Below are 115343 nucleotides of genomic sequence, written 5' to 3'. Positions count from 1 at the left end.
GCATCGAGGAGGTCTACCCGCACTGTCCCAAGTCGCTTCTGCGCAGCGGCGCGTGGAAGCCGGAGCAGTGGCTGCCGACGGATGCCCAGCCGTCCTCGGCCGAGGTGACGCTGGCTCAGCTGCGGATGCCGGAGTTGACGATCGCCGACATCGAGCAGGCGGAGGCGGATTCGCTGAAGTACCGGTACGAGTAAACGGCTGCCCTGCGCCCCCTCAATCGCTTGCCTTCGCCGAGCCCTCGCACCGGCACGCCCTCAACGGGATACGCAGGGTGGACGTGTGTCACGGAACAGGCGGGGCCGCGGCAGAACCGGTCCACACCGGACCCGGGGTCGTCCCAGCGGCAGCGATGGGGACCAGCGGGGTTCCTCCCAGCGGCACCGATGGGGCCAGCGGGGGTCCAGGGCGCACGGTCGAAGGCCACAGGCACGACTCGCCGTGGGCGCGTGTCCACGGAATCCACGATGGGTTGCATGATCGTTATCCCGCTGGAAGGGGACACAAGTTCTTGATCGGTTAACTTCTTCCGAGAAGGCGGTCCGAGGAGAACCACCCGCGGTGTCCGTGAAACACAGGGCAACGGCACCTCCCGCCATCGAGCGGCGCTACGGCGCGACTTCCGCAAGGGGCACAGGGGGATCCATGGGCACGTCAAATGGTGCACAGCGCAGAGGCGGCCGCAGGCGCCGCGAGGGCCTCACCGCGCGGGTGGGCGTGACGGCTCTGGCGGTCGTCGGCACGGCCGTACCGCTCGGCGTCGGGGCGCAGCCCGTGTCGGCCCAGGAGGCGTCGGCCACGGGCTTGTCCCAGGAGATCGTGGTCCCGCCCGCGGACCGGGTCACGCCCCGCAGGGACACCCCGTTGGCCGCGGGCACCACCGGCTTTCTGCACGAGCAGGAAGGACTGACCGGCTACACCTGGACCGACTACGTGTCGGGGACTTCGAAGGCTGTGCCGGGCCTTGATCTCGTGCCGTCCGGCACGATGGTGCGCCCGGTGGGCGCCGGGGGTGATCTGCTGGCCCTCTGGCCGAGCCCGCTCGAGGGCGCCGGCCGGTACACGCTGCTCGACCCGCACACCGGTGAACGCCGGGAGGTCCAGCTGCCCTACGGATACGGCTTCCGGGCCGCTTTCGGCGGCAAGATACTCGCGGTCACGAAGTCCGGCATCGCGCCGGCCGCGGCCATGCTTCTGGACACCGGGCTCGAGGCGACGGAGCCGCTGCGCGTCACCGGCCTGCCCGAGGGAGCCCAGCCGGGCAGTCTCGTCGTGCAGCCCAAAGGCACCGACGAGCACGTCGCCGTGGTCTCCTACTCGCTGGGCAGCACGGTCCGCTACGGCCTGCTGGACGCCGCCACCGCGATGATCACCCCGCTTCCCGAGACACTGAGCGGCTCAGGACTGACCGTCTTCCTCACCGCGGACCGCATCGCCTGGTGGAGGCAGAGCACCGGCCCGCTGCGCTGGGCGCCGCGCGATGACATGGCCTCGCAGGGCCGTGAGGTCCCGCTTCCCTCAGGCGCGGTACCCGTCGCGCTCCTCGGCGGCACGGTCCTCACCACGAGTCCCGAGGCCACGTCCGGACTCAGGCTCGGCAGACCGCTGGCAGCGCAACCGCTCGACGGCGGCGACCCGGTCCCCGTCCTCGACCACATCACCGGCACCAGCCTGTGGGCGGCGGACGGGAGCGCGGTCTTCGTCGGCGGCTCCGGCGCACGCGACTGGGCCGTGCACCGTTTCAGCACGGCGTCCGACGGGGCGCTGACGCACCGAGCGGTCCAGCCGCTGCCTCCGATGCCCGCCGATGTGCTGGGCGTCGCCCTCTACCGCGGCACGCTCAACCGGGTCGCCGGCGCGGACGGCATGTACGCCGTCCACCAGCAGGATGTCGGCACCGGCCCCGTCCCCGTCGCCGGGCCGGCCGAGCCGGCACCCGCGGGGCTTCCCGCCTCCCTCGTGCGCTGCGCGACCGCGGTGGACTGTGTCCGGATCGTGGAGGGCAACGGGTACGGACTGTCGTTCCTGTCCACGGCGAACGGCCGGACGTATCTGGAGACCCGGGAGGACGCCTACACCTCGCACATCGTGATGGAACTGCCCGGCAGCGGCGGTGCGGTCAGGGACGCCTCCTCGCCGTACGTGGTGGTGGACGGCGGATCCCCGCGCACCCAGTATGTGATCAGTCCCGGATACCACAAGGTGGTCCGCAGTCGCCCCGTCCAGGCTGCGGCGCTGTGGTACTTCACGCTGTGGAGCGCATCCGCCGCCAGCCCGGGCACGCTGACCGCGGAGACCCTCCACCTGAACGCCGCCACTCCCGGCACACCGGCGCGCACCGTGCGCACAGGAGTCGCCTGCGTGCCCACCGACCTGCAGGCCACGGCCCGATGGCTGTACTGGTCCTGCGGCCAGGGCGAGCCGGCCGGCGTGTACGACCTGATGAACAACCGCGCCATCGCGCTGCCGTCGGGCCCGGCCATGCTGGGCGACGGCTACGTCGTCCGGCACGACCAGGGGGCGGGCGAGCTGAGGCTGACGGACTTCCACTCCGGCGGCGCCCTCGCCGAACGCGTCGTCGCGGCCCTGCCCGCCGGCCCGCTCGCGGACGACCGCAGGATCACGTGGACGGTGGACAAGTACAGCGGCCACATCGCCTACGTGGACGCCGACCGCCATGTGCACGTGATCGCGGACGGTGTACCGGACTCCGCCCCGGTCATCGGCGCCTCGGGTGCCTCCGAGAACGTCGCCCCTCGCGCCCCCTCGGGGATCTACGGCATCTGGACCGCCTCCTTCCTCCCGAGCCGTCCTGTGGACTCCTGGGAGCTGGCCGTCACCCATCGCGCCACCGGACGCCGGGTCGCCCTGATGAAGGGCGGAGCCGAACGAGGCCACGACAGCATCAAAGCCCGGTGGGACGGCAGGGAGTCCAGCGGCGCGTCGGCTCCGAGCGGTGTGTACACATGGCAGCTGACCGTCACCTACGGTGGCGGCACCGTGCCGGTGCGGCTGGGCAGCGGCACGCTGGGGGTCCTGTGCGGAGGCCTGCCGACGCACGTCTACGACTGCGACGGCTTCCCCGACCTCGTGGCGGTCCACAAGGACGGCAGGACCGACTCATGGGAAGGACACCCCCAGGGACGCTTCTACAACCGCAGCTACACCGCGAACTGGCCCACCACCTCCGTCCTGGTGGCCGCGGGCGACCTGAACAGTGACGGAAACGCGGACATGCTGGTGCGCAGCGCCGCCGGTGAACTGCGCGCGTACTGGGGCATCGGCCAGGTGTACTTCAACCCCGGGATCAACAAGTCGACGCGCATCGGCACCGGCTGGGGCATCTACAACGCGCTGACCTCGCCGGGAGACCTCAACCGGGACGGACACTCCGATCTGGTGGCCCGTGACCGCGACGGCGTGCTGTGGCTGTACGCGGGCACCGGCAGGGGCGGGTACAAGGCCAGGGTGCGCATCTCCACAGGGCTGGCCGGATACACCGCCTTGGCCGGCGTGGGCGACCTGAACGGCGACATGGTCGCAGACCTGCTGGGCCGGGACAGGTACGGAAACCTCTACCGCTGGTACGGCAACGGCGGGGGAGGTTTCGGGGGACGCGTGAAGATCGCCTCGGGTTTCAACGGCTACAACGCCCTGGTGGGCGTCGGCGACCTGACCCAGGACGGGCGCAACGACCTCCTCACCCGCGACAGCGCGGGCAACCTGTACCGCTGGTCGGGCAACGGAAAGGGCGGCTTCACCAACCGCACGCGGATCGGCACCGGGTGGGGAATCTACAAGGCCCTCTACTGATCACCGACGAGGCTGTGTTCAGGCAGCCGTACGGCCGGGATCGGCCGGGTGCTGGCCCGTGAGGGTCGACTGCCTCCGCCCCGCCCGCGGACGACGACCCGGTGTGTTCGGGCCGATGATGCCGTCAGCCGTCAGCCGTCAGCCGTCAGCCGTCAGCCGTCAGCCGTCAGGGGCCGGGACAACCGGGACCACCGGAACCGCATCGGCGCTGGGCGGGTGCTCGGCTCCGGACAGGCGTCGGCGTCCGGCGGGCACCGGGTGGGAGGCATCTGCGTCCATCCGGGCCCGCGGTCGGGCCGGATGGCTGCGCCCGACGTGAGTACATTCGCAGTCCATTCGTTCCACAGGCCGGACACAGACGGCCGCACCCCGTGGTCGGCGTCGTACCTTGCCGTGCGAACGGCAGCACAGTGGGCGGCGGTGGCACACCGCCAGGGGAGGGACGCATGGGGCGACCGAACTCGTCCGACAGGCCTCGGTCGCGGACTCCCGGAGGGATCGCGTACGAGGTACTGGGGCCGGTGCGGGTGGTGCGCGAGGGCGAGGCGCTGCCTATCCGGGCGCCCAAGCAGCTCGCGCTGCTGGCGGTGCTGTTGCTGCAGGGCGGGGAACTGGTCGGCCGGGCGGAGCTGGTCGACGCGTTGTGGGGCGTGGATCCGCCGCACGCGGTGGACGGGCTGGTGGCCACCTACGCGGCCCGGCTGCGCCGGGTGCTGGAACCCGACCGGATCCGGCGTACGGCACCCCGGCTCCTGATCAGCAGCGGCACGGCGTACGGGTTGCGACTCGAGCGGGACGAGCTGGACCTGTGGCGGTTCGAGGACGCGCTCGCCGAGGCACGGCGGGCACGGCGCGGGCGGCGGATTCCCAGCAGCCGGGCGGCCTACGAGCACGCCCTGGCGCAGTGGCAGGGCGGCGAGGCCCTGGCCGGCATACCCGGGGACTATGCGCGGGCCGAGCGCGGCAGACTGGGGGAGCTGCGGCTGGCCGCAGCCGTCGAGCACGCCGAGGTGCTGCTGGAGCTGGACGAGCAGGCGGAGGCCGCCGAGATCCTTGGGGAGCTGGTGCGCGACTTTCCGCACCATGAGCGGCTGAGGACATTGCTGATGCTCGCCCTGTACCGCAGCGGGCGGGTACCCGAGGCGCTGGCCACGTTCCGTGACGCGCGCAAGGTCCTGGTGCGCGACCTCGGACTGGAACCGGGCCCGGAACTCACCCAGACGCACAGCCGCATGCTGTGGTCGGATCCGACCCTCAGCAGGTCGCGTCCCGCCGGAGCCGTGGAGGTGCCCGCCGAACTCCCGCGGGACATACCGGACTTCATCGGACGGGAGCCCGAGCTCGGCGAGGTGACGGCGCTGCTGGAGCCGCGCTGGACACCGACCTCGCCGGGGCCCTGCGTGGTGGTCACCGGTGCGCCCGGGGTGGGCAAGACGACGCTGGCGGTTCATGCCGCGCACCTGGTGAAGGAGCGCTTCCCGGACGGCCAGCTCTACGCCGAACTCGGCGGCGGAGCGGACCTGCCGACGGATCCCGCCGAGGTGCTGGGCCGGTTCCTCGAGGATCTGGGGGTCCCGGCGCGCGGTGTCCCCGACGGGCTGGAGCGCAGAGCGGCACGCTTCCGGACGCTGTCGGCGGAGCGCTCCCTGCTCGTGCTGCTGGACGACGCCTTCGACGCCGAGCAGATCCGGCATCTGATGCCCGGTTCCTCCCAGTCGGCCGTGCTGGTCACCAGCCGCGCACGGCTCAGCGACCTGCCGGGCAGGGCCTCCGTCCTGCTGGAGGAGCTGGACGACCTGAGGTCGCGCGAGCTGTTCCGGCGGGTGGCGGGTGAGGCGGGGGTGGACGCGGAGCCGATGGCCGCGGAGGCGGTCGTGCGCGCCTGTGCCGGGCATCCTCTGGCGCTGCGGCTGCTGGGAGCGCGAGTCGCCGACCATGGGGCCGGTGAACTGCCTTTGCTGGCTAACCGGTTGACCCGTCGCGGGCCCCGTCTGGCGGAGCTGGCGGCGGGCTGTACGTCGGTGACCGCCGGGTTCCGTGTGGTGTACGAGCGGCTGAGGGCGGGTGCGGACGGTGCGGCGGACGCCCGCTGTTTCCGTACTCTGTCCACCCTGGGGACGGCGGAGTTCGGCGCGTTCGCCGCGGCGGCGGCGCTCGGGACGACGGAGGACCGGGCGGCCCGGTCACTGAGCGAGCTGAGGGAACTGCACCTGCTGCGGCCCGGCACGGCTCCCGGCCGCCATCGCTACCACGACCTGCTGCGGGACTTCGCCTTCGGACAACTCGGAGCGGACGAGGCAGAGGAAGCCTCGCTGGCCCTGCTGCGTGTCGTCGCCGCCTACGAGGAACTGGTACGGCACGCGGACGCGATCCTGCGGCCTGGGCGTGCCGGCGCCGTCACCGAGTCGGCCGCGCCGCCGAACGCGCTCGGTCTGCTGCGGGAGGAACGGACGACGCTGGTGGCGGTGGTCTGCCGTGCGGCCCGGCTGGGAGTGCTGAGGGCCGAGCGGCTCGCCGAACTGACCACGACGATCCGGTCGTTCCTGCACCGCAGTGGTCACTGGGACGACTGGGAGGCGCTGGCCCGAGCGACCCTGCGTGTCGTGGAACAGGAGGGCGGGGAGAAGGAGCGGCCCCGGGCGGCGGCGCTGGCCCGGCTGGAGCTGGGCACGCTGGCCAGTACCCGCAGCAGTCTCGTGGAAGGTGAGCGGCAGCTGCGCCTCGCCGTAGGTCTGTTCCGGGCCGCGGGGGACTCGCTGGGTGCCAGCAGGGCGTTGAACAACCTGGCCATCGACGGGATCGCCCAGGGCAAGTTCGAAGAGTCGGCCGCCTGGCTGGAGGAGGCGTTGTCCACTCAGCGGGCGGCCGAGGACACCCTCAGCATCGGGATCACGCTCGACAACCTCGCGCTGCTGAACCTGCGTCAGGGTGCGCTGCGCGAGGCCCGGGCCTTCGCCAACCAGAGCATCGCGCTCTGCCGGCGTACGGGCTCTCCGCTGCTGGCCAGCGTCCCGCTGAACATCCTCGGTCTGGTGCTGAGCGCGGAGGGCGATCTGTCCGGCGCGGTAGCGCGGCAGAGGGAGAGTGCCCGGCTGGCGCGGGAACAGGGCAACCTCTACCGGGAGGCGTGGGCGTGCTTCGACCTGTCGGTGGCGCTGCGGGAATTCGGTGACCTGAAGGAGGCCACGGACACCGGCCTGGAGGCGTTGCGCCTCCGGAGCGAGATGGGGGACACCGAGGGGCAGCGCAGTGCGCTGGAGTCGCTTGCGGTGACCCATGACCAGGCCGGCCTGCGGGAGGCCGCGGCCGAGTGCCGTCGGCGGGCCGCCGAGCTGACCGACTGAGGCGGGACCCGTCGGCGGGCCGCGAAGGGACGCGGGTGGGGCGGCGGCGGGCTCCGTCCGGCGTGGTCCAGGACAGGGATGCCTGCCCTGGACCACGACCTGGGGTCCTTCTGACGGATCTCCGCGGTGTCGCGACGTCCGGCACGCACGCTCGCACCGAACGCCGCTCCTTCTCCGACGGAGATCCATCAGAAGGGCCCTGGGCGGAGCGGGCCGGTCGGCCGCAGTGTCAGGCGACCATGACCGGAAGTCCCAGGGCGTAGGCGATGGCCTCGCCGCGCCTGCGCAGTCCGAGCTTGGCGAGGACGTTGGACACGTGGTACTTGACGGTGCTGGTGGTGACCGACATCAGCTGGGCGATCTCCGCGTTGGACCGGCCCTCGGCGAGCAGCCGGAGCACCTCCCGCTCGCGGCGGGTGAGTTGGGCCTCCGCACCGCTTCGCGCCATCGCCGATGTGGCGGAGCCGCCGGCGAGCAGGTCCATCATCCGCCCGGTGACCGACGGGGACACGTACCCGTGTCCGCCGGCCACCGCATGGATCGCGGTCGTCAGCTCGTCGGCCGCGTGGTGGAGGTCCAGCACTCCCCGCGCGCCCGCCGCGATCATCTCGAACGCCGGCCGGGGGGCGCGGTCCGCCACGAGCACGACCGTGCGGCATCCCGGTGCCGAGACCTCCCGTACCGCCTCGGCGGCGTGCGCGACCGGAGGGACGAGCAGGACGATCGGCTGCTGCCAGGTCGTCAGTTCGCCTGCCAGCGCGGTGTGCCGGGGTTCGTCCAAGACGACCTCCACGTCCCGTAACGCGCTCAGCCTGTCACGGACGCGCTGGGTGGCGAGGGTACGCGGGAGGCACAGGGCCACCGGGATGCGGACTTCGTGGTCGTCCTGACGCCGCACCGGTGCGAGTCGTACCGAGGGTGTGAGGGGCGAGCCGCGGTGGAGCGCCGTCATGAGCCCGCCTCCTCGTGGTGTCCCGGCATGGGTCTCGGGGAGTCGGGTGGAGCGACGGGTGGTCGTGCGGTGCAGGCGAACCGGCACCAGACGGTCTTCGTGCCGTCGGTGTTGCGGCGGTAGCCCCAGTTCTGGGCGAGGGCGGCCACGAGCCGCAGGCCGCGGCCTCCTTCGGTGATGGCGGTGATGCCGGGGGCGCTGGTGGGGCGGAGCACGGGGGGCTCGGGGGAGTGGTCGGTGACCTCCAGCGCGAACGAGGCCTCCTGCACGAACAGTTCGAGACTGACGGGCCCTCGCGGGGCGTGCCGGATCGCGTTCGTGACCAGCTCGCTCGCCACGAGCAGGGCGTCGTCGAGCGCGTCGGTCCGGTCCAGTGCGCGCAGGGACGTGGCCACCAGGTGGCGTGCTCGCGCGGGGAGGCGGTCGTCGGGCGCTCTGCGGAAGGAGGCTGCGGCGACGGGAGGCGATCCGGTGGTGGGCGCTGCCGTTTCGTGTCGCGCGGCCTCGGACGAAACGCGGTCCATGTGCGTCACGGTCATCGTTTTCCCTGGGATTGGTTGGTGGAGTGAGACGGCGACGGCCATCACCGTCTCGTCGAGCACCACACCTCATACCGATGTGGCGCCGATCGGCTTGCATCCCCCATAGCAGTACGGTCTGTTGCGGTGCAGAACGTATCGTGACTGCTCGATCACGGCAACTGTTGTGGGGAATCCGAGCGGCTCGACGCGTTGTCAGTATGAAGCCGATCGGGATGCCGCATGGCCGAGCCGCACTTGCGGTCGGCGCATTGTGGTGGCGTTCCCCGATGGCTACGCTCGCGAGGCTCACGCCGTTCGGACGTGGGTATCCTGAACGGTATTCAAGGGCTGGAGGGGGTGGCGAGGGATGCTGGAGACCGGGACGCTGCCGACGTTCGCGGAGATCCTCGACGAGCTCTGCCGCCGTCCACCGCACCGTGGTGGCCGCCTGTCGAACACCGAGATCGCCCAGCGGGTCAACGCGCAGGGCGGCAGCATCACCGACGGATACGTATCCCATCTGCGCACGGGGCAGCGCGACAACCCCACCCTGCAGACCGTCCAGGACCTGGCGGCCGCACTGGACGTGGCCCCGGCGGTGTTCGTCGGAGGCCGGCGCGAGCGACTCGGCGACGAGCGGCCGCGTGACTCCTTCCCGGGCAAGCTCAGGCAGCTCTTCGCGGTCGTGCATCCCGCGGGGCGCGGACCGTACACGCCGGAAGAGGTGTCCCGTGCCTTCGCCGACAAGCGGGACTACGGCTCCATCTCCGCCAGTTACCTGCGAGAACTGGTCAATCCGCCTGCCGACCGGCTGCCCAATCCCCGGCTGAAGCACCTGCTGGGCCTGGCGGACCACTTCGGGCTCTCCGACGAGCAGGGCCCTCAGGCCGCCTACTTCCTCGACGACCGGCTGGCGGAGACGATCGACGCGGAACTCGACGACTACGTCGCCCTGCGCGACTCGGGCGTGATCGAATTCGTGACGCGCATGGCCGAGGAGGCCCCGCACTGGAGCCCCGAGGTGCGCCGGCAGGCGGTCGACGCCTTCGTCCAGGCGGTGCACACCGGTGACCCCGCCTGGGTGTTCCCGGCCCGGAAACAGAAGTGACCCGAGGTGCCGCCCGCGACGGGGCGGCGCCTACTCGTGTGGTGGGACTCCACGATGTGCGGGGACCGGAGCACCGTCCGGTGAATGGAGCGTGAATGTACCGGTCCCGCCCTTGACGGGACCGGGGCGGCCCCGGTCGGAGCGGTACACCCCGAGCACGGTCCCGATGGCGCGGTGCGCCCGCCCCACCCCGGCTGAGCTGGGACGACGTCGGGGAATCGTCGGCAACCGGCCGGATTTCCCAGGCGTGGGCACTGCGCCCGGACGCCGATCGGGACCGGTCCCGCGCGTCGCGACGGCGGCCGCCGGCAGGTGAGTGCCCCGTTCCGCTGTGGCTGATCCGTAGTAGTTTCGGCGCGTTGCGTGTCGTGAGCAGGTGTTGTGACGATCCGTCAGGGGGCATGCGCGGTTGGACCGGCGGGAGATGGAGCGGCTGTGCGACCGCGTGGTCGACGGCATGGACGTTCCGCAGGACACCGGCTACCGCGCCATGTGCCAGAAGCTGGGCCAGACCATGAGCGAAGTCCTGGGGGCCTCCGTCGAAGTGCGGTTCTTCACCGGCCGCGGAACCCCGCTCACCGGGGCGACGGCGCGGCGCGCGGACGGAACGTATCTCGTGTTCTGTGTGAAGACGCGCTCCTGGTACCACCGACTGGGCATCCTGCTGCACGAGTTCGCGCACATCCTGCTCGGGCACGAGCCCGTCGACGTGGGCGGTGAGGACACCGTCCGTCGGCTCGCCCCCAGCCTGCCGCGGAACATGGCCAGGGTCATCGCCCGGCGCACCACCCACTCGGTCGCGGAGGAGGCGGGCGCCGAGGAGCTGGCGGACCTGCTGATAGAACGGCTCACCGAGCGGCGTACCGCACACGGCCCGGGCCTGCCGGGTGACTCCCCGCACGTGCTGCGGGCGGCGGAGGACCTCGGGCTGATGGAGCGCAGACGCCGGGCCGACTGACCTTCACCGTCCATGTGCCAGGGCGCGCAGGCGCCGCGCGGAAGGGAGTCCTGTGTCTCCTCAGGAGAAGGCGTCCATCGGCACGGCGCTGCTCGGCGCGGGGCTGCTGGCCTTCGAGGTGTGGTGGCTGCGCGGCAGCCGGACGTTCCTCGCCCGTGCCATGTGGACCTGTGTCGGCTTCGCCGCGCTGGCGTTCGTCTGCGACGTCCCGTCGTTCTCCGAGTGGGCGGGTGAGGCCTCGGGCGTGCCCAACATCTCCAGGCTCGGTGCCTACGCCTTCGCGCTCGGCTCGGTGGGGTCCGCGCAGATCCTGGCCCTGGCCTGGAGGTTCCCCCTCGGAGAGGTGCGGCGGCGGCTGCGTCGCCTGGCCTTCGGGTGGGGTGCCGTGATCCTCGCCGTCGTGCTGCTGTTCGCCGTGTCGGACGTGCCCGTCGAGCGACCCGACGACTTCCCGGTCGCCTATGGTCACCAGCCGTCCGTCGCGGCCCTGTCCACCGTGTACTTCTCGGCCCTCGCGGCAGGCAGCCTGCGGCTGACGTGGTGGATGGTCTCGTGGGCCAGGGGTGCGAAGTTCGCCCGCTTCACCTGGCTTCGGATCGGCCTGATCCTCTACGCCTGCGAGACCTTCACACTGTCCCTCTGGGCGCTGACCGGGCTCGGGTGCACCGTCCCCGCCTGGTTCGGGCTCGGCGTCTCCGGCCGGCTGTACAACCTGGGCGCCTCAGTACTGCTGCCCCTGGTCGGCGTACTGCTCTGCGGCGCCCTCCTCGTGCCCGTGGCCGCTCCCCGGCTCGTCCTGCTGCGGGTGTGGCTGAACCGGTGGCGGGCGTTCCTGCTCCTGCGTCCCCTGCACCGCCGCCTGCTGGCCGGCTCGCAGGGCCATGTCCTGGTCGCCGCCGGCAAGCGGTTCGACCCGCACCACCGGGTGCGGCGCATGGTCATCGAACTGAACGACCGATGGGCGGTACTGAGCCTGTTCTACGACCCCGACGTGCGGGAGTCCACGGAACGCGCGGCGCGGGAGCGGGGTCTGCCCGATGCCGTCGTCGAGGCCCTGGTCGAGGCCGCTCAGCTGCGGGCGGCGGCACAGGGACGGGGGGACGGCGACGGAGCACCCCGCCCCGCCGCCCACACGGCCCCGGACTCCGAGGCGGTCGACGGCAGCGGCGGTGTGGACTCCGAACTGCGCTGGTGGATACGGGTGGCCCGCGCCGACCGCCGTCCGCTGCCGGCCGAGCACACGTCCGGTCGGCGTCGTGGCTGACCGGGCACCGCACCGCGGCCCCGGCGGCGGGACACGGCCGACGCTGGTCTTTCGGCCGGGGCGCCGCCGCGACGCTGTGCCTAGTGTCGAAGCCGTCCCCCGAGGGCGCGATGACGGAGGTTGGAGTGCGAACTGGGCGGTACGCACTCGACTCGCGCCCCCGGACCGGTGTGTGCAGCGGGACCCGTCGGGGTGCGTTCCCCTTCCCCGGCCGGGCCGCCGAACACCTCTCGCGGGTCGACCGCGGGTACGGGACACCTCCTGGCCCGTGGCGTGTCCCGCGTCCTGCGGCGGCGAAGCCCGCGATGGACATGCCTCCCCATCGGACACGGCACGAGCCAGGAGCCCGGGACGCGAGGGGAGCACGGCGATGAGCGACCCGGTCCGCGACCGGATCCGTGCCCACGTCGGCTCCCGGGTTCCACGCGTCGTGATCGGCGACGATCAGCCTGTCCTGACGGGGGGCGTCGATCCGGTGTTCGCCGTGGAACTGGTCCGCTTCCTGGAGACGGCTTTCGAACTGCGCATCCCGGACTCCGAACTCCGCCTGGACAACTTCAGAACGATCGACGCGATGTGCGCGCTCGTCGACCGTGTCGCGGCTCAGGCGACACGGACGTGAGCGCGCCCCACGGGGGAGCGGCGGGTGACCACGGGGACCGAGGAGGTGGAGCAATGGTTCCCGGGCTGGACCGCCGCCGGGGACCGCGCCCGGCTCCTGTGTCTGCCGCACCTGGGCGGCGGTCCCACCGCGTTCGCGGGGTGGCCGCGGCTCATGCCCGGGATACAGGTGTGCCCCGTACGGCTGCCCGGGCGCGGGCCCCGCTACCGTGAGCCGGCCCCGTCCGGCGTCGACGACCTCGTGGAGTCGCTCGGCCGTGTGCTCTCGCACGCTCCGCGGCACACCGGCCCGCTGGGTGTCTACGGGCACGGCCCCGGCGCGGCGGTGGCCTTCGAACTCGTGCGCGCGCTGCGCCGGTCGGGCGGGCTCCCGGCGCAGACCTCTCTGTTCGTCGCCGGCCGTGCCGCACCGCACCTGGAACCACGTTTCGCGTCGATGAGCGAGCTGCCCGACGTGCGCCTCACCGCTCTGCTGTCCGCGCTGGGCGGCACCCCGGTCCAGCTGTTGTCGGACCGGCATGTCACGGGCCAGGTGCTGACCACCGTACGGGCCGACCTGCGGCTGCATGAGACCTACCGGTACCGGCCCGAGCCTCGGCTGTCCGTGCCGGTCACCGTCTTCGGCGCGACGGACGACCCCCTGGTCACCTTCGAAGAGGCGGCCGCATGGGAGCAACTCACCGAGCACACTTGCGTGTTGCACATGCTGGAGGGCGGCCACCTCGCTGTCCTCGACCACCGGAGCACCGTGACGAGGGCCATCACTCAACTGCTGCGCCCGCCGCGGTGAACCGGACACCGCGAAGCGCCGCGCCCCCGTCGGCCATCGGGGCGGGCTACAGCGGCGCGGCCATGTCGCGGCGCGCTGGGCCGCGTTCGGGTTCCGCGAGGATCTGCCCGGCGGCCGCGGCGCCCTCGGCCGGCCCGGCGGCTCGCTGCAGACCGCTCAGGAGGTGGCTGCGCGCGGTGATGCCGAGCTTGTGGTAGACGCGGTGCAGATGGTTCTCCACCGTGCGTACGGAGACCACCAGCCGACCGGCGATGTCCCGGTTCGACAGGCCGGTCGCCGCGAGCGCGGCGACCTCGCGCTCGCGTGGCGTCAGCGGGTCCAGGTCCTGCTGTCCGGGGCGGTGCGGAGCCAGCCACGGCGGCAGCGCGGCGCCGAGCACACGCAGTTCCGCACAGGCGGCCCTGGCCGCACGCCCCTTGCGGTGCTGTCCCGAGGACCTGAAGACACGGGCCGCCTGCGCCGCGGCCTCGGCGGCGAGCGGCAGCGCGCCCATGGCGCGGAACCCTTCGGACACGGTGAGCAGGGCGGCCGGATCGCGGTCGGCCAGGGCGCGTACGTGGTCGCCGATCAGTTCCAGGAGGCCGCCGCCCCGCCGGGCCGCGCGCAGCAGGTCCGGGTCGGCGCGGCGCGGGGCGGTGCCGTTCGTGACGCGGGCGGCGAGATGCAGGGCGATCAGCGCGCGCACGGCCCGGCCGGCGGCCCGGGCGCGTTCGGCCACGTGCAGGGCCTGGGCGACGGCCAGGGCGCGGTCGCCCGCGTGGGCCCTGACGAGGGCGCCTTCGCAGGCGATCTCGTCGTCGGCGCAGGGCGAGAGCCCGTCGGCTGTCGCGCGGACCTCGACGAGGGCGCGGAGCGCCTCGGCGGTGCGGCCGGACTCGGCCAGCGCCCCGGCCAGTTGGGCCAGCGGGGTGGTCTGCCAGGCGGGGAACTCCGGCGGTGTCGGCGCCGCGACCACCCGCCGCAGCAGTGTCACCGCCTCCTCCGGCCGACCCGACAGCCGCAGCACCCTGGCACGGGCGATCATGCCCTGCGTCGGCACAGGGCTGTCGCGGGTGTCCGCGTGCAGGACGGCCGACGCGTCGGCGGCGCCCGCGAGGTCACCGAGCAGGTAGGCGCAGTGTGCGGAGACGGCGTCGGTCGTCGGCCGGGAGCCGGGGGCCCGGTGCGCCGAGGCGGCCTGGTGGCGACGGACCAGGGCCAGGGCTCCGGCAGGGTCGCCCAGTTCGGCGCGGGCGAACGCCACCGTGGGCACGAGCATCGGGACGACGGCGTGAGACGTGGATGGTGTGCCCAGGGCGGCCTCCCCGATGGCGACCGCCTCGGGGAGCCGGTCGGCGAGCATCGCGAGCACCGCCCGGCAGGCGTCCAGGACGCCGCTGTCGCCCGGGCCGACGGCGGCGACGGCATGTGCGAGGACCGCCTCGGCTTCGGCGACACGCCGCAGACCGCAGGCCAGGTTGATCACGCGGGCGTGCACGGCGGCGTCGTACTCGTCGCGTGGCACCCTTGCCCCCGCGCCGAGGCCCGCGGCCAGCACGTGCTCGGCGTCCTCGGCCCCTCCTTCACCGGCCAGCGCCCGGCCCAGCAGGAGTGCCGCCCTGACCGGGCCGGCGATCCGTCCCCGCGCTGCCGCCCGTGTCAGGGCGGCACGCACGATCGCGACAAGCCCCGCCGAGTCGGCCGGCCGCGCGGGGACGACCGTGTCCGACTGCGAGTCCCGCAGTGCCGCCAGGCACATCCGTGCGGCCAGCGCGAACTCCCGCCGACGCAGCGCCACAGCGGCGGCCGGGAACAGCTGCTCGGGGGCGGGTACGGCATCGGCCTCCAGCCGCAGTGACACCACGCGCAGCAGCTCGTCCTCGCCTCCGGTACCCGACCGTTCGAGCGCGTCGGCGATCTGGCGCCGCAGTCGCTGGGCGGTGAGATCGGACATGGCCGAGACCAGCACGGCCTGGCCGAGCGGCGACGCGAGTCGCAGACCGAGCCCGGCCCGTGCGCGCTCGACACGTACGAGGCCGCGCAGGTCCAGCGACTCGGCCGCCCTGGCCAGACCGAAGTCCGAGACGATCTCCATGTCCAGCCTTCCGGCCACCGCGAGCATGTGGACGAGTTCCTGCTCCTCGGGGTCGAGGTCGCGCAGTCCGACGCGCACGACCTCCGACAGACGCCCTCCCGGATTCCCGCTCAGGCCCTGCCAGGTCCAGGTCCCCCCGACGCGGCGCAGGGCACCCTCCTCCAGCTCGTGCTCGACCAGCTCCGTCAGCATCAGCGCGTTTCCATGGGTGGTGTCCCACAGCTGTTCCACGGTGGGGGTGCCGACGTGGCCACCGAGACGCGCTCGCAGGACGGTGCCGAGCGCGGTGGAGTCGAACGGCGCGACCTCGACGCGGTCGACGAGCCTGTCCACCCAGAGTTTGTCGATGCCGGCCGGGGCGGGCGCGCCCTGGCGCGTGACGGCCAGCACGCCGATCCGCCGGGCCGCCACCAGCCGGTGCAGCCGGTCGCCTGCCGCCGCGTCGGCCAGGTGGGCGTCGTCGATGCCCACGAGCGGGCGAGGGGCGCCGGCGTCGTCCCGGGTGGCCGGCTCCACGAGGTCCAGGCACTCGTCGAGCGAACCGAAGCCGCGTGCCGGGGTTCCGCCGTCGACGCCGGCGCCGACCGAGAAGACGGTCCTGCCCTCGTCGGCGGCGTGGCGCAGTGCGGTGGTCAGCACGGTGCTCTTGCCCACCCCGGCGGCGCCCACCACCAGTGCGCCGCGGTCGTGTTCCAGGGCGTGGTGAATGGCGTCCAGCTCCTTGTCACGGGCCGCTGTCCGCCAGCAATTGGCCTGGTCCGGTGGCATCTGCTGTGTGACCCCCACTCAGAACGGCGCGGTGCGCGATGACTTCCGGGAAGCCGCCCGCGGCCGATGCGACCGTCGAGCGGCACGGGGCAGGCCTGCCAGGAATCAGGGCGCGGTGTGAGTCCGGTCGCCCTGGGGGACTCCCCGAGGCTCTTCGGGCGCGATGTGTGTCCGACGGCGCCCGAGCAGCGGTGCGACTGTACCCGGCGGCCGGTGCGCGCCGTCAACTCGCCGTTGGTCGGGGATGACTGGGAGTGACGGCCTGTGCGTCACGTCCGGCGGCAGGGGACCGCCTGGTCACCGACCCGCGGCTCAGGCGTCCGTGGCCTGTCCCCGAGGCCGCGGTGCGGCGGTCTCCGGGGAGAGGCGTACCCGGCGGCTGTGGGCCCGGGCGACCCCTGTCCACCAGGCGAGTTCGTCGTCGATGGTGCCGTTGCCGTCTCTGGTCCGCTCGGCCGGCCCGGCGTCGGCCCCGGAAGGTGTCAGCCGGCGCATCCCGCTGTTCCAGAGCTCCAGGGCCGCGGACAGCTGGGCCGCCTCGACCATGGCGTCGAGGTCTTCGCCCCGCAGCCCGCCGTTCCGGCCCCGCTCCTCCTCCGCCTGCCGGACCGCCGGACTGAACAGCGGATTGAGCGTCGCCCGCCAGTCGTTGAGCTCGATCAGCGCCCGGCGAACACGGTGGTGTGGGTCCAGCGTTCGCCCGTGCGCGACCATCACGTTGTCGGGTGCGACGGTCCGCAGCGCCACGTGCAGCGCCCTGAGCGCGAAGAAGGCACGCCACTTGGCCACGCGATCGCGCAGCCGCAGCACGGCAGGTCCCGCGACCGGGACGGTCAGGGCCAGCAGGAGCAGAACGGTGGCGATCGGCAGGAGGACGTCCGTCGCCACACTGAACAGCGGCTGCATGTCCCGGTCCAGCCAGGTCCCGACGATGGTCCCGACGCCCAGGGTGACCATGGTGGTGATGACGACGCCCGTGGCCCCGTACAGGCGCAGCCCCCAGCGCAGCCAGGGAAGCGCGGTGAAGTCACCGCTCCTGGCCCAGGTCAGACACCAACGCCCCAGTACCCCGAAGGCGATGGCGTTGGAGACGCAGAACAGCAGGAGGAACGCGGAGATCGTGGGCAGGTGGGCGTAGTGGGTGGGGAAGTCCGTCGGCCGTTCCTCGGGCACCGGCGACACCGCGAAGAGCACCCAGAAGACGATGTTCGCCGCCGCGTAGACGGCGATGACCCAGCGGACCGTCAACCACGCGCGCGGCGCGGGATACCGCCACACCAGCGCCAGGCACAGCGACGAGGCGCCCGCGCCCGAGGCGAGGCTGTAGGTCAGGATCCGGCCGATGTTGGGTACCCCGGTGTGCTGCGCGGTCCACACGGACACCGTCGGCACCGAGAACGCCATCGACACGGCGAAGCACGAGACCATGGACAGGATCGCCCAGGTGCGCGGACTGTGCCGCATCGACCGGGCGTGCCAGAGCTTGTACACGAGGAGCACGGCCGCGACGGCCAGCAGTCCCAGGCCGATGAGGTTCTTGACGTAGGCGCCCACGACGCGCATCTCCCGGATGATTCAGAGCCGCCCGGCCAGGGGTGTGCGAAGTCGCAGCCGGGAACGGCCGGCACGAGCCCCGCGCCGGTATCGGCCGGGCAGGAATCGACGCTACTGATGTGTCGAATGAACGGCAAGTGTTGCCACACAAGTACGAGCGCGTCATCCTGTCCGACGGCGCTGCCGCACACTCGGCGACGGCGCTCCCGACACCGATGCTGGAGGCCATGCGATGCCTGCCGACTCCGCGAATCCGGTGCCCACCGTCGCGCCGCCGTACACCGAGCGGCTCGCCCCCGACGTCTACGCCTACATCCAGCCCGACGGCGGCTGGTGCCTGAACAACGCCGGCTTCGTCACCGGCCCCGGCCCCACCGTTCTCGTCGACACCGCCGCGACCCGGGCACGGGCCCGCGCCCTGGCCGAGGCGATCGCGGCCACCGGCGCACCGCCGCCCGCCCACGTGGTCAACACCCACCACCACGGGGACCACACCCACGGCAACGGCCACTTCACGCCGGGCGCCACCGTGATCGGCCACCTCAACTGCCGCCGCGAGATGCTCGCCACCGGCCTCGCACTGCAACGCGCGTGGCCGGGCGTGGACTGGGGCGAGATCGTCGTGTCCCCGCCCTCCGTGACGTACACCGACCGCATGGTGCTGCACGCCGCGGGCACCGAGATACACCTCGTCCACCCGGGGACGCCCGCCCACACCACGGGCGACACCGTGGTCTGGCTGCCCGAGCGACGCACGGTCTTCGTCGGCGACCTGGTCTTCAACGGGATCGCGCCGTTCCTGGTCGAGGGTTCCCTGGACGGCTCCCTGCGCGCGCTCGACCTGCTGCGATCGCTCGACGCGGAGGTCGTCGTACCCGGACACGGCCCGGTGTGCGGGCCGGAGGCCTACACAGCCACCGAGCACTATCTGCGTACCGTACGGCGTCTCGCGGCCGCGGGACGTGCCGCGGGCCTGACGGTCCTGCAGATCGCCCGCGCCGCCGCCAGGGAGGCGGCGGACAGGGACGTACTCGACCACCCCGAGCGTCTCGTGGCCAACCTCCACCGAGCCCTGGCCGAGCTCGACGGTGCTCCGGCCGGAAGCCCGCTCTCCCTGCCACGGATCCAGCGGGACGTCATGGACTTCACCGGAGGAGCGCCGCTTGTCTGCCACGCGTGAAAGACGCGCGTTCCGCACGTGCCTGTCACCCTGCAGAAAGGACGGCCTGTGCGCCGAGCCGCCCGCCAGACTCCACTCGAAGGCGAACTTCCCGTCTCACTCGACAGTTTCGTCGGCCGGGACCATGAACTGGACGCACTGCACGGGCTGTGGAGGCGGTGCCGGCAGCTCACGCTCGTCGGGCCGCCCGGCGCGGGAAAGTCGCGGCTGGCCGTGGAGTTCGCCCGGCACCAGCGCGGCGGCTTCGACCAGACCGGGTTCGTCGACGCCGCTCCGCTCGGCACATCCGCAGAGCTGGTGTCGGCCGTCGCCGAGTCCCTGCTGGTGCGTGAACGGCCCGACGAGCCGCTGCTGGACACGGTGTGCGCCGAGTTGAGCGTCCGCCGGGCCCTGGTGCTGTTCGACGGCTGCGAGGGAGCCGTCGACCCGTGCGCCCGGCTCGTCGAGACGCTCCTGCGGCGCTGTCCCAACGTCCGGATCCTGGCGGCCTCCCGGGAACTGCTCGGGGTTTCCGGTGAAGTCACTTTCCCCGTCAGACCGTTGCCGTTGCCCGAGAGCGGCGTCACGGTGGGCCCGCCGGCACGGCAGAAACTCTCCGACGCGGTCCGCCTGTTCGTCGACCGGGCCCGCGAGCAGGTACCGGGATTCGAGCTGAGCGAGGCCAACGGCCGGGCGGTGGACGCGATCTGCGTCATGCTGGACGGGATTCCGCTGGCCATAGAGCTGGCCGCGCGCTGGGTACGGCTCCTGAGCTGCGAGGAACTGCTCGCCCACCTCGGCGACAGGTTCGACCTCCTGACCGTCTCCCCGCGCACCGCCGACGACCGTCATCGCGACCTGCGCTCGGCGCTGCGGTCGAGTGTCGTCCGTCTCGACCCCCGCGCCCAGGCGGTCTTCCGGCGCCTGTCCGTGTTCGCCGGGGGAGCGGACCTCGCCGCGGCGACCGCCGTGTGCGCCGGTGACGGCGTGCCGACCGGCTCCGTGCTGAGGACGATCTGCGACCTGGAGGCCAAGTCCCTGCTGGAGGCGAGGCCGTTGACGGATCCGGCGGGCCGGGACCGGCCCCTGGCGCGGTTCACGATGCTGGAATCGATCCGCCTCTACGGCTTCGAACAGCTCACCGGATCCGGGGAGACGGACGCCACCTTCGACAAGCTGGCGGGCTGGCTCTCCAGGCTCGTCGAATCCCTGCCCGAGCCGGTGATCGCCTACGCGGACACGTTACGGCTGCTGGAGGAGGACGGCGACAACCTGCTCCGGGCGGCCGAGTGGGCGACCGGGAACGGCGACGGGCGACACGCCCCGCTCATCGCCGCGGCGGCCAGATGCGCCTTGGAACGTGACGATCCCCAGGCCGCCGGACTGCTGGTGACGGCCGCGCTCGACCGCGCGCGCGACGCCCCAGCCATCCGCAGCCTCGTGCTGCAGCAGGCGGCCTGGCTGGAGTTCTGCCGGGAACACCTCGACACGGCACATGCCCTCGCCCGGGAGGCGATCGGGATCGAGCGGGGCCTGGACCGCCCCCTGATGCTCGCCGAGGCCCTGGGCCTGCTGGGGCTGGTGCGGCTGGCGCGCGGTGAGTTCACCGGCGCCCACCGGAGCATGGAACAGGGCCTCGACACCGTACGGCCCGTGGGAAACCTGCGGCACACGGCACGCAGGCTCCACCACTGCGCGTGGGCGGCCCTGCGGGCCGGGGAGCGGGAGCGGGCCGCCGCGCTGCTCCAGGAGCTGTCTCCGATCCTGCTGACCGAGACGGAACCCGCGCTGCTGGCGGCCGTGGAGATCCTGGGCGGGATGGTGGAGCTGGACACCGGGGACCTGGAGCGGGCGGAGTCACGCTTCAAGCGGTCACTGCGCGCCGACCGTCCCGACCGGTACGGCACGCCACGGGCCTTGGAGGGGCTGGCGATGGTCGCGGCGCGCCGGGCGCAGGCCGAGCGGACCCTGCGGCTGCTCGGCGCGGCCGCCGCGATCCGCGGATCGCGTGCGGAGCCGGATCCCGTCTGGCGGCGGTCCGTGGACACGGCCGCGGGCGAGGCCGGCCGGCTGCTGGACCCGGCCGCGGCCGAGGCGTTCCGGGCGGCCGGCAGCCGGATGACCGCAGGACAGGCGGTGTCCCTCGCGGTGCACGACGCGCCGGCGGAACCGCCCGGACGCGCACGCGTCGGCCATGACCTCACGGAGCGGGAGTGCGAGGTCGCACGGCTGGTGGCGGACGGCATGACGAACCGGCAGATCGCGCGGAGACTGGACGTGTCCCCCCGCACGGTCGACGCGCACCTGCAGCACATCCGCGACAAGCTCGGTCTGCGCGCCCGGGCGCAGGTGGCGGTGTGGGCCGCGCGCCGCCTGTCGTCCGCACCGGCGCGCCCGGAAGCCTGGTGCGAGGGGCCGGGACTGTGTCTGCGTTAGCCGTGCGCGAGCCGACGGGCGCGACACCCGCCGGACCATAGGCCACGAGGCGTGCTGCCGGCATCGGTGATTCACGCACTCCGCCCGTGCGGCATACGCCGGTCGGCCCGGCCCGGCGCGCTGCGCGTTCCACCGATGCCGACGCGGCCCGGCACGGGCACGGTGTTCACGGCACACCACCACTCCGTGTGGCCGAGGGGGCAGGTACGTGGACGCAAGTGTCATCGTCGTGGGAGCCGGGCCGGCGGGACTGATGCTCGCCGGCGAACTACGGCTCGCCGGAGCCGACGTCATAGTTCTGGAGCGCCTCGCCCGGCCGTCGGGCGTCTCCCGCGCCCTGGGCCTGACCATCCGCACCATGGAGGTGTTCGACCAGCGGGGACTGCTGGAACGGTTCGGACAGCTCGACAGCAGCACTCGGCAGTACTTCGGCGGTGTGCCCGTCGACCTCGCCGCACTCGACAGCGTCCACCTGGGCGACAAGACGGTCCGCCAGGCCCGTATCGAAGAGGTCCTGGAAGGGTGGGCCACCGAACTGGGCGCGGACATCCGGCGCGGCCACGAGGTGCTGTCCCTGACACAGCGCCCCGACCACGTGGAGGTCGAGGTGCGCGGTCCGCGGCAGTCACGACTGCTGCGCGCACGCCACCTGGTCGGCTGCGACGGCGCCCGCAGCATCGTGCGCCACGCCGCCGGCTTCGGCTTCCCCGGCAGGGAGCCGAGCCAGAAGATGTACGTCGCCGAAGTACGAGGCGTCGAGAGCCGGTCGATCATGCGGGGCGACGCCAGGGTACGGGCCGAGCGCGTGCCCGGCGGCAATGTGCTGGCGTACGACCTCGGCGAGGGCGTCACCCGCGTCTTCGCCCACGAGCGGGCGGCACGGCCCGACGACCGTACCGAGCCGCCGGCGTACGCGGAGGTCGCGGCCGCCTGGCGGCGCCTGACCGGCGAGGACATCTCCGCGGGGACACCGCTGTGGACCCTCGCCGTCGACGACGCCACGCGTCAGGCCACCGAGTACCGCCGGGGCCGGGTCCTGCTCGCCGGACACGCCGCGCACGTCCAGGTCCCGGCCGGGGGCCAGGGTATGCACGCGGGCATCCAGGACTCGGTGAACCTCGGATGGAAACTCGGCGCGGTGAGCCGGGGCAGCGCCCCGGAAGCCCTCCTCGACACCTACCACGGCGAGCGCCACCCGGTGGGACGGCGACTGCTGACGAGCACACGGGCCCAGGCACTGCTGTTCCTCGACGGCGAGTACCTGGAGCCCCTGTGCGAGGTGCTCACCGAACTCGCCGGGTACGAGGCCGTCAACCGGCATCTGGCCCGTATGGTCAGCGGACTCGACGTCCACTACGACGTGGGCCCCGGCGACCACCCGCTCCTGGGCCGCCGCATGCCCCACCGGACCCTCAAGGGCCCGGCCGGCCGAACGAGCACCGCCGAACTGCTGCGCCCGGCCCGGGGCGTACTCCTGGACCTGGCCGACGACGCCGGACTGCGCCGCGCCGCCGGCGCCTGGGCGGACCGGGTGGACACCGTCACCGCTGTCCCCGAGGCCGACGGATCGCCGGACCCGCTCGGTGGCACCGAAGCGGTGCTGATCAGGCCGGACGGCCATGTCGCCTGGGTCCAGGGCTGCCCCCGCACCCTGCCCGAGGCTCTGGAGCGCTGGTTCGGCCCGGGCCGGGGGCAGGACGCGTGAAGTCGGAACCCACGAGGCCGGGGCCCGCGGACCCCCGCCCGCACCGGACGAAGGAGAGAAGGCGGATGCGCACCAACCTGATCGTCGCACGCATGGACCCGGAGGCGAGCGCCCGAGCCGCCCGCGTCGCGGCCGAGTTCGACAGCACCGACCTGCCGCGGCGGATGGGCACGCTGAGGCGGGAGCTGTTCATGTACAAGGGCCTGTACTTCCACGTGCAGCAGTTCGACGAGAGCCAGGGATCGGAGGCCTTCGAACGCGCCTGGACGGACCCGCGCTTCGTGCGTGCGCGCGGCGAGGCCGAGCCCTACTTCGAGCACTACGACCCGCAGAACTGGCGCTCCATCCGCGACTCCATGGCCACCTGCTTCTACCACTGGGAGGCGCCCCGATGACCCCCCGAAGAGTGGCCGTCACAGGGCTCGGCGTACTGGCGCCGGGCGGCATCGGAGCCAAGGACTTCTGGAGCCTGCTCGCCGAGGGCCGTACGGCCACGCGCAGGATCACCCTCTTCGACCCCTCGCCCTACCGGTCCCAGGTGGCGGCGGAGGCCGACTTCGACCCCGGGCTCCACGGCCTGAGCCCGCGCCAGGCACGGCGGCTGGACCGCGCCGCCCAGTTCGCCCTGGTCGCCGTGCGCGAGGCGGTGCGGGACAGCGGCGTCGAACCGTCCGCCGCGGACCCGCACCGCGTCGGGGTCTGCGTGGGCACGGCCGTAGGGTGCGCCACGAACCTGGAAGCGGCGTACCACGCGGTCAGCGACGGCGGCCGGGTGCACCTGGTGGACCACAGCCGTACGACGCCCGAGCTCTACGACCACTTCGTGCCGAGTTCGATCGCCGCCGAGGTCGCCTGGGCCGTCGGTGCCGAAGGACCCGCGACCGTGGTGTCCACCGGCTGCACCTCCGGCATCGACGCCGTCGGCCACGCCTGCGAACTGATCCGCGAAGGCTCCGCCGACGTCGTGGTCGCCGCCGGCACGGAGGCGCCGATCTCGCCGACCGTGCTCGCGAGCTTCGACACCGTCAAGGCGACGACGCCGCACAGCGGGGACCCGGGCGAGGCGGCCCGGCCCTTCGACCGAACCCGCGACGGCTTCGTGCTCGGCGAAGGCTCCGCCGCGCTCGTCCTGGAGGACCTGGAGCACGCCCGCCGACGCGGCGCTCAGATCCACGCGGAGATCGCCGGCTACGCCAACCGCTGCAACGCCTTCCACATGACCGGCCTGCGCGCCGACGGCCTGGAGATGGCCCGGGCGATCAACGCCTCGCTCGACGAGGCCCGGCTGAACCCGCAGGACGTCGACTACGTCAACGCCCATGGCTCCGGCACCGTACAGAACGACGTACACGAGACCGAGGCCTTCAAGGCCACTCTCGGTGAGCACGCCCGCGTCACGCCCGTCAGCTCGATCAAGTCGATGGTCGGCCACTCGCTGGGCGCGATCGGCACGATCGAGATCGCGGCGTCGATCCTCGCCATGGCACACCACGTCGTACCGCCCACCGCGAACCTGCGCAGCCCGGACCCGGCGTGCGATCTGGACTACGTACCGCTCGTCGCCCGCGAGTGGCGGACGGACACGGTGCTGACCGTCGGCAGCGGGTTCGGCGGCTTCCAGAGCGCCATGGTGCTGACCCGGCCGGAGAGGCGGACGCGATGACCTCCTCGGTCGTGGTGACCGGCATGGGCGTGGCGGCCCCCAACGGGCTCGGCCTGGACGCGTACTGGGACGCGACCTGCTCCGCAAGGAGCGGTATCGCCCGGATCTCCCGCTTCGACCCCGCACCGTATCCGGCGCAGCTCGCGGGGGAGGTCCCCGGGTTCGACGCGCGGACGTTCCTGCCCGGCGCCCTGCTGGCGCAGACCGATCACATGACCAGGCTCGCGCTGGTGGCGGCCGACTGGGCGCTGGCCGACTCCGGCGCGGACCTGCGGCAGCTGTCCGCGTACGACGTCGGTGTGGTCACGGCCGGTTACGCGGGCGGCGTGGAACTCCAGCAGCGGGAGCTGGAGAAGATGCGGAGCAAGGGACGACCGCGCCCGAGCGCGTACCTCTCCTTCGCCTGGTTCTACGCGGTGAACACCGGACAGATCTCCATCCGCAACGGTCTCAAGGGCGCCGGTGGTGTGGTGATCGGTGAGCAGGCGGGCGGCCTCGACGCCCTGGCGCAGGGGCGGCGCCACATCCGCAGGGGCGGCCGGATGACCGTCGCCGGAGGTGTCGACGGCTCACTGTGCCCCTGGGGATGGGCGTGCCGGCTCGCAGGGGAGCGACTGTCCGCCGAGCGGGATCCGGACCTCGCCTATCTCCCCTTCGACCGCAGGGCGCGGGGGCATGTGCCGGGAGAGGGCGGGGCCCTGCACATCCTGGAGGAGAGCGAGGCCGCGCGGCGGCGGGGAGCCAGGATCTACGGGGAGATCGCCGGGTACGGCTCGACCTTCGACCCGCCTCCCGGCAGCGGGCGCCCGCCCGGCCTGGGCAGAGCGATCCAACTGGCCCTGGCCGACGCCGGGGTGGAACCGGACGGGATCGACGTGGTGTTCGCCGACGCGGCCGGATGGCCGGAGCCGGACCGCGCGGAGGCCGAGGCGATCAACGAGGTGTTCGGGCGGTACGCGGTGCCCGTCACGGCACCCAAGACGATGACCGGCCGCCTCAGCTCCGGAGCGGCCCCCCTGGACGTGGCGGCCGCGCTGCTCGCGCTGCGCGACGGTGTCATCCCGCCCACTCTGAACTCCTCACCCGACCCGGACCACGGGATCGACCTGGTGACGCGGGCACCACGCTCCGCACCGTTGCGCGCGGCGCTCGTCCTGGCCCGCGGCCACCCCGGCTTCAACTCCGCGATGGTCGTACGCGCGGCGCGGTGAGACAGGGCAGACAGAGACAGACGGACAGAGACAGACGGACAGAGACAGCGACAGAGACAGCGACAGGGACGGACAGAGACTGTGACAGACTGTGACAGAGAGGTCCACCATGCCTGATCGGCCCTTCACCATCGACGACCTCGCCGTGATGCTGCGCGACAGCGCGGGAGACCCGGACGAAGCCTGCCCGGGCGGCGACATCCTGGACACCACCTTCGGCGCGCTCGGATACGACTCCCTCGTCCTGCTGGAGACGGTCGTCCGCATCGAGGACGCGTACGGCATCACGCTCGACGACGCGGCCCCGGCCAAGCCGGAGACGCCCCGGGCGCTGATCCAGGCCGTCAACGAGATCCTGCGGGCGGAGCGATGACCCGGCGGTCGCCACGGGTGGCGCTCGTCACCGGCGCCACCAGGGGCATCGGACTGGCCACGGCGCGACTGCTGGCCACGCGTGAGCACCGGGTGTTCATCTGTGCGCGCGACGCCGGGGACGTGGCGGCCACCGTCGGGAAGCTGAGGGCGGAGGCCCTGGACGTCGAGGGCGCCCGGTGCGATGTCACGGTGGCCGAGGACGTCCGGGGACTGGTCGGAGCCGCCGTCGAACGCTTCGGCCCGATCGACGTGCTCGTGAACAACGCGGGCCGCAGCGGCGGCGGGGTCACCGCGGACCTCACGGACGAGGCGTGGTCCGAGGTGATCGAGGCCAACCTGACGAGTGTCTTCCGCGTGACCCGGGAGGTGCTCACCTCGGGCGGCATGCGGGACAGGAACGACGCCAGGATCATCAACATCGCCTCCACGGCCGGGAAGCAGGGCGTCGCGCTGGCGGCCGCGTACTCGGCCTCCAAACACGGTGTCGTCGGTTTCACCAAGGCGCTGGGCAACGAACTGGCCGCCACCGGCATCACCGTGAACGCGGTGTGTCCCGGGTTCGTCGAGACCGCCCTGGCCCAGGAGGTGCGCGCCGGCTACGCCACCGCGTTCGGGACCTCCGAGGAGGCCGTGCTGGAGAGGTTCCGGGCGCGGATCCCGTTGGGCCGTTACAGCACACCCGAGGAAGTCGCCGGCCTGGTCGGCCATCTGGTGTCCGACAGCGCCGCATCGATCACCTCGCAGGCGATCAACGTCTGCGGGGGACTGGGGACCTTCTGAGCCGCCGGCCGCGGAGCGCCTGCCGCTCCGCGGCCGACGAGAGGAGTACGTGATGCAGTTCGACGGCGAGCGGCGAGCCGAGCACGGGATCACGGTGCCCGCGCCCGCTGACACCGTGTACCGGCTCCTGGCGGATGCGGAGGACTGGCCACAGGTCTTCCCGCCGACCGTCTGGGTCGACCGTGCCGGGGGATCGTCCGTCCGGGAGGAGCGGCTGCGGATCTGGGCGAGCGCGGGCGACCGGCTCACGGGCTGGGTCTCGCGCCGGTGGCTCGATCCTCGGGCGCGTCGCATCGACTTCCGCCAGGAGGTGCCCGCACCGCCGGTGGCCGCCATGAGCGGCGGCTGGCGGGTGGAGCCGCTCACCGACGGCACCTGCCATGTGCGGCTCCTGCACGGCTACCGCGCTCTCGACGACGACCCCGCAGACCTGGAGCGGATCGAGCAGGCGGTCGACCGCAACAGCCGCAGTGAGCTGGCAGCCCTGAAGGCCGCCGCCGAACGTGCCACGGCACCCTGCGACGGGTCGCGCCTGGAGATCGACGACAGCGTGCGGATCGACGCACCGGCCGAGGAGGTCCACGACTTCCTCCGCCAGGCCCAGCACTGGCCCGAACGTCTGCCGCACGTGCTCTCGGTCGCCCTGCGGGAGGACATGCCGGACCTGCAGACAGTGGAGATGCGCACCCGTGCCGCGGACGGCAGCGTGTCGACGACCGTGTCGGCCCGTGTGTGTCTCCCGGACCGTCGCATCGTCTACAAACAGACCCTGCTGCCTCCGCTGCTGGCCGTGCACACCGGCCGCTGGAGCATCGCGGAGACGGGCCGGGGCGTGACGCTCAGCTCTCACCACACGGTCGTCATCGACCTGGCGGGTGTCACCGAGCTGTTCGGCCCCGACGTGAGCCTCGGGACGGCACGCACGATCGTGCGCGAGGCCGTGTCCGCCAACAGCCGTATCACGCTGGACCGCGCCCGCCGCCACGCCGAGCGGCAGCGCTGACCGTGCGCCGGCACGAGGTCGGCGACGGTCAGCGCTCACCCCGCTTCAGCGCGTGGTCGGAGGGCGTGAGTCCTTCGGCGATCCGCGTGACGCACGGCGGTGCCTTGGACAAGGCCCGGGCCCGCAGCTCTTCCTGACTGTTCGTCAGGCGCTCCAGCAGCTCATCGGCGAACTCCTCGGCCTCCCGCTCCTCGGACCGGGTGTGGTCGGTCCGCCCCGCGATGATGCGCGCCATCCTGGCCGGCAGGTTCGGGGCGAACTGGCGAAGGCCCGCCTGCCGGTCCAGGACGACGGGCTCGTGCCCCAGGTACAGATGCGCGAGTTCGTGCAGCAGAACCCCGAGCCGGTGGTACCAGGACGGTGAACTGACGCAGTACACGACGTACGAGCCGTCCCGGTAGCGTGCCGTCGCCCCGCTGAGCCGTGCTCCGCGCATCGGGACGAACCTGACCTCCACGCGTTCCTGCAGGTGCTCGCTGAGCACCTCGCCGACGCGGCGGCAGGCGTCCTTCGACGTGGCCGTCGGGGGCAGGGCGAACCTCTCGATCAGCCGGTCGATGAGTTCACCGCGCTCGCTCTGCTCCATGACGCCTAGTTCACTGGTCCACTCGTAGATCCGCACGACCCGCTCATATCGCCGTTGGTCTCTCTTTCGAAGGCGGACAGGCACATCCTCACGCAGCTTCACCCCGGATTACTGCCGTGTCAATGGACCGGCGATGTACTCCACGTGAGTATGAGGGGCGGGGTGGTGTGCTCCCCGCTCCCCGGCGGTGCGTCAGGCCAGCCCGTACGCCCGGATCACCGTCTGGCGCACCTTGTTCCCGTTCGTGTCGCTCGCCGAGACCCGCAGCGACACGTACGAGGAACGGTCGGAGGGGTTGAAGACCGTGACCTCGGCCCGGTTGCCGTCGCGCTCCCGGACCCAGGCATGCCTCCAGGAGGCTCCGTCGTCGTAACTCACCTCCACCGAAAGGTCCTTCAGTGTCGCCTCGGGTGCCCCGGCCTGCGCTGTGACCGTGACGCCGAGCGTCTGCCAGTCGAAGGCGCGGCCCCGGCCCAGCTCGTCGAAGTCCGAGCTGACACCGGCCTGGAGCAGCGGCAGCCAGTCCAGGCCCTGAGGCCGTTCGGAGCGGAACGTCCACTCGGTGATGATCCGGCCGGCCGTGGTCGCCCAGTCCGGTGACCGACGGGCGTCGAGGGCGAGTTCATAGGTACCCGGGTCGGCCGGCATGGCGAACCAGCCGATGCCCGGCAGCGGGGCCTCGCCCAGCACCCTGCCGTCCCGCGACAGCGTCATCCTCGCCTGCACGTGGCGCAGTTGGAACACCGCCGCCGAGCCGTGGCCCGGGTCGGTCGGTGCGAACGCGCCGATCACCGCCGCCAGGGTGTCCCCGGTGCGGTAGACGCCGTTGACGTAGCGGTGCAGGTCCAGGTCCGGGCGCAGGACGCCCTGGTTCCATACACGCGGCACGGAAGTGCCCGCCGTGTAGTGCCCGATGCCGGAGATGCTGCCGTCGAACGCACCTGGGAACGGGGTGCCGGTGGCGCGCTGGAACAGGTGCTCCGACCAGTCCGTCTCGAACTCGGCCGTCCCGGTGGAGTACAACTCGGTGCGGCTGCCGGGCAGCGGGACGTCGTGCAGGATGCCGAAGATCAGCCCCTGCATCGGCATGTACGCCGGACCGGCGGAGCGGGCGCCCACGGCCGGTTTGCCCTGTGCCCGGTAGTCCGCGCGCACCTGTCCCAGTCGGGAGTCCCGCACCGGGTAGTCCAGGTTCTCCGGAATGCCGCCGCCACGCGGCCCGTGGGCCAGGTAGTAGGTGTACGCCGATCCCTTCTCCGGCAGCATCACGGCCGTGTGGCCCAGAACCATCCGCTCGGGGTCCGCCGCCACCGGGACCGCGTACATCGGCGCCCGAGTGACGGCGCCCAGGACGAGGTTGCTCTGGGACCGCCCGTCGTCGGCCAGCATGCCGAGGTTCAGCTCGGTGTAGTAGCGCCGGGCATCGGGCCGGTCCACCCGGTCGACCACCTCCTTGCCCCGCCGGGCGTCCAGCGTGACCGTGATCCCGTCGTGGTCGACGACGGTGCGCGGCTGGGACTCCAGCGTCAACGGGGCTTCGGCGGCCGGGAGTTCCGCGTCAAGCGTGGAGATCGAGCCGGTCACCGCGTAGACCCCCTTGGGGAGTCGGACGGTGGCCTCGCCGTCACGCAGCCGGACGGGCGGATCGGCGTACGCGATGCCGTTGCGCTGGAAGAGGTACACGCCCTGCGCGAGATCGTCGCTCGCCGGCATCCCGTCGCGGTCGATCGCCTTGATCGTCACGTCGTACGACTCGGGTTCGACCACGACGCCCACGGCGGTGACCACGCGCACCCCGTCACCCTCGGCGGTGACGCGCCCGCCGAACTGCCCCGCGGCCCGCTGGTGGAACGCCGACGCCTTGAGGGTCGCCGTCACCTCCGCCGTGCCGTGTGCCGGGACGGTGATCCGGTCGGCGGAGAGGGTGAGGCTGCCGTCCGGTGCGGGTTCTGTGGCGGACTCGTTTGTGAGTGAGGCGGTCAGGGACAGGGTGACGTCCGTGCCGCCGGTGTTGCGGTACCGCACGGTGCGGCGGGCGTCGGGCAGCGTCCGCTGAGGATAGGGGAGATGGCCGAAGGACTGGGAGACCGTCTCGGCGTACACCTGCTGCGTCGTCGCGCGCGCCGCGTCCAGGCGGCCGGAGCCGGTCCCGAACACCGGCTGCCCGGCGGCCGGATCGGCGGACGAGACCAGGGCCGCCTTCAACTGCCGCCCGCTCCAGTCCGGGTGACGCTGGGCGAGCAGCGCCGCGGCGCCAGACACGTGCGGGGTGGCCATGGAGGTGCCGTACAGACGGGTGTAGAGGTCGTCGACCGGCTCGCCGATGCTGGTGCCCTTCGCACGGGCGGCCGCGATGGCATCACCGGGTGCCGCCATGTCGGGCTTGACGGCCTGGTCGCCCGGGCGCGGACCGCAGCTGCTGTACGTGCTCAGGACGTCGTCGGCGTCCACCGCGCCCACGGCCAGGGCCTCGTCCGCGGCGGCCGGGCCGCTGATTGTCGGGGCCCAGCAGTAGCTGTTGCCCGCGGCGGCGACAAACAGCGTGCCGTAGCGGTCGCTGAGGTCGTTCACCGCCAGTGAGAGCGGGTCCCTGCCGTCGGAGGCCTCATCGGTGCCGAGGCTCAGGTTGACGATGTCGGCGCCGCTCGAGGCCGCCCACTCCATCCCGGCGATGATCGCCGAGTCGTCGCAGTACTCGTCCGCGCAGACCTTGCCGACCAGCAGGGAGGCGTCGGGGGCGACACCCCGGTACGCGGCGCCCGGACCGCCCGCGCCGCTGCCCAGCGCGATGGACGCCACATGCGTGCCGTGCCCGACCTTGTCCGTCGCCCCGCCGCTGTCGGTGAAGTCCCGGCTCTCCTTGACGCGCCCGGCGAAGTCGGGGTGCATGGCGTCCAGACCGGTGTCCAGGACCGCGATGTCCACACCCCTGCCCGTATAGCCGGACTCCCAGGCGGCCGGGCTGCCGATCTGCTTGTTGCTGCGCTCGTCCTTGACCCGCACGCGCCCGTCGAGCCAGACGTGCTCCACACCGGGCCGCAGCCGCTTGACCGCGCCGCCGGTGGTCAGCGCGGACCACAGCGCCCCGGGCGCGTCGGCTCCGGCCCGCAGGGCGGCGCCGCCCAGCGCGGGCAGCGCCCGGACGGTGCGTAAACCGTCGGTCGCGCGCAGCGCCGGGGGAGGGGCGCCGCGATAGGCGGCGATCGCCCGCGCCGGAACCACGGCGCCCGAGGGAAGCGTCTCCGCCTGTCCGGTGACGTCGAACAGACGTGGATCGAGGCGGCCGGACGCGAGCAGGTCCGCGGCGTCCGCGGGGACGACGTCCAGCCGGACGCGGCCGTGGCGGTCCTTGGTGTACGACCTGAACACGGCGACGCGTTCACGTCCTTCGGCGGCGCGGTACAGGGCCTCGGGTAGTGAACCCGGCCGTGTGGTGACCACGACCTGATCGCCGGTGATCAGCGTGACGGTGCGGATGCTCGCCCGCTGCTGCGGCGACGACGAGACGGAGGGCGACGGAACGGAGGGTGCGTTCGCCCCGGCCGGGGCGGTGAGAGTGCCAGCGGTTAGCGCGGCCAGCACGGCGACGACACTGCGGCGGCGCCAGGGACTCGCTCTGAAGCGCATGGTGGTGCTCCCTGTAAGCAAGTGGGGGGTGGTGGCTCCGGCGACGCGGAGCCCGGAGGGTCAGCACCGAACCCCTTGCGACGTGGCCACGTCAACCGTGTGCCGAGTCGTCTACCAGGCCCGCTGCGGGCCGCACCTCACCCACCTGGCCCGACGCCGCCGTCCCGGACGGGCAGGCGGGCGGCGCTTCCATCAGGCGTCCATCGGAGCAGCCGGACCGCGTCCGGCACGCCGACGCCACTGCGTCGTTGCACGTGGGGGAGGCTATGAATGGAGCGCGAATGGACCGGCGGCCTGACCGGACTTCCGCGCGACGGCAGAGGCCTGCTGAAACCAGGACTCTCCCGCAGGAGCGGCGGGTGCGCTCCCCGACTCTGCCTTATGAGTGGTTCGCGGACAGGCGTGGGTGGACCCCGGATGGACCGCCAACGGCCGTCCCGGAAACCGCCCTTGACCCCGCGAAGACCCAGCTCCAACCTGTGAACGCGGGCCCACTGAGCCGGCACGACCCGGTGCTCCCCTCGCCGACGGCCGGGTCGTGCCAGGGCGCCGAGGCGGCCCCCAGTCTCCCGAGGAGTCCCGGTCATGGGCCGGTCCTCCTCACCGCGGCCGAGGGAGCGTCGCGGCACGACTGTGGGCCGCGTGGCCCGTCCGGTCCGGTCAGCGGCATTGGCCCGGACCCAGGCCGACGGAGCGTCTGCAAACCAGCCTCTGCCATCCACCGGCGCAGTCGGCGCGAAGCCCGGGGCAGGCGAAGTGCCTTACAGGTCAGTTCTCTTCGAGGACGTCGGGCTGCTCATGGATGATCTCGTCCCAGAGCAGCTCGAAGCTGAACCGGGCGAGTTCGGTGTCTCCGAAGCCGTCGCGCGCTGAGCGAGCCTGTTCGGGGGACAGCGGCTGGGGCAGTCCGGCCGCGTGGGCCAGTAACTGGACCTGAGCCGCGCTGTCGAAGGTGAGGAACCAGTGCACGGCTTCCTCCAGCGTGCTCCCCACGGTGATCAGCCCGTGGTACTTCAGCAGGAGCGCCTTGTGGCTGCCCAGCGTCTCGGCTATCTCCTCACCCAGGTCCAGTTCGACGGAAGGGCCTTTGTAGTCGTCGTACAGGACCTGGTCTTCGAAGAAGGCCGCGGACTCCTGGTCGAGGGGCTCCAGCAGCCGGCCCAGTGAGCCGAGCGCCCGGGAGTGCACGGTGTGGGCGTGGGCGATGGCCGTGGCGTCGGGCCGCAGCTCGTGGATCTTGGAGTGGATGACGAAAGCGCTGGGGTTGACGGGCCGGCTGCCCTGCACCACGAGTCCCTCGCTGTCCACGAGGATGAGGTCGCGGACCTTGACCCGGTTGAACGACACCCCGAACGGGTTGACCCAGAACCAGTCGTGGCGCTCGGGGTCGCGGACGGAGAGATGGCCGGAGATGCCCTCGCCGAACCCGTACTTGCCGAACAGGCGCAGGGCGACGGCGAGCCGCTGCTTGCGGTGGCGTCGTTCGTCGGCGGGGGAGCCGAACGAGGGCGGCTCGGGCAGAGGGAGCCCGGTGGCCGTGTCGGCGAGGAAGGGGGCGGGCCCGGCAACGTGCGGGTCGGTCATGAGGACACCTCGGTAGACGGAGGACGGACGGAAGCGATGTGACCCGACGGGACGCGGCCGCCGGGCGACGACAGGACAGGTGTCCTGCCCGGCATGTGATCGCGCAGGGAGGCGGCTATCTCCTGGGCGCGGTTCACCATCGCGGGAATGCCGAAGGTGAAGAAGAAGGTGCCGAAGGCGAGGTCGCCCAGGACATGGAAGTGGGGGTTCGGTTCACCTTTGACGACGAGCCGGCTGCTCTCACGCTCTACGGACAGGCCCCCGAAGGGGTTGCGTGCGGCCACGCCCGCCGTGACCAGCTCGTCGATCAGCGGCCGAGCCGCGGGCGGGAGTCTGTCAACGGGCGCGTTGACCGCGTTGACCACATGGTCGACGTAGAGTCTCCGCGTGTCCGTGTCGGCGGCGAAGCCACCTCCTGGCGAGGGAGAGATGCGCCGCAGGCCTTCGACGATCCGCAGCTGACCCGAGTCCATCAGCCCGAGCAACGTGGCAGCGCTGGCGGGTGCCATGGGGCAGCACAGGGCGTGGATGGTGCGGTAGTGACTCCGGAGCAGCTCCGCCTTCTGCTCGTCGGCCAGTAGGGACCACAGGCCCGGGCCGGCCTCCGGCACGGCGGACTGCGCGATACGCAGGGCGAGGCTGCCCGAGTCGACCTCGTCGAGCTGGCGCCGCAGACGTGCCGTGGGATCTTCCCGGCCGAGCGCGGCGATCTCCGCAGTGAGAACCCTCAGATCCTCGCCCACCTGAGCCAGTTCCCTGCCGAGGACACGGGCGGCGGTCGCGAGCCCGACGGACCGTCGCGCACCACCCCCACGGAAGCGTTCCGCGGTGAAGTGCCGCAACCGGTGCGACACCGGGCGCTGACGTACCGCGGGCAGGACACCCTGCCGGGACAGCAGACTGATCGGACCCCGATGGCCGACCGCGGCGAGCGCGAGTACGGCGTCGACAGCCGTGAGCCCGCTGCCGATCACGCCGACCGCGTCCTGCGGGCCGATACCGACAAGAGCCTTGGACACGGGATAGGGATCGGGGACGAACCCGGCAGCGCCGTTGAGCTGGTACGTGTCCTGCGGTGCCCCGCGGCCCACACACAGCACCACGTAGTCCGCAGAGAGACGACGGCCGCGGTCGGTGACCAGGACGGCACCGCCGTGAAGGGCCGGCCCGGTACCGACGACCCGCTCGCGTACGACGTTCACCTGCCCGCCCTGGGCTGCGAGATCCCGCATGCTCCTGCGCGCGGAGTGCTCGAGATAGGTGCCGTACACCGTCCTCGGGACGAAGCGGACCCCGGAGTACGGATCGACCTGGCCCCCGGTGACGCCGTCGGCCCGGTCCCTGGCGGCCAGCCAGCGTTCGAAGTGCAGGGGGTCGCTATGGCGCACCGACATGTCGCCGACAGGGGAGTTGAGCCGGACGACTTCGTCATCATGCTGATAGGGCCGCCCACGCCACAGGTGCGGCGTCGGCTCGAAGACGTTGATCCTTCCAGCAGGAGTCTCGGCCTCTGCCAGCGCATCCAGCAGGCACACGGCTGCGGCACCGCCGCCGATGACGGCCAGTTCGACATCGCGATTCGCCATATCGCTCACGCCGTCACGTGGAAGCCGACACATAACGGACGGTCCCCGGAATCCGGATCACTCCATCGGAGTCGCGCAGCAAATCAATACCCTCGGCGACCTCCTTTTCCAGTTCACCGAGTCGCGCCTGCGGAACCCTCTCCCAGAAGGACCGGAAACCATGACTCCACGACCACCTAACCCAGTCCTCACCGGACAGAAGCTCCAGAGAGTAGGTCTCGTCGCACACTTCGATTCCGGTGTAACCGGCTTTGAGGAGAGCCGCGTCCGGTGCTCCCAGCCAACCGTTGTCCAGGTCCTCGAAGAACGTTTTAGGGTGCACACCGACCGACTCCATGACGGTCCCGAAGATCTCCGGCACAAAGGGAATTCCGTCCTGCCCCGTCAGCCGTGGATTGCAGAAGGCGAATCGGCCGCCGGGATTCAACAAGGGCCGGTATCGTTCCAGGACTTCCGCGGAGTCGGGCAGCCACACGAGGACCATGCTGCTCAGGACGAAGTCGAACCGCGCGCCGTGGAACTCCGGCCGGAAAGCGTCCATGAGCTGCACCGAGACGTTCCCCAGCCGCTGGGACTCCGCCGCTCTGCGTGCTCGCCCGACCATCCCCGGAGCCAGGTCGATCCCCACGACCCGCCCCTTCGGGCCGGTGGCCAGCGCTGCGGGGAAAAGGCACGCTCCGCTCCCGCATCCGACATCCAGGACGCTGCTCCCCGGCTCGACCCGAGCCTTTTCCACCAACCTTCGACCGAGGGGCGTGAAGAAGGCGGCACCTGTTCGGTCGTAATCCTCGGAAGCCCGATCGAAGACACTCGCCAGGGCAGCACTGGACTGCTGAAGCATCAGATTCCCTTTCTCGCTCGTGAGAAGCACGAGGCCGATGTGCGGGAACAACGCCCGCCGCGCCGAGCTGAATCAGCGCATTCTTTTCACCCATGGTCAGGCCGCTTTGGGTGGTCGCAGACTCTACTGACCGTCCCGATCCCCTGCCCCGTTCCTGACACCGCTGACATCATCACAACCGGTGTCAGATCGCGTGGAGCCAGCAGGGATGATCGGAAGGCCTCGCTATTCCGGTGCCTGACCGACGCCGAACCCCGAAGCCTGGCCATTCGGCCGGTCCGTGACGCAGCCAGGGCATGCGAGTCTGCTGCCCATGCGGATGGCCTCCCGGCGAGCGGTGCGACAGCGAGCAGCGCATGGCCCTGGTCACGGCGCGGCCGTCGCGCAACTCTCCGAGTGGCGAGCGTCGTTGAAGGGAGCGGTGCCACCCTGTGGCATACCGGTCTTGTCGCTTCGGCAATGGGATGGTTCGGACGGCCCGAGGACGAGCGTGCCGGCCGAGGTGCAGCTCACCAGGACCGTCGTGATGGCTACGGCCGCGACCGCAGGCGTACGCCGGATCCGCCATGCGAGCCGACGTGGCGGCCATACAGCACGGCGGTGGGAAGGGCTGCCGACCCGCGAGGCCAGGTCCGCGGCGCCGCCCATCAGGAGGCCGTCCGGAGATCCATCACTGGTGGGTAGGGGCACGGCACGATGCTGGAAGACTGCCTGTGGGGGGAGGACTGTTCCCCCTCCGTACGAAGCCGTGCCCAGGGCATGCGGATCGCCCGGGCGAGGCAGCCGGACGCCCAGGAACCGGCGAAGGCTCCGCACGGGAAGCGATGACGTCCGGTAGCCCTGGGCTCAGGATCCAGGCCCGTTCGCGGTCAGGCGCGCTGCCAGAGTGCGGGGACGTTCGGCGGTTCCCAGCCGGCCTGGGAGGTGTGGGTCTGAAGACACGAGTACCGCAGGCCGTTGTAGGTCACCTGATGGCCCTGGGTGTACAGGACGCCGGGGGTCCAAGTGGTCGTAGCAGTCGGAGTCGGTGACGGGGCGGATCCGCCGCTCTTCCGGTACAGACGGATGTTCCGGACGTGGACGTCGGTGCGCTGAGACATGCCGGTGCGGCCGTAGATGCCGCACTTGAAGTAATGGGTGTTGTCGCCACGGTCGTCGAAGGTCCTCTTGAGCTGACCGTTCACGTATGCGGAGACCTTGCCCGCGTCCGCATCGTGCACGACGTTGAGGCGGATCCACTGGTCGTACACTGGGGAGTGGATCTGCGTGGTGGAGTCGTAGTAGTTGATGCTGTTGGTGTTCATCGCCAGCGTCATGAAGGCGGTGGCCGCGGAGGCGGCACCGAAGACCTGCTGGACGCAGACCCGGTGTGCGCCTGCGGCGATCTTCATGTCGCATTCGAACTGCGCCGAGCCGGAGGTGTATTCGTCGACGAACCTCAGCTCGCTGCGGGGTCCGGAGGAACTGTCCGGCCAGAGGACGGGGTCGGTGTCGTAGAGCCAGAAGTGGTGCAGCCCCGTGCCGTCCACGGTGTGCCGGGTCAGGCCGGTCGGCTGGTGGACCTTGTAGTCCGCGCTGACCTCGGTCCAGCCCGAGCCGATCGGTGCGGCGCCCGCGGGGCGCGCTGTCCAGAGTCCGGCTGCCGTCAGGCCCAGCGCGGCGCCCGCCGCCGTACCACCGGCCAGGAATTTCCGCCTGTCCATGGAGCTCCTTCGTTCTGAGGTGCCAGTTGAGGCGCAGTCGCGGGGCTGAATCGATGCTGCGGCGCGGCCCGAGCCGTCTTACCGGGCCGGTGTGCGCGGGTATGGATACGACCGCACCTCCAGAGGGACCGGCCGACAACGGTGACCACCCGCCGGCGCAGGAATCGTCCGGCCATCAACTGCGCGCCAAACGATGGCCTAGACCAATTCCGCGGTCAAGGCGCCGAAGTGAGGCGCGGATCGCCATGCCGCCGCCACCCCCGACGCCCCTCATGCGTGCGGCACCTGATCACCCGACGGCCGAAACCACCGCGCCGTCACCGTCGCCCCTGATGAACAGGCCTCCGCGGTGCCGCACCGATGCTGTCACCGCCCCATGTACGCCCATGAACCTCGGCCGCCACACGGAACACACCGCCAACGGCGATCCATTCGCGGTCCATCCACACCGCCCGGAAGCTGGCCGACGAGGCTCGGTCCGCGCGACCCGCGAGGGTTCGGTGAACGACGCCGACGGAGACTTCGTCCAGGCTCAGGCCGAGGCGAAATCGCCCGTCCAGCCACGCACCGAGTGGACATGAGCCGTCTTCGGATACGAGGCATCGCTCTCGGAACGGGGCGCGACCTCGAAGAGATCGATCATCAGGAGGAGCGGGTAGCCGGGAAACGGAGGCAACCGTCGCACGACAACGCCCTCGCATCCGATGACGGTGCCCTGACGTCCCCAGATCGCGGTCCAGGTGTGCGGCTTCGACGCGTCCACGGGCACGGTCACTTCGGCCATGTCGGTGGTCAGACGCGCATCCGAATGCGCCTTCACTCCGCATCGCGCACGGCTCTGGGTGTCTCCGACACCTTCGGCGTCGATCTCGAAGACGCAGACCTCGCCGGTGTCCTTCTCGGACAGATGCTCGCTTCCCACCAGCCACGCCGCGAGCATGCAGCCCTCATCCACGCTTGCGCTCACGGTCACATCCACCCGTCCGGCGGCGGGCGCCCACAGCATGCGTTCAGGCGTGGGCGTGCGCACCACCAGCCCGTCCGGGCGATGCCGGTGCGTTCCTCGCTCAGAGCCCACCGGGCCGGAGAACACCCCGGTCTGCAGGTTGGACACCCGAAGCGGAGCGTCCTCCTCCCGCCAGTCCGACTGGTCGGCGTCGATCCGCAGCCGTAGGCCCGCACGGTCGAAGTCGTAGCGTGCCAGGGAGCGTTCGGGCGTCGTCCAGTGCGGCAGGTAGTGGTCGACCCAGTTGTCCGTTCTGAGCGTCGGGGTGGCGAAGTCGTCCTCGAGATCGGGCTTGCGGGCCGGGGCCTCGGGGAGGCGAGTGGTGCTCGTCATGATCGCATTCTCCCTCGCCGAGACACCTCGCCGCCCGTCACGCCGTCGACGCCGTGGATACCGGAACACACCCCCCTGCGCCAGCGTCCGCCGCGGCCACCAGCCCCAGCCGCACAAACGCGCCGAAGGCCTCAACATACTGACGGCGTGCGGTACACGGGATTGGCGACCACGCGGTCCGTCGGCGTGCCCCAGGACCACCACACCGCGCGCACGATGCGCCGGGCGGGGATGTCGTACGGGAAGATGATCTCCCGCTCCGCCCGGAAGGCGTAGCCGTACCCGAGTGTGCGGTTGACGTCGATGCCCCTGCCGGGGGCTTCGATCTCGTAGATCCAGGTGGAGCCCCGTGCGCGTCCGGGGAAGCCGGACGCCAGGTCGGCGCGGACGGTGCATCCGATCCACGGGGAGGGGACGTTGCGCAGTCCGTACTCCTTGATGTCCGTGTTGGTGCTGTCGGCGCGGACGCGGAAGCCGGACTCGAAGATGGTCGCGGGCGGTCGGCTGTCCCCGCGGAACACGCGACGCGGCGTGACGATCGCCTTCGAGGGGACGGCGAGGACGATGACGCGCCCGGCGGCTGCCGGCGCGCTGACGGGGTGCGGCTGACGTTGCTGAGGAGTGGTCGGGGTCACCTGCGGCGCCTCTCGCTGCGGCGCCACGCCCGTCAGGCGTGGCTGGAGGTGCCGATGGAGCCCGTCCGGAGGTTGTCGTCGCTTCCGGTGATCCGGCGACGACGAGGTGTATACGCTGGTCGCGGCAGGTGTGAATTCGCTCCGGAACCGATCCGGTCCGGATGGCCTTCCGGATGCGGGCGTACGTCTGTACCCGTCGAGGCGCTCGTGAGAGAGGTGCGGCGGGTGGCACGGCGGTCGGAGAGCGCGGGGTTACCGCCGACGGATCAGGAGTCCCGGTTCTACGACGGGCTGGCGGAGTTGTACGAGGCCGCCGGGAGGCCTTCGCCGCAGTTCTTGGTCGCGCAGTCGGAACTGCCGGGCAACTCGAGCCTGAAAGAGTCGTCGCTGAACGAGTGGCTGAGCAGGAGGAAGGCCGTCCCGAGGGACACACCGGCTTTCAACTTCTTGATCGCGTTTCTCCACGGCAGGGCCACGGCTCGGAACAGGCGGCCGCAGCCGGTCGGCTACTACAAGGACCTGCGGCGGGCGGCGGCACGGGCGAGGGACGAGGCGCGGGCGCAAGCCCGTGGGAAGGACCTCGAGCGTCGGAGTGCCGAGCCGTCGTCGATGCTCAAGGCGTACGCGCGGGCCGCGGGTGTGCTCTGTTCACGTCATCCCGCTCCGGGGCTCGGGCGCCTCGGCCTCGTCCCGGAACTGCCCGAGGTCTACCAGTCCCAGCGGGGCGTCCTCGTCGTGGGGCGGGCCGGGGGACCTGCGGAGCAGGAGGGCCTTTTCACCGACGGAGATCTGCTGGACCCGGCCGACGTCCTGCGCGGCGGGACGCGTGTGATCGTCGCCGGGCCGGGTGGCGGCAAGTCGAGCCTGCTGCGCGAAGTCCTGCGTGCCGGACTGGACCTCGGCCCGCCGGATCGGCCGGTTCCGGTACTGGTTCCGGCGAGCGCGCTGACGAGCGAGGCGCCCCTCGCCCAGGATCTCGAGCGCCACGTGAGGAAGGAGCTCGGGATCGCGTGGGAGGCGCTGCCGGAGGGGCCGGGCTTCTTCGAGCGGCCACCGCGCCCCGGTTCCGCCTGGCTGGTACTGGTCGACGCCCTTGACGAGGTGATCGATTCCGAACCGCGCCGCCGAGTGCTGGAGAAGATCCGGCATGTCCTGCGCTCGGACGACTTCGTTCACGAGTTCATCGTGGCCACCCGTCCGCTGACCGACTCGGAACTCGCCGTCCTTGGGCCACGGGTCCCGCACTTGGGGCTGGAACCCTTCGACGCGGCCGGACTCCGCGGCTTCGTCCGAAAGTGGGGCGCGGCGCAGGGCGTGGCGGACCCGGATGAGCACGCGACCGTGATGGCGCGGGCGCTGGAGCAGTCGGGGATCGCCAGGCTTGCCCGGATCCCGCTGACCGCCACCATGCTGTGCTTGCTGTACGGCGCCGACCCGCAGCGTTCTGCCGCCCGCAGCCGGGGCCAGCTCTACCGTCAGTTCCTCGACCTGCTTCATGAACGCCAGTTTCAGGGCGGCCTGCGTAAGCGGGTCCACGCCGCACTCGAGCACGTCGGCGGCGATCTGGCCGACAGAACCATCGAAACCCTGCCCAGGCTCGTGGAAGCGCTCGTCTGGGAGCATCTGTCCGGCGTTCCCGGTCTGGTGGCGGGAATGGTGAAACGTCTGAAGCCGGGCCTGGTCCAAGAGGCGGTCTGGGACGAGGTGACCCGAGACCTCCTGTGCAGCACGGGCCTGGTCTCACTGCGGGCGGGCGAACCGACCTTTCTGCACCAGACCATCGTCGAGTATCTGTACGTGCGCTCTGTCGGCGAAAGGCCGGCCGGACTGAGGCGAGCCCTCCGCTCCGAGCTGCGTGTGGGCGGCCGTTGGCCGGGACCGCGCGTAGTTCGACGCATCGTCTTCGAGTGGAGAGACTGGCACGTTCCGGAGGACCGGGACTCCTCCATCGGGTTCATGCTCGACCGGGCCCGCGACCTCGATATCGACTGCACTCCCATGCTGCGCCGCATGGTCAAACTCGGAGGAGTCGCCGGCAGCGCGTTCGTGATGCGGCAGCACGTCCTGGGAACCCACGTCCCTTCCGAGATTCTCGCCATGGCCCTCGACCGGCTCGTACAGGCGTCGAGACGCCGTCGAACGCTGGGTGTGGAGCGCATCCTGGCGGTGGAGTCACTTCTGATATCCGGGGACCCCCGTGGAGAGCAGGCCCTGTCCGACATCTGCGAGGATCCGATGGGCCTCAGGCTCCCGGACTACTTCGAACCGATCCTGGTTCTCACCAGCCCGGACGGGGCGGTCGAAGACACGTCGGACTGGGAGGAAAGGGAGCGGAAACGCTTCCTGCGGAGGCAACGGCAGCGCATCGTATGGGCGTTCACCCGCATCTCCGCCAATCGCGACCTGCCGGACCACGTGCGAGCCCTGGCAGCCACGGCCCAAGCGACGTATCAGCGCCTGACGGAGGACGCAGGCGACATGGAATCGCGTTGATCATCCGTCAGGAACAGCTCTGCTGGTACGTCCCGAGGGTAGGCGTGTAAGCAGCGCAGCCGCTGAACCCGGCCACCCATGCGGCAGTTCAGCGGCCTCCTGGGCGATGCGGCACCGCGCGGTCGGCGGGCGGCTCCGGCGCATGTCTCGTACCCCCTCGCGCCGGGCACGCCACCGTGGTGACCGCGCCGGTGTCCGACGTCCCCCAAGTCGCCCGTGAAACGCACCCGGAATTGCTCGTGTCCCGGATTGCCCGAGCCGGAACAATCTAGGATGGAAGGGACGGATCAGTGGTCAGCAGCCGCGGTTGGAACGGGAGTTCCGGCGCGCGGCCTGAGCTACGGGGGTCTCCGCATGCTCGAAATCACGCTCTTCGGTCCGCGCCGGACCTCCGGGGGCATGCGCCGTGTCACGGCCGGGGGCAGCGGGACCACGCTGCCCGTTCCGCCGGCCGCGGCCGACCTCCTCGCGTATCTCGTGCTGAACCGCAGCCTTCCGCGCCCGCGGGAGGAGATCGCCTCCGCCTTCTGGGGCGAACTGCCCACGTCGCACGCCCGTCGGCGGCTGAACACGACCCTATGGCGACTGCGGCAGGCGATCGAACCACCGGGCACGCCCCGCGGTACCTATGTGCTCATCGAGGCCGCGGACACCCTGGGGTTCAATCCCGACAGTGACGCGCTGATCGACGTGGCGCGGTTCGAGACCACGCTCGCCTCGCTCTCCCACGGGTGCGACGGTACTCCGGCGGGTACGGCGCACAGGCCCGGGGCGGCTCGCGAGCTCGACGAGGAGGCCGTCGCCCAACTCGCCGACGCGGTAATGCTCTACCGGGGTGATCTGCTCGAAGGCGCCTACCAAGACTGGGTCATCACGGAACGGGAGAGGCTGCTGCGTCTGTACCTCTCCGCCCTGTCCCGGCTGGTCGGCTGGCACCGGCGGTCAGGCGACCACGACGTGGCGCTGCACTACGCCCAGCTGATCCTCGACCGGGACCCTCTGCGTGAGGACGTTCATCGCACGATCATCCAGATCCACGCGGCCGCCGGACGCCGCACCCACGCCCTGCGCCAGTACAAGCTGTGCCGCCAACTGCTGGCGGACGAGCTGGGCGTCGAGCCCCTGCCGGAGACCGCGGCGGCGGCGCACGCGGTCGACGACGGCGTGCGCAGGCCACCGCGCCAGGGGGGCGGGGTCCCGGGGAACCAGGTGGAGATCCTGACCGAGCGGCTGTTCAAGGCGCAGCGCGAGCTCCGCGACCTCACCGCCGTGCTGGAGCAAGTGATCGGCGAGCTGCGTGAGATGACGGAGACGGGCTCCCGGCGCGACGGGCGGTTCATGCGGGCACCCACGGCCCCGCCCGGCCCTCGCCGGACGACGAAGACCGCGCGGAGATAGCCCGGCGACAGCGTCGAGACAGCCTCCCTCTACAACGGTCGGCACGCCCCATCACGGCCGTCGCGTTCGAACGGGTGCCGCGCCGGTGGTGGGACGACCTCGGGCCGCTGACAGGAGAGCCATTACGTGATCGACGATGTGACCTCCACCCTCAGGGATCTGGTCGAGAGCCGCTCCGGTCTCCCCGCGGGCTGGGTGGAGGTGAACTCGCTGGACTCCGGCACCAATCTCACGCAGGACAAGCTGCATATCTGTCTGTACGCCGTCGAGGAACACGGCCATGTGCGCAACGGCCCGCTGGTGAGCACGGCGGCCGGGTACGAGCGGCCGCCGCTCGGACTGGCGCTGTCCTATGTGATGACCTTCACCGGGAACCATCTGGAGTGCCAGAAGCGCCTCGCCCGAGTGGCGCAGGTCTTCCATTCCACGCCCCGACTCGGGGCCGCCGAGCTCAGCCCGGCACTCCAGCCGCTGGTCCAGCAGCTCACCGTGCGGCTGCGTTCCCCTTCCTCGGAGGAGCGGACCAGCCTGTGGACCGCGTACGGCCGGGACTTCCGTCTCGCCTTGTACTACGGCGTCGAAGTGGTCCCGCTGCCCCCGCTCGGTCCCGAGAGCACCACCCGGGTCACGGAGCACCGCGTCACGTACGCGGAGGTCAGGCGGTGACCACTGTCCGGCCGGTGGGTGAGTCCGCGCGGCGGACGCTCCGGCACGAGGTGCGCGCCGTGCACGCGACGTCCGGCGCGCCGGTTCCCGTCTCCGCCGCGTTCGTGGGAGGGCCGCCGACGGGTTGGGAGCTGCGCGTGGTCTCGGCGGGCTCCGTCGCCGTGACCGCGCAGGGTGCCGGGCGGCAACCGCCGGTGCCGCCCGTACGGCTGCGGCTCACGGCCGCCCCTGCCGCCGCGCTGCATCTGGCGGCACCCGAATCGGTGATCACGCTGGACCAGGGTGTGGTGACGCACCGTTTCGTCCCCCGGCCGTCGATTCTGGAGGTCGTGCTCGTCACCGCGCAGGGACCCAGTGTGGGTCGAACCGTGTCCGCGCACCCGACCAAGGGCGCCGAACCGGCCGCGCAACTGCCCGAAGTGCCCGGTGAACCAGGCTGCTACCGCTCGGCGCCCACGGTCTGGGCCGAGGGCTTCCATCGGTTCGAGATCCGCGTCGACGGAAACCTGCTGCGCAAGGCCTTCCTCGACACCGCCCGCCGGACCACCCGCATCCGGCTCATCGACACCACGACGTGAGCAGCGCTGGAGGCCAGCCGTGATCAGCTATCAGTCACCCGGCGTCTACATCGAAGAGGTCGCCGCCGGTCCCCAACCCGTCACGGCCGCGCCGACGAGCGTGGTCGCGGTCGTCGGCGCGACCCAGCGGGGCCCCGTCCAGGAGCCGACGCGGATCACCGGCTGGTCGGAGTTCCAGGCGGTCTTCGGTGCCCGTCCGGTGCCCGGCGGGTACACCGCCCAGGCCGTCTACGGGTTCTTCGAGAACGGGGGACCGGCGGCCTATGTCGTGCGTGCCGACGACTCCGTACGCGCAACCTGGGAGGTGCTGCGCGCCGACAACGCGACCGTCGGGTTCGGGGTCGAGGCGACGTCTCCCGGGAGCTGGGCGAACGAGCTGGGTGTCGCGGTCACGCTCGACACCACCGCAGGCAGCGGCGTGCTCTACGCCGGCCGGGTGAAGCTCGCGGCGGACGACTCCCTCGCCGCCGGCCAGCACCAGAAGACCCTGACGGTCAGCTCGGTCGTCGGAGTGGCCGCGGGTGACCCGGTCCTGGTCGTGACGTCCACGGGCGCGCCCCGGGCGGCCACGGTCGAGTCCGTCGACGCCACAGGGTCCCGGCTCACCCTCGCCGTGCCCGCGGGCACGGAACTCGCCCTGCCGGCCAAGGCGACGTGGGTGGTGGCCGCCGTGCCGTCGACGGGCACGGCGTTGAGGCTGGCGACGGGCTCCGGTTTCCAGCGCGGGGACGTCGTGACGGCGGTGACGCCTTCGATGGGCAGGGCGTCAGCGGTCGTGGAGGGCCTGGCGGCCGCCGCGCCCGGCCTGATGCTCACCCTGGCCGCCAAGGTGAACCAGGCCCTGCCCGGCGGCGAGTTCGCCGTGCGCGTCGTACGCCTCACCGCCGATCTGCCGGCGCCCACCTCGCCCGACCCGAAGGTCGTGCCGCTGAGCGCGCTGTCCTGGAAGGACGCTCCCACGCCGGAGGCCGCGGACCTTCAGACAGGGCACCAGGCGGTCACCGCCGGCGGGCTGACGGGTGTGTGGGAGAAGGCCAGGACCCGCCTGGAGTTCCCCGCGGACGTGCCGGCCGGACCGGTCGAGGTCGACGTACAGCTGGCGGCCAGGCAGTTCCGGGAGACGGTGACGCTGGACCACCCGTCACGCGCGTCGCTCGCCGAGAGGTACTCGTTCGTGCCGGACGGCACGGTGGTGAGGCTCTCCGGTGCGGGCGGTGACACGCTCTCCCTCACCCGCGACTCCGCGAAGGACGACGGCTGGGCCGCCGCGGCGAGCGACCCTGCCGACAAGGTGTGGACCCAGGTCGACATCGGGAAGCCCGCCGATGCGACCAAGGGCATCGTGGTGCGGTGCGTACGGCCCCCCGAGCCGGGCAGCGACTTCGTCGAGCTCGAACCGGACAAGCGGTACGCCGTCGCCCGTGCCGACCACAAGGGCGGCAACGTCTACGTCGTCTCCGTCGAGGGCACGGCACCCGTCCCCGTGGGAGACAGTGGGCGCTACCCGCTGTTCGCGTTCCAGACGACCACCCTGAACCCGCTGCGTTTCGCCCTCAGGGTCACCGAGCGGGGCGCGGAGGTGGAGAGCTACACCCAGCTCGCGATGCACCCGGACCATCCGCGCCACTACCGGAGGGACGGCATCGTCAACGGCGTGTCCCCGCGGATCACGGTGGGACCGCCGGCCGGTGGCGCGCTCGCACCGGACACCCTGCCCCGGTTCGTCCGGCCCAAGGTGTCCGGCTCCGACCGCCCCGTCACGACCGCCGCCCTCAAGACGGGCTTCGATCAGCTCGAACGCGTCACCGAGCCCGCGATGGTGATCTGCCCGGACCTGCTGACCTTCGCGGACCCGCTGCTCCAGGCCGACGTGGTCGGGGCGATGACCCGGCACTGCGAGGAGTTCCGCCGCATCGCGATCGTCGACGCGCCCGCGTACGGAGACGACAGACAGCTGGCGGAGTGGCGCGGCACGGTCGTCAACAGCGTCCAGGCAGCCACCTACGCCCCGCATGTGAGGATGGTCAACCTCGAGACGGACGCGGCCGAACGCATCGTGACGGTGCCGCCCAGCGGCTTCGTGGCCGGGGTGTTCGCCCGCACGGACCGGGAGCGGGGTGTGCACAAGGCCCCCGCCAACGAACGCGTCAAGGGCATCGTGGGGACGGCCGAGGACTACACACAGCGACGGCAGGACCTGCTGAACCCGGCGGGGGTGAACCTCATCCGCGCCTTCCCCGGCCGGGGCACACGCGTCTGGGGCGCCAGGACGTCCTCCGACGACGCGTTGTGGCGGTACGTCAGCGTCCGGCGGCTGTTCAACCTGATCGAGACGTCCGTCGAGCGCAGTACCAACTGGGTCGTCTTCGAACCGAACACCCAGGACACCTGGCTGCGCATCAGGGTCTCGGTGGAGAACTTCCTGGACCAGCTCTTCCGCAGCGGTGCCCTCGCCGGTACCAGTCCGGAGCAGGCGTACCGGGTGCGGGTCGGGCTCGGCGAGACCATGACCGAGACCGATGTCGACCTGGGCCTGGTCGTCACCGAGGTGGCGGTGGCCCCGGCCAAGCCCGCGGAGTTCGTGATCTTCCGGTTCAGTCACAAGCGGCTGACGGAGTGACGCCTCCTTTGTCCCCGTGAACCGATCGACGCAACGAGGAGGACAGGCCATGGACTACCCGATGACAGCCCTCAACTTCAAAGTGGGATGGGGGGATTCCACCTCCAGCTTCTCCGAGGTGAGCGGGCTGACGATGGAGACGGAGACGGTCGAGTACCGAGGTGGCGCACACCCCGAGCAGACCGTGCGGAAGATGCCCGGGCTGCGCAAGTACGGCAGCGTGACGCTCAAGCGCGGGATCGTGCCGGCGGCCGGGAACGGGCTGTTCGCCTGGTTCGACCAGGTCCAGTCGGGGGGCGACTTCCGGCGCGTGGTCACCGTGAGTCTGTGCAACGAACAGCAGGAGATCGTGATGACCTGGACCATGAAGAGCGCCTGGCCCGTCAAGCTCGAGGGGCCGGGGCTCAAGGGGACGGGCACCGATGTGGCGATCGAGTCACTGGAGTTCGCCCACGAGGGCATCACGGTCACGATCCCCTGAGCCATGGACAGCATCGGACACCCCTACACCACCGCCTTCTTCCGGCTGCGGATCGACGGTCTGACGATGGCGGACTTCAGCGAGTGCACCGGGCTGGCGGCGGAGACCGGGGTCGAGGAGTACGCCGAGGGCGGTGAGAACCGCTTCACGCACCGCTTCCCGTCCAGGGGTTCGGCACCCAGCCTGGTGCTCAAGCGGGGTGCCACCGCGGACCGGGGGCTGTGGGACTGGTACTCCGAGTACGGCCGCCTCGGCAGGGTCGGCCCCCGGGACGGCCAGGTGCAGCTGCTCGGCATGGTGGACGGGAAACCGGCGCCCGTGCGGGTCTGGTCGTTCCGGCGCGGCTGGCCGGTGAAGATCGCCGGCCCCGATCTCGACGCGATGTCCGTCGGCGTCGCCGTCGAGTCCGTCGAGATCGCCCATCAGGGACTCACCCTCGTCACCCTCCCCGGCTGACCGCACGTTGCCCGGCCCCCTTTCCGTACCCCCGCTTCCCGCAGCGCACTTGACCCGAGGAGACCCCGATGGCCGTTGTGATCGGCGAGATCGTGAGCGAGGTGACGCTCACCGGCACCTCCGCCGCCACCGTTCCGTCCGCGGGACCCACCGCGGGCGGCGGCGGTGCGGCGGAGGACGAACTGGTCGAGCGGGTGGTGCGCCGGGCCACCGAGCGGGTGCTCGAACAGCTGCGCAGGGACTGGGAGGCCTGAGGGTGATCCTCGAGGAGAACCAGCTAGCCAAGCTCACCCTCGACGTCTTCCGCGACCAGCGCTTCACCGAGCCGGCCGGACGGTGGCAGGCCCAGTTCAACCCCACCGAGCTGTCCTTCGGTCTCAAGAACCGCTACACCAACGAGCAGCCGGCCGGCGCCAGCAAGCCCGCCACCTCCTACGCGGGCGGCGAGCCGGACCAGCTCACCATCGAGTTCTTCTTCGACGGCACCGGTGTGGTGGAGGCCGCCGAGACGGTCCGGGCCCGTCTCCAGGCGCTGCTCGCACTCACCCGCTTCCAGCCCGAGAGCCACGCCCCCTACTATGTGCGGCTGCACTGGGGGGACTTCGTCTTCCCCGGCGTGATGCTGAGCGCCGATGTCACCTACCAGCTCTTCGACCGGCAGGGCGAGCCCGTCCGGGCCCGGGTCAAGGTGACCTTCCAGGAGGTCGTCGAGCCGGACGACCTCGCCAGGACGGAACGCAGGGAATCGTCGGACCTGTACCAGACCTGGCTCGTGCGCGAGGGCGACACCATCGACGGGATCGCCCACCGCGTGTACGGAACCGTCGACTTCTGGCGGCCGGTCGCCGAGGCGAACCGCCTGGCCAACCCGCGGCGCCTGACCCCGGGAACGGTACTCGTGCTGCCCCCGAAGGCGGGATGAGCCATGGCCGCCACCGCGACCGCGACCGACCTCGTCGGCGGCATCCCCGACCTGCCGGACTTCACGCTCAGACTGGCCGGGCGGGACGTCGAGCCCCAGGTACGGCTCGACGTACTGGAGATCGACGTCAGCGCGGAGGTCCAACGCCACGGGCGGGCCGCTCTGCTCGTACGGAACTGGGACGCCGACACCCGGCAGGTCCGCTACTCCGACGGCGAACTGTTCGCCCCCGGCACCGCCGTGGACCTCTCACTCGGGTGGCGCGGCACGCTGCATCCGGTGTTCTCCGGTGTCCTCACCGCCGTGACGGCCCGCTTCGGCGCGGCCTCGGGCCCCGTGCTGGAGATCGCCTGCCGCACCCGCAGCGCCCTGCTGGCAGCCGTGCCCCGCGCACGCGTCTACGAGGAGTCGACCGACGGCGACGTCGCCGCCGAGATCGCGGCCGCCTACGGCCTCACGGCCGACGCGGCCGACGGCATCCATCAGCCGGTGGTGGCCTTCTGCGGCGTCACCGACTGGGACTGGCTGACCGGCCGTGCCGCGGAACTGGGCTACGTGGCGTACGTCGAGGGCGACCGACTCGTCTTCCGGCCTGCGGCAGAACCGTCCGACGACGACCTCGTCCTCGAGTACGGCAGCACGCTGCGGGAGCTGAGGCTCACCCGCGAGGTGTCCGGGCGGGCCGATCCCGTCTCGGTCGCCGGATTCGACCCCGCCACCCTGGAGACGGTCGTCGCGGACGCCGGGAGCGACCGCGCCGAGCCGGGGCCGCAGGGCCGCGCGACACCGGCCGAGGACCTCCGGAAGGCCGGGTGGCCGCTGCGCGAGGCCCACCTCGGCACCTCCGCCGGGATCTCCTTTGAGGAGGCGGACCGGCGGGCGGTCGCCGCCGCCTCCGGCGAGGTGCTGCGCCACTTCCACGGCGGCGGCAGCACCGTGGGGCTGCCCCGGCTGCGGGCCGACTCCTGGCTGCGCTTCACCGGGATCGGCTCCGCCTTCGGCGGGCGTCACTACGTCAGCGCCGTACGGCACCGGCTGGGCAGGAGCGGCTACACGACGGAGTTCCAGCTCGGCTCCCCTCCCGCGCTGCGCCCGCCCGCCCCGCGGGTCACGGCCGGTGCCGGCACCAGGGGAGGCCACGGGCTGCTGCTCGGCATCGTGGAGGACCTCGACGACGAGCAGAAGCTGGGCCGGGTGAAGGTGGGATTCCCGTGGCTGGCACCCGCGCTCGAACCGGTCTGGGCGAGGCTGAGCACGCTGTCGGCCGGCGCGGACCACGGCACGTGGTTCGTCCCCGACGTCGGCCAGGAGGTGCTGGTGGGGTTCATCGACCACGACAGCAGGTTCCCGGTGGTGCTGGGCGCCCTGTGGAACGGCAGGGCGGCCCCGCCCGAGCGGATGGACCCCAAGGCCAATGCCGTGCGGTCCGTGGTCACCCCGGCCGGTCACCGGCTCAGCTTCGACGACTCCTCGAACGGCCGGATCGCCCTGACCACCGCGGGCGGCCACCGCATCGAACTCGACGACGCCAAGGGCGAGATCGTCCTGGCCGAGACGTCCGGCACCTGCTCGCTCACGCTGTCCGAGAAGGGCGTGGCGATCGTCGCCGGCAGCGGCGACATCACGCTGTCCGCACCGGCCGGGACCGTGAACGTGGACGCGGCGACGCTCAGGGCCAAGGCCAAGGGCGCCTCCACCGTGGAGAGCGCGGCCGGCCTGGAACTCAAGGCGGCGGGCTCGCTGTCCGTCTCCGGCGCACTGGTGAAGATCAACTAGGGGGTACGGCTGTGAAGACGGTTGCCCGGCGCTCGTCCACTCCGCGCGGTGCCGCGGCCTGCCGCGACGGAGGCAGCTGATGCCCGCCGCTTCCCGGAACGGAGCCCGCTGATGCCCGCCGCCGCCAGGGTCACCGATCTCACCGCGCACGGCGGTGCGGTGGCCGGCCCGGGTGCGGCGACCGTACTGATCGCCGGGCTCCCAGCGGCCGTGCTCGGCGATCTGCACGCCTGTCCGATCCAGCCCGGCCATCCGCCGAGCACCCCCTTCACCTCCGGCAGCCCCACCGTGCTCATCGCGGGGCGTCCCGCGCTGCGGGCAGGCGATCCGTGCGGTTGCGGGGCGTCCGTCGTCGTCGGCGCTCCCACGGTGGTGATCGGATGAGTGACTACCCGCACCTCGGTACCGGCTGGCGGTTTCCGGTCCGCTGGCACCAGGACGGCGAAGGCGGCGGCCGTGTCGCGACCGTGGACGGCGAAGACGCCGTGGCCCAGTCGATCCGCCTCATCGTGCGGACCACCCTGGGGGAGCGCGTGATGAGGCCGGACTTCGGATCGACCGCCGAGGACCAGGTGTTCGGGATCAGGGACGCCGCGTCCTGCCACCGGCTCGCCCATGAGCTGCGCACCGCGGTGCTGCGCTTCGAACCGCGGGCCATCGTGGACCGGCTCGAGGCGGTCGTGTCCGGCACCGGCGACGAACGGGTGGAGGTCACGGTGGAGTTCAGGATCGACCCGCACCGGCGGCCCACCAGCCTCGTGCTCCCCTTCTATCTTGAGGACCGGGCATGAGCCGCACCACCGGGGCGGAACCTGGATCCGGGCGTGTCTCACGGGACGAGGTCATCGCCGAGATGGCGCGGTCCGCCGCCGCGGCCAGGCCGGTTCCCCATCTGCCGCCCGCGCCCTCGGGTACGTTGCCGACCTGGGCCGATCTGCTGTTCCACGACCCGCTTCCGCAGGGCCGGACCTCGGCCGTACTCCGGCCCGCCGGGGACCCCTCCCAGGCGGTGCTGCTGGCCGTCGCGGCCCTGCACGAGGGCCTCGCGCGGCATTTCGCGCAGCTTCCCGGCCGGGCGCGGCTGGCCTGGCTGTCCGAGCGGCTCGGCATCTCGCGCCGTCCCATGGAACCGGACAGCGTGGTGGCCGCCTTCACCGTGGCACCGCCACGACGCGCGGAGCCCGCCGCCGGGCCCGTCGTCCTGCCGTCGGGCACCGAACTGCGAGGAGGGCGCACGGCAGGCGGGGCCGAGCGGATCTACGCGACGACCGACACGCTCACCCTTCAGGGCGCCGGGATCTCCCGGGTCATGGGCACCCTGGCCACAGCCGACGGCGACCGGACCGCGGACCGGCGGGACCCCGAAGCGCCCTTCGCGCCGTTCGCCGGGCAAGGGGCCGTCCACCGGCTCGACATCGTCAGCGACGTGCTCGCGTTCACCGGCGGCACCGCGACCGTGACCGTGACCTTCCCCGGGCAGGACACCGCCGGCCTGGCGGGTACGACCTGGCAGTGGTCGACCCCCGAGGGTCTGGCCACCGTGCTGCCCGGCTCGCCGGTGTACGACGGCGAGAGCGTGCGGCTCGTCCTGACGGGGGCGTGCGGCCCGCTGGCGGTCGACGGGGAGCAACTGACCTTCCTGCGTGCCCGCTTCGACGGTGACGCCGCCCCGGCCGGGGCCTTCGCCTTCGAAACCGCCGAGGTGCGGGTGCGGATGGAGCGTGAGGCCGTCGTGCCCGAGGGCGGCGCCACCGGGAACGGCGCGGTCGACCTCACCCGTGAGTTCCAGCCCTTCGGCCCGACACCTCGGCGCGGCGACAGCTTCTATCTGCGTTCGGAGGAAGCGTTCGGAAAGCCGCTGGACAGCCTGACCCTGACCTTCGAACTCCTCGACGACAGCGGCAACGGGCTCATGGCCGTGGACTACGCCGCGCCGGTCCAGCAGTGGTACGCCGAAGGGCTGTTCGCGAAGGGCATCGACGTCATCGGCAAGATCCCGTACAAGGAACCCGACCCCGGCATCCAGTGGCAGCGCCGGGCCGGAGGCACCTGGCAGACCTTCAGCACGGCCGGCCGTAGACTCCACGGCCGCAGGACCGCCACCGTCGCGGTGGACGGCACGCCGCTCTCCGACCCCACCGAAGTCGGCGGCGTCACGGGCCGTTTCATGCGGCTGTTCCTCAGCAGCGGCGACTTCGGCTGGGAGGACCACCTGCGCCGGATCGCCCGGTTCGCCGAGGACGTCGCGACGGCCAGGAGCCCGCGGGCCGGTGACCTCATCGCGCCCACCCCGCCGACCGCGTCGCGGGTGACCATCGCGTACCGCACCCAGTCGGTTTCCGTGCGGGACCTGCGGACGCGCAACGGGCACGCCACCCGGCGGCTCGACCTTCCCGGCCCCGTCGCACGCCCCTTCCGGCAGCCCCTGGACACCTCCGAGGGAGCGCACGGCGCGGTCGCTCTCGGCTTCACGGGGCTGCGCCCCGACGCGGTCGGCGGACTCTCCTTCCACGTGCGGGTCGGCCAGGCCCCCGCCTGCGCCTCCTCGGGCCGGGGCCATGACGCGACCTGGGAGTACTGGACCACGGCGGACGCCTGGCAGCCGCTGCACGTGCTCGACGGCACCAAGGGGCTGCGGCAGAGCGGGGTCGTGAGAACCCTGCTGCCCGCCGACTGGGCCGAAGGCTGCGCGGACCAGGGCGCGGCCACGGACCGCTGGTTGCGCCTGCGCACCTCGACGCCCCATCTGGTGGGCGAGATCCTGGACATCCGCACGGACGCCGTCACAGCCGTGTGCCGCAGCGCGCCCGACCCCCAGGCGGACCGCGGCCCGTCGACCGCACCGGCCGCGGGGGAGCTGAAGGGACTGCGCCGTCCGATCCCCGGTGTGAAGGTGTCCAACCCCGGCGCGGGCACACCGGGCCGGGCCGCCGAGACCGACGAGGAGTATCTGCGCCGCGCCACCGGTGTGGTGCGGCACCGGGGGCGGGCGATCCAGCCCTGGGACTACGAGACGCTCGTCAAGGACACCTTCCCCGAGGTCGCCGCCGTACGGTGCCTGCCGCACACGGGGGCGGACGGCTGCGCCGAGCCCGGCTCGGTCGCCCTGGTGGTCGTCCCCCGCGGCGCCGAGCGACTGCCCCTGCCGGGCGTCACACTGGCCGAGCGCATCCTCGCCCGCCTGGAGCCCGTCCGCTCCCCGCACGCACGGCCGGTGGTGCTGTGCCCCCTGTACGAACAGGTGGGAGTCCACGCGCGGATCGCCCTGGCTCCGGGCGTCGCCGCCGCCGGGGCACGCGAGAGCCTGACCGCCGCTCTGGAGGCCCGACTGCACCCGGGCGGAAGCGGCTTCGCCGACTTCGGCCGCGCGCTCTACCCCTCGTCGCTCACCGTCTTCCTCGAGGAACGGCCAGAGGTGGACCACGTGCGGGACCTGCGGCTGCTGCCCCCGCACACCGGCCTGCCCAGGGTCGGCACCGACGCGTGCCGCGGACTGATCGCATCGGCCGGACATCATGAACTCGTCCTCGAGGAGCGCCTGTGACGCAGCCGAAGCCCGGTGCGGTCCCGTCCGCTCCCCCCTCGCTCCCCGCCCCCCTGCGCGCCGTCACCGCCCCGGCCCCCGACGCCGACTTCGCCGCGCTGCTCGAGACGGCCATGGAGACCGTACGGGAGTACGCGGCCGACTGGACCGACCACAACCCCAGCGACCCCGGTATCACGCTGCTGGAATCCGTGGTCTGGTCGATGGCCGATCTGCACTACCGCACCGAGAACCGGCCCCTGTCCGGCTGGTCGGCCGAGACGGGGCTGTTCCGGGACGCCGCAGAGCTGCACTGGAGCCGTGCGCCGCTGCCGCGGGACCCGGACGGCCTCAAGGCCCTGGGAGACCTCCTCGCCGGGCTGACTCCCGCAGACCGTCAAGCCGTCCGGGCGGCACCGACCGGACAGGCCGCCGCCGACCAGCTCAGCCGTCCGACGGCCCCCGGAGGGGATCCGGCCGATGAGGCGGCCTTGCGCGCGGCGGCCGTCCGGCTGCTGCGCGCCCCGCTCGTACGGCAGGCGGCACTCGACGCGACAGCACCGGCCACGGAACCGCCGCCAGGCGCAAGGGCGTTGCTCTTCGCCGAGGAACAGGCGGCGATCGGCGAGCGCCACCGCCGTGCGAGCGCGGCGGAGCGTCTGCGTGCCCTGGAGGGCCGGGTGCGTGAGCTGGTGTCGGCGGCGGCCGACCGCGTCGCCGCCCAGACCGTGCTGGCGGCGGAACTGGACCTCGACGCGCGGGCGGCGGCGGACGCCGTGGGCATCCATCCCGCGCCCCCGGGCGCGCGCCCGGAGGACTGGGAACGAGCCGACGGCGCCACCACGTGCTGGCCACCGCACCCACTTCAGGCCCGCACCGTCGAGCCCGTCACCACCGACGACTACGCGCGGCTCGCCGTCGGCGTGACCCACGATGTCACCGGGGCGGCGGACGGCAGCGGGATCGTGACCGTCGAACGGGCCTGGGCGGTGCCCGGAGTGCTCCCCGGAATCGGCTTCGACGGCCGGGACACCCAGGACGAGGCCGACCACGGGGGAGCCGCCAGACCAGGGGCGATCACCTTGCTGGTGCAGCCCGACCGGCCGGCCGCACTCACAACCGGCGACGCGCGTCGCCGCTTCCTGCACACCGTGCTGGCCGAGACCCTCTCCGGGCCGGACGAGACGGCCGAGGTCGACCAGCCGTACGAGAACCCGCACCTCGACCTCGACCGGCTCGCACCACGCCGGCTGATCGGTGACGAGGTCGGCGCCGCCCTCCTGGGAACGTGCCCGATCGCCCTGCGCGGAGTCGTGTACGTGCCGGTGACGGCCTCCCGGCAGCGCGTTCTGCGCGACGCCCTGGCCAGGATCGGGGCGCTGCTGAAGGCAGGCCGCAAGGAGAGCGCGGACATCACGGCCGAGCCCGGCCACCCCCGCCACACGGACGGACCCTGGCCGCGCACGGGCCGCCCCGCCGCCACGGCGGCCGGAGGATGGCGCCCCGGTGAACCGGTCCGGCTGGCGGAACTGGTCCAGGTGATCTCCGGCGACCCGGAGGTGCTCGGTGTGGAGGACCTAGCGGCGGCGGTACTGCCGGACGGCCGGCCCGAGTGGCACTCGGGCGAACTTCCTCTCCCTCGGCACTGTGTGCCCGTGCTGGCCCCCGACGACCGGCATTGTCTGACCGTCCGCCTGGAACTGCGCGAAGGGTGCGCCGATGGCTGCTGAGTACACGACGATCGCCACGCATCTGCCGGGCGTGTTCGCGGCCGACCGCGAGAGCTTCGAGCAGATCGAGGGATTCCTGGCACTCGTCGACGACCTGAACCGGGCCTACCTGGACCGCCTGGCGGAACTGCCCCTCTGGTACAGCCCGGCCGGCGCCGCCTGGCCCCCGGGGCTGCCCGCCGACGCGGGCGGCGACGCCCTCCTCACCCGCATCTCCGAGCTCTACGACGAACTGGCCGACTGGTACGGCTTCGTCTTCCCCGGGACGTGGCGCGACGCACAAGGACTCACGCGCAAAAGGGAGTTCCTGGAGAAGGCGGCCCGGCTGTGGCGCCGCCGCGGCACCCCCCGCGGCTTCCTCGACTGGTTCTGCCTGTGGTTCGGCCTCAGCGAACCCTCGCAACGGCCGCTCCTGGTCGAGCACTTCAAGTACGCCACGGCAGGGGAGCGCGCCGGGACACCGCACACCGACACCGACGGACGCCGACGGCCGCTGCCCTGGCTGCGCGCCACCCTGTTCGTACCGGTCTCGGCCGCGTTCCCGGACGCCGCCGCGCGCACGGAGGCCTCCCTGGTCGTCGAACGCTACGCGCCCGCCCATGTGCTGACGCGGCTGTGCTGGGTCCCCGACGGCTTCGTCCTGGAGCGGCGACAGGGCCCGGGGGCGGACGATCCGGAGACCGAGGAGGAGTTCCGGGAGCGGGTCCGGGGGTTGTTGTGCGGGCTGGTCGACCTCACCGAACACAAGGACGGCCTGCGGCTGGGGAGCTGCATCGACGAGGGCGCGGCCGCCGACAGGCTGGACGTCGGCCGACTTCCCACCGACGTGACGGAGGCTTGAGCGGATGAGCACGAACGACCACGCCGCACCCGGCCCGGAGGACGCGGAGACGGCCGGGCGCCGCTATCCGCTGTTCACCAGCGGGCAGACCCTCACCAGGGACGACCTCAATCTGCTGCGTGACTTCCTCGACGGACAGGATCAAATCCTCGGCCGGGCGATCGGCTTCGGTATCGTGAGCGGTCTCACCGGCGCGCTGAGCGATCCGGACCCCGACGGCAGGCGGAGACTGACCGTGGCCCCCGGCCTGGCCGTCGACCAGCACGGCCGGCTGCTGCTGCTCGAGACCGAATCGGTGGTCGAGGTCACCACGGGCAGCGCGGACTTCGACTTCATCGACCCCGGCCAGGGCGGCGTCACCCCCGTCCTGGTGTTCCAGGACCTCGACAGGCCTGCCCCGCCGTGCGACGAGACCGGCTGTGCCGGGCACTCCGCGATCCGCGTCCGTGGCGCCACGGTGGTGCTCGCGCCCGGCCGGCTCAGGACCCCGCGGACGGATTTCGCCACCGAGCCGCTGCTCCGGGACGAGTCCCCGCTGACGATCGCCGCCGACGGGAGCGTCCAGGGGGACTTCGACCGGCTCCGCACCGCGATCGGCAACCGCCTCGCGGCGGCCGGGGTGACCCTCACCCAGCCCTCGGCGAAGCGGCTGGCCGAGCTGACGATCAGCGGCCCCCTGCTGCCGGCGATCAGACAGTACCGAGCGGCGTTCCTCAACCATGTCTTCTTCGCGGCCCTCGACGTGCTGCGGGTCCTGGCCCTGAACACGCCGTCACCGCGCGACGCCGTGCCACCCGGGGTGGCCCTGGGCTGGATCACCGGGGGCACGCCGACCTGGAAGCCGGAGTACCGGCACGATCTCGAGCCGCCCGCCGGACTGTCCAACGCCCTGCTCGGTTCGGGCGCGCTGGACCCGCCGACGCTGATGCTCAACAGGCTGGAGTCGCTCATCGGCAGCTACGCCGAACCCTCCGTACCCGGGCCGGACGATCCGCCGAAACCGCCGCCCGGCAAGGACGACTTCCACAAGTGCCCCAAGGGCAAGAAGGCAGTGGCCAGGCTCAGGATGAACCTGGGGCTGAAGGTGGAGTGCATTGACGTCGTCTACCCGCCGCCCAGGATCCCCGACGCCTGGCGGGACCTCTATCTGGAGGAAGTCCCCCTCGTGAAGGGCGGCGGCCACGGGGTGATCGACCCCGTGGAGATCGACGTCCTGTACGACATCGACCCGCTCGACTTCGCTCAGGCGGGAGTGTTCTCGCTGAACCCGGCGCTCGGCAGCGACGCGGTCGCCACCGAGGCCTCGGTGAAGCAGTTCATCACCGACCGCGGTGTGAAGCCGAAGGTGCTCGTGCGCACGGCGGCCGAGGCGCACGGCATCGAGGGGTTCTCCGCCCAGGGCGCGATCAGCCTCGGGGACACCCTCGTCCTCGTCAAGGACCAGCACGGCAAGATCGTCGAGATCGGCCGGGTCGCCAACCAGCAGGTCCTGAAAAGCGCCGGAGGCGTCCTCGCGAACGCGGGCGGCGAGGCGAAGAAGGCCGCCGCCAGCGCACTGAAGGCCGAGCAGGCGGTCGACGGCGTGATGAGCAAGGTGCAGGTCCTGGAGACCGGCCTGACCCAGCTCAAGAGCGGCGAGCTGCAGGAGTTTCCCGCACTGGGCGGGCTGGTCCAGCAGCTCAGGAACGCCGTGACCAAGAGCGACGTCGACGTGCTGCGTCAGGATCTGCGGGCCGAGGTGGACATCAGGCTGTCGGCACAGGACACCAAGGTGGACCTCAAGCTCACGGCTCAGGACACCAGGGCCGTCGGCAGGATCGAACAGCTGGAGGAGAGGACCCAGAACCTCCAGAGCGGCGTGCAGCGCGTCGGCGAGCAGGTCGAGAAGTTCCAGCAGTCCGTCGTGGAATCCGTTGCCAGGGTCACCACGGTGGAGCAGGTGAACCTCGCGTTGGGGCGCAACCTCGACAAGGCGCTGGAGGCGGTCAAGATCTCCAACCAGAGGGTGGACGACATCCTCAGGCCACGGGCCGTCGCCCCGCGCCTCGCGGAGGCGACGCGGCTCAACGCGAGCATGGTCGACTTCCTCGGGACGATGCGCCGCTCACTCGTCGAAGCCGCTCCCGACGACCGCCGCGACGCCGTGAGAGACGAACTCGCCACCGGTGAGCAGGCGTTCACCGAACTGGGCAGGCACATCGAGCGGGAGCAGCCGCTGACGCTGTCCCACGGCCAGGAGCTCTCCACCCTCGTCGAGTCCCTGGTGGCGGCCGCGGAGGCGGCCCGGTTGCCCGACGACGGACTCGCGCGGATCCGCAGTGCGGCCGACGCCCTCACCGAGCGGCTGCGGGGGCCGTCTTGACAGCGCCGACCGGGACCGCGGTGGATCTGCGGCTCGAACGCCTCACCATCCTGTGCCGGACGACCCCGGAGGATCAGGAGCGCGCTCTCGCCGTGCGCGCCCGCCTCGCCCGTCTCGCCGCCGAGCGGCTCCCCGCCGCACTGGCCCGTGCTCTGGGCGTGCCGCCCGGGGCAGGGGTACCGGACCTGAGGCTGGACCGGCTGGTCGTCCCCCTCGGCTTCGATCCCGTGGAGTACGACGACGAGACCGTGGTGCTGATGTGGGCCGAGCACATCCGCGCCGCGATCGCGGGACGGATGTCCGTCCCGCGCCCCGCCCCGGCGGGCGAACCGGCATGGGAACCGGTCCCGTCCACGGCGGGCGACGGCCCCCGGCCGCCCGACGCCGGACAGCAGGGCGTCGGCACCCGGCTTCCACCGGACCTCGGTGTGCGGCTGAGCCGCCTCTCGAACGCCGCCCTCACTCGGGTCGCACGCGAGCTGGCGGCACGGCCGGAGGCGCTGTCGGGCCTGTGGCGGGCCCTGGGCACCGACGAGCGGCGGGCCGTGAGCACCGCCCTGGCGACGTCACGCCAGGACTGCGGGCCGAGTCCGGAAGCGGGTCGGCTGCCCGTGGAACCCGGACCTTCGGCAGAAGAGGGTGCCGTGGCCACCACGCCGGTCCACGGCGGCGAAGCGCACGCCCACGCGGACCGCGCCGGCGACGCCGAGTGGGCCACCCTCTGGCAGGCCCGCGCCGCACAGTCGACGACCGGCACTCCCGCGGACGCCACCGACGCCGAGTCCTTCCTCGCGGCGCTCCTGGAACCAGCCGGCCACCCCTCTTCACCGGACAGCCCTCTGCTCTCCAGGGCGGGCGGGCTCGTGCTGCTGTACCCGTGGCTGGGCGACTACCTCGCAGAGGCCGTCGACGCGCTGGGGCGCAGCGCGTCGCCCGCCGTCGCCGAAGCCGCGGAGGCGGACCTTCGCCGCGTAGCCCTCGCCGTACTGACCGACCCGGCCGACCCGGACCTCCAGTCCGATCCACTGGTCATGGTGCTGGCCGGGCAGCATCCCGGGGCGCGCGTGCCCCGGATCGCAGGCGGAACGCCGGCGGAGCCTGCGGCGGAGGCGGCACTGCGCCGATTCGCCGCCGCAGTGCCCGGTTTCGCGCAGTCGAGTGCCGCCTACATCCGGACCGGGTTCCTGCGGCGCCCCGCCCGGCTGCAGGAGACGGCGGACGGCCAGGGCACCGTGGAGGTGGAGCTGGGACGGCTGCCGCTCGACATCGCGCTCTCCCGGCTGCCCTATCCGTTGGCTCTGTTCCAGCTCCCGTGGTCACCGCCGGTCCGTATCCGGTTCGCGGCTGCGCCGCCCGATGGAAGGCCGGGTGCCTGATGCTGACACCGGGCCATATGACGGAACTGCAAAGGGCGTTGACCACGCTGGAGGCGGTGATCGGGCTCCGGCTGGAGGAACGCCGTGCGTTCGCAGCCCACGGGGCGGCGGGCACCGATCCCGAGCGGGTCATGGCCGCCCTCATGGCCAGACCGCTGGGCCTGGAGGGGTCGGAGGGACTGCCCGGCATCACCGCCTACGCGGGTGACGGGCCCCTGTCCCGTGTCGTCAAGGACTGCGCGCTGGACCCGGCCGAGGCACTCACCCTCGTGGCCGCCGTCGCCCCCGAGATCGACGAGAAGTTCAGCGTCTACTACGGGCTCCTCACCGACCGCCCCGGCGTCGCGCATCTCACCGGCGAAGTGGTGCGCAACCTGTGCGGGCGCACCTTCGCGGGCCGGCTGGCGGCCCGTGACCTGCTGTCCACGCACGGCAGACTGCGCGGCGCCCGCCTGCTGGACCTCGCACCGGACGACGGCGCCGCGCTGGCGGGGAGGGTGACCCCGCACCGCAGCCTCGTCGCCTTCCTCACCGGCGGGTCGGTCGGCGGCGGTCCGCTGCCCGATCTGCCGGTCGACCGGATGGACACGGCCCACACCCTGGACGACATCGTCGTACCGGGCCAGGTGCGACGCCAGCTCGGGGCCGTGCTGGAACGTGTCAGGCACAAGCACACCGTGCTGGAGGAGTGGGGCTTCGCCCGGGAGCACGACGGCGTGCGCGGCACCCTGGTGCTGTTCCACGGGCCGCCCGGCACCGGCAAGTCGATGACCGCGGCGGTGCTCGGCCGCACGGTCGGTGTCCCCGCCTACCGCGTCGACGTCTCGGCCCTGGTCAGCAAGTACATCGGCGAGACGGAGAAGAACCTCGCCCGGCTGTTCGACTGGGCGGAGGAAGAGGAGTGCTTCCTCGTCTTCGACGAGGCGGACGCCGTCTTCGGCCGCCGTACCGAGGTGTCGGACGCGCGGGACCGGTACGCCAACCAGGAGGTGAGCTACCTCCTCCAGCGGGTCGAGCGCCATCCGGGGGTGGTGATCCTGACGACCAATCTGCTGGGCAACCTCGACGACGCCTTCACACGCCGGATCGACCTGCGCGTCGAGTTCCCGGTGCCCGGGGTGGCCGAGCGCCTCGCCATCTGGCGGGGGGTGCTGCCCGCCGCCGTGCCCGTGGCCCCGGACGTCGACCTCACGGGCCTCGCGGAACGCTATCCGCTGACGGGGGCGGAGATCCGTGACGCCGCGGTCGCGGCCGCCTACGCCGCCGCGGCGAACGGACGGACGGTGACAGCGGAGCACCTGACGTCCGGGGTTCTCACGGCCTTCGCCAAGAGCGGGCGTACGCCTCCGTCGGTGTCGGGCTGAGGAGCGCGTGTGGAACGTGCACATGCCGGCCCCGAGCGGCGGGCGAGCGCCCCGGAGCGCGCGGCCGGGGCGGCCGGCCCCTCACGGCGCCGGCCCGCGGGGGACACGCCGGGAAGGGAGCAGCCGCGGCACGCGCCGGGCGGCGTCGGCAGTCCCTCGGCGGCGACGCGTTCGGCGGGGAGCACCGGTCCGCAGGAGGGCGCGGCCGGCGCACGGGCCTGGGTGGCCGGGCCCGTGGAGTCCCCGTTCGTGCGCGGCACGGCACGCTTCGAGGTGGGCGAGGACGGCACACCCACGGGCCGGGTCTCGGTGGAGGCCACCGTGACCGTACTCGGCACCGTGCTGGCGCGGTTGTCGTACGCGGACGACGCCTGGTCGCGACCGGCGGACCTGGGGGAGGCACGCGGAGTCCACGATGGCGCGGCTCCTCTGGGCGTCACGGCGGTGCTCCCGCTCCCGTCGGTGACCGTGGACGCGGGTGTGGCAGGTGTCGTGCTGGACGCCGCAGCCGCGCAGGGCCGCTGGGAGGTGGACACCGGCGACGGACCTCGGCCGGCGGCCGGTCCGTCTCTGACACTGCCGGTCCCGAGCGGGCCACGAGCTGAGGCCGGAACCGGCGGCTCACTCGTGGACCCCGTCACCCTGCGGCCGGAGCAGCGGCCGGGAGACTCCGTGGCAGGGTCGTCCGCGGCCCCCGACGTCCCGGCCGCGGACCGTATCGTCGTGAGCCCCGACGTTCCCTTCGGCGCACCCGGACTCCTCGTGAGCGCCGGGGAGACCGCCGCCCCCTCCGCCACCGATACGGCGCCCGCGCCCGCCACCATGGCCTCCCTCCCCGGACAGGCCCCTGCCGCACAGGCCCCGGGCGAGCCGGCACCGGCCGAACCAGCCCCGGGCGAGCCCGTCCCCGCCCCGCTCGCCGAGGTCCCCGGCGGGAGCGCGGCCGAGGAACCCCCGGCCGCCGAGGAGGCCGTACCCGACGTCGTTCTGCACATCCCCCCGGCGCCCGCCGCACCTTCCCCCGCACAGCAGGAGCGCGTCGCCACCGTGTCCAAGGGCGCCCGCAGCGCGGCCCGTTCAGCGGGCACCCTGCCGGACGCGGAGTCCACCACGGCGGCGGCCCGCGCAGCCGTGACCGAGCCGCCCGCGGAAACAGCCGCGCGGGCCGGCGCAGCGCTCGCGGACGCCCTCGGTACGAAGCCGGCCCCGAGCCCGCAGATCCTGCTGCTGTGCGACGACATCCGGCGGGCCATCCGCAGCAAGCGCCCGCTCGACGAGAAGCACCTCGTCGACGCCGACCCGAAGGCGATGGCCAAGGACGCCGGCCAATCGCTCAGCACCTCCGTGGAAGGCGACACCGCGCAGGCCGCGGCCGGATACGACGGGCTCCAGCAACAGCCCGCCGGCACGCCCGCAAACACCCCGCAGCCGCTCGTCCGCCCGGCCGCGACGGTGGCCGACCCGGGCATCGCGGCGCCCGCGGCCGCTCCTGACCCGGTCCCGCCGCAGGACCTCTCCCTGGACGCCGACAAGGCGGACCTGGACAAGAAGGTCGCCGACTCGAGGATCGACCGGCCGTCGTCCGCGCCCATCCAGCAGCCGCCCTTCTCCACCGTACGAGAGGGGCAGCAGCAGTTCGCCGAGATGGCGGCGGTCCGGCCGGCCGAGGCACTGGCCAAGCAGGACGAGGCGCTCGCCCAGGCCAGGACCGGCATGGCCGATCTGCAGACCAAGGCACTGGAGGCGCTCAACTCCTCACGAGCCGCCACCGTCACCGGTGTTACCGGGCGGCAGAGCGCGATGGTCGGCACCGAGCAGCAGACACGGGAGTCCGTCAGCCGCCGGGCCCAGGAGATCTTCACCGGGACACAGACGCGGGTGGACGGGCTGCTGAAGCCCCTTCCCCGGACGGCGATGGAGAAGTGGAACGCCGGACTGGAGCGGCACTCCACGGAATTCCGGCAGTCGCTGGACCGGGTGGCGCGGTGGATCGAGGAACGCCACTCAGGAGCCGGCGGGCTGCTCCTCGCGGGCTGGGACACCATCACGGGGCTGCCCGCCTGGGTGACGGAGGAGTACGACCGGGCGGAGCGGCTGTTCGGCGACGGGGTCTGCGCCCTGCTGCTGGAGATCTCGGCCGACGTCGAGTCCGTGATCGCGGCGGCCAAGACCGTCATCGACGACGCCCGGCGACAGCTCGGCCAGCTGTTCACCGACCTGCCCGCCGGACTGCGCGCATGGGCGGCGACCGAGCAGGCCGCGTTCACCGCGAGACTCGACGGCCTCGACGCCCAGGTCGACCGGACCCGCGACGACTTCACCAAGGACCTCAGCCAGCAGGCCGTGACGGCCGTCGCGCAGGTGCAGCACGAGGTCGAACAGCTCCGCGAGGCAGCGGGCGGGCTCATCGGCAGGATCGCCAAAGCCGTGGAGCAGTTCCTCGACGACCCGGTCAAGGCCATCGTCGAGGGACTGCTGCTGCTCGTCGGGATTCCGCCGCCCGCGTTCTGGGCACTGGTGGACCGTATCCAGCAGGTCGTGGCGGACATCGCCGACGACCCGATGAAGTTCGCCAACAACCTGGTCGCGGCCCTCGCCCAGGGATTCCGGCAGTTCTTCGACCACCTCCCCGACCACCTGATCAACGGGTTCTTCAACTGGCTGTTCCGGGGGCTGGGTTCGGTCGGTGTCCAGATTCCCACCGACTTCGGCATCCCGGGCATCATCACCTTCGCGCTGCAGCTCATGGGCCTCACCTGGGCGCGGCTGAGGGGAATCCTCGTCAGGCACATCGGCGAGAAGAACGTCGCCCTGGTCGAGACGGCCTGGGACCTGGTCTCGACGCTGATCACGAAGGGACCCGAGGGCATCCTGGAGATGCTCAAGGAGAAACTCGACCCGGGCGACCTGTTCCAGCAGATCCTCGACGCCGCCATCGCCTACGTCACGGAGACGCTGGTCGAGCAGGTGGCGATGCACGTCCTCGGCATGCTGAACCCCGCAGGCGCGGTCCTGCAGGCAATCGAGCTGATCTACAAGGTGCTGCGCTGGGTCTTCGAGAACGCGGCCTCCGTCTTCAGACTCGTCGACACCGTGGTGGGCGGTGCCGCGGACATCCTGGCCGGCAACACCGGAGGGATGGCCAAGGCGGTGGAAGGCGCCCTGGCGCAGCTTCTGCCGATCGTGATCGACCTCCTGGCGGGCATGGCAGGACTGGGCGACCTCCCCGAACAGGTCGTCGCGGTGATCAAACGGCTCCAGGACTACGTGTTCGGCATCGCCGAGGCCGTGATCGGCTGGCTGGTCACCAAGGGCCGTGCCCTGCTCACCGCGCTCGGCCCCGGTGGGCCGCAGGAGAAGAAGGAGGGAACCGGCGGCAAGGGCGCCGACGACGAGATCGGGCAGAGCGTCACCTTCAGCGCGGGCGGTGAGGCGCACCGGCACTGGATCCAAGTCACCGGCGCGACGGCCGACCTGATGGTCGCGAGTCAGCCCACGCGACTCGAGGCGAGACTGACGCAGTGGGAGAAGGCCGCACCGCAGAAGTTCAAGGACGACGAGAAGGCGAGGACCGCGGTCCTCGCCCATATCACCACGCTGCGCACCCTCGTCTCGAACGCGGACATCGAGGCGGACCGGCTCGCACGGGAGAAGGCCGCCCTCGACGCGCGGCAGAGCCCCGGTGGCCCAGGAGCACCAACCGCACCCCTCACCGACGACGAGGCCCTGGAACAGAGGCAGAGGGAGATCGCCCGTGTCCTCGGCCTGCTCTTCACGGCGTTCGGCCAAACCCGTGAGGCGGACCTGGAGGTGCTGCTCGTCGAGATCTCCGCCCAACTGCCCCTGCACGGAAGGAGATTCGCCGCACGCGTACACCCGGCGTGGTGGGAGCGGCAGATCAGGAAGCCCGTGATCTACGAATCCTCGACCGACTCGGAGGAGCGGATCTGGGAGCAGGACGTCACCAACGCCACCGAGGAGCAGGCCGTCGCGTTCCTCGACCATCCCGAAATCCCCAGGCTCGTACGCTTCTACTTCTACGGCGACGACCCCACGAGCGGCTCGTCCAAGGACCCGCTCAGCAGACGGCGGCCCAGCGCCCAGGCCTTCGGCGACTACCTCTTCACCCTCCCGAGAACGCGGCCTCCCCAGATGCTGCGGTCGGCCTTCATCCTCAGGCTCGGAGAGGCGGCCGCCGAACGGCTCAGACTCGCGGGCGAGGCGCGCCTCGCGCCGGACGCCGACGCCCATGTCCGCAACGAGATCGCCGGGATCGGCTTCAGGCACTCCCTCACCGCGGAAGGCGAAGCCCAGTACGGCAGGTTCGACCCGTTCGTCGGTTCCACACTCCACCCCGGCCTGGCGGCAGCGGTACGCGCCTACGGCAAGGGGGACCCGACCGTCGGCGTGGTGCCCTTCCTCACCGCACTCACCGTTCGGCAGAAGGCCGGCGGACTCACCTGGGAGCACTTCAGCGCCTTGTGGAACACGGGCGGCGCCACCAGGTCATGGATCAAGGACCAGTTCCGCGAGGCGATGCCCGGCCACCACGAGTGGATTCCGGTCGACCGTATCCGCGAGGTCATGGTCCATGCCGTCGACATCGCACGCAAGGGGGACATCGCCCGCGCCATCGACTGGATGTGGGCGATGCACAGGCTGAGGAGTCCCACCAACCATGTGGTGTGGTCGATCGGAGGGATCGTGGGCTTCCGGTACACCCCCGGCGAGGATCCGAAGCCGATCGTGGATCCGAAACTCGGGACCCATGTGGGCGGGGCCTCGGTCCCGGGAGAGCCCACACGCCCGGCGGGCACCGCGAACTCGGCCGCCTTCCACGACCGGCTGCGCCAGTTCCTCGCCGACTACAGGGACTTCGGCGCGACACCCCGCCAGTTCGTCACCGACCTGCGCGCCAACCTCGACCGCTTCATCTGGGACGGCAGCACGGAGCACCTCGAAGCCTGGCAACTGAACCTCCGCCTCGGCGTCGACATCCTCGTCGACGACGGCGGCGACGCCGAGTGGCGGCAGGGGATGACCGTCGGCGAACTGGCCGCTTTGCAGAGGGACCGCTTCCAGAAGATCCAAGCGAACTTCGACGCGCTGGCCCAGACGCTGTCGTGACGAGCTGCCCGGCCGGAAGTGAGGCGACTCTAGAACTTGGGCCCGGGGTTCTTGGGCTGCCCGCCCATCCGGTGGTCGCTCCAGTCGATGCCGTCGTCGTACTCCTTGCTCGAGGCGAGTCCCAGGAACCCGAGCAGGGGAGCCGCGATGAGGACCGCTCCGCACAGGCTGCCGATGGCCACGTAGGCCGCGGCGGCGGCGACGGCCCAGAACAGGATGTCGCACACGATCCGCGCCCACAGCGGGAAAGGGGCGCGCCATGCGTGGTAGCGGCGGTACATGCGCACGAACTTGCCGGACACGCGCTTGGGCAGGCTGGCCTTTCCCTCGCCTGGCCGTGCTGTATGGCTGTTGCCGTGCGGACGTCGCTTGCTGTTGCTCATAGAGTGCTGTGTCCCTTGAAACGGTGAGAAATCAGGCCACCCCGGTGGTGAGGGGCGTCGCGGCCCTGTGCTCACGTACTGGGTGGAACGCCTACTCGGCTGCGTAGTTCGGGTTCTCGGGCAGCGGTGGTGAGAAGACCAGCTTGTCGTCCTTCCAGCGCACCTGGTACTCGGCCTCGCCGCCGGAATGACAGCACTGTGGATCCGTCGGCAGGTAGAGGGGATAGGACAGCGTGACGGTCTGTCCGTCCTGGTTCTTGATCGTCGATTGGGCGGCCGCGGGCACGTCGTAACCCGCGTACTCGTTGCCGTAGAAGAAGAAGACGGAAACGCATTTCCCGTCGACGCCGCCGGTGCAGTGGGCGTGGATCGCGCGAAGCGGCCCCTTGAGGCTCTTCAGGGTGCCGGCGTCGGCGTCGGCCGTGTATCCCAGGCGCTTGACCCGGAGCACCGCTCGGTCGACGTCGAAGGCCTCGCTGCGGTCCTTCGGGGACCTCTCCGCCGCCGGGCCCGAGGTGCCCCACAGGGAAACGGACGGGCTCGACTCCGACGGGGCCGTGCCCGTCGACGCTCCGCACCCCGTCACCAGCGTCAGGCAGAGGACGGCCGTCGCGGCCGGGGAGTTCACCGCTCTCCGCACGCCGTCACCCCCAGAAGGAGTCGCTCCAGCATTCCGTACGGCATCGCGTTCAGGTCCTCCTGGGAGATGTCGCGTGTGACGCGTCGGCAGAGTTCGGCGGCCCAGGTACGGGCAGACGCCTGTCTCAGATGAAAGACCGCCGTCGTCCCGAAGTCCGTGCCCGACTCCTGGGTGGTGCTTTCCGGCACGCTGAGCAACAGGTGCTCACCGTCGGGGGAGGGCACGACCGTCCGGACATGAGCGGCTGCCGGTACACGGGTCTGACTTCGGAGCCCGTCGTCGCCCCACCGCTCCACGACGTTCCGTCTCACGCTGACGGTCTCGTCGCCATCGGCGAGGAACATGGTGGTGCGGGCGGTGTCGGGCGGGACGGTGGTCTCACGGCGCCGGCCCTTCGTATCCCATACCTCCGCGCTCCCGTCCTTGCCGATCAGCAGCAGACGCCGCCCGTCGCCGCTGAACCGCACAGCGTCCCGGTCGGACAGCGGAACGCGGGACTCGGGGATGACGACGCTGACCCGCCGCCGGCTGCGGAGGTCCCAGATCTCCACGCCGCCCAGGTCCGGGGTCGATACGGCGATCCGTTCGGACGTGGCGTCGGCTGCCATATTGGTGGCGAACCGGCTTCGGTCCACTTCCGAGTCCTCCCGGAACAGCAGCGTCTCGCCCACCTTGCGGCCGGTCGTGACGTCCCACTGCGAGACGGCCCCTGCCACGAGGGCGACCAGGCGGCCCTCCCGCGTGAATCCCAGGTCGCGGAACTCCGTGTCGCGAGGCGCCGACCCGGCGGGCGGGTCGACGTGGATCCGCCGCAGTACCCGGAGGGAGGGCAGTTCGTAGAGCGTGACCGACTGCGTGGAGGGCTCATTCACGGCCAGCGTCTTCTCGTCGGCGTCGAACGCGGCCCACACGCGCGTCGTCTGATAACCACCCTCGCCGATGGCTGCGAGCCGCCGTCCGTTCTCCGGGTCCCACACAGCGACCGCCCCGCCGACGCCCACCGTGACCAGATAGCGGCCGGAGGGCGAGAAGTGCACGGCGTCGCCGTCGTCGCCGGTGGTGAGGATGTCGGCGGTCGGCAGCGAGCCGGGCTCCGGGGCCGTGGCGACCAGCACTTCCGTCCCACGGGCGAAGGCCATGCGGCGACTTGTGCGGGCCAGGGCGTAACGCGTGTACTGTCCCTTGGGACCGTCCTCGGCCAGGACGAGAAGCCGTTGCCCGGTGGCGGCGTCGTGAGCGGTCACAGCTCCGTTGCCGCGTGTCAGTACGACCTGGTCGGAGACGCCGACCAACTCGCCGCTCGTCATGTTCTCGTGGCTGCAGGGCAGGCCCTGGAAGAGACGGGGATCGGGTTTCCGGGTGGAGACATCGGTCAGCCGCCACGTGTAGTCCGTGCACATCGTGGCCACCGGACGGGGACCCGGGGCGAACCCGGGCTCGTCGTACCCGGGGACGGCGGTCAAACGGCCGGTCCGCGTGTCCCAGACGCCCTGTGCCCGCACGCCCGGCCCTGAGGCCACGACGCGGTTTCCGGCCGTGTCGAACACGAAATCACCGGGTGAGCCGTCGAGAAGCGGTTCCAGGGTGACGGGCGTGGCGGTGGGCCGCTCGAGGTCCCACACCTGGGCCGTGTCGTCCTGTGACGGATGGGCCAACAGACGGCGCCCCGTGCGGTCGAAGCGCAGCTCGTCCACCGTCTGAGCGGTGCTGGTGGTGCTCGACGCGGCTCGCAGGGTCAGCAGGGTCTTGTGCTCACGCAGGTCCCAGATCTTGACGCGGTTGCCGCTGCCTCCCAGGGCCAGCCGGGTGCCGTCGGCACTGACCGCGACGGCCGTGACGTCGTCCATACGGGCCACCAGGGAGGGGCCGACGGCCCCGACGCGCCACACCGACAGTCGGCCCGCACTGTTGCGCACCGCGACGACCTGGCCGGATCCGTCCAATGCCGTCTCCGCGACCTCCCCGCCCGCGGGCAGGACGGCGTCGTACGGGGCGTCGGCGAGATAGCGCGCGAACAGGTTGTCGTGGGCCTGTTGGATGGGCGCGGTGTGCCAGGCGGCGACGGACAGCAACGCGGCCTTCTCCCGATGGGAGTCCGCCTGGCCCTGGGCCTGCTGCACAAGGCCGGCCGAGAGTTCGGCTGCCTTGCTGCCACGAACCGACTGCACTCCGACTCCGGCCAGAGTGCTCATCACCGCCGTGACCGCCGCGGCGACAAGCGCTTTGCGGGATCGCCGGCGCCGACGCCGCTCCTGACCCGCCGCGACGTACTCCCGTTCGCTGTCAGGGACATCGTCCGGCCGCTCGTGCAATCGCCGCAACGCCTGCTTGAGTTCGGAGCCGCGCATCAACAGGGCCTGGTCGCGGCCGCTTTGCTCCCAGCGCGCGATGCGCTCGCGCACATGTTCCTGCCAGATCCGGAAGTCGCGGTCGGCGTCGACCCAGGAGCGCAGCGCGGGCCAGTGTTCGAGCAGCGCTTCATGGGCCAGCGTGACCGTCTCGACGCCGTCGGACGCGCGATCGAGGTGCACCAGGCGCTGTACGGCCAGGAGTTGTGCGGCCTTCCAGCAGGCAGGGTCCAGCTCGGTACGGCGTGCGGTGCGCCCGGTGTCGACGGGGCTGTCAAGGCCTCCGTCGCCGGGGCGAACGAGCTGTACGAACAGGCGCGGCACCTCGTCGCGCACATCGCCCAGCCGCTCCTTGACGACACGCTCGGCATGCGAGGCGAGGGCGCCCGCCACGCGACCGATCTCCTCGTACGCGGCGTGCCCGAGGATGCCCTGACGCTGCTGCTCCCACAGCAAGGTGAGAGCGAACTCGAGCAGGGGCAGCGCGCCCGGGCTGCGGCCCGCGTCCGAGAGCAGCCGCTCGGCGAGCCGTTCCTCGAAACGTACGGCCCCGTGGAACGAGGCGATCGGGGACAGCACCACCTCGCGGAGCTGGTCCTTGCCCAGGCGGTCGACGAGAACCGGCGACGCCTCGCACACCCGCCCCAGGACGGGGAACCGCTGCATGGCTTTCAAGAAGTCCAGCCGCAGGGCGAAGACCAGCCGTACCAGCGGTCCGCCGTCCGCGGTGCGCCATCCGGTCATGGCCACCAGATGGTCGACCAACTTCTCGGCGGCCTCGGGCGAGCAGCGGAACAGCGTCTCGAACTGGTCCACCACCAGGGCGAGTTGAGTCGTCCCGGAGCGGGTGAGCAGTTCCCGGACGACCGGACCGGTCCCTCCCTCGCGCAACCGCCCGGCGAGCCGTTCCTTCTGCTCGAGCCGGTCCAGCGGCCCGACGTCGTCGTCCGGTTCGGTGAGCAGCGGCAGCAGAGCGGACGCGAGCATGAGCTCCGCTCCCAGCGCGGCCTCCGGGACCAGCGAGGCGACGCTGTAGTCACCCCGTTCGCGTAGCCGGGGTACGAGGCCGGCGTGGATCAGCGACGACTTGCCCACCCCGGACACCCCGATCACGGGGACGATCGACGAGGTGGTGACCGCCTCGGTCAACGCCGTGATCTGCTCGTCTCGTCCGAAGAAGTGGGTGGCGTCCTGTTCCCGGAACGACTTCAGCCCACGGAACGGCGACGGCGGCGTGGAAAGGCGACGCAGTTGGGGGTGGACTTCCAGCAGGACACCGGCGGTGATGGCGTAGGCCGCGCGTTGGAGGAACCTCCCGTCGGTGGCGACCACCATGCCGACCACGCACTTGAAGTGCTCGTCCCACAGGGGTGTACCACTGAAGCCCTGACGGATCTCGCAGGCGCTGGTGCTCTCGAACTGCAGCCAGTCCCGTCCGCGGTCATCGACGATCTCGCCGAGCGACCAGACGCCCTCGTCGTCGCCGGCCGGGAAGCCGAACGCCCGGAACGGGTGCCCCCGGACCGCTTCCACGTCCAGCAGTCGCACGGGCTCAGCCCCGAGCGGCGGATCCCCGTCGAGCGCGAGGACGGCGATGTCACCGGAGCCGTCCTCCGCGACAGGGACGTGGGTGACGAGCCGCGCGCTCTGCCGCCGGGCCGGTCGCCCGGTGAGGGGAAAGTCCAGATCGACGGTGAGCCCCACGGCGAGGGGACTCCCCTCCTGCTCTCCGGCGACGGCCGAAACCACATGGGCGCACGTGAGTACGAGTCCGGGGGCCGCCAGAAATCCGGCCCCCTGGGGGGTGGGGAACGCGCCGCGCGACCACAGGCGGACGATTCCGGGATTGGGCACAGGTCCGGGCACAGCCGAGTCCTCGCGCCCCTATGCCGTCACGGTGTCGTCGCGCGAGGCGACGGCCTGGGTGACCGGCACAGCCTCCGGATGCTGCCTGTCCCACTCCATGGTGAGGGTGAGAGACCCCTCGCCGGCGGTCTTGGCGAGGAACACGCCCGCCTCCGCGGACAGCTTCAGCCCCAACTCCAGAGTGATCTTGTCTGGTTGTCTCGGCAGGTCGGCCACCCGGGCGAGCACGGCGTGCGCGGCCTCGCGCACACTGTCGAGACCGCGTTCCAGCGTCTCGGACGCTTCGGCCACCACCCCGCCGGACCGCGCGACCCTGACGACCGCCTGCGGCCCGCTGTCGACCTCCACCAGCACGGAACCGCCGTTCTCCAGCGGCACTCTCAGTAACTCGGGCATCGTCCCCCCGCCCACGTAGTGCGATGTAACGCGCGCCACCCTAGTGGCTACACAGGGCGACCGTGTCCGGATCGACGATTCACGGGCTGCCGTGACAAAGAGGCCGCATACTGGCGAATGGTCCCGGGCACGTCCGAGAAGCTGCCGATGAGGGGAATCTGGTCGGCCCGGATCCCCTGCCGCGTGTCGGCCTCCTCCGAAACCCGCACCACCCGACGGCCGACGACAGTTCAGGACGTCGGAGTGACGCGGACGGTCTTGCGGTCGGGGCGCGGATTCCGATCGAGGATGCCTCGGCGTGTGCCCTGTTTGGGGTGTGACCCGCAGGAAACTCCGGATGGGACGGACGACGTCGGTCGGACTCGAGCGTCCGCGAACGCCCCCGAGCGGGCGCAGTGCGTCCGATGCCGGCGAACAGCGAACATCAGCCCCCGCACTGCCGTCCGCGTATGAACACCGCAGACGCTCGGCGCCGGCTGGTGGGGGACCGGAACCCTGGAAGGAGCACTCCCGTGAAGGCTGTTGTGTGGCACGGAATCGGAGACATACGCCTCGAGGACGTGGCGGAACCGACGGTCAAGGATCCGTACGACGCGATCGTACGGATCACGACGTCAGCCATCTGCGGCACCGACCTGCACTTCGTGCGGGGCGCCATGCCCGATCTGCGTGAGGGGCGGATTCTCGGCCACGAGGCGGTCGGCGTCGTGGAGGACGTCGGTGCGGGTGTGCGCAACTTCCGCCCCGGCGACCGGGTGGTGGTGCCCTCCACCGTGGCGTGTGGGACGTGCAGCTACTGCCGCGCGGGCTACTACGCCCAGTGCGACAACGCCAATCCGAGCGGTCCCCTCGGGGGCACCGTGTTCTTCGGCGGTCCGGAGGCCGCGGGCGGTCTGGACGGTCTCCAGGCGGAGTACGCTCGCGTTCCGTTCGCCCACGTCGGGCTGGTCCCGCTGCCGGACACCGTGGACGACGCGCAGGCAATCCTGCTGTCGGACATCTACCCCACCGCCTGGTTCGGCGCCCGGCTCGCAGAGGTCGGGGACGGTGACACGGTGGCCGTCGTGGGTGCGGGGCCGGTCGGGCAGGCCGCCATCGCATGCGCCCGCCTCCAGGGCGCCGGGCGGATCGTCGTCGTCGTCGACGGCGTCGCCGACCGGCTGGACCTGGCACGCGCCCAGCACGCCGAGACGATCGACTTCAACGCCGAGGACCCGGTGGAGGCGGTGCGGGAGCTGACGGGAGGCATCGGCGTCGACCGGGTGATCGAGGCCGTGGGTGTGGAGGCACAGCGACCGCGGGGCGGACCGGCCGCCGAGGCGCTGCGCGATCGGTACCGGGAGTTCGACCACGAACGCGACGAGGTGGTCCCCGAGCAGAACCCGGACGGCGACAACTGGGTTCCGGGAGACGCGCCGTCGTTGGCCGCCCGGTGGGCCGTGGCGATGGTGGCCAAGGCCGGCACGATCGGGACCGTCGGTGTCTATCCGCCCCAGGCGCGGCACTATCCGTTCGGGGAGGCGTTCATGAAGAACCTCACCCTGAGGTCCGGCAACTGCAACCACCGCCGCTATGTGCCGCATCTGGTCTCCCAGGTCGCGGCCGGGCATCTCGACCCCACGCCGCTGGTCACCCGCTGGGGCGACGCGCAGGACGCGATCGAGGCGTATCGCCGCTTCGACCGGCGGGAGGCGGGCTGGACCAAGGTCGTTCTCGGCGTGTCGGAGGAGGGCGAGGTCGCTCCTGGCCTCGGTGAGGCCGCGGGCACGGGAACGGCCACGACCGCCGGCACGCCCGGCCCCTCCGCCTAGGTGGCGACGAATCTGGCGGGGAACCGCCTCTAGAGCTAGAGCCCCTCTGACGGGGCCCCGCATCTCCGAGTTCGGTACCTCAGGCTGCCTGCCCGGCGTGTCCCTCACTCAGGGAGTCGGCCGACGGGTCCAACCCGCCTTCTCCTGCCCGCGTGAAGACTGACGTGAGCCGCCACCGGGTACCCGGGAGGCCTACCACCCGCAACCAGAGGAGTGGGGACCGTGCTGTTGTCTCATTCACTCGATCATGGAGTGCTGGTCATCACGGTGCACCACGACGATCCTGGCATCGGCGGACGTGCCGCGCTTCCGGCCCGGCTCGAGGGACTTGTCCACGCCTACCGGCCCGCGCCCGTGGTGCTCAGCCTCGAGGAGCCAGCGGTCGACACCGCGGCGGTCAGTACCGTCCTCGGCCTCCACCGCGTGTGCAGGCAACTGGGCATGCTGATGTCCGTGGTCAGTGGCAGCGCACCTGCCCGTCGCGCGCTGGAGGCGAGGGCCGCCACGATCGGGACACGGCTGGTCGTTCACGCGCGCACGAGTACGGCCATGGCCGCAGCCTTCGCCGTCGTCGCCTGACGAGGAGCAGGCGCGGGGGCCGCCGTCGCGAGGCCTGGGCGGGCATACGACGGCGGATCCCTCGTATCGGATGCGGGCCCGACCCCGACATCGTCTCGTTCCTGACCCCCACCTGCAGCCGTGGCCCGCGTCCTGAAGGATGCGGGTCACGTAGGGGGAGGTGGGCGGGGGTCGGCGGCCGCGTGAGTTCCAGCGGCCGAAGGAGGTGCGGCGGCGCGGCAGGACCAGCCTCAGGGTCCCGGAGCAGGGGAAGGGGGCCCACGGGCGAGGACGCGGTCGGCTGTCGGATCCCGATGGCACACGCCCGGGGTTCGCCGCGACCGGAAGAATCGATCGCCTGTTCGGGTGTAGATGGCCGCGGCCCGAGCAACCATAGATGTTGCAGTGGTCACCCGGCCCCAGCCGCCAGGCGGCCTGTGCGGCGGTTCGAGCCGGGCGGTCTGGACCGTGATGCCGTTGCCTTCCGACGAGGTCGCCTGTATCCCTGAGGGGACCCGGACGGTGCGGGACGGCCCTGAAGAACCAGCTGGCGACGGGAGGCAGCGATCATGGAGCCGGAGGCCCCGCCGACAGCGGTTGCCAGGGCTCTCGACGCCCTCGCCGCAGGTGCCTACCTGGCGGACGAGCATGGCGCGATCATCGCCGTCAACGCGCGCGGCGAAGAACTCCTGGCCCGACCGGCTGCCTGTCTGATCGGTCGGAACGCGCACGATCTGCTGCACCGCAACAGCTGCGGGGAGCCTGTGCCGAGGGCACAGTGCCGCGTGTGGGAGAGCGTCCTCGCCGGGCGCACCGGACAGGGCGAGGGCGAATGGCTCGAGCGCGGGGACGGCACCCTGCTGCCGGTCGGCTGGCTGGCCACGCCCTGCGACACGGGGCTCCATCCGTCGGCCACGCTCGTTCTCTTCCACTCCGTGGGACGCCCCGAGCCCCCCGTCCAGCGGCCATCGGCCGTCGGACGCCTCTCCGAACTCGAACGGCTCGCCCTCCTGGCCGAGACGACCACCCTGCTCACCTCCACCCTGGACATCCACGAGGCCCTGCGCCGCCTGATCAGCCTTGTGGTGCCGCGCATCGCCGACTGGGCCGTCATCGATCTCATCGGCGAGCGCGACGAAGTCCGGCGTTTCGCCGTCGCCCACGCCGAGAGCGGCGCCGTGAAGTTCCGGGAGGACCTCCAGGGACCCATGCCGCCGGTGCCCCAGGAATCCCAGATGCCGCTCTCACGCGCCCTGCGCGGCGTCGCGTCCTCCTTCGCCGGCCCTGAGACCTACCAGGGGCCACCCGACTCCGGGGTCGCGGTGGAGCAGCGACGCCTCTTCGCGGCCACCGGCATGCACTCGGCCGTCATGGTGCCCCTGCGCAGCCTGCACGACGTGATGGGCGCCCTCACCCTGGGTCGCGCCGACCGGCCCGACCCGTTCACCGCCAGCGACACCGCACTGCTGGAGGACGTCGCCCGACGCGCCAGCCTCGCCCTGGAGAATGCCCGCCTCTACCAGCGTCAGCGCCAGGTCACCGAGACCATGCAGCGCCATCTGCTGCCGAAGCTTCCGCGCTCGCCAGGGCGCAGCATGACCGCTCGCTACCTGCCCGCCCCGGACGCCTCCCACGTCGGCGGCGACTGGTACGACGCCTTCACCCTGCCCGACGGCACCACCGCCCTCGCCGTGGGGGACGTCGTCGGCCACGATCTGGAGGCCGCGGCCGGCATGGCGCAGTTGCGCAACATGCTCAGGGCGTACGCCGTGTCCCAGCAGAAGCCGCCGAGCAAGATCGTGGAATGGCTCGACCAGGCGACCCTGGACATCGACGAGGTCCCCATGGCCACCCTGGTCTTCGCCCGCATGAAGGACACCTCCGACGGCCGGTGCGAGCTCTCCTGGACCAACGCGGGACACCCGCCTCCCCTGCTGGTCACCCGCGAGGGCGCGGCCCGCTACCTGACCGACGGACACGCCATCCTCCTGGGCGTCCCACCCGCGCGGGCCCGTCCCGACGCGACGGCCGAGCTCCCGCCCGAGGCGACCCTGATCCTCTACACCGACGGCCTGGTCGAATCCCGCGGCCACACCCTGGACGAGGGCCTGGAACGCCTGCGCCGACATGCCGCATCCCTCGCCCACCGCCCCCTGGAATCCTTCACCGACGAGCTGCTGCAGCGGGCCCGCCCACCGGACAACGATGACGACGTGGCCCTGCTGGCCGTGCGCCACGGCCCCGGCTCGCCCTCCTGAGCGACATGCCCGACCGATGACGTCGGTGACCGGGACGAGCCCGGCGGCGTACCGGCCGGCGACCGGACCTTGCTGCCGGCGGACTGCCCCACCAGCCGACAAGGCGCTGCCCGCTTGGACACCCACGTGAAGCCACTGAAGCAGCCCCCGGTTTCGCGCCCGGCAAGCGGGGCCGGCACGGTACCGGCCCCGGCCTCGACACGACCGTCAGCGGGGCATGAGGGCGAAGACGCCCCAACCGAGGTACTCGCGCTGGTACCTGGCGTAGCGGGCCGGTCCCTCGGACAGCTCGGCTCTCAACTCGGCGGCCAGTTCGTCATCGGGATTCCGATCAAGCCAGCGTCGGATGTTGAACCACTGCGCGGCCTGATAGCGATCCCAGCTGTCCTGGTCGGCGAGCACCATCTCCACGATGTCGTAACCCAGTTCACCGAAGTGCTCGATCAGCTCGGGCAGCAGCCGGAAGTCGTCCTTGCCGCTCGCGTGGCATGCCTCGGCGGTGTACTGGTCGACAGGGGCCTGACGCCAGTACGGTTCGCCGATCAGCAGCATGCCGCCGGGGCGGAGGCTGCGACGCAGCAGATCGATCGTGCCGGCCACTCCGTCGCCGATCCAGGTGGCGCCGATGCACGTGGCGAGGTCGACGTGCTCCTCCGCGACATAGCCGGACGCATCACCGTGAATGAAGACCACCTGATCGGCGACACCGAGTTCGGACGCCCGAAGACGGGCCCTGGCCGTGAACTCGGTACTGATGTCCACACCGGTCCCGACGATGCCGTGGGCGTGCGCCCAGGTGCACAGCATCTCGCCCGATCCGCTGGCGAGGTCGAGTGCGCGCGTCCTCGGAGCCAGGTGCAGTGCCTGCCCGAGGGCGGCCAGCTTCTCGCTCGTGAAGGGGTTGTGGATGCGGTGGCCGCTCTCGCGGATGGTGAAGCTACGTGGAAGATCCACAGCTGGGATTCCTTACGTCCGATGAGGTCATGACGCTTGCGGGGGACGGCCTGTCGGCGCTGGCCGCCGCTGCGTGGACCGTCATGCAAGGCACCTCATTCGGACGTGCGGACTTCGAACCTCGGCGAGGCTAGGACGCGTGAGTGACGGTGTCCACCGGTTTTCGCCCGGGCTGGGCACCCACAGGCGGCTGGTGCAGAGCGCGGGGCTCCTGGCGTCGGGCGGACTCCGGCCCGCGGCGGCAGGCCGCCGAGGAGCGTGGGAGCGTTCACGATCGAGGTCATTCCGCGGCGTGGTTGCCGAAAGGAGCCCCTCTCGCCGCCGGTCGGCACTGCCCGACGAATGCCCGTGCGTCGCGCGCACGACGCGGTGCGACGCCGCCGTAGAGCCCCTGCCGTAGAGCCCATTGCGCTCGCCCATGACACCGTCGACCTCCGGTCTGCGGGCTGGGCCATCAGGGAGTTGCAGGACGCGCCTGGACCGACGACAGCCCGGCCCGGTTCTTCGTGGTTGGTGCCACAGTCGGCTCGAGGCCCACCCTGGCATCCCCGGCCGTGAATGGGGCGGCCAGGGGGCGCATCGCCTCCGGCGGCGGTCGGTGAACCGGGGTACCGTCGGCGGCCATGGCGAGCCGCGCAGCCTCACTTCTCGAGCGGGATCCGCCTCCGTTCCGGGTCAACAGTGTTGAGGGAGTGGCCAGTTCGGGGCCTGCGGTCCTGAACTGCCAGCGCGTGAGCCCGGACGTAGATCCACGCGTTCGGGTTCTCCTCCGTACGTACTTTCTCTGTCCGTCCGGAGTAGCACGAAGTCCGCCTCACAGTTGGATTCGCGGCGTCCGTGGACACGAAATCGTCGTTCCGTCCTGGAAGTTGAGAGGAAGGAACGGCACTCGTGCGGATTGGACGCATGGCACCTTTGCTCGCCGTGGGGGTCACGGCAACACTGGTCCCCGCTCTCGCTCCGTCGCCGGCATCCGCGGCAGCACCGCTGAAGGCATTCGAGAACCAGAGACCCGCATGGCACCGTTGCGACGCTTCGCTGCCCGCCACGTTCCAGTGCGGGACGATCAAGGTCCCGCTCGACTACGGCCGCCCCGGGGGCAAGACGATCAAGCTGGCCGTCTCGCGCATGAAGACCAGCGTTCCCGGCAAGCGGCGCGGCGCGCTCTTCTTCAACCCTGGTGGTCCGGGCGGTGAAGGCCTGGACATGCCGGTCTGGATCAAGGACGGTTTGCCCAAGCAGGTCCGCGAGCAGTACGACCTCATCGGGTTCGACCCGCGGGGCGTGGGGCGCAGCAGCCCGGTCACCTGCGGGCTGACGAGCGCGGAGGAGAACATCGAGCACGCCTACCGGCCGGAGACGTTCGACAGCACCGTCAAGTGGGCGCGGACCGTCGCCGACAAGTGCCGTGCCAGGAACGGTGACGTCCTGCCGTACATCACCACCCGCAACACCGCCCGCGACATGGACGTCACCCGCGCCGTACTGGGCGAGAAGAAGATCTCCTACGTGGGCTACTCGTACGGCACCTATCTGGGCGCGGTCTACTCGCAGATGTTCCCCGGGCGGACCGACCGTTTCGTGCTGGACAGCGCCGTGGACCCGGCCCGGGTGTGGCGGGGCATGATCCAGGTCTGGGCGGAGGGCGGCGAGCCCGCGTTCACGCGGTGGACCAGATGGACCGCTCAGCGCCACCGCACGTACAAGCTCGGCGACACCGCGGCCAAGGTGCGGAAGACGTTCTGGAATCTGGTCGAGCGGGCCGACCGTGATCCGATCGAGCTCGACGGCCAGAAGGTCAGCGGGGACGACATCCGAGCCAGCCTGCGTCCGGTCTTCTTCAGCCCCAAGGTCGCGGCCGAGGCGGTCGTCGATGTGAAGAGGGCTGCCGAGGGCAGGACAGTCTCGCGGCCCTCGGTGCTGTCGGGCGAGGCGCGGGAACCCCGCCGCTTCGCGACTCCCGCCGCGGGGGTACCGCGTGACAACGGCACCGCCGCCTTCTGGACGGTGGTCTGCGGCGACACCGCGGCATGGCCGCGCGATCCGGAGCAGTACCGGCGTGACGCGATCCGCGACAGGGCCAGGTACCCGCTGTACGGCGACTTCGGCTCCAACATCGTGCCCTGCGCGTACTGGGGGAAGCCCGCCGAGCCCGCCACGAAGGTGAACAACCGCGTGGGCCTGCTCATCGTGCAGAACCAGTGGGACTCCCAGACGCCCCTCACCAGCGGCCTGGGCATGCATCGCGTGCTGAAGGGCTCGCGCCTGGTCTATGTCAAGGGCGGTGAGGGTCACGGTGTCTACACCATGGACCCGCGCTCGTGCGCCGACCGGAACGTCAACTCCTACCTGATCACCGGCAAGTTGCCCACAGGTGACGTCACCTGCAAGCCCGGCCGGTCCGCGGGGGTGAACCCGGGCATCGCCCCGGTGCCGCCGCAGGCACCGGGCGCGCCCCGCTTCTGAACACACCCTGTCGGGGACGGACGGCCGGGCCTGACGGGCCCGGCCGTCGCGGGAGCGCCTTCCGGCACTTCGCTGTTCTCGCGCCGAGCGCCACGTCGGACGCCGCCCGGCCTCGGCCGTGTGGGTGTGGCCGGACCCGGCCGGCGCGAACGCCGGCCGGGTCCGCTCTGTGCCAAGGGGCGCAGAGGCGAGGCGGCCGTCTCTGAATGGCCGTGACCCCGACCAGGCTCCGGTGGACCCGAGTTGGACTTCACAGATCTTCTGCAGCCGAAGCACTCCACACCAACGGACCGCTGTGGGAGGGTCGTCGTGTGACTCGCCTGGCGGACCCGCTCCGCTTCTTCAGCATGCTCGCCGCCTGGGTTGCCACCCCCTGGGCGCTCGCTCCGTACTCGGTGCTGCTCGCCGTGCTGTCGGTGATCCTGCTGCTCGCGGTGCTGACCGTCTTCGGTACGCCGGGCGACAACGGCATGGAGAGGGAGAAGATCCTCGTGCCTGTACCGGGGACGGTGACCATCGGCCTGGTGGTGTTCCAGCTGCTCGCGGCCGTCGTCTTCTCCTGGGTGGCCTGGCCGGTATGGGCCGCCGTCGCCGTGACGGCGCTGGCCGTGGCCAGTCTGGTCGCCGAGCAACCCCGCTGGCGGCGCCTGCGCGCCCTGCCCGCGTGAGGGCGGCGGCGCCCGAGTAGCCGGCCCTGTCCGTGGCGCGGCGCGAGGCGATCCCGAAGGCATCGCGGCAGTGGCGCGGGTGACGAAGGCGGCGACCGGCCGCGGCAACGCCTCCTTCCCGCCATGGTCCGGCGGGGCCTGTGGCATATGCCCAGGGTATGTCGCCTGTTTGGCGGTGTCGTGAGGGCCGGTCGGGCTGCCAGCATGAGGTTCATCCCCCAGGGGAGTCGGCTCAGGTGACTGTCCGGTGACGGACGGCCGTCGGCTTCCCTCACTCTTCGCAGGCGCCGCCCTCATGTCGGCCTTCGAACCGACTCTGCGGCTGCCTGCTGCACCGTTCAGGAGTCAACCGTGCGCGTCATGATTCAGATGCGTCCCGAGCAGGATGTGCTTCGGGCCGTCATCGATCCGAACGAGACCACCCCCGCCGCAGCCACCGTCGCCGGGGACATCCCCGGCATCGCCCTGGACCCCAACTTCGTCCCGGTCCCCGTCCCCCAGCCCCAGCCGGCCGCGCCCGGAGGCGACCCGCTGTCCCTGGACCAGCCGCTGACCTTCTCCCTGGCTCCCGAGAAGGCCAGCGTCCTCGTGCGCGGGGAGATCCAGGACTACGACATCGCCAGCCGGTACGCGATGCTCGCCACCGCCCGTCCCGACATCGTCGGCATCTCCTCCGACCCGGTCATCGAGAGCATGCCGACCTGCGGCGGCGACGCCCCGGTGGGTGACTGGCACGACGTCCAGCGCAAGCTGACGCAGAGCCTCGAATCCGAGGGCCTGGAGGGTGCCGGCGTCGCCCTCGCCGTCCTCGACACCGGCATCAACGTCCAGCACCTCTCCCAGGTCATCGGCCACGACCAGACCGTCGACGCGGCCCGCAGCTGGAAGCCGGCCGGAGTGGTCGGGAACTTCGGCCAGTTCGACGTGGACCACGGCACGATGTGCGCCTTCGACGCCCGGATCACCGCGTCGAAGGCGACGCTCCTCGACCTCCCCATCCTGCTGTCGCGGCGCCCCGGCGCCACCGTCATGGAGGGCTTCCTCTCCGACGCGATCGCGGCCTTCTCGCACCTGCGGTTCATCCTCGAGGACATGCCCGAGGAGCGCCGCGCCCTGGTGGTCAGCAACAGCTGGGGCTCGTTCAGCCCGAGCTGGGACTTCCCTCCCGGGCACCCCGGAAACTACTCGGACAACCCGGCGCACCCCTTCAACCTGGCCGTCACCGCCCTGGAGCAGGCGGGCGCGGACATCCTGTTCGCGGCGGGCAACTGCGGCCGGGAGTGTCCGGACGGCCGCTGCCAGTTCCCCTCGCGGCCGATCAACGGAGCGAACTCGCACCCCCGGGTGCTGTCCATCGGCGGTGTGAACGTCGACGGCGTCCGCGTCGGCTACTCCTCCCAGGGGCCGGGCCGGCTCAGCCGCCGCAAGCCGGACGTCTGTTCCTTCACCCACTTCGCGGGGTCGAAGGCGTTCGGCGAGAACAGCCCCGACTCCGGTACGTCGGCGGCCTGTCCCGTCGCCGCCGGCGTGGTGGCAGCGGTGCGCTCGCAGCTTCCCGTGAGCAAGCTGTCGCCGATGGAGATGCGCACGCTGCTGCGTCGTACCGCCAACGACGTCGGCGGGGCGGGATTCGAGTTCGACCACGGGTACGGCACGATCGACACCGGCCGTATCGTGGACGTGATCCGCAAGCTCCGATAGCGGGTATCTCGCCCAGGGAGAGCCATGGCTCCGCAAGGCCCATACGTCCTCGTCACCGTCACGCTCCCACGAGGGGCGACGCTCTCGGACGCCATACGGGAGTACGGGCTGACCGCCGACGACGTCGACGAGACGTACGGCGTCGTGCTCGTGGAACCCGACCGGGGCACCCACGTCATGATGGTCAGTGAGAGCGCCGCCGCCCGGATCACCGGGACGGACGCGGCACGCGGGCCGTTCGCCAACCCGAAGATCGAGCCCTACGGACCGCCACAGCCTGGACCGGCGGACGACGGTCAGGGCTGAACGGCCCCTGCGCCGCACTGCGGTCAGGGCACAAGCGTGTGTGACCCCGGTCGGCGCCGGCGCCGACCGGGGTCACACACGACGCCCCGCGGACCGCGCCGGGCGGACGCGGAAGCCGCTCCGCCCTGCGGCCTTGCGGCGCTGCTCGGCGTTGCGGCGCCGCCCGGCGCGGGGCGTCGTGCTCCGGCCCCCGCGTCGTCGGCGCCGAGCACGATCCTGGTCGTCCTCGCCTGCCACGGCGCGGGGCGCATGCTCACCGAGCGCCGACTGCCGGAGCCGGTGCCGCACGGCCCCGCCCGGAGCACGGATCGGCAGATCAGCCGGTGAGGCCGACGGCCGGTTTCGACGCGCCGTCGAGGAGTTCCCGTACCAGTTCGCCGACCTGATCGGTCTCCAGCAGGAACCCGTCGTGACCGTGCGGCGAGCGGATGACACGTACGCCGTCCGCGGACGGTATCCCTTCCGCCAGTTCCTCCTGCTGCGCCAGGGGATAGAGACGGTCGGAGTCCACCCCGGCCACCACCGTCCGGGCCCGTACCCGGCCGAGAGCCGCTCGCCGGTCGATGCGGCCCCGTCCGATGTCATGGGTGTTCATCGCCTCGACCAGGGCGACATAGCTCGCCGCGTCGAACCGCGCCACGAGCTTCGCTGCATGGTGATCGAGATAGGACTCGACGCTGTAGCGGCCGCCCAGCCAGGGCTGTTCCTCGCCCTGGGCCGCGTGGCCGAACCGGGTCTGGAGTTCTTCGGCCGACCGGTAGGTGATGTGCGCGATGCGGCGGGCGATGCCCAGGCCGGTGTGCGGCCCCCGTCCGGGACCGGCGTCGTGGTAGTCGCCGCCCTGCCAGTGGGGGTCGGCGCGGATCGCCTGGATCTGTGCGGTGGCCCAGGCGATCTGGTCCGCGCTTGCCGCTGCCGGGCAGGCGAGCAGCAACAGGGCGGACACGCGCCCGGGTTCACCGACCGCCCACTCCAGTGCGCGCATGCCGCCCATGGAGCCGCCGATCACCAGGGCCCAGCGCCGGACGCCGAGCGCGTCGGCGAGTCCGGTCTCGGCGCGCACCTGGTCGCGCTGGGTCAGACGGGGGAAGGCACCGCCCCAGGGATGTCCGCCGGGGCCTGTGGAGGAGGGGCCCGTGCTGCCCTGGCAGCCGCCCAGTACGTTCGGCGCCACCACGAACCACCGGTCGGTGTCGAGTGCCCGGCCCGGGCCGACCAGCGCGTCCCACCAGCCGGGGGTCGGGTGACCGGGTCCGGCAGCGCCGGCGACGTGGCTGTCGCCGGTCAGGGCGTGCAGGACGAGCACCGCGTTCGAGCGGTCGGGGGCGAGCCGCCCCCAGGTCTCGAACGCCAGCCGCACCCCGGGGAGGTCGCCGCCCGCCTCCAGCGCCAGCGGTTGCGTGCGCCGGTACCACCGGCGGCGGCCGGGTGGGTCCCCTTCCCGCCACGCACCGGTGGAGGGAAGAGGGACCGCGGTGGCCGCCGCCGTCGCGACGGGGTTCAGGACGCGTCCTTCGCGGCGCGGAAGCCCGCCTCGAGGTCGGCCTTCAGATCGTCCGGGTTCTCGATGCCGACCGACAGGCGAACCAGTCCCGGGGCGGTGCCGGTGGCGGCGAGCTGTGCCTCGTCGAGCTGGCTGTGGGTGGTGGAGGCGGGGTGGATGACGAGGCTGCGTACGTCGCCGATGTTCGCGAGGTGGCTGAACAGCTCCAGTCCGTCCACGAATCGTCGGCCCGCTTCCACGCCGCCGCGCAGTTCGAAGGAGAGCACGGCCCCGGCGCCGCGCGGCAGGTAGCGGAGCCCTGCCTCGTACCAGCGGTTGGACGGCAGGCCGGGGTAGTGCACCGCGGCCACCTCGTCCCGCTGTTCGAGCCACCGCGCCAGCTCCAGGGCGTTCGACGAGTGCCGTTCCAGTCGCAGGCTCAGCGTCTCGACGCCCTGCAGGAGCAGGAACGCCGAGTGCGGGGCGATGGCGGGGCCCAGGTCGCGCAGCAGTTGTACGCGCAGCTTGACGGCGTACGCGCCCGCGCCGAGGGCGGGCCAGTAGCGCAGGCCGTGGTAGCTGGGGTCGGGCTCGGTGAAGTCGGGGAACCTCTCGGGGTGCGCGCCGAAGTCGAAGGTGCCCGCGTCGACGACGACACCGCCGATGGTGGTGCCGTGGCCGCCGAGGAACTTGGTGGCCGAGTGGACCACGACGTCCGCTCCGTGCTCGATGGGGCGCAGCAGGTACGGGGTGGGCACGGTGTTGTCGACGATGAGCGGCAGGCCCGCCGCATGGGCGACGTCGGCGACGCCTTGGACGTCGAGCACGTTGCCGCGCGGGTTGCCGAGGGTTTCCGCGAACAGGGCCTTGGTGTGCGGCCGTACGGCGGCCCGCCAGGCCTCGAGGTCGTCGGGGTCCTCGACGAACGACACCTCGATGCCGAACTTCGGCAGGGTGTGGTGGAACAGGTTGTACGTGCCGCCGTAGAGGGAGGCGCTGGAGACGATGTGGTCGCCGGCCGAGGCGACGTTCAGGATCGCGAGGGTCTCCGCGGCCTGCCCGGAGGCGAGGGCGACGGCCGCGACGCCGCCTTCGAGTGCGGCGATGCGCTGCTCGAGGGCGTCCTGGGTGGGGTTGTGGATCCGGGTGTAGATGTTGCCGGGTTCGGCGAGGGAGAAGAGGTCGGATGCGTGCTGGGTGTCGCGGAAGACGAACGAGGTGGTCTGGTAGATCGGGACGGCCCGGGCGCCGGTGGTGGGATCGGGAGCGGTGCCGGCGTGGAGCTGCTTGGTCTCGAACGACCAGGCCGGCGCCTCGAGTTCGGCGGATTCGCGCTCAGGGGTGTGACCTGCGGTGACGGCGTCGACGGGCTGGCTCATGATTCTCCTCGGGGGTGGGCGTGAACGGTGGGGTGGCGGAAGGCCGCGGCTGAGGGGCGGACACGGTCCCGTGTGCGGGCACTCGGGCACGGCGGATGCGGCGAGGACGGCGCGGCGGGGAGGGCACTGCCGTTTCGCGGTCCGGCACCGGACGGTGCCCGTCCGGCCCGTGGCAGACAGCAGGCGTGGAGGCAGCCGAAGCCGTACAGGCCCAGCGGCCGGGAGGACGGCACTGCGCGGGGCGAGTACGCGGAATGCGTGTGGGGAGCGCGGGGTTATGCCGCGCGGCGCCGCGTCAGCGGGTGACGGGACAACCCGTGGTCGTGACACGCACGTAGTCGACGTGGCGACGGGTCACGAGTACGGTCATGCGCTCAGGTAACCACAGGTGGGGCGCGGCGCACCAGCACTTTCAGCCGAACCGGCGAGACGGGCCCCCGTGCCTCCCGCCCCGGAGCACGTCTCGCCCGCCGCCACCGCGATCGGCCGCCGAACGGATGACGGCGACGGCGCCCCGGCGGGACGCCTCCCGCTTGCCGGGGCTTCGCACCCGTCCGTCGCCGCCCGATGGCGCTGTTGTGCTGCCGGGCCGCATCCGTGTGTCCGACTCGGCGTACGGCCTTGCGGAGCTGCCCGACCTGCCGCTGGCGGCTGGCAAGTCGTTCCCCCTGACGTGTCCTTGAGCGCTCGTCACATGGGCCGACCGGGCCGTCACGTCGTCCCTTCGCGTCCGGAGTCACCGGCTCCCGGTGCCGCCTGGCCGACCGGCGGAGAAAGGGGCAGGTCGGAGTGCATTCTGGGCGGTCCGGGAGGAAAATGGAGTGGTGTGAGAAAGCGCGCCGACGGCATCCGTCAGGTGATCAGTAACAGGATGTGAGCAGGATGGTTGACCGTGCAACGAGCAGTCGGGGCACGGCCCGGGAGCGCACGGCCCGGGAGCACACGGATCGTGACATCCGGGACTCTCGTGGCACCGACGACTCCCGCGACTCTCGTGACCGCCGCCGTCATGACCGGCCCCGGCATCAGGTCCGCATTCCCGGCTTCGCCCGCGAAGGCGCGGAGATCGGTCTGGGTGACGCCGTCGCGCGGGTGACCACGGCGGTCGGCATCCGGCCCTGCGGCGGCTGTGAGCGCCGTGCCGAGACGCTGAACCGGTGGATGACCATCGGCGGCGAAGGGGACCGCTGACGTACGGGCGGGCGCATTCGTTCGCTCGGCAGGACGTCGCCGGGCGTACCCTGCGCGGCAGGACCTCATCGGACCTTGCCACGCGTTCCGGCCTGACGGTCCGACAGAGTGTGTGTGAGGAGTGACTGATGGACGCCGAGACCACCGACCCCCTCATCGCCACCAGCCCCCCGCCGGAGGCCGGGACGAGGCCCCCGACCCCGGCCTCCGCCCACGCCGTTCCCACGCTCGACCCGGAGGACCTCCGGCCCGCGCGTCCCGCCGCACCCGCTGTGTCGGCCGTGACCCAGGCCTCCTGCGGCTGTAGCAGTGCCGCCTCGCCGGGCGGCACGGAGGTCGAGGCCGACCCGGCCCTCGGCTACGTCTACGTGCTGGGACGCGTCCACGCGGTGTTCCCCGACCTCTCCGTCCAGCACGAGTTCTTCCAGGCCGCCGGTGCCGGCGGCAGGACCGACAGCTCGGACGCCGAGGCCATGTACCGCGTCCTCTCCGCTCCGGAGAACCGCTACATCGCCCGGCAGATGTGCTTCGTCCTCTCCGTCCAGGACGTCGCCACCTACATCCTGAAGCCCGCCGACCCGACCGAGCTGGACGAGCTCGTGGAAGCCCTGCGCCCGGTCAGGGACCACCGTGATCTGGCCGTGGTCGTCGGCCGTCTCGGCCCGGTCGTGCCTCCCGGCGCCTGCCAGGGACTGTCCGTACCGGAAGTGAGCGTCCTGAAGGTCTGGGCCTTCGACAGGAAGGAACTGATCGGTGCCATCGAGCGCCCGGGGGAAGTCTCCAAGAAGGAGTTCGCGCGGGGCGCGACGGAGACGCTCGACCGCATGCTCCAGCTCAGCGACAACGCCGGCACCCTGCCGACCGCTCGGGCCGTCAACTTCCTGACGGTCAGGTCCCAGGAGATCTACCAGACGTCCCACCGCAAACGCGAAGCGGGCTACATCCTCTCCGGGGTGGAAGCCGTACCCTCCCGGCTGAGCACACGGTCGCAGACCGTCGTCACGGTCGTCTTCTCCTACACCCACCGTCAGACCAATGTCGTCGAGAAGTGCTTTGCCCGCGTCGGCGTCACGGGGCCCTTCCCCTACCTCGTGACCGCGTTCCAGAGCTACTGCAACCGATAGAGCTACGGCAAACGACAGACAGGCGAGACGGAAAGGAGGCGAACGGACATGCGTATCCCCGGATTCGCCGTCGAGCCGCCGGCCCACGGCGTGAGCCCCGGTGACCGACTGCACCCCCAGTTCTTCACCTGCGAGGAGGAGCTGGCCCCGGTGTGCCGCAACCAGTGCAAGGGCGTGCCCAACTCACGCGCGTGCGTGCGGCGGTGCCTGGCCGAGGCCTGCTCGGAGAAGTGGTGACCTTGATGCGCATCCCCGGATTCGAGCGCCCCGTCGAAAGGGCGAGCCCGGTCCCGAAGGCGCCGGACGACAGGCTGTTCCCGCAGCTGGAGTCGTACTGCTCGCGCGAGTGCCGTGCGGAATGCGGCTTCGACCACGACCCCGGCTCGCCGGAATGGTCCGAGTGCTTCGACTCCTGCATGGAGACCTGCCGCTGAACCGAGCGGCATCCATCACCACCTCGTGATCCACCACCACCTCGAGCGGAGGTGACCCGGCATGAGCCTGCCAGGATTCACCCGAACCTCACCGCCCGCAGCACCCGGCGACCGCCTCGTGCTCCAGCACTTCACCTGCGAGGAGGAGCTCGGGCCGCATTGCGAGAACATCTGCGAGCGCTCCTGGAACCCCGCCCGCTGCGTCCGCGACTGCATCCGCAGGAACTGCTACCCCGACCGGGGACCGAGATGACGTAGAGGCGCCCATGGACCTCCTGGACATGGTCGGCCTCACGCCGCTCATGGCACGGACCTCCGGCCGGTCCTCCGTCGCCGTCGGCCTGATCGACGGCCGCGTCGCCGTGGACCACCCGGCCTTCGCGGGCCACCCCGTCCGGGAACTGCGGCCCCACGACGGCGCGCAAGCCTGCCGCGGCGGCGACGTGTGCTGCGCGCACGGCACCGCCGTGGCCGGGCTCATCGCCGGAAGCCGGGGCGTCTGCGCCGGCTGCACACTCGTCTCCCGGCCCCTGTTCGCGGACCGGTCGGCCGACGGCGCTCCCGCGACCTGCCTCACCGGCGTACGGACGGGGGAGCTCGCCGAGGCGATCGTGGAGACCGTCGCCGCGGGCGTCCACGTCCTGAACCTCAGCATGGCGCAGCCGGCGCCCTCCGGTGTGCGTGACCACGCGCTGGAGGACGCCCTCGACCACGCCGCCGCCCGGGGCGTGATCGTCGTGGTCGCCGCGGGGAACCAGGGCCGTCTGGGAGCCACCGTGCTCACCGACCACCCATGGACGATCCCGGTGATCGCGTACGACCGCGCCGGGCGCCCCATGCCCCAGTCCAACCGAGGCGCGTCCATCGGCCGCCACGGCGTCGGCGCCCCCGGCGACCGCGTCCCGGGCCTCGCCCTCGACTCCCGCACCCTCGTCCTGAGCGGCACCAGCGCCGCCGCGCCCTTCGTCACGGGCACGGTCGCCCTCCTCCGCTCGGCCTTCCCGAAGACCAGCCCGCAGGCCGTGCGGTATGCGGTCACCCACGGCCCCGTCCGACGGCGCTCGGTGACCCCACCGCTGCTCGACGCCTGGGCCGCGTACACGGCACTCCAGGCGATGCCGCAGTGACGGGCGACGGGCCGGTCCCCGCCTGGCCGGCCCAAGACCGGCCGCCGGCACCCCACCCCCAGCGCAGCGCACCGACCACGGAGGCAACGTCATGAACACCCTCGGCCCCGACACATCCCCCGGCTACCTCAAGCGATCGGCCGAACCGGTCCGTGAGCACCTGTCCGCCGCCACACAGCTCCAGACCTTCCTGGCGGGTGCCGGCGACCTCACCCTGGACCAGCGGCGGCTCCTCGTCGAGCAGGCCCTAGTCCTGATGGAGGGCAACTACGTCCACCTGCCCCTGAAGATCGCGATGCACGCGGTCAACCCCGTGCAGCGGCTGCGGCTCATCCGCCGCGAGCTGGAGCGGCAGACACCCGAGACGATGGGACCGGAGTGGGTCTTCCACGCCCAGATGGCCCAGGTGTTCCACTCGGTTCGAGACCTGCACACCAACTACCGGCTGCCCGACCCCTTCGCCAAGAAGATCGCCTTCCTCCCGTTCCGCGTCGAGGAGGCCGCCGACGGACCGAAGCCCCGCTTCCTGGTCACCCGTATCACCGAGGGCTTCTCCGCCCCCGGCTTCGAACGCGGCGTCGAGATCACCCACTGGAGCGGCATCCCCATCGAGCAGGCCGTCGAGCTCAACGCGGCCCGGTTCGCCGGAAGCAACGCCGCGGCGCGCCGCAGCCGCGGCGTGCAGTCCCTGACCGTGCGCTCGCTCTCGGCCCATCTGCCGCCGTTCGAGGAGTGGGTGACCGTCAGCTACACGGACACCGACGGCGTCGCGCGCGAGCTGCGGGAACACTGGCAGGTCGTGGAGAACCTCCCGCCGATGCCCGCACCCAGCGGCGACGCGGCGCTCGTGATGGGCGTCGACGACGAGTCCGAGGAGATCGGCCGGGCCAACATCATGCTCTTCGCCCCGCACGTCGTCGCGAGGCAGCATGCCGTGGACGAGGGACGGTCTCCCGCCGCCGCGGAGGGCGAGATCGTGAGCACCATGCCGCAGGTCTTCACCGCCCGCACCGTCGACACCCCGTCGGGCACCTTCGGTCACCTCCGCATCCACACCTTCAGCGTCCAGGACGCCGAAGCCTTCGTCGAGGAATTCCTCCGGCTCATCGGCGAGTTGCCGCAGAACGGTCTCATCCTCGACGTACGCGACAACGGCGGCGGCCTGATCTGGGCGTCGGAGCTCACCCTCCAGGCACTGACCCCGCGCCGGATCACGCCGGAGCCGTTCCAGTTCATCAACACGCCCCTCAACCTGCGCCTGTGCCGCGCCCATGCCAGTCTCCGGCCCTGGCTGGAGTCCATGGAGCAGGCCGTGGAGCTGGGCGCCGCCTTCTCCGCCGCGGTACCCCTCACCCCGGAGGCACCGGCCAACGCGATCGGCCAGCGCTACTTCGGGCCGGTCGTCCTCATCACCAACGCCCGTTGCTACTCCGCCACCGACATGTTCGCCGCGGGGTTCCAGGACCACCGGATCGGCACCGTACTCGGTGCCGACGACAACACCGGAGCGGGCGGGGCCAACGTCTGGGCGCACGCCGACATCATCAACTTCTTCCCGATCCCGGACACGCCGTACCGTTCGCTGCCGAACGGCGCGGGGATGCGCGTGTCGATCCGCAGGTCCCTGCGGGTCGGCGACCGGGCCGGCACACCCCTGGAGGACCTCGGCGTCGTACCGGACGAGCGCCATCGCATGACCCGGCGGGACCTCCTGGAAGGCAACGTCGACCTCCTCGCCCGCGCCGGCGCACTCCTCAGGACGCAGCCCGTCCGGGAGCTGACCGTCACCGACGCCACGCGCGCCAACGGCTCGCTGCGCCTGAAGCTCAGGACGGCCAACGTCGACCGCGTGGACGTCTACCTCGACCGGCGCCCCCGTACCTCCGAGGACGTCTCCGACGGTCAGGTGGAGGTCACGGTCCCGGGTGCCACGGGCGCCCAGTCGGTGAGGGTGGACGGCTTCGCCGCGGGCGAGCTCGTCGCGGGCCGCACCGAGCAGCTCTAGGAACGGGCGTGGCCGTGACCGGGGCGGGGCGAGTCGCGGTCACGCGCCGTCTTGCCTCAACGGATTGTGCCAGCCGCGGCGGGATCACCTGTCCGAGCGCGGCTCGCCGCGAAAGGCGATGATCTCGTCTCCCGCCGCGACGAAGAGCTCGTTGCGGGACGTCACTTCAAGGGCTTGGACCGGACGGTTCAGGAGCAGAAGCCGTTCAGCGTGGTCGCTCTCCGGAGTCCATGCGTGTACCGCGCCGTCACGGCCGCCGGTGAGCACGGTCAACCCTGATGCTCCGTACCGGCAGGTCACCGCTGTGACCGGCCCATCGTGACGGGTGTCGCACTGTGCGAACACTTCCCGGCGGACAGCGTCCTCAAGACGAACGGAGCCGTCCTCGGCCCCGCGGCAGACAACGAGCAGGCCGTCGAAGAGGGCGTGGACCGAAGGTCCGGTCGGCCCTGTCCGGTCGGGGCCGGGGTCCAGTTGCCCGGGCTCGAGCCCGGTGGCGTGGTGGTGTGGTGCGGGGCCCGCGTCGATCAGGCGACGTCTGCCCGGTTCGTGGATCCAGTTGCCTCGGGAACTGTCAGTGAGTCGTACGACGGTGAGCCCGGCGACCTGGATCCGCTCCGCGTGAGTGAAAGCGAGGGGGTGGGGGCGGTTCGAGCGGGCCTTCCCCGTGCGTCCGTTCAGTACGGCGTAGTCGCCGCTCTCGGCGGGCAGTACGAGCAGTTCGGTGTGACCGTCCGCGGGTAGGGCGAGGATGCGGGCGGGCGAGGGGTGGCAGCGGACTGTCCACCGCGGTACCCATGGGAGGCCGCTGCCGTGAGCGGGGGCGGCCAACCGGGTTGCGAGTTCGGCGTTTCCGTCCCTGAGGGCCGTCAGGCTCGCCGCAGTTCGCCGGTCACGCACGGAGTGCCGACTGTCCAGCAGTTGCTGCACGATTGACAACGGCAGCCTCGCCGCGTCGGGGGTGTTGGACACGGCTTCCCGAACGGAGCGGGGGTCGGCGTGCAGGAGGAACTCTGGGTCGTTGAGCAGTTCGCCTTCTAGACCCGCCTCTGTGGCGAGAGCGAGGGCGTGTCGCAGGACGTACGGTTCGGCTGCCTGCCAGTCACGTGACGGGGCGGCTCCCAGCGGACGGAGTAGCAGTTCCAGCAGAGAGCGGCGCCACTGGGGGGCGGCGGAGTGTGCGAAGTCGTCGACAAGATAGTCGGCGATCGACTGGTGGAAGAGACGGTAGAGCAGTGACCCGTCCGAGTCGGTGGCTGTACGGAGGTAGAACCGGGCTGCTTGAAGCGTTCTTCTCAGTTCGTTGTGAGAGGGCTCGGGCGGTACGTTCCGCCCGTCGCGGCCGGCCGTGAACAGCGGGGCGACGCGCTGCAGCGTGGAGACGGGCATGCCCAGCCCGTGCGCGGCGCCCAGGGCGGTGAGGACGGGGCGCAGCCAGAACAGCTCTGGCTGCGAACGCAGTTCCAGTTCGAGGAACTCGGTCAGGCTGTGCGGGACTTGGTGGGCGGCCTCCGCCGCGTCGTGCGGATCGATCTGTGTGTCATGCACGGAGTTGGCGAAAGTCCGGGCGCACAGACCGGCGACGAGAAACGTGCCCCAGGGCAGTTCGGGGGTGTTCCGGTTGACCAGTGTGGACGCCAGCTCGCGGGCGAAGGCATGGACGACGGACCCGCGATGGCGAAAGGCGCGCGTGGACCGCAGAATCCCCGTGACGTACTCCGCCAGATCCATGGTGAGTTCGTGCGCCGGCGTCCGGTCGAGGTCGATGAGCAGACCGTCGACGGCCGCGGCGTCGAGCAGGGGCGCGTACTGCGAGTACGGCCGGGTGGCGACCAGGATCCGGGCGAGGGGGCGGCCGTCCGACCGAGCCCGTTCGGTGAGCGGGAGCAGCAATTGGTGCATGACGTCGGTGCTCTGCACCATCTCGTCCAGAGCGTCGACCACCACGATCGGCGGTGTCGGCATGCCGCGCAACTCCTCCAGAAGCCGCTGCGGAGTGCGCACGTCGGTGCCCAGCTGGCGGCCCACTGACGCGCAGACCTCGAACAGGTCGCGTTGGCGTGCGTGGACGGCGGCGAAGCCGGTGGTGGCGGGTGCCGGAACATGGGCTGCTCGCAGCCACAGTTCCCTGCTTCTGTCGTGCAGGGCGGGGTGGGCCGCGCTGACGAGGACACCGAGCAGGGCCGACTTTCCGGCGCCCGGGGCACCGGTGACGAGTGCCGGACCCGGAGCGTCCGGGTCGTCCAGCCAGTCGGACAGCAGCGCGAGCTCGTGCCGACGGCCTGTGAAGCGCCCGAGTACGCCGCGCCCGTGTTCTGCCACGGCCGAGCTGCCCGAGGCACGCTCCATGAAGTGGTGGGGGTCGAGGCCGCTGTCGGCGTCCTCCACGAACGGCAGGACGGCCGGGTCGAGGCTGCGGTGCAGCAGCCCCTGCCTGCGCGCGCCCACGTATGCCGGGTTGGCGAAGAAGGGCGGGTTGCGGCTCCCGCTGTCGGCGACGTGCAGGGGTTCCACGACGACTACGTCGCTTCCGCCCGCGAACGCCATCTGCCGTCGCAACTGTGAGGCGATGACCGGGAGCGGTACGAACGGCAGGGTCGGATCGACGTCGAGTTCCCCCTGCCGCAGGCGGTCGAGCACAGTCAAGAGGCCGCGGGTGAAGGTGCCTTGGGCCTGCCGTCTTGATCCGCTGTCCGTCCCGAGGATGAGCCATGCGTCGGGTGGCAGAGACCTTCGAATCCTGTCGACTTCGCCGGCCGGGGCCCCGCAGGTGTCCAGGACGAAGAGGACGCAGGACTGTGAGCGGTCCGAGGGATGAGGAGAGTCGACCGGAAAGACGGACTGGGGCGCCGGGCCGTCCGACGCGAGATGCCCATGACCGGCGAAGTAGACGATGCAGGTGTCGTCGGGATGCCGCCGCAGGAACTCGCCCGCCTTGGAGCGCGCCGACCAGGGGGCCACGTCGAAGGAGGTGACGCACGCGTAGCCCAGGGAACCGAAGGCCTCGGCGGTCTCCCGCACCAGACGGGCCGTCATGTCTGTCGGGGGAAGGTACGGTTGCTCGCTCTCGGCATCGCCACCGTACTCGTACGGTTCGACACCGATCAGCAGGGCACGGCTGTGCCCGGGGCCCGGCGAGTCCAACGGATCGACCTCCTGCTTGCCTCTCGACCCCAGCCTAGGGCCTGTGCGCCCCATCCCGCCGGGTGCCCGCGACTGCGGTGGACCTGAAGATGCTCCCGGCCCTCGAACCGATTGCCCGGCAGCCATCATGCGTGACGGTCGTCTTTAGTAGCCTGGCCCGCACAGCGTCACATCGAACGACATCGAGGATGACCGGATGCCGGAGGCCTCCGAGGAAACTCCGGGCTGCCGGGGCAGAGCCATGAGCCTGGCCGTCCACGAGTTCCAGGGCGCCCACCGCGCACTCCCGTTCCCGCAAGAAGTCTTGGCCCTGCGTACGGCACTGACCACCGCGGGATACACCCTCGAGAGTCACGACGGTCTGACGGCATCCGAGTTGGGGGCGAAGGCCACAGCGTTCCTGAAGGTGTCCGGTCCCGGTCCGCGCATTCTGCATGTGCTCAGCCACGGCGTCACGGTGCCGCCGGCCGAGCGACTGCACATCGTGGGTGCCTGCGGGGGCCTTGACGAGACGACCGACGTCGAGCGGTGGTCCGAACTCGTCGAGACCTATCACCCGGATCGGCCGTACACACTCCTCGTCCTCGACCTGTGCCACGCCGGTCAAGCCGCGTGGCCGGAATGGATCCACAAGGCGGCGGGCTTCGACCGGCGGGTCTGGGTGATCGGCGCCTGCGAAAAGTCCGACAACGCCTACAACGCCCGTCTCACCCGGGCGTTCGCCACGTTTCTCACCGACCTGTGCACCGATCCCGCCTCCCTGGGTCTCGACGCCGCCTCGCCCCACGTTCCGTTCGCCAGGCTCGTGGAGGGCACCCGCGCACGGGTCGATGCGCTGGCCTCGGCCCCGGGCGCCAGCGAGCAACGGGTTACCGCCACCCCCTACGACGGGCAGTACCCGGACCTGCCGTTCTTCGACAATCCGCTGTCGGTGTCACAGGTCGTCCAGTGGGACGAGATACTCGACTTCGGCCACTGGCAGCGGGCGTCGACCGGGCAGTCGGCGCTACGGCCCCACCGGCCGGGGGTGGGGTTCGTCGGACGGTCGCAGGCACTACGGGACGTCGCCGAGTGGCTGGACGCCACCATGGACGGCGACCCCGCCCTCCCATGGCTCTGCCTGATCACCGGGCGGCGAGGCTCCGGCAAGTCGGCACTGCTCGGGGTGCTCGTCTGCGCGACGCACGAGGACTTCGACAAGACCGACGACCGTATCTGGCTGGCCCCGTTCGGCGCACACGCCCCCTCCCGGCACGGGCCCGGGCACATGGCCGCGGTCCACGCACGACGGCGCGGCCTCACCGCGATCCTCGGCTCCATGGCGCGGCAGTTACGGGTGGAGGAACGCGTGCGGGAGGGACGCGCGGAGTTCTCCCCGGCCCGCAGCCTGTGCGAGGCGATCCGTGGACTGCCCCTGCCGCCCGTGGTGGTCATGGACGCCGTCGACGAGGCCGAGAACCCCTCGGAGGTCGTGAGCGAACTGATCCTTCCCCTGTCGGAACGACGCCCCGACGGCACCCCCCTCGCCTACTGTCTGGTCGGCGTGCGCGACGAGGAGCCCGCCTCTCCGCTGTACGCGATGGCCCAGGAGTCGGGACTGCCCGTCGACCTGGAGAAGATCCACGCCGACACTCTCAACACCGAACTGCACGCCTATGTGTCCATGCTGCTGCGGACCGACCCCTACTACGCCGATACGCGGTTCAGCAAGGCCCGCCCGCTGTTCGCCCAAGGCATGGCCGCGGTCCTGTCCCAACGGCTCCCCCAGCAGCGGGGTGGAGAATTCCTCATCTCCGGGCTGTACACCCACCACATCCTCTCCCTGCAGCAGCCCGCCTTCGACGCCACCTCCGCGGAGGCGCTCGGCGGGAAGGTGCCGCGCGACCTCGCGGGCGTGCTGGACCTCGACCTGGCGACCGGGGCGGCTGCGCGGCCACTGCGCCGGCCCCTGCTCACCGCGCTCGCGCACACCCGCGGCACAGGCATGCCCGTATCCGTGGTCAGGTCCGTCGCGCGGCTCTTCATGGCCGAGGGGACGCTCCCGGGACCGGACGAGATCCAGCAGGAGCTGGACAGGGAAGGGCACTATCTCCGCGTCTCCACCGACACCGACGGCACCCTTCTGTACCGGCTGTACAACCAGGGCCTGGACGACTACCTGAGGTCGGCTCAGAACGACATCGACGGCGAGTGCCGGCACACCGGTGTCCTGGACGCCGTACTCGCCTCCCGCGACGGGCTGTCCGCCTCCCGAAACCCGGCCTGGTCCCTTCCCTACGTACGCCGCCACGCCGCCCAGCACGCCGCCGACGAAGGACGGCTGCCGGACATCCTCGTCCATCCCGGGTTCCTGGTACACGCCGACGCCGATGCGCTGGGACCGCTCCTCACCGGTCTCTTGCCACGCCCTGCCGATCCGCGGGCCCTGCTTCTGCGGACATCGCCTGCCCGCATCCGCGACCTGCCGTTCGGAGCCCGGCGTCAGCTGCTCGCCCTGGAAGCGATGCGCTGGGGCCTTCCCGACATCGCGCACGAGGTACTGGAAACACCCGCCGTCGACGCCGCACCCGCACGAACCGTGCCGCTCTGGGCCACGGGAACCAACCTGGACACCCGCCAGCTGAGTGTGTTCTCCGAGCACGTGGACGCCGTCGACGCGGTGGTCGTACTCGAACTCGACGGACGGCCCGTCTCCGTCTCCGCGGGCGCCGACGGCACGATCCGCGTCGCCGACATCACCGACGGATCCCCGGTGGGAGAGCCGCTCACCGGACTGACCTCACAGATCACCGCGCTCACGGCCACCACCCTCGACGGCACGGAGGGCCCGGTGCTCATCACCGGGTCGGCCAACGGACCGGTCCACCTGTGGGACCTGGCCACCGGACAGATACGCGGCGAGCCGCTGCTGGGCCACAGCGACCGGATCACCGCGCTCACCACGTGGACGGCCCCTGAGGGGACGTACCTGGTCACCGGTTCCGCGGACGCCACCGTGCGTCTGTGGCACCTCCCCGACGGCACCGCGGCGGGTGAGCCGCTCACCGGTCACACGGACGAGGTCACCGCGCTCACCACGTGGACGGCCCCTGAGGGGACGTACCTGGTCACCGGTTCCGCGGACGCCACCGTGCGTCTGTGGCACCTCCCCGACGGCACCCCGGCGGGTGAGCCGCTCACCGGTCACACGGACGAGGTCACCGCGCTCACCACGTGGACGGCCCCTGAGGGGACGTACCTGGTCACCGGTTCCGCGGACGCCACCGTGCGTCTGTGGCACCTCCCCGACGGCACCCCGGACGGCGAGCCGAGAGGCGGCCACGAGGACGCCGTCACCGCCGTGGCGGTACTGCCCTCGGACCAAGGCGCGATCGTCTTCTCCGCGGACGCGGCCGGCCGCATCCACCAGTGGTCCCCCGACGGCAGCCCGGCGAACGCACACGTGCTGCGCGGACACATGGGTGCGGTCACCGCCCTGGCCACGGGAACCGCCGCCCCGCACGCACTGGTATCCGCCAGCGACGACGGCACCGTACGCACCTGGAACGTCACCGCACAGCCGCCGATGCGGGAGCCGGCGCCGAATCCGGCTCCCGGGCACGACGGGCCGATCCGCGATCTGGCCGCGCTGACGACGAACGGCCAGGTCCTCGCCGTCAGCGGGGGAGCGGACCGCACCATCCGGCTCTGGTCGCCGGACGACGGAGCCGCCGCCGGCCCCGCAGCGACGATCGCAGTGCGCGGCGGCTTCTCCGCGATGGACTGCTGCGAGCAGGAACGCCTCCTGGTGACCGGCACAGCCAACGGAGCCGTCCACCTGCACGGCGCCGACGACGGCACACTCCTGGCCCGGCTGGGCCCCCACCCCTCGCCGGTCACCTCGGTCCGCTGCGCCCTGGTCGGCGGCGCACCGCGCGCCCTGGTCACGCACCAGGACGGCGTGGCGCAGATGTGGGACCTGCGCGAGCGCAAGCCGACGGGCACGCTGCGCGGTCACCGGGCAGCGGTCACTTCGGTGTCCTTCTTCGGCACCGACCCCCTGCCGACCGCCGTGACCGCTGGCTACGACCGGACCGTTCGGCTCTGGGACCTGGCCACCTACACCGAGTGCGGACTGCTCCCCGGGCACAGCGACGCGGTGACCGCCGTGGACTGCACCATGGTCGGCTCCGTCGCCACGGGCGTGACGGCTTGCGCCGACGGGTCCGTACGGCTGTGGGACCTGGAGGGCCGGACACAGTCAGGCGAACTCGCCGGGCACACCGGGATGGTCACCTCCGTCACCTGTGCCTCCGTGGACGAGGTGCCCACGGTCGTCACCACCTGCCAGGACGGCACGGTACGGCTATGGGACCTCACCACCCGCCGGCTCGTGGAGGAGCTGGTCTTCCCCGAGCCCGTCCACCGGGCCCGCTGGCTGACCGAGGGAAGGCTCCTGTTCGGTTTCGGCAGGGACGTGGCCGTGTTCTCCGCGGGCGGCCTGCACACGCACGTCGAAGCCGACGAGGACTGAGACCGCTCTGCTCGCGGGCCGCCGCGCCGTCAACGCAGATGCTTGCCGAGGACCGCCGTCATCTGGCGGCACATCAGGTAGTTCCGCGCCCCATGGGGGTTGAGGACATCCAGCGACACCGTGATGTCCTCGTCCAGCCCCTCGAACCTCTCGCCCAGCCGACCCGGCGGCAGGGCCACCGGGTCCCCGACATCGGCAAGATTGACCCACACCCCCACCCCCGGCGGCCTGATCCCCCTGCCGTCCGGCGTCGGTGCGAGCCGTTCGAACACGACCCTCGGCACACCGAGCGGGCTCCCGAGCGTCACCAGCAACTCGATCCCCTTCCCCAGCTCGGGATCCGCGCACAGCGCCTCGTACGTCACCACGCTGCCCAGAGAATGAGCGAGGACCGCCCGCGGCCGGTACAGGCGAATCGCCTCGGCCACCCGCTGCCGCGCCTTCTCCCGCCGGCTCGTGTCCTGCGGGTCGAAGTAGCCGGCCAGCGAGTCGGAAGCGCGCGCCAGAAGATCGCAGAGGCTCTGGCCGAAGTGCCGGACCATCGCCTCGGCCGGCCTGCGGACCAGCCACTTGTGGGCGGCATTCTGACCGACCTCAGTGGCCCACTGCGCCCCGAACCTCTCCCGCCCGACTTCCTCGACCCAGGTGACGAACAGCTCCCGGCCCACAGGGTCCAGGCTCTCCACATCGGCCGCACCCATGGCCACATCGCGTGCAAGGCAGTCGGCGTAATAGGCCACAGGGAGTGCTTCCGGCATCGGCCGGCCCGGGGCGTACTTCGCTCCGCCCCTGCTCATCCAGCCCAGCCAGTCGGCCCCGATGGCCTCAGTCGCCGAGACCAGATCCTCGCCGGCTTGCGTGAAGTACTTGCCATTGCCGATCCCGTGCACCCCGAGAATGGACATCCGGCCCCCGCATCGTCCGCTACCGCCGGGCATCGCCGTGACGCCCGCGCTGACGACCATCGTCGCAGAGGCCGCAGGTTGACCGGCCCCACTTCCGGGAAAGGCAGGCACCTACTCTTCCCTGATCGCCCGGCGGTACAAGGGCTGATGCGGCACGCGCAATAGGGCGGGCTGACGCTCGGAGAGTTGGAGACGGCGGAACGGATGCGGCTGGAGGCATGCCTGCGCCGTTACGGCCGACGCTACTTGGCCCCCCGAGGCGCCGCCGGTCTCTGCCGTGCCTGCTCGGATCACCGCCGAGGGCGCGAGACGGAGTGGCCCGGGAAGCCCTCCGGGGTGAGGATGTGCGTTCGAATTTGGGTGAGCCGTGTTCTGAGGGAGGCATCGTACGCCTCTCTTTGGGCGCGCTCCTGGGCATGGTCAGGCGTCATCCGCCTTGTCGGCTGCGCCTGTTGGGGCGGCTGGGCGGTGGGGGAGCGAGGCGGTGAGGAGCTGCCAGGCGGTCTCGGTGGCCGTGTCCTGCTCCGGGCTGAAGGCGACGATGCGTTGGCCGGGGTCGCCGGGCAGGTCGAGGTTCTCGTAGTGCAGGGCCAGCACGCCGGCAGCGGGGTGTCTGAGCTTCTTCGCTCCGGCGGCCCGCAGCTCCACGTCGCCTGCTGACCAGTGGGTTTGGAAGGACCGGCTGGCAGCAGCCAGGTCGTCGATCAGCTGGGCTAGTTCGCTGTCCGCCGGGTGACGGGCGTGGACGAGCCGGAGTTGGGCGGCAGTGGCCGCGGCTACTTCTTCCCAGTCGAGGTAGAAGTGCGTGGCGGTCGCGCTCACGAAAAGGTGCCGGGCCAGGTTGCGTTGCGAGCCTGGTTCGCTCAGTACCGGCTCGAAGAGCCGTGCGCCCAGCGCGTTCGAGGCCAGGACGTCGAAGCGGTCGTTGATGACGAGGGCGGCGATCCCCGCCATGCCGTCGAGCATGCGCCACAGTTGCGGCCGGACCTCTACAGGCTGATGACCATTCGGATGGCGTGGAGGGTGGGCGAGGGCGATGAGGTGGGTGCGTTCCACCTCCTCCAGGCGCAGTGCCCGCGCGATGGCGTCCAGCACCTCCGAGGAAGGGCCGGCCGACCTGCCCTGCTCAAGGCGCTGGTAGTACTCCACGCTGATCCCGGCGAGTTGGGCGACTTCCTCGCGGCGCAGGCCGGGCACCCGGCGTCGGGCGCCGGGCCGGAGGCCGACGGACTCGGGGGTCACGCGGGCCCGGCGAGAGTTCAGGAAAGCTCCCAGGTTCTCCATCCCTTGATCTTCGCAGGGAATCCCGGTCTTCAGGCCGGGCGGGCATGCGTGCCTCGGCCCGCAGGCGCGCAGCACCGGATCTCCCTGCGCCTCGGGCTGCAGTCAGGTAGGCCGCTTCTGCTTCTCGATGTAGCCCTTGACGATGCTCAGTGGTGCGCCGCTGCATGACCCCACGAAGTACGAGGGTGCCCAGAACGCCGAGCCCATGCCGATTCGGTTGATCCGCCCGGTGTACTCGGCGCGCAGGTAGCGGGAGCTGACACCTTTGAGACTGTTGACCAGCCTGGAGTGATCGCCTTCGCCGTTGAATTCGATATGGCGAGGCGCAGGGTGGCCCTGGCAGTACCCGTAAAGGGAGGGCCTGGGGCGCATTGCCATGGGGCGGCAGGCTGTCAGCTGTACGCATCGCACGAGCCCGGAGGTCCGGACATGCCGACACGGTACGAGCGGGGACGAGCCCGGCAGGCCGAACTGGGTGGGGCCGGCGAGCTGCGGCAGCGGGTCTACGACTCGCTGGCCGACATTGCGCCGGACCTCCCGAGGCTGGCCGTCGAGTTCGCCTACGGCGACATCCACGCCCGGCCCGGACTCGACGCCGGGCGGCGCGAACTGGTCATCCTCGGCGTTCTTATTGGACTTGGCGGCCAGGAGGCGCAGATCGAGGCCCATGTCGGCTCCGCGCTGGGAGCCGGGGTCCAGCCGCTGGAGATCGTCGAGACGATCACGCAAGCCGTCCCGTACGCCGGTTTCCCCCGCGCTTTGGCGGCCATGTCGATCGCCCGCCAGGTGCTCGACGCACGCGGGCTGCTGCCCGTCCCGTCCCTCACGAAGGAGTGATCATGGAGCTTCAGGACCGTTACGACATCATCGAGACCTGCACCCGGATGATGTGGAGCGTCGACACCCGTGACTGGGCGTCACTGCCGGGACTTCTCGGCAACAAGGTGGTTCATGACTTCACCAGCATCTACGGGGGCGAGCCGCAGGTCTTGACGGCGGCTGAGGTGACCGGGATGTGGTCGAAGCTGATCGGTGCCTTCGACGCCACGCAGCACCTGCTCGGCAACCACTTGGTCACGGTCGACGGTGATCGCGGGATGCTGACCGCCTCCTTCCGGTCCGCGCACCGGCTAGCCAATCCCTACGGGTCGCCACAGTGGTCCCTGTACGGCACATACCGATTCGGGCTGGCCAGGACCACCACTGGTTGGAAGATCGATGAGATCGTCATGACCGCGGGCTGGGGCGAGGGGAACAAGGACATCCTGGCCATGGCAGGGAATGCCTCCGATTCGGATTGAACTCGCGCTGCCGGCCGCCTTGATGGCCTCGCGATCCCTGGTCAGGGCGGCGCGTCGCGCCCTGCTGCGTCCTTCGTGGTCACCTGTGACAAGGCGCCCTGGACCAGGCGACAATCCAGCACATGGATGACGCGTACCCACTGCTCGCCAGGCCGCCGAGCTGCTGCCCGAGGACGCCGTGGCGGAGAACGGCCAGACGGTGGCGGACGTTCGCGAGGACATCCAGCTCCAGGAGTGGGAGATGGCGCTGGACGTGCTCATCGAGATCGCGGATGCCCGTCCGGTGTCCACCGCTTTCTGGGAGAAGCTCGCCGAAGCCGCTCGGCAGATGATGCTCGACCGCACTCGCCGTTGGTGCGAGTGGCGAGGGTGGGAGGTCAGACATGGCACTATCCGTGCAACCTTGACCCTGCTGTCCGCTGACGAGGGCGGACGCCAGAGTGCCTTCTCCGGTGACGGCCGGCTCCGTCCTCTGTGGGACATCGGTCACCGCAGCGGGACAGCAGGGCGTGAACATCGCACGGCTCTGGGTGGAGTTCGCACCGCAGTTCGGCCAGGGAAGACAACCGACATCCGCCTGGCCCCCTGTGCTACGAGCGGTGGCAGCATCTGAAGCCCGGTGATGTGATCACCATGCACGAGGCCCGACCCGCTGTCGGAATCGCCGAGATCATCGAGGTCCTGTCGCCTCACGTCTGAGGTCGCTGGGAGGCCAGGAGTGAAGGTCCCGCAGGGCGCCCGGGCTGGAGAGGCGCTGGTTGTGGGCGTCTTCCCGAGCAGCATGGGCCGACCGTTCAGCCGGGCAGCCGATCGGCTGCGGGCGATGTGTCCTTTGCTGTCTCACTCGTTCGACCGAGGGTGGGTGTCGGGCGGCCGGGGAGAACCGACGCTGCGAACGATCCGAGCAGGCAGATACACGCCGCGGCGAAGCAGGCGACGTGAAAGCCGTGCATGAAGCTGTCCTGCACCGCGCCGACGAGCCGTTCCTGCAGTACCGGTGGTGCGTCCCGCGCGGTGGTGAGTGCCGCCGCCACGGACTGCTGGGCGGCGTCCACGGAGCGTGGGGGCAGCATGCCGAAGGCGGAAGCGTGCACGGTTGTTGCGGCCTCAGTCTCGCTCAGTGCCTACGTGTCTGGCCTCCTGTGTGGCAGGCCAGCCCGCCTGGGGTGGAATGTGTGCTGCTGCGTCCGTGTGGCGCGACACTGTCTCCAGGAGCCGTCGACGTGGGCGTCCGCTGTCGCCTCGACGTCTTGGGCGGCCGTCGAGGCGCAGAGGGTGTTGGTCAGCCGCAGGTGATGCCCGTGATGACCACGTTGGCGTCATTGCCGATCTTGATCCATGCGCTGACGCTGGCGCCCCTGCGGTCGACGGCGGGCTGGGTGATGCCGTGCGAGGGGCTGATCGCCGTAGGTGATCGCCTTGCCTGAGGCGGAGCGGACCATCAGTGTGCAGGTCTCCCATGCCAGCGGGTCCATGTCCGCGTACTCGAAGAAGCCCGCCAGCCGCTGCAGCTCCGCCTGACGCTCCTCCGAACGCGCTCGTGCCCGCTGCTCGGCGTTCCGGCGGCGTCGGGCTGGAGCGGCTGCCCGCTCCTCCGCGTCCTTGCGCCTGCGCTCGGCAGCGGCGGCACGGGAAAGGCCCAAAGATTCACGGGACGATCTCTGTCACCAAATATGACTGGCCCAGGAGTGCCCGCAGAATTCTCTCGGGCAAAACGCGCCGGGATGGTGAGGTGTCGGCACATACGCCGGACATCCGCACTTCATGCACTCGGTTACGCCCTCGTTATCGATGCCCACTTCCTTCAGCCTCGCACGGGCCTCCTGTTGGGCCATCCGGAGCTGCTCCTCGGCCTTGTCGAGTGCGGAGGCGTTCTCCGCGTACACGCCTTTTTGGGCGTCTGTCAGATCATTTTCAATCGTCATTGCTCTGTTCCTTTCCTGGGCGTCGATTCGTTGTTCATCCTCGGCTAATAAGTGGGTTGAATTGAGAGGTGTCCCCGGTCATTCACTCCGAAGGACTCCGAAATCAGAGACGGCAGAGTGGTCCCCCGTCGAGTGTGAGGGGGCGCAAGACCCGCGGGACTCTGCCGGGGCACGGCCGGTGCGGGATCTCACGTCCGAACACGACGCTGTCCGCCATGACGCCCCGGCCCGCCCGGCCGAAGGGGTCGTCGCGGTGGGTAGGGGCGCCGCCGGCCCGGTGTCGTGGCGGGAGAGATCCCGCAGGGGCGGGCCTGGACGATCCGCAGTCGCAGCGCGCGATCGCGGCTCCAGAGGCTTGCCGGGCTTCGACAATGACATCAACCTTGGTAAAGGCCGCTCCTGCAAGGGAATTGATCGGAGCGCCGCATGGCGCCGCGCTGCTCGACCTAGCATCGTGACTGGGTGGGTCCGGTAGGTCGCCGTTCGTCTGCGGGCTCGATGTGGTGGGACGTCCTGGCCGTTCTTGGCGCGAGCTGGTAGGTGCGAGGACGGACAGGGCCGGAGCGGCGCGAGACCGGGGAGGACCGATGTCGGCGAGAGGTCGCCGGTGGTGGCGGGGCAGGAGCGCCTCCAGCCCGCACAGCAGGCCCGACCTCCGCAAGGTGATTCGTACGCCCGTTCCACCGGCGGGCGCCCACCTCGTCGCGGTGGTCAGCCCGTACGGCAACGTCGGCAGGACCACGACCATCGCCGGCCTCGGCGCCGTGCTCGCTTACGAGCGGGACGACCCGATCATCGCGGTGGACGCCAGTGATGGCGCGTTGAGACGCCATACCCCCACGCACAACACGCGAGTGGACTTACGGCACTTGGCCGCCCGTGTCCGCGATTCCGGATCCGGTATAGGGGAGTTCACCTTCAGGGCGGCTTCCGGACTGGAGATCCTCGCCGACGACGCGGGCGCCACCGCACCGGGAGAGCCGCTTGACCCGGTCTCGTACAGCGCCCTTCTCACTGCCCTCAACTCGTACGGGGTCGTCCTCAGCGACTGTCCCACCGGCGTTGGCCATCTGACCACCTTCGTCGCGCTGACCGGGTCCGACCAGCACGTATTCGTCAGCAGCCTGTCCGAGTCCAGCATCGCAGCCACCGTCGACGCCCTGGCCACCTATCGTTACCTCGCGGATCGCAGTCACGTGGTCCTGACGGACGTCCGAGGCGGCGGGACGTCGCTCGATGCCCGTGAAGCCGCGGAACAGGTGGCGGGAGCCTGCCGCAGCGTCGTCGTCGTGCCGTTCGACGAACAACTCGCGCACGGTGGCCTCGCGAACCTGGAGCATGCGCGGGAAGCGACTTGGGAGGCGTATCGCGAACTGGCGGCGGTGCTCGCGAGGGGCTTCCCGCACACGAAGAACCGGCGTGTCGACGAGCCGGACGCGGCTCACCGTCGGCCCGGCGCGGGCGGACCCTACCTCGTCAGTTCGCCAACGCCCCTGATGCCGCCGCCCGATGGCTTGCCTGCTGAGCCGCCGACGCGCCCACCGTATCTGCGCGAGAGGCACCCGCGCGTTGTGGAGCCGCCGTCCACGGAACAGGTGCCGCCCCCAGAGGTCTTCGCTGCGCCCGACAGTCGGGACGACCCACAGAGCACTGGTTACGTGGAACTGCCGCGGGTCCACGACTCGAGCAGCGGTCTGTCCCCGCATGCGCCCTCTCAGAACTCCGCGCGACAGGGCTCCGAGGCACCTCCGACGGCTCCCGTCGAGGAACGTACGCCGCTGTACGACGCGCTGGCGGCCGACTGGTTCCAGGCGCGGCAGGACCAGAGACCCGGCGACGGCCTGACCCCGGCCTCGCAGCGGTCGCAGACTGCGCCCACCTCTCCACAGGGTCCCGTCACGCCTGCCTGGCGGGGCTCCGCGAACGACGACCTTGGCGGGCAGGCCGATCGGATCCGTCGACCGTCCGCGGGCGGTGTCACTCCTTCCGGCCTGCCGCGCCGGGTACCACGGGCCGACATGGCATCTGGTGGAGCTCGGCAGCAGCCGTCCGGGCCGCAGATCTCGCGGGCGCCCGAGGACGTGCGCGGCCGACTCAGCAGCCTGCGGCGGAAGACGGCGCAGGGACGTCAGGCCGGAACTGATCCCAGTGGCCGGGACGGCTCGTCGATGGAACCTGGCCGGAGCGGGGCCGACGGTGCGGTCGGGCACGAGTCGACGCTCGGTGGTTCACCCGCATCCGCGGCGCCGTCATATCGCGGCGACGCCCAGCAGAGCACCCCTCCGCAGACCTCGCCCGTTGCTCCGGTCCGACCGCAGGATCCGCCCTGGGCGAGTCAGGCGCCGTCTCCGATGCGCGGATTTCCGGTGGACGAGGAGGCAGACTTCGTCGACGGCGTCGGAGCGGCCCCACAACTCGCCGCGGGCGGCGGTGCCACCGGGCCGTCGCAGCGCGGGGAGCCCGCCCTCGGAATGGGCAGTGCATCGGCCTGGTCATGGCAGGAGCGGCAGCCAGCTCCCTCGGGCGGGGCGGAGGGACTGTCCGAACCGCATCACCTGGTCGCCGAACTGGCGGAGCAGGCCGCCCCGGACCGCGAGGTCCCCCTGCATGTACAGATCACCCGAGAGCCCTGGGCGCACAGTGCTCGAATGCGATCGTTCCTGGTGCCCGAGGGGGGTACGCGACTGACGATCACCGTGACCGCGCAGGGCCTGCGTGCGCTGGGAGATCTCACCCAGGAGCTCATCGTGTACCCGGGGAGCGATTCCGATGTCCTGTACTTCGGCCTGCGCACGATGGCTTCGGGTCTTCATCAGGTGACGGTCCGCGCCTTCCATCAGGGAACGTATCTGGGAGCGGTGCATCTCCAGATCTCGGTTACCGAGGGCGGGGTGACGAGAGACGGTCCGCGTCGGCGGGCGGTGCTGCCGGGCATCGCCTTCGAACCAGGAGAGGCCACACTCCAGGTCCACCGTGCCGAGGACGGCTCGTTCAGTTTCCAGCTGCTGAGCGAGACCTGCTATCCGCCGGAACTGTTCCGCTACCGCGGTGGAGATCCTAGCGCGGCGACCGAGCAGATCTACGACCAACTGCGCGAGGCGGCCACCCGAGCCGGCGGCGCTTCACCCGCCTCGGCGGCCGCGCTCCGAAAGCGGCTGAAGAACGAGGGCGTTCAGCTGTGGTCGTCGGCCGTTCCGGAGGCCGTACAGCGGCAGTTCTGGGAACAGGCGGACCGGATCACGTCCTTCACGGTCCTCGGAGAGCACGACTTCGTGCCCTGGGAGCTTCTCTACCCGCTGGACAAGGGTCACGACAACGGCTTTCTCGCCGAGTGGCTGCCTGTCGTGCGCCGCGTCTTCCGTCAGGACCGTGTCCATCGGATCGCCGTCCCGGGTGCCGCCTTCGTCATGCCGCCGGATTCACCCGCGGAGGCGCGAGTGGAGATAGCAGAACTGCGCAATCTGCTCGGGCGCGACGTGGTCGACGCCGGGTTGTTCACCGAACGTGAGGCTCTCACCGACCTGGTCGAGAGCGGCCATGCCGGCCTTCTGCACTTCGCCTGCCACAACGGCTTCTCCCGTTCCGGGTCCCGCGTTCGCATGGCCGATGGACACTTCACCCCCCGCGACCTCGCGACGGCTGCGCAAACCGGCAGCCTGCGTGATCACCAGCCCCTGGTGTTCTTCAACGCCTGTCGCAGCGCGGGGGAGATCCCATGGTTCAGTGACACGCTCGGGTGGGCCCAGACCTTCCTCAAGGCGGGCGCGGGGGCGTTCATCGGCACGCTGTGGCCCGTGCGGTCCGACTCGGCCATGCAGTTCGCGAAGGCCTTCTACGGACAACTCCTCGACGGCGGAATGCCCTTGGGGCAGGCATCGTTGGCCGCCCGCCGGGCCACCAGGGACCTGGACGGCGACCCGACCTGGCTTGCATACGCCGTCTACGGCAGCCCCGCCGCCACGGCCACGAGCCGAGCACCGACGTGATCTACGAGTCCCCTGCCGTTCCGAACGGACATACGGTGATCACCAGTCGTGGACGGGACGCGACCGTGTCCGTTGGGGCGAGGCCGTGCCGAGCTCATGTCCAGTGACGACCACATCGCCAAGAGAGCCAAGGAACAACCTGAAAACCTCGGTAATCGTGTCCATCATCGCGGGGAAGCCCGAGGCACCTGCGGCTGGCCCAAAACCATCAGAGGGTGACGGCGGAGTAACGCCGCACTGACGGCACTGCCGTACCGTCGATTCAGGCCGAGATTTCGACAGGGTGGGTATCTGTACTTCGAGGACAACGCGCGGCGGTCCCGCACGGGAAAGGCGGGATCTGCTCCACAGCTGAGAATCCTGCGACAGCGGTCGCTGGTGCGGAGGGTGACCATGAACAAGAAGCCTGCGTGCGGACCTGAGCGCGATCCTGAGTTCTTTGCCGAGATCGACAAGGTATTCGCCCGATACCCCGAAGCCGCCCGCAGATATTCGGTGCGTTGCTTGAGGCGCGAACTTGAGACGTTGAAGATCGACTTCACCAGGCAGGTGGGTCTGTCACGGGTTGAGGACGGTCGGATCATCACAGAGTTCCGTGATCGAGACGACGATGTGGTGCGGTCGTCACACCATGCCTGCTGTGTGTGGCACGAGGGCCACTGCTACGAACAGTGTCTGGAGTAGCTGGCTCTCTGCACCTTGCCGCAACGCCCCGGCCGCGGGGGAGCTCGGAGAATGGCCGCCCGAAGGGGTGGCCGATTGACCCGGCTCTATGGGCTGGGACGTGGGAGGGCTGACGGACGTGAGGCCGGATGCGTAGACCCCGAGGGCGCTCAGGTCGGCGATGAGTCTTGTTTGCCGTCGCTTGACCTGGTCTGGGTGCCGCTCGACCCACCACCTCGTCACTGGCGGATACGGCTCCCCGCTTGCCGGGCCGACGGCGGGCGTCCCGGTCCGACGGGACCCGGAGACCTGAGCGGTTCAGCGGGCTGCCGCGTGGCTGTGTCCGCCCTGCCCCGGTACGTTCCTACTCCCTCACCAGAGCCTGCACGGTGACCGCGACCGCTGCGGCCGGCGCAGCCTCCACCTGCTCATGCCGGCGCGGCTCCTCGCTCAGCGCAGCCGGCCCCGCAGCGCTCTCGCGTTCCATGTTCCCGATTCTGCGCCGCGGCCAGACGCCTGGAGACCCGGCCGTGCCGCGCACCGGCGAGCCAAGCGAGGTGCCGTTACCGAACCGGGCCAACTCCCCTCGCACGCTTGTGCGATGATGCTCGGAAGATCATCGCCTGGGGTGGGACCGGGTGCGCGAGAAGGGTGGGGCCCGGCGTGGCCAAGGGTGAGGGATCCATACCGGACGAAGAGTGGGAGCGCTTCCTTCGCGACGCCGAGAGGGGCACCGCGGGAGCGCCGCAGGAGCCGTCGGCGCGAGCCCGTACCGTGGCGCGGCGGTTGCGGGAGGGGAGCGACCGGCCGGCGCCTTGGCGTGGTCATCCGCCCGTACGTCGGCAGCGAGGAAAGGGCTGGTACGCGGTCGGTCTTGTGGTTGCGGTCGTCCTCCTGGTTGTAGCGGTGGATCCGGACCGGGTGACCGGGTGGTTCGACGGCGGAGACGGGGGAGACGGGAGTCCGCCGCTCGCCGTCGAGTCGGCACGGCCCGACCAGCCTCCGCCGACACAGGCGGCGGACACCCCCACCCTGGAGGAGCCCTTCAAGGGATCGCCTGCCTTGCGGTGGGGGAACGGGACGGCCGGGATCGGCGTGCCTGTCGCTCGGGCGACCGGGTGGATGAGCAAGGCCCAGGTCGCCCAGGCGCTGGAGAAGACCCGGGACTTTCTCGCCGCGTCCAGTCTGGATCGTGACGTTCTGCTCGGGGAGCGGCCGAAGAAGGCGATCGCCCTGATCAATCCTCACCAGCAGGACGTCCAGGACTACCTGACGGCCGCGTTCCGCTCGCCCACTCAGGAGAACGATCCCCGACTTCTGTTCAGCCGGTTCGAGAAGGCGAAGATCCGGCTCGTCGGCGACGTGGTCAAGGTGCGAGGGCGGATCACGTTCCGGGAGGGCGAGCGCGGTGCGCTGGAGGTGACCACGGATGTCACCTACGTGTATCCGGTCGCCCGCGCGGTGAAGGGCGGCGACGAGGTGACGCGGACCATCGTGCGCCGCGAGGTCGTGATGAGCTGGGACGACCCTGCGAAGATCATCATCGAGCCGGACACGTTCTCCCTCGTGTCCTACTCGGTGGACACGACCAACGGTGGCTGCGACACCTACACCGGCTATCTCACTCCAGAGTTCAGCGCGGAGCTCGCCTCCTCGCGCCCGGGGGACGGTCCCGAGGTCGATCCGTACGACCGGAGCACGTCGATGGAATCCCGGATGCGGGAGGCCGACGGCTCCGGATGCGGGACGGCGACGCGCTCCTGAAGGGCGGCGGTCCATCGGGCAGGTGCCGGGCGGTGAGGGCCGCCAGGAGGCCTGCTGAGGCTGGGCAGGCTCAGCAGGCCTCCTGGGGCCGGGTCCCGCTGCACGGTGACGGTGGGATGACGCCGTACTGACGGGGCGGCCGTACATTCGAAGCGGGGTTGACGATCCCGGTCGGGGTCCATCGATTCGGTGTTGCGATTCGACTTGAACCGGAATGCTCGGGCGAAAGCGAACAGCTCACCTTTCGCACAGCCGATGGGGATGTATTCGAGGGCCGGGTCTGCCGAGCAATACTGCCTCGCTGTTGAGCGATAGGGAATGAGCGGAGGTCGACCACGATGGACGATTTTCCCACCGCACCGTTTGATGCAAACTTTTCCCGAAATCTCGCTCTGCTTGTAGAGCCGCGACTTTCCGCGGGAGAGTCACTGCAGGACGTTCTGGCCGGGTGTTTTGCGCTGGCACAGGAAAGGGCGCTGCTACAAGATCGCCCAGTTCTGCCGGTGGATGCAGAGTTTTCCCTGTCGCTGTGGTGTTGGTATCCGTTGAAGCAGGAAGGGTTCTCGGTTCCTCAGTGGGTGACGGAGATGAGAAGGGACCTCTTCAAAGACGCCGCACTGGACAGTACTAAACTGGTTGAAGCAACGCCAGATCGAACACTTGAGTTGACCTACGACCAGCTGCAAATGGAACTTTCCAACGGTGAGTTCAGACGGCTCCTGTTCGATGATGTCCCTCAGGCGGAAGTCCACTTGGCGATGGAATTGTCATCGCCGGAGAGTATCCGCGAGGGTGATGGCGTCCATTCGGTCAGATCAAAATCGGATGAGGGCAGGCCGTCCTGGCGTGAGCGCGCCTTGGCGAGGATTGGAGAGCTCAGGTTCCAACTGAACAAGCTGGAGAGAGGAAACGGAAAGCTCGGCAAGGGTGAGATGGCGGCGGCTCGAGAGCATCTGCTGAACGCCGAACATGCTGCCAGAAACAAGCCCAGATGGAAGGCCAGTTGGTACGGCTCGGACGTTGACCGTGTCTATTCCAACCTGCACAAGGCGGAGATAGAGATTCTGCGCCTGACACCCGATGATGATCTAAGGTGGCAGGGTCCTGCAGTCCTGGCCGAAGTGAAGCATCACCTGGGCATCCAAGACCCACGCCGCCAGGCGCTCGAGCGTGAGTTGATGAGCTCGGACGGGAAACTCCTTCCTGATTTTCGGGAAGCTGCAGTGACTGCCCTGCAGGCGGCCAATGGCGCAGAGGAAATCGAGCGTGCGAAAGTCCGCTCATTCCGAAACTGCGTACTCCTGGCAATCGCGGGCATGTTGATCATTGCTGCGGCATTGGCCATCTGGGGAATTATCAGCCCCTCGACCCTCGCGCTGTGTTTCGATGATCCAAAAACAAATCCTGCATGCCCTGTGGGGACAGAGCCTCAGAGCGTAGATGTTGCGATTGTCGAGGTCGTGGGACTTGCCGGCGCCGCCCTTATCGGCACCCTTGCGCTGCGTCGCATCCAGGGCACCACGTTGCCGTACTCGATACCGGGAACATTGTTGCTGCTCAAGCTTCCGGCCGGCGCAGTCTGCGCCGTCGTCGGGCTTCTGCTGATCCGTGGGAATGTCATACCCGGCCTTTCGGATCTGGACAACACCGGGCAGATAATCGCTTGGGCGGTTCTGCTGGGAATATCGCAAGAGGTGTTCACTCGCATGATCGACCAAAGGGCCCAAGCAGTACTTGACAACGTTCGAACCGCATCCAAGGCGTTCGTTGACGAGAAGGGGTCTGCCGTCTCTGCTGCGCAATTGTGAGCTTCACGATCCGCGCCAATGGCGCGTATCACACCGCGTTTGAGATCTGGCGTAGCGATGGGCTGACGTGCTCGCTGTACCGCGGCGACGGGAGTGGCTCTGGACGAGGGGCTGCGCGAGCTCAGACCTTGGCGGTCGCCAGCAGTTCGGGAAGATTGCGCATGTCGTCGAACACGACTGTTCCCGGACCCTCCAGCCGCGAGGCCGGGGTGAGGCCGCCGCAGTATCCGAAGGACAGCATGCCTGCGGCCCGCGCTGCCTGCACTCCGTAGGCGCTGTCCTCGACCACCGCGCACCGCTCGGGTAGCACCCCCATGGAACGTGCGGCGTACTGGAAGAGGTCGGGTGCCGGCTTGCCTCTGCGGACGTCGGTCGCGCTGAAGATGCGGTTCTCGAAGTGGCCTGTCAGATCAACGATCTCGAGGCTTCTCCGGATGCCGGCGTGATCACCGTTCGATGCGACGCAGACGCCTGTGGTGAGGCGGCCCAAGACCTCTGCGACGCCATCGACAGCGGTCAACTCGGCCTCGAAGGCAGCCTCGTACAGATGCTCGTACTGTCGCTGCCAGTCCTTCTCCAGGCGCCGACCGACACGTTCCTCGACAGCTGCGGTGTAGACCTCGGTGGACGAGCCCACGAACCGCTCGATGATCTCTGCTTCGGTGAACGGATGGCGTCCCGCTGTGTGCAACACCGTTGCTTTTGGACTGCGCGCCCTGTCAAGGGGGCGGGACCCCTGGTAGTCCCTTTGGTGTCGAAGCCTGGGGACGAGTGATCCGGGGGTCCCGTTGTCTCAGAAGTCTGTCAGTGTCCGGTCCGGGGCGCCATCGTCGGACGTGTACGCGTCTGGTCAACTGGGCGAGTTGACGCAGGTCATCGACCTCGACCTTGTTGATGCGGTGCTCGATGACACCGGTGCCCACGAGCACAGGGTTCGGTTGCTGCCCTCCCGCGTGGTGGTGTACTTCGTGCTGGCCTTCGCGTTCTTCGAGAACGCCTCCTACCAGGCGGTGTGGGGCAAGCTCACGACGGGGATCGGGGCTCGGACGGCGGTCCGGCCGTGTGCTTCCTCGCTGTCGCGGGCCCGGCGTCGGTTGGGCAGTGCCCCGCTGCGCCGTCTGTTCGAGGTGCTGGCCGGCCCGGTAGCCGGCCGCGGCCAGGCCTGCGCCTTCTACCGGGGGCTGCGCGTGGTCGCGGTGGACGGCACCACGCTGACCGCGCCTGACGAGGAGGCCGTGACCT

Annotated in this window: 85 protein-coding genes (1 of these 85 running past the window's edge); 59 read left to right on the top strand and 26 right to left on the bottom strand. The window is 71.2% G+C overall.

Annotated features, from left to right (window positions below):
• From ACFYR0_RS28960 to ACFYR0_RS28950, 3 genes are all read left to right on the top strand, one after another.
• Nucleotides 1–194 carry the 3' end of an MSMEG_1061 family FMN-dependent PPOX-type flavoprotein gene (locus ACFYR0_RS28960; protein WP_389334326.1) on the top strand. Its footprint begins 466 nt before the window's first position, so the window shows 194 of its 660 coding nt (coding positions 467–660); the start codon falls outside the window, past its left edge; it ends in the stop codon at nucleotides 192–194.
• Between the two features lie 448 nt (nucleotides 195–642).
• A complete protein-coding gene (locus ACFYR0_RS28955; RefSeq protein ID WP_389334323.1) occupies nucleotides 643–3810 on the top strand; it encodes an FG-GAP repeat domain-containing protein in 3168 nt (1055 codons plus the stop codon).
• A gap of 446 nt (nucleotides 3811–4256) precedes the next feature.
• Nucleotides 4257–7154 (top strand): BTAD domain-containing putative transcriptional regulator, encoded by a 2898-nt coding sequence (locus ACFYR0_RS28950; protein WP_389334320.1) that lies wholly within the window; start codon nucleotides 4257–4259, stop codon nucleotides 7152–7154.
• Between the two features lie 229 nt (nucleotides 7155–7383).
• On the opposite strand, the gene ACFYR0_RS28945 is transcribed toward ACFYR0_RS28950, so the two are convergent.
• Both ACFYR0_RS28945 and ACFYR0_RS28940 read right to left on the bottom strand, forming a co-directional pair.
• On the bottom strand, nucleotides 7384–8106 hold the full coding sequence (locus ACFYR0_RS28945; protein ID WP_389334317.1) for a LuxR C-terminal-related transcriptional regulator: 723 nt from the start codon (nucleotides 8104–8106) through the stop codon (nucleotides 7384–7386).
• A complete protein-coding gene (locus tag ACFYR0_RS28940) occupies nucleotides 8103–8630 on the bottom strand; it encodes an ATP-binding protein (RefSeq protein ID WP_389334314.1) in 528 nt (175 codons plus the stop codon). The genes ACFYR0_RS28945 and ACFYR0_RS28940 overlap by 4 nt, the downstream gene beginning before the upstream one ends.
• Nucleotides 8631–8994: 364 nt before the next feature.
• On the opposite strand from ACFYR0_RS28940, the gene ACFYR0_RS28935 reads away from it, so the two are divergent.
• The 5 genes from ACFYR0_RS28935 (at nucleotide 8995) to ACFYR0_RS28915 (ending at nucleotide 13368) form a co-directional block, all read left to right on the top strand.
• On the top strand, nucleotides 8995–9735 hold the full coding sequence (locus ACFYR0_RS28935) for a hypothetical protein (protein ID WP_389334311.1): 741 nt from the start codon (nucleotides 8995–8997) through the stop codon (nucleotides 9733–9735).
• Between the two features lie 409 nt (nucleotides 9736–10144).
• The gene (locus tag ACFYR0_RS28930) at nucleotides 10145–10693 is read left to right on the top strand and encodes a hypothetical protein (RefSeq protein ID WP_389334308.1); all 549 of its coding nucleotides are present in this window, start codon (nucleotides 10145–10147) and stop codon (nucleotides 10691–10693) included.
• Nucleotides 10694–10745: 52 nt separating this feature from the next.
• Nucleotides 10746–11957 carry an MAB_1171c family putative transporter gene (locus ACFYR0_RS28925; protein WP_389334305.1) on the top strand — a complete coding sequence of 404 codons (1212 nt, stop codon included), beginning with the start codon at nucleotides 10746–10748 and terminating at the stop codon, nucleotides 11955–11957.
• 370 nt (nucleotides 11958–12327) lie between these two features.
• Nucleotides 12328–12579 (top strand): acyl carrier protein, encoded by a 252-nt coding sequence (locus ACFYR0_RS28920; protein ID WP_389334302.1) that lies wholly within the window; start codon nucleotides 12328–12330, stop codon nucleotides 12577–12579.
• A 24-nt stretch (nucleotides 12580–12603) separates the two neighbouring features.
• Nucleotides 12604–13368, top strand: a complete 765-nt coding sequence (locus tag ACFYR0_RS28915) for a thioesterase II family protein (protein WP_389334299.1) — start codon at nucleotides 12604–12606, stop codon at nucleotides 13366–13368.
• Between the two features lie 46 nt (nucleotides 13369–13414).
• Here the strand turns inward: ACFYR0_RS28915 and ACFYR0_RS28910 are convergent, their stop codons facing one another.
• Together ACFYR0_RS28910 and ACFYR0_RS28905 are read right to left on the bottom strand one after the other, a co-directional pair.
• Entirely contained in the window at nucleotides 13415–16210 is a 2796-nt protein-coding gene (locus ACFYR0_RS28910) for a LuxR C-terminal-related transcriptional regulator (protein ID WP_389334296.1), read from the bottom strand.
• 312 nt (nucleotides 16211–16522) lie between these two features.
• Nucleotides 16523–17773 (bottom strand): MAB_1171c family putative transporter, encoded by a 1251-nt coding sequence (locus ACFYR0_RS28905; RefSeq protein ID WP_389334293.1) that lies wholly within the window; start codon nucleotides 17771–17773, stop codon nucleotides 16523–16525.
• Between the two features lie 223 nt (nucleotides 17774–17996).
• Between ACFYR0_RS28905 and ACFYR0_RS28900 the strand changes: the two genes are divergently transcribed.
• The 9 genes from ACFYR0_RS28900 to ACFYR0_RS28860 all read left to right on the top strand — a co-directional run bounded on the left by ACFYR0_RS28900 (nucleotide 17997) and on the right by ACFYR0_RS28860 (nucleotide 28096).
• Nucleotides 17997–18944: an MBL fold metallo-hydrolase gene (locus ACFYR0_RS28900; protein WP_389334290.1), complete on the top strand. Its 948-nt coding sequence runs from the start codon at nucleotides 17997–17999 to the stop codon at nucleotides 18942–18944.
• 48 nt (nucleotides 18945–18992) lie between these two features.
• Nucleotides 18993–21359, top strand: a complete 2367-nt coding sequence (locus ACFYR0_RS28895) for an ATP-binding protein (RefSeq protein WP_389334287.1) — start codon at nucleotides 18993–18995, stop codon at nucleotides 21357–21359.
• Nucleotides 21360–21567: 208 nt separating this feature from the next.
• Entirely contained in the window at nucleotides 21568–23064 is a 1497-nt protein-coding gene (locus ACFYR0_RS28890) for an FAD-dependent monooxygenase (RefSeq protein WP_389334284.1), read from the top strand.
• Nucleotides 23065–23129: 65 nt separating this feature from the next.
• A complete protein-coding gene (locus ACFYR0_RS28885; protein ID WP_389334281.1) occupies nucleotides 23130–23459 on the top strand; it encodes a TcmI family type II polyketide cyclase in 330 nt (109 codons plus the stop codon).
• A complete protein-coding gene (locus tag ACFYR0_RS28880) occupies nucleotides 23456–24727 on the top strand; it encodes a beta-ketoacyl-[acyl-carrier-protein] synthase family protein (protein WP_389334278.1) in 1272 nt (423 codons plus the stop codon). The genes ACFYR0_RS28885 and ACFYR0_RS28880 overlap by 4 nt, the downstream gene beginning before the upstream one ends.
• Entirely contained in the window at nucleotides 24724–25938 is a 1215-nt protein-coding gene (locus ACFYR0_RS28875) for a ketosynthase chain-length factor (protein ID WP_389334276.1), read from the top strand. The genes ACFYR0_RS28880 and ACFYR0_RS28875 overlap by 4 nt, the downstream gene beginning before the upstream one ends.
• Before the next feature lie 109 nt (nucleotides 25939–26047).
• Nucleotides 26048–26311, top strand: a complete 264-nt coding sequence (locus tag ACFYR0_RS28870) for an acyl carrier protein (protein WP_389334273.1) — start codon at nucleotides 26048–26050, stop codon at nucleotides 26309–26311.
• Nucleotides 26308–27093, top strand: coding sequence for a 3-oxoacyl-ACP reductase FabG (gene fabG / locus ACFYR0_RS28865; protein WP_389334270.1), 786 nt, complete (start codon nucleotides 26308–26310; stop codon nucleotides 27091–27093). The genes ACFYR0_RS28870 and fabG overlap by 4 nt, the downstream gene beginning before the upstream one ends.
• A 52-nt stretch (nucleotides 27094–27145) precedes the next feature.
• Nucleotides 27146–28096, top strand: coding sequence for an aromatase/cyclase (locus tag ACFYR0_RS28860; RefSeq protein WP_389334267.1), 951 nt, complete (start codon nucleotides 27146–27148; stop codon nucleotides 28094–28096).
• A 28-nt stretch (nucleotides 28097–28124) separates the two neighbouring features.
• On the opposite strand, the gene ACFYR0_RS28855 is transcribed toward ACFYR0_RS28860, so the two are convergent.
• From ACFYR0_RS28855 to ACFYR0_RS28820, 8 genes are all read right to left on the bottom strand, one after another.
• The gene (locus ACFYR0_RS28855; protein WP_389334265.1) at nucleotides 28125–28718 is read right to left on the bottom strand and encodes a hypothetical protein; all 594 of its coding nucleotides are present in this window, start codon (nucleotides 28716–28718) and stop codon (nucleotides 28125–28127) included.
• Between the two features lie 156 nt (nucleotides 28719–28874).
• A complete protein-coding gene (locus tag ACFYR0_RS28850) occupies nucleotides 28875–32309 on the bottom strand; it encodes a S8 family serine peptidase (RefSeq protein WP_389334262.1) in 3435 nt (1144 codons plus the stop codon).
• Nucleotides 32310–33077: 768 nt separating this feature from the next.
• Nucleotides 33078–33893, bottom strand: coding sequence for a class II aldolase/adducin family protein (locus tag ACFYR0_RS28845; protein WP_389334259.1), 816 nt, complete (start codon nucleotides 33891–33893; stop codon nucleotides 33078–33080).
• Complete coding sequence (locus ACFYR0_RS28840; RefSeq protein ID WP_389334256.1) at nucleotides 33890–35479, bottom strand: FAD/NAD(P)-binding protein; 1590 nt, start codon at nucleotides 35477–35479, stop codon at nucleotides 33890–33892. The genes ACFYR0_RS28845 and ACFYR0_RS28840 overlap by 4 nt, the downstream gene beginning before the upstream one ends.
• A gap of 13 nt (nucleotides 35480–35492) precedes the next feature.
• Nucleotides 35493–36320 (bottom strand): class I SAM-dependent methyltransferase, encoded by an 828-nt coding sequence (locus ACFYR0_RS28835; RefSeq protein ID WP_389334253.1) that lies wholly within the window; start codon nucleotides 36318–36320, stop codon nucleotides 35493–35495.
• An 869-nt stretch (nucleotides 36321–37189) separates the two neighbouring features.
• On the bottom strand, nucleotides 37190–38023 hold the full coding sequence (locus ACFYR0_RS28830; protein ID WP_389334250.1) for a carbohydrate-binding protein: 834 nt from the start codon (nucleotides 38021–38023) through the stop codon (nucleotides 37190–37192).
• 532 nt (nucleotides 38024–38555) lie between these two features.
• Nucleotides 38556–39362 (bottom strand): hypothetical protein, encoded by an 807-nt coding sequence (locus ACFYR0_RS28825; protein WP_389334247.1) that lies wholly within the window; start codon nucleotides 39360–39362, stop codon nucleotides 38556–38558.
• Between the two features lie 131 nt (nucleotides 39363–39493).
• Nucleotides 39494–39997 carry a hypothetical protein gene (locus ACFYR0_RS28820; protein WP_389334244.1) on the bottom strand — a complete coding sequence of 168 codons (504 nt, stop codon included), beginning with the start codon at nucleotides 39995–39997 and terminating at the stop codon, nucleotides 39494–39496.
• 225 nt (nucleotides 39998–40222) lie between these two features.
• On the opposite strand from ACFYR0_RS28820, the gene ACFYR0_RS28815 reads away from it, so the two are divergent.
• The 19 genes from ACFYR0_RS28815 (at nucleotide 40223) to ACFYR0_RS28725 (ending at nucleotide 67710) form a co-directional block, all read left to right on the top strand.
• Nucleotides 40223–42490 (top strand): NACHT domain-containing protein, encoded by a 2268-nt coding sequence (locus ACFYR0_RS28815; protein ID WP_389334241.1) that lies wholly within the window; start codon nucleotides 40223–40225, stop codon nucleotides 42488–42490.
• A gap of 354 nt (nucleotides 42491–42844) precedes the next feature.
• Nucleotides 42845–43888 (top strand): BTAD domain-containing putative transcriptional regulator, encoded by a 1044-nt coding sequence (locus ACFYR0_RS28810; RefSeq protein WP_389334239.1) that lies wholly within the window; start codon nucleotides 42845–42847, stop codon nucleotides 43886–43888.
• 126 nt (nucleotides 43889–44014) lie between these two features.
• On the top strand, nucleotides 44015–44554 hold the full coding sequence (locus ACFYR0_RS28805) for a Pvc16 family protein (RefSeq protein WP_389334237.1): 540 nt from the start codon (nucleotides 44015–44017) through the stop codon (nucleotides 44552–44554).
• Nucleotides 44551–45132: a hypothetical protein gene (locus ACFYR0_RS28800; protein ID WP_389334235.1), complete on the top strand. Its 582-nt coding sequence runs from the start codon at nucleotides 44551–44553 to the stop codon at nucleotides 45130–45132. The genes ACFYR0_RS28805 and ACFYR0_RS28800 overlap by 4 nt, the downstream gene beginning before the upstream one ends.
• Before the next feature lie 19 nt (nucleotides 45133–45151).
• A complete protein-coding gene (locus tag ACFYR0_RS28795; RefSeq protein ID WP_389334233.1) occupies nucleotides 45152–47752 on the top strand; it encodes a phage tail sheath subtilisin-like domain-containing protein in 2601 nt (866 codons plus the stop codon).
• A 49-nt stretch (nucleotides 47753–47801) separates the two neighbouring features.
• A complete protein-coding gene (locus ACFYR0_RS28790) occupies nucleotides 47802–48233 on the top strand; it encodes a phage tail protein (protein ID WP_389334231.1) in 432 nt (143 codons plus the stop codon).
• Between the two features lie 3 nt (nucleotides 48234–48236).
• A complete protein-coding gene (locus ACFYR0_RS28785; protein ID WP_389334228.1) occupies nucleotides 48237–48689 on the top strand; it encodes a phage tail protein in 453 nt (150 codons plus the stop codon).
• Nucleotides 48690–48757: 68 nt separating this feature from the next.
• Nucleotides 48758–48943 carry a hypothetical protein gene (locus tag ACFYR0_RS28780; RefSeq protein ID WP_389334225.1) on the top strand — a complete coding sequence of 62 codons (186 nt, stop codon included), beginning with the start codon at nucleotides 48758–48760 and terminating at the stop codon, nucleotides 48941–48943.
• Nucleotides 48944–48945: 2 nt separating this feature from the next.
• Nucleotides 48946–49611 (top strand): LysM peptidoglycan-binding domain-containing protein, encoded by a 666-nt coding sequence (locus tag ACFYR0_RS28775; protein ID WP_386376670.1) that lies wholly within the window; start codon nucleotides 48946–48948, stop codon nucleotides 49609–49611.
• Between the two features lie 3 nt (nucleotides 49612–49614).
• Nucleotides 49615–51387, top strand: a complete 1773-nt coding sequence (locus ACFYR0_RS28770) for a phage baseplate assembly protein V (RefSeq protein WP_389334221.1) — start codon at nucleotides 49615–49617, stop codon at nucleotides 51385–51387.
• 111 nt (nucleotides 51388–51498) lie between these two features.
• On the top strand, nucleotides 51499–51771 hold the full coding sequence (locus ACFYR0_RS28765) for a PAAR domain-containing protein (RefSeq protein ID WP_389334218.1): 273 nt from the start codon (nucleotides 51499–51501) through the stop codon (nucleotides 51769–51771).
• The gene (locus ACFYR0_RS28760; RefSeq protein ID WP_389334215.1) at nucleotides 51768–52178 is read left to right on the top strand and encodes a GPW/gp25 family protein; all 411 of its coding nucleotides are present in this window, start codon (nucleotides 51768–51770) and stop codon (nucleotides 52176–52178) included. Before ACFYR0_RS28765 ends, ACFYR0_RS28760 begins: the two co-directional genes overlap by 4 nt.
• Entirely contained in the window at nucleotides 52175–54931 is a 2757-nt protein-coding gene (locus tag ACFYR0_RS28755) for a baseplate J/gp47 family protein (RefSeq protein WP_389334212.1), read from the top strand. The genes ACFYR0_RS28760 and ACFYR0_RS28755 overlap by 4 nt, the downstream gene beginning before the upstream one ends.
• A complete protein-coding gene (locus ACFYR0_RS28750; RefSeq protein ID WP_389334210.1) occupies nucleotides 54928–56640 on the top strand; it encodes a hypothetical protein in 1713 nt (570 codons plus the stop codon). The genes ACFYR0_RS28755 and ACFYR0_RS28750 overlap by 4 nt, the downstream gene beginning before the upstream one ends.
• Nucleotides 56630–57481: a hypothetical protein gene (locus tag ACFYR0_RS28745; protein ID WP_389334207.1), complete on the top strand. Its 852-nt coding sequence runs from the start codon at nucleotides 56630–56632 to the stop codon at nucleotides 57479–57481. The genes ACFYR0_RS28750 and ACFYR0_RS28745 overlap by 11 nt, the downstream gene beginning before the upstream one ends.
• A gap of 4 nt (nucleotides 57482–57485) precedes the next feature.
• Nucleotides 57486–59843, top strand: coding sequence for a hypothetical protein (locus ACFYR0_RS28740; RefSeq protein WP_389334204.1), 2358 nt, complete (start codon nucleotides 57486–57488; stop codon nucleotides 59841–59843).
• Nucleotides 59840–61219 carry a contractile injection system tape measure protein gene (locus tag ACFYR0_RS28735; protein ID WP_389334201.1) on the top strand — a complete coding sequence of 460 codons (1380 nt, stop codon included), beginning with the start codon at nucleotides 59840–59842 and terminating at the stop codon, nucleotides 61217–61219. The genes ACFYR0_RS28740 and ACFYR0_RS28735 overlap by 4 nt, the downstream gene beginning before the upstream one ends.
• A gap of 17 nt (nucleotides 61220–61236) precedes the next feature.
• Nucleotides 61237–62583, top strand: a complete 1347-nt coding sequence (locus ACFYR0_RS28730; RefSeq protein WP_389334198.1) for an ATP-binding protein — start codon at nucleotides 61237–61239, stop codon at nucleotides 62581–62583.
• Nucleotides 62584–62592: 9 nt separating this feature from the next.
• Nucleotides 62593–67710: a hypothetical protein gene (locus ACFYR0_RS28725; RefSeq protein ID WP_389334195.1), complete on the top strand. Its 5118-nt coding sequence runs from the start codon at nucleotides 62593–62595 to the stop codon at nucleotides 67708–67710.
• A 29-nt stretch (nucleotides 67711–67739) separates the two neighbouring features.
• On the opposite strand, the gene ACFYR0_RS28720 is transcribed toward ACFYR0_RS28725, so the two are convergent.
• From ACFYR0_RS28720 to ACFYR0_RS28705, 4 genes are all read right to left on the bottom strand, one after another.
• Nucleotides 67740–68093, bottom strand: coding sequence for a hypothetical protein (locus ACFYR0_RS28720; protein ID WP_389334192.1), 354 nt, complete (start codon nucleotides 68091–68093; stop codon nucleotides 67740–67742).
• A gap of 91 nt (nucleotides 68094–68184) precedes the next feature.
• The gene (locus ACFYR0_RS28715) at nucleotides 68185–68733 is read right to left on the bottom strand and encodes an LppP/LprE family lipoprotein (protein ID WP_389334189.1); all 549 of its coding nucleotides are present in this window, start codon (nucleotides 68731–68733) and stop codon (nucleotides 68185–68187) included.
• Entirely contained in the window at nucleotides 68718–72935 is a 4218-nt protein-coding gene (locus ACFYR0_RS28710; RefSeq protein WP_389334406.1) for a trypsin-like peptidase domain-containing protein, read from the bottom strand. The genes ACFYR0_RS28715 and ACFYR0_RS28710 overlap by 16 nt, the downstream gene beginning before the upstream one ends.
• Before the next feature lie 30 nt (nucleotides 72936–72965).
• Nucleotides 72966–73343, bottom strand: a complete 378-nt coding sequence (locus tag ACFYR0_RS28705; RefSeq protein WP_389334186.1) for a CU044_2847 family protein — start codon at nucleotides 73341–73343, stop codon at nucleotides 72966–72968.
• 512 nt (nucleotides 73344–73855) lie between these two features.
• Between ACFYR0_RS28705 and ACFYR0_RS28700 the strand changes: the two genes are divergently transcribed.
• From ACFYR0_RS28700 to ACFYR0_RS28690, 3 genes are all read left to right on the top strand, one after another.
• Complete coding sequence (locus ACFYR0_RS28700; protein ID WP_389334183.1) at nucleotides 73856–75154, top strand: zinc-dependent alcohol dehydrogenase; 1299 nt, start codon at nucleotides 73856–73858, stop codon at nucleotides 75152–75154.
• Between the two features lie 222 nt (nucleotides 75155–75376).
• On the top strand, nucleotides 75377–75733 hold the full coding sequence (locus tag ACFYR0_RS28695; protein WP_389334180.1) for a hypothetical protein: 357 nt from the start codon (nucleotides 75377–75379) through the stop codon (nucleotides 75731–75733).
• A 548-nt stretch (nucleotides 75734–76281) separates the two neighbouring features.
• A complete protein-coding gene (locus tag ACFYR0_RS28690; protein WP_389334177.1) occupies nucleotides 76282–77970 on the top strand; it encodes a SpoIIE family protein phosphatase in 1689 nt (562 codons plus the stop codon).
• Between the two features lie 207 nt (nucleotides 77971–78177).
• Here ACFYR0_RS28690 and ACFYR0_RS28685 read toward each other — a convergent pair whose 3' ends face one another.
• A complete protein-coding gene (locus tag ACFYR0_RS28685) occupies nucleotides 78178–78924 on the bottom strand; it encodes an SAM-dependent methyltransferase (protein WP_389334174.1) in 747 nt (248 codons plus the stop codon).
• 906 nt (nucleotides 78925–79830) lie between these two features.
• Here ACFYR0_RS28685 and ACFYR0_RS28680 point away from each other — a divergent pair.
• From ACFYR0_RS28680 to ACFYR0_RS28665, 4 genes are all read left to right on the top strand, one after another.
• Nucleotides 79831–81390, top strand: coding sequence for an alpha/beta fold hydrolase (locus ACFYR0_RS28680; protein ID WP_389334171.1), 1560 nt, complete (start codon nucleotides 79831–79833; stop codon nucleotides 81388–81390).
• Between the two features lie 311 nt (nucleotides 81391–81701).
• Nucleotides 81702–82058 carry a hypothetical protein gene (locus tag ACFYR0_RS28675; protein WP_389334169.1) on the top strand — a complete coding sequence of 119 codons (357 nt, stop codon included), beginning with the start codon at nucleotides 81702–81704 and terminating at the stop codon, nucleotides 82056–82058.
• A gap of 360 nt (nucleotides 82059–82418) precedes the next feature.
• Nucleotides 82419–83759: a S8 family serine peptidase gene (locus ACFYR0_RS28670; protein WP_389334403.1), complete on the top strand. Its 1341-nt coding sequence runs from the start codon at nucleotides 82419–82421 to the stop codon at nucleotides 83757–83759.
• A gap of 24 nt (nucleotides 83760–83783) precedes the next feature.
• Nucleotides 83784–84065, top strand: a complete 282-nt coding sequence (locus tag ACFYR0_RS28665) for a hypothetical protein (RefSeq protein WP_389334166.1) — start codon at nucleotides 83784–83786, stop codon at nucleotides 84063–84065.
• Between the two features lie 316 nt (nucleotides 84066–84381).
• Here ACFYR0_RS28665 and ACFYR0_RS28660 read toward each other — a convergent pair whose 3' ends face one another.
• Nucleotides 84382–85569, bottom strand: coding sequence for a homoserine O-acetyltransferase (locus ACFYR0_RS28660; RefSeq protein WP_389334400.1), 1188 nt, complete (start codon nucleotides 85567–85569; stop codon nucleotides 84382–84384).
• Nucleotides 85566–86927: a bifunctional o-acetylhomoserine/o-acetylserine sulfhydrylase gene (locus ACFYR0_RS28655; RefSeq protein ID WP_389334163.1), complete on the bottom strand. Its 1362-nt coding sequence runs from the start codon at nucleotides 86925–86927 to the stop codon at nucleotides 85566–85568. Before ACFYR0_RS28655 ends, ACFYR0_RS28660 begins: the two co-directional genes overlap by 4 nt.
• An 882-nt stretch (nucleotides 86928–87809) precedes the next feature.
• Between ACFYR0_RS28655 and ACFYR0_RS28650 the strand changes: the two genes are divergently transcribed.
• The 7 genes from ACFYR0_RS28650 to ACFYR0_RS28620 all read left to right on the top strand — a co-directional run bounded on the left by ACFYR0_RS28650 (nucleotide 87810) and on the right by ACFYR0_RS28620 (nucleotide 92808).
• Nucleotides 87810–88118, top strand: a complete 309-nt coding sequence (locus tag ACFYR0_RS28650; RefSeq protein ID WP_389334160.1) for a hypothetical protein — start codon at nucleotides 87810–87812, stop codon at nucleotides 88116–88118.
• 128 nt (nucleotides 88119–88246) lie between these two features.
• On the top strand, nucleotides 88247–89242 hold the full coding sequence (locus tag ACFYR0_RS28645) for a hypothetical protein (RefSeq protein WP_389334157.1): 996 nt from the start codon (nucleotides 88247–88249) through the stop codon (nucleotides 89240–89242).
• Between the two features lie 48 nt (nucleotides 89243–89290).
• A complete protein-coding gene (locus tag ACFYR0_RS28640; RefSeq protein WP_386376644.1) occupies nucleotides 89291–89479 on the top strand; it encodes a hypothetical protein in 189 nt (62 codons plus the stop codon).
• Between the two features lie 5 nt (nucleotides 89480–89484).
• Nucleotides 89485–89676, top strand: coding sequence for a hypothetical protein (locus ACFYR0_RS28635; protein ID WP_389334154.1), 192 nt, complete (start codon nucleotides 89485–89487; stop codon nucleotides 89674–89676).
• A 61-nt stretch (nucleotides 89677–89737) separates the two neighbouring features.
• Complete coding sequence (locus ACFYR0_RS28630) at nucleotides 89738–89929, top strand: hypothetical protein (protein ID WP_389334152.1); 192 nt, start codon at nucleotides 89738–89740, stop codon at nucleotides 89927–89929.
• A gap of 13 nt (nucleotides 89930–89942) precedes the next feature.
• Nucleotides 89943–90803 (top strand): S8 family serine peptidase, encoded by an 861-nt coding sequence (locus ACFYR0_RS28625; RefSeq protein ID WP_389334150.1) that lies wholly within the window; start codon nucleotides 89943–89945, stop codon nucleotides 90801–90803.
• Between the two features lie 91 nt (nucleotides 90804–90894).
• Entirely contained in the window at nucleotides 90895–92808 is a 1914-nt protein-coding gene (locus ACFYR0_RS28620) for a S41 family peptidase (RefSeq protein ID WP_389334147.1), read from the top strand.
• An 84-nt stretch (nucleotides 92809–92892) separates the two neighbouring features.
• Here the strand turns inward: ACFYR0_RS28620 and ACFYR0_RS28615 are convergent, their stop codons facing one another.
• Nucleotides 92893–95844, bottom strand: coding sequence for an AAA family ATPase (locus tag ACFYR0_RS28615; RefSeq protein WP_389334144.1), 2952 nt, complete (start codon nucleotides 95842–95844; stop codon nucleotides 92893–92895).
• Between the two features lie 304 nt (nucleotides 95845–96148).
• On the opposite strand from ACFYR0_RS28615, the gene ACFYR0_RS28610 reads away from it, so the two are divergent.
• A complete protein-coding gene (locus ACFYR0_RS28610) occupies nucleotides 96149–100465 on the top strand; it encodes a hypothetical protein (RefSeq protein ID WP_389334141.1) in 4317 nt (1438 codons plus the stop codon).
• A gap of 29 nt (nucleotides 100466–100494) precedes the next feature.
• Here ACFYR0_RS28610 and ACFYR0_RS28605 read toward each other — a convergent pair whose 3' ends face one another.
• The 3 genes from ACFYR0_RS28605 to ACFYR0_RS28595 all read right to left on the bottom strand — a co-directional run bounded on the left by ACFYR0_RS28605 (nucleotide 100495) and on the right by ACFYR0_RS28595 (nucleotide 103032).
• Nucleotides 100495–101430, bottom strand: coding sequence for a hypothetical protein (locus ACFYR0_RS28605; RefSeq protein ID WP_389334138.1), 936 nt, complete (start codon nucleotides 101428–101430; stop codon nucleotides 100495–100497).
• 360 nt (nucleotides 101431–101790) lie between these two features.
• A complete protein-coding gene (locus ACFYR0_RS28600) occupies nucleotides 101791–102654 on the bottom strand; it encodes a helix-turn-helix domain-containing protein (RefSeq protein ID WP_389334134.1) in 864 nt (287 codons plus the stop codon).
• 102 nt (nucleotides 102655–102756) lie between these two features.
• Nucleotides 102757–103032 carry a transposase gene (locus ACFYR0_RS28595; RefSeq protein ID WP_389334131.1) on the bottom strand — a complete coding sequence of 92 codons (276 nt, stop codon included), beginning with the start codon at nucleotides 103030–103032 and terminating at the stop codon, nucleotides 102757–102759.
• Nucleotides 103033–103083: 51 nt separating this feature from the next.
• Here ACFYR0_RS28595 and ACFYR0_RS28590 point away from each other — a divergent pair, with 51 nt between their 5' ends.
• From ACFYR0_RS28590 to ACFYR0_RS28580, 3 genes are all read left to right on the top strand, one after another.
• Nucleotides 103084–103491, top strand: a complete 408-nt coding sequence (locus ACFYR0_RS28590) for a carboxymuconolactone decarboxylase family protein (RefSeq protein WP_389334128.1) — start codon at nucleotides 103084–103086, stop codon at nucleotides 103489–103491.
• A 2-nt stretch (nucleotides 103492–103493) separates the two neighbouring features.
• The gene (locus ACFYR0_RS28585) at nucleotides 103494–103955 is read left to right on the top strand and encodes a nuclear transport factor 2 family protein (RefSeq protein WP_389334125.1); all 462 of its coding nucleotides are present in this window, start codon (nucleotides 103494–103496) and stop codon (nucleotides 103953–103955) included.
• 178 nt (nucleotides 103956–104133) lie between these two features.
• Nucleotides 104134–104568 carry a hypothetical protein gene (locus ACFYR0_RS28580; protein ID WP_389334122.1) on the top strand — a complete coding sequence of 145 codons (435 nt, stop codon included), beginning with the start codon at nucleotides 104134–104136 and terminating at the stop codon, nucleotides 104566–104568.
• A gap of 181 nt (nucleotides 104569–104749) precedes the next feature.
• Here ACFYR0_RS28580 and ACFYR0_RS28575 read toward each other — a convergent pair whose 3' ends face one another.
• On the bottom strand, nucleotides 104750–105010 hold the full coding sequence (locus tag ACFYR0_RS28575; RefSeq protein WP_389334119.1) for a hypothetical protein: 261 nt from the start codon (nucleotides 105008–105010) through the stop codon (nucleotides 104750–104752).
• A 609-nt stretch (nucleotides 105011–105619) separates the two neighbouring features.
• Nucleotides 105620–105880, bottom strand: coding sequence for a hypothetical protein (locus ACFYR0_RS28570; protein ID WP_389334116.1), 261 nt, complete (start codon nucleotides 105878–105880; stop codon nucleotides 105620–105622).
• Between the two features lie 707 nt (nucleotides 105881–106587).
• Between ACFYR0_RS28570 and ACFYR0_RS28565 the strand changes: the two genes are divergently transcribed.
• The 4 genes from ACFYR0_RS28565 to ACFYR0_RS28550 all read left to right on the top strand — a co-directional run bounded on the left by ACFYR0_RS28565 (nucleotide 106588) and on the right by ACFYR0_RS28550 (nucleotide 114101).
• Nucleotides 106588–109866 (top strand): CHAT domain-containing protein, encoded by a 3279-nt coding sequence (locus tag ACFYR0_RS28565; protein ID WP_389334113.1) that lies wholly within the window; start codon nucleotides 106588–106590, stop codon nucleotides 109864–109866.
• Between the two features lie 393 nt (nucleotides 109867–110259).
• Entirely contained in the window at nucleotides 110260–110550 is a 291-nt protein-coding gene (locus ACFYR0_RS28560) for a hypothetical protein (RefSeq protein ID WP_389334110.1), read from the top strand.
• Between the two features lie 642 nt (nucleotides 110551–111192).
• Entirely contained in the window at nucleotides 111193–112293 is a 1101-nt protein-coding gene (locus ACFYR0_RS28555) for a hypothetical protein (protein ID WP_389334107.1), read from the top strand.
• 338 nt (nucleotides 112294–112631) lie between these two features.
• Complete coding sequence (locus ACFYR0_RS28550) at nucleotides 112632–114101, top strand: hypothetical protein (protein ID WP_389334104.1); 1470 nt, start codon at nucleotides 112632–112634, stop codon at nucleotides 114099–114101.
• 121 nt (nucleotides 114102–114222) lie between these two features.
• Here ACFYR0_RS28550 and ACFYR0_RS28545 read toward each other — a convergent pair whose 3' ends face one another.
• Complete coding sequence (locus ACFYR0_RS28545) at nucleotides 114223–114795, bottom strand: HAD-IA family hydrolase (RefSeq protein WP_389334101.1); 573 nt, start codon at nucleotides 114793–114795, stop codon at nucleotides 114223–114225.
• A 169-nt stretch (nucleotides 114796–114964) separates the two neighbouring features.
• Here ACFYR0_RS28545 and ACFYR0_RS28540 point away from each other — a divergent pair.
• A partial coding sequence (locus ACFYR0_RS28540) for a transposase domain-containing protein (RefSeq protein ID WP_389334098.1) occupies nucleotides 114965–115343 on the top strand: 379 nt, incomplete at its 3' end.

This window comes from Streptomyces sp. NPDC005017, from assembly GCF_042873115.1.
Lineage (GTDB): Bacteria > Actinomycetota > Actinomycetes > Streptomycetales > Streptomycetaceae > Streptomyces.
Note: the sequence above shows the minus strand (reverse complement) of the source record. Positions and strands in the feature narration are given on the sequence as shown.

Excerpts from the sequence above, each read along its gene's own strand:
- ACFYR0_RS28560 (WP_389334110.1), top strand. The coding sequence starts at position 110,260 with ATGAACAAGAAGCCTGCGTGCGGACCTGAGCGCGATCCTGAGTTCTTT.
- ACFYR0_RS28785 (WP_389334228.1), top strand. The coding sequence starts at position 48,237 with ATGGACAGCATCGGACACCCCTACACCACCGCCTTCTTCCGGCTGCGG.
- ACFYR0_RS28550 (WP_389334104.1), top strand. The coding sequence starts at position 112,632 with ATGGACGATTTTCCCACCGCACCGTTTGATGCAAACTTTTCCCGAAAT.
- ACFYR0_RS28900 (WP_389334290.1), top strand. The coding sequence starts at position 17,997 with ATGCCTGCCGACTCCGCGAATCCGGTGCCCACCGTCGCGCCGCCGTAC.
- ACFYR0_RS28860 (WP_389334267.1), top strand. The coding sequence starts at position 27,146 with ATGCAGTTCGACGGCGAGCGGCGAGCCGAGCACGGGATCACGGTGCCC.
- ACFYR0_RS28835 (WP_389334253.1), bottom strand. The coding sequence starts at position 36,320 with ATGCTTCAGCAGTCCAGTGCTGCCCTGGCGAGTGTCTTCGATCGGGCT.
- ACFYR0_RS28950 (WP_389334320.1), top strand. The coding sequence starts at position 4,257 with ATGGGGCGACCGAACTCGTCCGACAGGCCTCGGTCGCGGACTCCCGGA.
- fabG (WP_389334270.1), top strand. The coding sequence starts at position 26,308 with ATGACCCGGCGGTCGCCACGGGTGGCGCTCGTCACCGGCGCCACCAGG.
- ACFYR0_RS28680 (WP_389334171.1), top strand. The coding sequence starts at position 79,831 with ATGGCACCTTTGCTCGCCGTGGGGGTCACGGCAACACTGGTCCCCGCT.
- ACFYR0_RS28940 (WP_389334314.1), bottom strand. The coding sequence starts at position 8,630 with ATGGACCGCGTTTCGTCCGAGGCCGCGCGACACGAAACGGCAGCGCCC.
- ACFYR0_RS28640 (WP_386376644.1), top strand. The coding sequence starts at position 89,291 with ATGCGTATCCCCGGATTCGCCGTCGAGCCGCCGGCCCACGGCGTGAGC.
- ACFYR0_RS28570 (WP_389334116.1), bottom strand. The coding sequence starts at position 105,880 with ATGACGATTGAAAATGATCTGACAGACGCCCAAAAAGGCGTGTACGCG.
- ACFYR0_RS28720 (WP_389334192.1), bottom strand. The coding sequence starts at position 68,093 with ATGAGCAACAGCAAGCGACGTCCGCACGGCAACAGCCATACAGCACGG.
- ACFYR0_RS28740 (WP_389334204.1), top strand. The coding sequence starts at position 57,486 with ATGAGCACGAACGACCACGCCGCACCCGGCCCGGAGGACGCGGAGACG.
- ACFYR0_RS28645 (WP_389334157.1), top strand. The coding sequence starts at position 88,247 with ATGGACGCCGAGACCACCGACCCCCTCATCGCCACCAGCCCCCCGCCG.
- ACFYR0_RS28730 (WP_389334198.1), top strand. The coding sequence starts at position 61,237 with ATGACGGAACTGCAAAGGGCGTTGACCACGCTGGAGGCGGTGATCGGG.
- ACFYR0_RS28830 (WP_389334250.1), bottom strand. The coding sequence starts at position 38,023 with ATGGACAGGCGGAAATTCCTGGCCGGTGGTACGGCGGCGGGCGCCGCG.
- ACFYR0_RS28760 (WP_389334215.1), top strand. The coding sequence starts at position 51,768 with ATGAGTGACTACCCGCACCTCGGTACCGGCTGGCGGTTTCCGGTCCGC.
- ACFYR0_RS28665 (WP_389334166.1), top strand. The coding sequence starts at position 83,784 with ATGGCTCCGCAAGGCCCATACGTCCTCGTCACCGTCACGCTCCCACGA.
- ACFYR0_RS28690 (WP_389334177.1), top strand. The coding sequence starts at position 76,282 with ATGGAGCCGGAGGCCCCGCCGACAGCGGTTGCCAGGGCTCTCGACGCC.
- ACFYR0_RS28885 (WP_389334281.1), top strand. The coding sequence starts at position 23,130 with ATGCGCACCAACCTGATCGTCGCACGCATGGACCCGGAGGCGAGCGCC.
- ACFYR0_RS28755 (WP_389334212.1), top strand. The coding sequence starts at position 52,175 with ATGAGCCGCACCACCGGGGCGGAACCTGGATCCGGGCGTGTCTCACGG.
- ACFYR0_RS28880 (WP_389334278.1), top strand. The coding sequence starts at position 23,456 with ATGACCCCCCGAAGAGTGGCCGTCACAGGGCTCGGCGTACTGGCGCCG.
- ACFYR0_RS28655 (WP_389334163.1), bottom strand. The coding sequence starts at position 86,927 with ATGAGCCAGCCCGTCGACGCCGTCACCGCAGGTCACACCCCTGAGCGC.
- ACFYR0_RS28635 (WP_389334154.1), top strand. The coding sequence starts at position 89,485 with ATGCGCATCCCCGGATTCGAGCGCCCCGTCGAAAGGGCGAGCCCGGTC.
- ACFYR0_RS28615 (WP_389334144.1), bottom strand. The coding sequence starts at position 95,844 with ATGACGGCCCGTCTGGTGCGGGAGACCGCCGAGGCCTTCGGTTCCCTG.
- ACFYR0_RS28670 (WP_389334403.1), top strand. The coding sequence starts at position 82,419 with ATGATTCAGATGCGTCCCGAGCAGGATGTGCTTCGGGCCGTCATCGAT.
- ACFYR0_RS28825 (WP_389334247.1), bottom strand. The coding sequence starts at position 39,362 with ATGACGAGCACCACTCGCCTCCCCGAGGCCCCGGCCCGCAAGCCCGAT.
- ACFYR0_RS28585 (WP_389334125.1), top strand. The coding sequence starts at position 103,494 with ATGGAGCTTCAGGACCGTTACGACATCATCGAGACCTGCACCCGGATG.
- ACFYR0_RS28875 (WP_389334276.1), top strand. The coding sequence starts at position 24,724 with ATGACCTCCTCGGTCGTGGTGACCGGCATGGGCGTGGCGGCCCCCAAC.
- ACFYR0_RS28945 (WP_389334317.1), bottom strand. The coding sequence starts at position 8,106 with ATGACGGCGCTCCACCGCGGCTCGCCCCTCACACCCTCGGTACGACTC.
- ACFYR0_RS28745 (WP_389334207.1), top strand. The coding sequence starts at position 56,630 with ATGGCTGCTGAGTACACGACGATCGCCACGCATCTGCCGGGCGTGTTC.
- ACFYR0_RS28850 (WP_389334262.1), bottom strand. The coding sequence starts at position 32,309 with ATGCGCTTCAGAGCGAGTCCCTGGCGCCGCCGCAGTGTCGTCGCCGTG.
- ACFYR0_RS28920 (WP_389334302.1), top strand. The coding sequence starts at position 12,328 with ATGAGCGACCCGGTCCGCGACCGGATCCGTGCCCACGTCGGCTCCCGG.
- ACFYR0_RS28840 (WP_389334256.1), bottom strand. The coding sequence starts at position 35,479 with ATGGCGAATCGCGATGTCGAACTGGCCGTCATCGGCGGCGGTGCCGCA.
- ACFYR0_RS28630 (WP_389334152.1), top strand. The coding sequence starts at position 89,738 with ATGAGCCTGCCAGGATTCACCCGAACCTCACCGCCCGCAGCACCCGGC.
- ACFYR0_RS28790 (WP_389334231.1), top strand. The coding sequence starts at position 47,802 with ATGGACTACCCGATGACAGCCCTCAACTTCAAAGTGGGATGGGGGGAT.
- ACFYR0_RS28770 (WP_389334221.1), top strand. The coding sequence starts at position 49,615 with ATGGCCGCCACCGCGACCGCGACCGACCTCGTCGGCGGCATCCCCGAC.
- ACFYR0_RS28610 (WP_389334141.1), top strand. The coding sequence starts at position 96,149 with ATGCCGGAGGCCTCCGAGGAAACTCCGGGCTGCCGGGGCAGAGCCATG.
- ACFYR0_RS28595 (WP_389334131.1), bottom strand. The coding sequence starts at position 103,032 with ATGGCAATGCGCCCCAGGCCCTCCCTTTACGGGTACTGCCAGGGCCAC.
- ACFYR0_RS28590 (WP_389334128.1), top strand. The coding sequence starts at position 103,084 with ATGCCGACACGGTACGAGCGGGGACGAGCCCGGCAGGCCGAACTGGGT.
- ACFYR0_RS28905 (WP_389334293.1), bottom strand. The coding sequence starts at position 17,773 with ATGCGCGTCGTGGGCGCCTACGTCAAGAACCTCATCGGCCTGGGACTG.
- ACFYR0_RS28605 (WP_389334138.1), bottom strand. The coding sequence starts at position 101,430 with ATGGTCGTCAGCGCGGGCGTCACGGCGATGCCCGGCGGTAGCGGACGA.
- ACFYR0_RS28620 (WP_389334147.1), top strand. The coding sequence starts at position 90,895 with ATGAACACCCTCGGCCCCGACACATCCCCCGGCTACCTCAAGCGATCG.
- ACFYR0_RS28935 (WP_389334311.1), top strand. The coding sequence starts at position 8,995 with ATGCTGGAGACCGGGACGCTGCCGACGTTCGCGGAGATCCTCGACGAG.
- ACFYR0_RS28955 (WP_389334323.1), top strand. The coding sequence starts at position 643 with ATGGGCACGTCAAATGGTGCACAGCGCAGAGGCGGCCGCAGGCGCCGC.
- ACFYR0_RS28780 (WP_389334225.1), top strand. The coding sequence starts at position 48,758 with ATGGCCGTTGTGATCGGCGAGATCGTGAGCGAGGTGACGCTCACCGGC.
- ACFYR0_RS28910 (WP_389334296.1), bottom strand. The coding sequence starts at position 16,210 with ATGCCACCGGACCAGGCCAATTGCTGGCGGACAGCGGCCCGTGACAAG.
- ACFYR0_RS28870 (WP_389334273.1), top strand. The coding sequence starts at position 26,048 with ATGCCTGATCGGCCCTTCACCATCGACGACCTCGCCGTGATGCTGCGC.
- ACFYR0_RS28600 (WP_389334134.1), bottom strand. The coding sequence starts at position 102,654 with ATGGAGAACCTGGGAGCTTTCCTGAACTCTCGCCGGGCCCGCGTGACC.
- ACFYR0_RS28845 (WP_389334259.1), bottom strand. The coding sequence starts at position 33,893 with ATGACCGACCCGCACGTTGCCGGGCCCGCCCCCTTCCTCGCCGACACG.
- ACFYR0_RS28765 (WP_389334218.1), top strand. The coding sequence starts at position 51,499 with ATGCCCGCCGCCGCCAGGGTCACCGATCTCACCGCGCACGGCGGTGCG.
- ACFYR0_RS28705 (WP_389334186.1), bottom strand. The coding sequence starts at position 73,343 with ATGCCCGAGTTACTGAGAGTGCCGCTGGAGAACGGCGGTTCCGTGCTG.
- ACFYR0_RS28810 (WP_389334239.1), top strand. The coding sequence starts at position 42,845 with ATGCTCGAAATCACGCTCTTCGGTCCGCGCCGGACCTCCGGGGGCATG.
- ACFYR0_RS28625 (WP_389334150.1), top strand. The coding sequence starts at position 89,943 with ATGGACCTCCTGGACATGGTCGGCCTCACGCCGCTCATGGCACGGACC.
- ACFYR0_RS28650 (WP_389334160.1), top strand. The coding sequence starts at position 87,810 with ATGGTTGACCGTGCAACGAGCAGTCGGGGCACGGCCCGGGAGCGCACG.